Below are 96,954 nucleotides of genomic sequence, written 5' to 3'. Positions count from 1 at the left end.
CGATGGGGAGAGGCGGCGTCGGAAGCTACGACCTACTTGCTGCTGACGTAGGGGAGCAGAGCCATCTCACGGGCGTTCTTCACCGCGACGGCCACCTGACGCTGCTGCTGCGGGGTCAGGCCCGTGACGCGACGGCTGCGGATCTTGCCGCGGTCGGAGATGAAGGTGCGGAGCAGATTGACGTCCTTGTAGTCGACGTACTCGATCTTCGCCGCGAAGAGGGGGTTCTTCTTGGGCTTGCGTCCCTCTACGGCACGCGACTTCTTCGACGGTCCTCGCTTGACTGCCATATCTCGCTCCTCACCAGCTCGACTTGTGGACGCCGGGTAGTTCCCCGCGGTGGGCGAGTTCACGCACACGCACTCGTGAGAGCCCGAACTTTCGCAGGTGGCCGCGCGGGCGGCCGTCCGCAGCGTCTCGATTGCGCAATCGTACCGGACTGGCGTCGCGGGGTAGACGCTGCAGTGCCCGCTGGGCTTCGCTGCGCTCTTCGGGCGAGGACGACGGTCGGCGCACGACCTCCTTCAGTTCCGCGCGGCGCTCGGCGTACCGCGCCACGATCGCCTTCCGTTGCTCGTTGCGTGCGATCTTCGATTTCTTCGCCACGACTACTTCTCCTCGCGGAAGTCGACGTGTCTGCGCAGCACGGGGTCGTACTTGCGCAGGACGAGACGGTCGGGATCGTTCCGGCGGTTCTTCCGGGTGACGTAGGTGTAGCCGGTCCCGGCGGTCGAGCGAAGCTTGACGACGGGCCGGATCTCGCTGCGTGCTGCCATCAGAACTTCTCCCCGCGGGCACGCAGACGTGCGACAACGCTCTCGATGCCGTCGCGGTCGACGATCTTGATGCCCTTGGTGGACAGGTTCAGCGTGACCCGGCGTCCGAGCGAGGGTACGAAATAGGTTCTGCGCTGGATGTTCGGGTTCCACCGCCGGCTGGTGCGGACATGGGAGTGCGATACGGATCTCCCGAAACCGGGTCGCCGTCCGGTGAGTTGGCACGTGGCCGACACGTCGGCTCCTTTCGTAGGTAACGACAATCATTTTCGACAAAGTGCGTCGCCGACTGTACGCTTTGATGTCGTTAATGACAATCGTTATCGAAAGGAGTCCTGTGGACATCAGGACGCCGCTCGTCATCGTCTGCGGATGGCGCGGACGGACTGCGCAGGCCGCGCGGTCGCTACTGCGTCCGGGCACCGCGGTCGTCCACCACGACCTGTCCGGTCTCGACCAGGGCGTACTCCGCCGCTCCGTGCTCACCGTCGAGGATGAACGCACCGAGATCCTCGAACTCGCGCACGGGTGCGTCTCCTGCACACTGCGCGAGGATCTGCTGCCGCTTCTGCGCCGCATGCGCGACTACAGCAGCGTCGACCGGATCGTGCTGCACCTCGACCCGCAACTCGAACCCGAGGCCTTGTGCTGGGCAGTCGAACATGTCGTGGTGAGCGGGATCGTCGGTCGTGTCGACGGACCCGCGTCCCTCGATGTCCGGGTGGACGGCGTCGTGACCTGCCTCGACGCCGCAACCTGGCTCGAGGACGCGACGGGCGACGACGAACTGAACGAGCGTATCGACGACGACCGCACCCTGGCGCAGGTCGTCGTCGGCCAGGTCGAGTTCGCCGATGCGCTGGTGGTGCTCCCCGGGGCGGACGGCTGGCAGCAGGCCCGCCTGCACGCGGTGCTCACCCGACTCGCCCCGGACGCGCCGATCGCGTGGGCGGGGGAACCGGACGTCGAGCGCCTGCTCCGGGAGATACCCGCCACCGCCCGTCGCGGGGCGATCGACGGGGCACACTCGCCGCTCCTGCGCGGTCAACCGCCTCTCGGCGACGACTGCGGAATCCGCCTCGTCGAGTTCTCCGCCGACCGGCCGTTCCATCCGGAACGTCTCCACCACGCGATCGACGTGCTGCTCGACGGCGTCGTGCGCGCCCGCGGGCGACTGTGGGTCGCCACCCAACCCGACAATGCGCTGCTCGTCGAATCAGCCGGTGGAGGACTGCGGGTCGCTCACGCGGGGCCGTGGCTCGCGTCGATGACTCCCGATCAGCAGCGCGAGGTCCCGGCGGAACGCCGCGCGATGGCGTCGCTGCGCTGGGACGAACGCTACGGCGACCGGGACACGAGCATCGTCGTCCTCGTCCACGACGCCGACCCGGATCTCATCGACCGCACCCTGCGTGCGGCGATCGTGACCGACGAGGAGTTCGACCGCCCCGACCTGTGGCCGACCTGGCACGACCCCTTCGGCCGATTCCACGAAGACCCTTGTGACGACCTCCCGGCAGACCGCCGCGACAACGAGAGAGAAGGACACCGATGAAACCAGGCCTGCATCCCGACTACCACCCCGTGGTCTTCCAGGACGCCAACACCGGCGCCACCTTCCTGACCCGCTCCACCGCGACATCCGAACGCACGACCGTCTGGTCGGACGGTCTTACCTACCCGCTGATCGTCGTCGACGTCACGAGCGACTCGCATCCGTTCTGGACGGGCGCCGCCCGCCTGCTCGACACCGCCGGTCGCGTCGAGAAGTTCGAACGCAAGTACGGCCGGCGCCGACCCTGATCCCGCCCGTCCCGACATCGAAGGAGAACGACATGGCAGTCCCCAAACGCAGGAAGTCCCGCTCCAACACCCGTCACCGCCGGTCGCAGTGGACGGCGAAGGTCCCCGATCTCGTGCCGGTCACGGTCGACGGAACGACCGTGAAGGTGCCCCGCAGGCTCGTCGAGGCCGTGCACAGGGGTGAGGTCGACCCGCGGCCCGACTGAGTCGTAGAGCCCGCCGGCCACCACGGGTTCTCAGCGCGCTCTCAGTAGGCGCAGGCCACAATGGTGATCATGCGCATTCTGGTGGTCGACGACGACCGTGCGGTGCGGGAGTCGCTGCGCCGGTCACTGAGCTTCAACGGATACACGGTCGACCTCGCGACGGACGGGCAGGACGCCCTCGAACAGGTCGCGACGTCGCGTCCGGATGCGATGGTGCTCGACGTCATGATGCCGCGCGTCGACGGCCTCGAAGTGTGCCGCCGGCTCCGCAGCACCGGCGACGACCTGCCGATCCTCGTCCTCACGGCGCGCGACTCCGTCTCGGAGCGGGTCGCGGGTCTCGACGCGGGCGCCGACGACTACCTGCCGAAACCGTTCGCGCTCGAGGAACTGCTCGCGCGACTGCGGGCGCTGCTGCGTCGTGCCGCGCCCGACCCGGACTCGTCCGCCGACGAGGTGCTGCGGTTCGCCGACCTCAGCCTCGACCCTGCGACCCGCGAGGTCACTCGCGGCGACCGGCCGATCAGCCTCACCCGCACCGAGTTCTCCCTGATGGAGATGCTCATGGCGAACCCGAGGAGGGTCCTCACGCGCAGCCGCATCCTCGAGGAGGTGTGGGGTTACGACTTCCCGACCTCCGGCAACGCCCTCGAGGTCTACGTGGGGTATCTGCGACGCAAGACCGAGGCCGGTGGGGAACCGCGCCTGATCCACACGGTGCGCGGCGTCGGGTACGTGCTGCGCGAGACCCCGCCGTGAGCGACCTGATGCGACCACCTCTTCTCCTGACCCGCTCGGTGCCGCTGCGCATCCGCGTCACGCTCCTCGCGGCCGGCGCAGTGGCGCTCGCCGTCGCCGTCACCTCCATCGCGGCCTACGCCGTGGTCTCGCGGGCGTTGTACTCGGAGGTCGACACCCAGTTGCGGGCGCGGGCCGCCGCGCTCGTCGAGTCGAGCACCCTCATCACCTACGACCCGCGCTACATCGGTGGGGCCCAGCTCTACAGCTCCGACATCAGCGTCGCCCTGATCTACCCGGATCTCGGCAGGTACGTGCCGCCGGGCTCGTCGGTGCCCATCGGCGAACCCGAACTGGCGGTGGCCGAAGGCGACCGGGAGTCGTCGCTGCGCACCGTCGCCCAGCAGCGCGTACTGGCCCAGCGCATGCCCGACGGCAGCACGGTCGTGATCGCGCAGCGACTGCGTCCCACGGTCGAGATCCTCAACCGCCTGGCGAGTGTGCTGTTCATCGTCGGCGGTTGCGGGGTGGTGCTCGCCGCCGCCGTGGGTGCGACGGTCGGCCGCACCGGTCTGCGTCCCGTCGCCCGGCTCACCGCCGCCGCCGAGCGGGTCGCCCGCACCGACGACCTGCGGCCCATCCGGGTGACCGGGCACGACGAGCTCGCCCGCCTCACCGAGAGCTTCAACATGATGCTGCGTGCGCTCGCCGAGTCGCGGGAACGGCAGAGCCGGCTGGTCGCCGACGCCGGCCACGAACTGAAGACACCACTGACCTCGCTGCGAACCAACATGGAACTGCTCATCGCCGCGAGCCGTCCCGGTGCACCGAGCCTGCCCGACGAGGACATGGCCGAGCTGCGGGCCGACGTCATCGGCCAGATCGAGGAGTTGTCGACGCTCGTCGGCGATCTCGTCGACCTCGCTCGTGAGGATGCGCCGGAGACGGTCTTCGAGGTCGTCGACGTCGCCGAGGTGGTGGACCGCAGTCTCGAACGTGCGCGTCGACGGCGTACCGACATCGAGTTCCGGGCCACCACCGAGCAGTGGTTCGTCTTCGGCGACCAGGCCGGACTCACCCGCGCCGTGGTCAACGTCCTCGACAACGCGGCCAAGTGGAGCCCAGCGGGGGAGGACGTCGTCGTGAACATGCGGCAGATCGCCAGCGGTCTGATGGAGCTGACCGTCGACGACGCCGGCCCGGGGATCCCGGAGGAGGAACGCGAGCTGGTGTTCGAGCGGTTCTACCGGGCGACGACCGCGCGGTCGATGCCGGGATCCGGCCTGGGACTGGCCATCGTGCGACAGATGGTCATGAAGCACGGCGGGACGATCGCCGTCGAGCGGTCGGATCGTGGCGGCGCGCTGATCCGCATCGTGCTGCCCGGTACACCGACCCTCGACGGAGAGACGCACCCCACCGCGATCGGGTGAATTCGACAGCAAAATCGCGGGTACTTCTGAGGCGACTCTCAGCTGCCCGGTCCATGCTGGACGAAGAAGCGCGGAGGTGCTCGACGCACCCCGCATGATCGGCCACCGCACGCCGACGTCGACCCGTATGCGTCCGGTGGCCCCGGCGGACGAAGGCGAAGTGACGAATGAGTGAGGACCCCACCCGCGGCGCGGGAACACCGCAACCGCAACCCCATCCGTACGGCCCCGGTGGATACACCGACCCCTACGCGCAGGCCGCCCAGCAGCCGGCACCTCCGCCGCCGGCGCCGGGACCGAATCACACGGCATCGAATCGCATGCCGGGCCGTTCCGCCCTCGTCGTCGGTGCCATCGCACTGGCGCTGGTGAGCGGCGGCATCGGTGGCGCGGTCGGCGCGTGGTCGATGCGCGACTCGTCCGGACCGGTCGTCAACTCCCTCGACGCTCCGCGGCCCGAGACGCAGACGATCGCCGCCGCTCCCGAGGGCAGCGTGCAGGCCGTCGCCGACAGGGTCGTGCCGAGCGTCGTGCGAATCGAGGTCCTCGGTCGCACGGGTGCCGGCGAGGGTTCGGGTGTGGTCCTGTCCTCGGACGGATTGATCCTCACCAACAACCACGTCGTGACGGGTGGCGGTCAGGGGGCGCAACTGACGGTCTTCTTCTCGGACGGGTCCACCGCGCCGGCGACGGTCGTCGGCGCGGACGCGGTCTCGGACATCGCCGTCATCCGGACGGAAGGTCGCACCGACCTCACGCCCATCGAACTCGGCAGTGCGGAGAATCTGGCGGTCGGCCAGGAGGTCGTGGCCGTCGGCTCGCCCCTCGGACTCCAGAGCACCGTGACGGCGGGCATCGTCTCGGCCCTCAACCGCCCCGTCTCCACGAGCGGGGACACTGCCAACCAGGCCTCGGTCATCGACGCGATCCAGACCGACGCGGCGATCAACCCGGGCAACTCCGGCGGCGCGCTCGTCGACATGGAAGGTCGCCTCGTCGGTATCAACACCGCGATCGCCACGGCCGGCGGACAGTCGGGCTCGATCGGCCTCGGCTTCGCGATCCCCGTCGAGCAGGCCCGGCGCATCGCGCAGGAACTCGTCGACACCGGGCAGGCGACGCACTCGATCATCGGCGTCCAGGTCCCGTCCCGGGACAACGCCTACGGCGCGCGCGTCGTGGAGGTCGTGCCCGATGGGCCGGCCGCTCGTGCGGGCATCCCGAACAACGCGCTCATCGTCCGCGTCGACGAGCGGGTCATCACCGACGGCGACTCGCTCATCGCCGCGATCCGCTCCCGCGCTCCGGGCGAGACCGTGAAGATCACCTACCGCACGGCCGACGGTGAGGAGAACACCGTCGACGTCGTGACCACCGCAGATTCCGCCGGACGATGAGGAACGACATGGACATAGCTCACATTTCGGTACAAGAGCCGCATGCTTTCGACCCGCAAACTACCGTGGACCTCATGGAACTCGAAGCTCCCAGAAAAGGCCGCGCGCTCGTCGTCGTCGTCGACGATCGCGTCTCCCACGGCGACAGTCCGGACTCCGCGGGCCCGCTGGTCACGGAGCTTCTCGTCGAAGGTGGCTTCGCGGTCGACGGTGTCGTGACGGTCGCGGCCGACGAGGTCGAGATCCGAAATGCACTCAACACCGCAGTGATCGGCGGCGTCGACCTGGTGATCTCCGTCGGTGGCACCGGTGTCACCCCGCGCGACGTGACTCCCGACGCGACCGAGGACGTACTCGATCACGAGATCCGCGGCATCGCCGAGGCGCTGCGTTCGTCGGGCCTGGCGTCGGGCGCCGTCGACGCCGGCCTCTCCCGCGGTCTCGTGGGCGTCTCCGGATCGACGCTCGTGGTGAACCTCGCGTCGTCGCGTCCCGCCATCCGCGACGGGATGGCAACCCTGCTGCCTCTCGCGGCTCACGTCATCGAAGAGCTGTCCTGGATGGAGGAGTGACGCCATGGCCGGCGACCCTGCGGACCCGCAGGAGCCCCCCGACGAGCCCGACGAGGTGACCGAAGAGAAGCGTGAGAGCCGTGCCCGGGTCGACCGGGCACGGCTGGCGCGCATCTTCGGCGACGTGCTTCCCGAGACCACCCGCGACGAACGGCGGGACGACGACCCGCGCGCGGGCGGATCGGACGAATGGCTGCGACGTCAGGTACCACCACACCACTTCGGCTCGTGATGTGTGTCACATTTGCCGGGTTGCTCTCGAGGTGATTCGAACTCGTTGTCGCCGTGAAGAAACGGCGATGCAACATTTCGTTCAACTCCCGCATGATCCACCATGTGGGACGCGGAGGCGCTGAGCAGTCGCTGAGGGCACCCTTCGAGACATGGCGGGCGAAAGCCTCGAGTCGCCCTACCTGGGCAAACCGAAAAATGTGCCATACAGCGCGCATGTCGTCCGGCGTGTCGGCGTGCATTGCCGACGTGTCCGTTTCGTGAACATTTTGTGTGTTCCCACGCGTCTCACGAGCCGTCTCGAGCCCTCGGCGTTACATTTCCGAGCCGTTGCTCTGGGAAAGGTCACGGTCTAATCTCCCTCTCAGGTTCAAACCGATCGAGCCCGGGCCCAGCGGCCCGGGCTCGATCACGAATCGGTAACGCAAAACCGTGCGGACGATGGACGTAACCGACACACCGACGGCTGATCCGCCGGTGTGTTCGCTGTGGACAGCGACCCGCGGGCGACAGGGCGACCACTTGTTGTCGGACGCGGTGCGCAACCCGGCACGCAGAGAACGGATGAGGCATTCATGAAGATTCAGACGCGACGTGGCTTCCGGGCCGCCCGCAACGCCACGGTGGCGGCAGCTGCTGTGGCCGGTCTGGTTCTCGGATCGGCCGGCGCCGCAGGTGCCGAGGTCAACGACCAGAACCGGATCGTCTCCAACGGCCACGAGGTCATCGTCACGCAGGAGGACACCTTCATCAACGGTGTGCCCCCGATCGGCGGCAGCCCGCTGAGCCGTGAGTGGTTCCACAACGGCCGCGGCATCGCCAACATCGTCGGCCCCGAGGCGGCGGACTTCGAAGGCTCGACCTTCCAGTTCGGCTACCAGGTCGCGTGGACTGCCTCGCTCGACGGCGCAATCGGTTTCAGCTGGAGTAGCCCCGACGTCGAAGTCGGAGTCTTTGCGGCACGTTCGGATGCTTTTGAGGAAATCGGCGAACAGCCGGTACTCGATGAGGACGACAACCCCGTCCTCGACGACGAGGGACAGCCGGTGATGGAACCGATCTACCGACGCATCGAGGGCGGCGGAGATATCGAGCTCGATGCCGTCGAGACGGGGATCTTCGAGATTCTTCCGCAGGCGACCGCCGCCATCGAACTGACCCCCGCGCCCGGTATTGAAGAGATCGTCGTTGCTGAGGGCGATTTCGATGGTGATTTCAAGGAAGTTCAGATCGCCAATGTCCACGGTGCCGCCACCGGTGTCATCGGACCGGTCTCCCTCCGTCCGTTCGTCCGCGTGATCACCGCCAATGGCGACAATGTCACCACCTACGGCCAGGTCTGGACCCTCTAGTCCTGCTCCGCGCCATCCCGCAAGAAGTCCCCACCACCACAAACGGAGTAATCATGGGAATCAAGTCGCGTGGCTTCAAGGCCGCTCGTAACGCCGCCGTCGCCGGTGCCGCTGTCGTCGGTCTGGTGCTCGGTGCCTCGGGTGCCGCTTCGGCCGAGGTCAACGACCAGAACCGCATCGTCTCCGACGGCCTCGAGGTCGTTGTGACCCAGGAGGACACCTTCATTCAGGGTGTTCCGGCTCTCGGCGGCAGCCCGTTCAACCGCGAGTTCTTCCACAACGGCCGCGGCACCGTGAACCTGCTCGGTGACGGCGCAGCCGACGCGGAGGGTACCCTCTTCCAGTTCGGCTACCAGTTCGCGTGGGCCGGCAGCATCGACGGCGCCATCGGCGTGACCTACTCCACCCCGCAGCTTGAGGTCGCTATCAAGCCCGCTGGACCCGAGGCCAAGGTCACCGACATCCTCCCGCAGGCCTACGCCGAGCTCGAGCTGACCCCGGCTCCGGGCATCGAGGAGCTCGTCGTCGCCGAGGGTGAGTTCGACGGTGATTTCAAGACCGTTCAGTTCTCGAACGTCCACGGCACCGCCTCCGGCGTTCTCGGCGCTGTCCAGGTCCGTCCGTTCGTCCGCGCCATCACGGCCAACGGCGACAACGTCACCACCTACGGCGCTCCCTGGACCGTCTAAGTAGTAGACGTCCGGCTCACGCCGAACTCAGCACGACAAGACCGGGCTCGCTCGAATCTCGAGCGGGCCCGGTCTTTTTGGTCGTCGAGTGCCTATTCGACGCGCGGCGTCGGTTTCGAGTGCGCGCCCTGAGCGGACGGCGCGGCCTGGGCCTCGAGAAGGTCGCGGATCTGGATGAGCAGGTCCTCGGCGCTGGCCTGCTTGTCCTCCGGTTCGGTGACGAACTTCTTCTTCGCCGCGTTGGCGGGGACGATGAGCACGAAGTACACGACCGCGGCGATGATGATGAAGTTGATGATCGCGGAGATCACCGCGCCGATGTTCACGAAGGTCTCCGGGTTGCCACTCACGATCTCGAAGCCCCAGCCCATCTCGTTGTCGCCGCCGATCGCGCTGATGAGCGGCTCGATGATGTTCGCGGTGAAGGCCGTGACGATGGCGGTGAACGCCGCACCGACCACGACCGCGACGGCGAGGTCGAGGACGTTGCCTCTCAACAGGAAGTCCTTGAAGCCCTTCAGCATGGTGTGCTCCTTCTCGCGGCCTGTCCGCCGGAGCCGCGCACATGAGGTAGGTCACACGGACGTCCACACGATAAACCGCCAGGTCGGTTCCTCGCGGTAATTGCGCTGGGAAACGACCGCTACACTCAGTGCAGCGTGACGGTCAGCGCGCTCACGAGTGACGCCGCGGCGACCGCCGTGGCGGGTTCGGGTTCCAGCGCGACCAGCACGACCCTCTCGTTCCGATCCCGCGCCGACCCGGCGGATTCGGCCAGCACCACCACCGCACCCCGGGCGAGGACGTGTGCGCCGGGCAGGGGGCCGTCGGTCTCCGTCACCGTGAGCACGTCGACGCGGTCGCCTTCGCGGAGCAGTTCGCTCACGCCCGCATCGGCGAGCCGGATGGGCACCACGCGGGCATCGGCGGAGCCGGTGGCGGCTGCGGCGAGACGAGGGCCGAGAAGACGGGCGTCGACGAGCGGTTCACCGGCCGGCACGGGGCCGGCGAGCGTGTGGCCCACGGCGTCGTCGAGGTCGTGCAGGGTCCCGGCGACCACAGTTGACCGATCTCGTTCCACGTGTGCGACGTCGTCGGCCGTGAGGGTGTGCCCGGGCGCGAGATCGCGAGCCGCGACGACGACAACCATGCGATCGGTGTCGGGATCGCCGCGCAGCGCGAGGATCACCGCGAGGGCGGCGAGGAGACCGGCGGCGATCCGGCGGGCCCGGACGATGCGCGACCAGCCGGGGCGGAGGAGTTCGACGAACCGGTCGGGGAGCGTGGGCTGCAGCGAGGCACTCGCAGAGGAACGCGAGCGGTGCGGACGCGCGCGCTCACGCTGGAGGAACGAGAAAGGGCCGACGGGCATGCCCCGAACCTAGAAGGTGGGGATGCCCTGTCGGCCCCGATGAGCTCTCGGAATCTGCGGTCTGTGGATGACTCGACCGCCTGTGGACAAAGGAGTCCGGAAGGTCAGCTCGCGGCGGCAGCCGGAGCCGAGGACGTGCTGCTCGACGACGACGAGCTGCTGTCGCTCGACGAGGAGCTGCTCGAGCTCGTCGACGCGGATTCGCTCGCGGTGCTGCCGCTGCGGGAGTCGGTGCGGTAGAAGCCGCTGCCCTTGAACACGATGCCGACCGAGTTGAAGAGCTTGCGCAGCTTGCCCTCGCACTGCGGGCATTCGGTCAGGGAGTCGTCGCTGAAGGACTGCACGATGTCGAACTTGTTGTCGCAGGCCGTGCAGGCATATGAGTAGGTGGGCACCGGTTGATCCTCCGCCAGTTCGTCGAACCGCAGTATTCGTCGTACTGCAGTTTTGGCACTCTACCGCCGACAGTGCCAACAGCGCTAGGGAGTGTGTTGTTCCGCACGGTCGTCGCTACCGAGCCGGACCAGCCCTTTCCCGGGTGTCAGCGCCCATCCCATGCGGATGTCGTGGGGGTCCTCGGGAAGTTCGTCGACGAGTTCTTCATCGCGGACCACCGCGATGATCACGGCGTCGGGCGAGGCGAGGTGCAAGGTGCGGTCGTAGAAGCCGGCGCCGCGGCCGAGCCGCACGCCCCGCGCGTCCACCGCCAGGGCCGGGACGAGCACCGTGTGGGCCTTCGCCACCGCCTCGGGCGGGAGGATCTCACCACCCGGCTCGCGCAGCCCGAAATCCGCCGCCATCAGCGTCTTCTCGCCCATGTAGCGGGCCCACGACAGCGGTTCGTCGGTGCGTGTCACAGGGACGAGCACCGTCGTTCCGGCTTCGGTCAGAGCGTCGAGGAGCACGATCGATCCGGGCTCCGAACCCACCGGCACATATGCGCACACCACCGACCCCGCCGGGGCGAGCGTCGAGGCCACCGTGGCGAGCGCGGTGTCCTCGATTCTGCGCCTCGCGGCACTCAGCTCGCGCCGAGCTGTAAGAATGCGGTTACGCCAGACCGCTTTCGGGGGTGGGGGCATGTCTGCGCCTTACGATCGCCGAACCACCGTCCTCGGTGGCCGAAGTTTAGGGTGGGAGTCTATGACGAACAGTACGACCGGAGGCACGCGGCATTTCAAGACCGCGGTTGTCCCCGCAGCAGGTATGGGGACGCGGTTCCTTCCCGCGACCAAGACGGTTCCGAAGGAACTCCTTCCGGTGGTCGACACGCCCGGAATCGAGCTCGTGGCAGGTGAAGCCGCGGAGTCGGGCGCCGAGCGACTCCTCATCGTGACGGCGCCGGGCAAGGACGGCGTGGTCGCGCACTTCGTCGAGGACCTCGTCCTCGAGTCCAAGCTCGAGGAGAAGGGCAAGTACGAGCTCCTCGCCAAGGTCCGCAAGGCCCAGGGGTTGCTCGAGGTCGAGTCCGTGGTCCAGGAGAAGCCGCTCGGTCTGGGTCACGCGGTGGCGTGCGCCGAGGAGGCTCTCGATCCCGACGAGGACGCGATCGCCGTGCTGCTGCCCGACGACCTCGTGCTGCCGGTCGGCGTGCTCGAGACGATGCAGCGTGTCCGCGCCAAGCGTGGCGGTTCCGTGCTGTGCGCGATCGACGTGCCCAAGGATCAGGTCAGCGCGTACGGCGTCTTCGACGTCGAGGTCGTGCCCGACGCAGCCAACCCCGACGTGCTCAAGGTGCTCGGCATGGTCGAGAAGCCGGCCGTGGAGGACGCACCGTCGACCTTCGCCGCCGCCGGCCGCTACCTGCTCGACCGGGCGATCTTCGACGCGCTGCGTCGCATCGAGCCCGGGGCCGGGGGAGAACTGCAGCTCACCGACGCGATCGCCCTGCTCATCTCCGAGGGGCATCCCGTCCACGTGGTGGTGCACCGCGGCACCCGACACGACCTCGGAAATCCCGGGGGCTATCTGCGCGCTGCGGTTGACTCGGCGTTGAACACGGAAGAGTACGGGCCCTCGCTGCGCGAGTGGCTCATCGAGCGCCTGAAGCGCTGACTGCAGGACGGGCTGGAGGACGAGAAGCGGTATGCGGTCGGTTGAGGATCAGCAGGCCAGGGTCACGGCGGCGGCAGTCGCACCCCGGCCGGTCCGGGTGGCCATTTCCGAGGCACAGGGTCTGCTGTGCGCGGAGGAAGTGGTCACCGAGCGACCCCTACCCGGATTCGACCAGGCGGCGATCGATGGATACGCCGTGCGCAGCGTCGACCTCCAGGCCCCGGCCGAGACCGACGGTGGGTCCGCCCCCGCCGAGGTGACGCTGCCGGTCGTGGGCGAGGTGCGTGCCGGTTCGCGTCAGCCGATCCGTCTCCAGCCCCGTCAGGCGGTGCGCGTCGACACCGGTGCGCCGCTGCCGACGCTCGCCGACGCGGTACTGCCGCTCGACAACACCGACGGCGGTGCCGCGCGCATCAAGGTGCTCGAGCCGGTGCGTTCGGGCGACTACGTGCGTCGCACCGGCGACGACGTCCAGCCCGGCGACATCGCGGTGCGCGCCGGGACGATCATCGGGGCCGCCCAGGTGGGCCTGCTCGCCGCGGTCGGCCGCGACAAGGTGCTCGTCCATCCGCGGCCGCGACTGTCGGTCATCTCCGTCGGCGGCGAACTCGTCGACGTCGACCGCACCCCCGGGCCGGGACAGGTCTACGACGTCAACTCCTACGCGCTGGCCGCGGCCGCGCGCGACGCCGGTGCCGACGTCAACCGGGTCGGGATCGCGAGTACCGACCCGAAGCGGCTGCGCGAGGTCGTCGAGGGCCAGTTGATCCGCGCCGAGATCGTCGTGATCGCCGGTGCCGTGGGTGGTGGTGCGCTCGAGGAGGTCCGCGAGGCACTGTCCGATCTCGGGGAGCTGGGCGTCGAGCGGATCGCGATGCATCCGGGCTCGGTTCAGGGCTTCGGACGTCTCGGCCGCGACGAGGTGCCGACCTTCCTGCTGCCCGCCAACCCGGTGAGCGCGCTCGTCGTCTTCGAGGTGATGGTCCGGCCGTTGATCCGCATCGCGCTCGGCCGGCGCCAGCCGATGCGCCGCGTCGTCTCGGCACGCTCGGTCGCCCCGATCACCTCGATCCCCGGTCGCAAGGGTTTCCTGCGCGGCCGGCTCATGCGAGACGAGACGACGGGCGACTATCTCGTGCAGGCGCTCGGCGGCGCCGCGGGCTCGTCGTCGCACCTGCTCGCGACCCTCGCCGAGGCGAACTGTCTCGTCATCGTCGACCCCGAGGTCTCCGAGATCCGCACGGGAGATCCGGTGGACGTGGCGTTCCTCGGGCAGCGTGGTTGATGTCCCGTCATCCCGGCTGGCCGGCCGAGCTCGGGCCGCTGCGGGTGGCCGGGGGCGTGGTGACCGTCCGATCGATCCGACTGCGTGATGCCGCGGCGTGGAGCCGCCTGCGTCTGCGTGATCGTGCGCATCTCGAGCCGTGGGAGCCGACCGGTGAGGCGCCGTGGGACATGCGGCACCACATCTCGGTGTGGCCGGGGCTCTATCGGAGCCTGCGGTCGGAGGCCCACAAAGGCCTGATGCTGCCGATGGCCATCGAGCTGGACGGCACGTTCTGCGGGCAGCTGACGGTGGGCAACATCGTGCGCGGAGCGCTGCGCTCGGCCTGGATCGGCTACTGGGTGGAGAAGGAGGTCAACGGCCTCGGTGTCGCGACCGCCGCCGTCGCTCTCGGACTCGACCACTGCTTCGGACCGGTCGGACTGCACCGCGTCGAAGCCACCGTGCGGCCCGAGAACGAACCGAGCCGCGCCGTGTTGCGCAACGTCGGATTCCGCGAGGAAGGCCTGCTGAAGCGCTACCTCGACGTCCAGGGCCGATTCCGCGATCACCTGCTGGTCGCGATGACGGTCGAGGAGGTCCCTGGCTCGGTCTCGGATCGTCTGGTCCGTGCCGGTCGCGCGAGCTGGTCCTGACCTCTTCGCGTCTCGAGTCGGGTTCGTCCTTTATGTAACGCAGGTTACTCGTAACTCGAGTAACAATCCCCAGCGAGTGTGGGATCTCTGTGATTAGAGTGAAGAGAGTGTCGGTTGGTTTCGCGTGACTCGAGTGACTTCTGTTGTCGTTTGAGTCGGCGTTTCTGTACAGATGAACGCGATGATGCCGCTAACCTCAAGTAGGTCGGTGGGCGTCGACGGGCTGGTAGGGCGACGACTGGAGGGGAGGACCACCGGATGCCGAACTCGCTTCTGTGGATCGGGCTCGTAGCCGTGTGGTTGTTCGTTCTGGTGCCCATGCTGGTCACGAAGCGTCCTCGAATCCGGCAGACGACCGACGCCGCTCTTGCAACTCGAGTTCTGCACCGCGGAGACGACGAGCCGATCACCCCTCGGGGGCCGGCCGCCGGACACCGCAGCGATCCTCATTGGCGTCCGAGTCGTGACCGCACGCACCGCACCCCCGCGGAGGACCGCATGAACACTGAACTCGACGACAGGCCGGAGATCGATTCCGACGAGGCCGACGTCCACGACGAAGCAGCACCCGACCGTGAGCCCGTGCGCGCACACGCACCGCAGCGCCGGGGGCGCGGCGGATTCGACCCGCACGCCGATGCGGTCGCCAGCGCCGCGCGATACGAATTCCGTCAGCGGGTCGTCCTCGGCCTGCTGATCGCCGCGATCATGACGTCGGCGCTCGCCCTGATCGTTTCGTCGGTCATGTGGTGGCTCGCTGGTCTCGCGGCCGTGGCTCTCGTGGCCTACCTGTTCTACCTGCGGCGCCAGGTGCGTCTCGAGCAGGAGATCCGGCGGCGTCGGCTCGCGCGACTGCAGCGGTCCCGCGCAGGGAGCCGCGGCGGCCACGACGACGTTCCGCAGCGCCTGCGTCGCCCGGGGGCCGTGGTCCTCGAGGTCGACGACGAGGATCCGGAGTTCGAGCATCTCGATCGCTACGAGGACGACTACGGTATCGACCACGGCTACGACGTCCGAGCGAGCGACGGCGGCGACGAGCCCGGCGACTACGTCGTTCCCCGCGCAGTGGGGGAATGATCGTCCGACGATGCTTCCGGCGGGGCCCGCACCGACTCGGTGCGGGCCCCGGCCCGCCTTCGGAGCAGGTCGCGAAATCGCCCGTCACCTGCGCCGACACCCCGATTTCGTGATGGACGGGGTGGTTTGCTAGAGTTTGCAAGTCGGTTCCCTCGGAACCTACGGGGCTGTGGCGCAGTTGGTAGCGCGCTTCGTTCGCATCGAAGAGGTCAGGGGTTCGATTCCCCTCAGCTCCACCCCCGAAAGCCCCGCCCTCGGCGGGGCTTTCGTCGTACGCGGGGCCATTCGCTGGCGGGTCCACGCCGAACCCGGCAGACTGTGTGGCATGGACCACAGGATGAGTGACGACGAGTTGCGTCGGGCGATCCGGGTACTGCGTGAGCGCGCCGACCTCGCGCGCAGCGAGAATCGCCACGACGATGTCGAGATGATCGAGCGCACGATTCGGGAGTACCAGGAGGAGATGGCACAGCGGCTCTGAGTTCGATTCTGCGAGTTCCATCCGCCGGAGCCGAACGCTCCGGCTCACAGGTCGCTTCGCTCGGACACACACGTCGCTTCGCTCCGGCGCATCCGGTCTTATCCGTGGCGCGGCGGAGCGTCGTGTCGTCACGGCGACGTTAGGGTGTCGCCATGGCGATCACCGACCTGCGCGGAACCAAATTCCTTGTGACCGGCGCGGCCAGCGGAATCGGCCGCGCCCTGGCCCATGCGGCCTCCGATCGCGGGGCCCGGCTGGTGCTCACCGACCTGCAGGAGGAGGCCCTCGACGAGGTCGTCCGCAGCGTTCGTGAACGTGGCGGCACCGTGCTGCACTCGGCCGCCCTCGACATCTCCGACTATGAGGCCGTCACCGCCTTCGCCCGCGACGTGCACGAGGCGTGCGGGTCGCTCGACATCGTCGCCAACGTCGCCGGAGTGTCGGTGTGGGGCACGGTCGGCCGGCTGAAGCACGAGCACTGGAAGCTCATGGTGGACGTCAACCTCATGGGGCCCATCCACGTCATCGAGAACTTCGTGCCGGCCATGATCGAGGCCGGTCGCGGCGGGCACATCGTCAACGTTTCCTCTGCCGCCGGGCTGCTCGCCCTGCCGTGGCACGCCGCCTACAGCGCAAGCAAATTCGGTCTGCGCGGAGTGTCGGAGGTGCTGCGGTTCGACCTCAGACGCGACGGCATCGGTGTCTCGCTCGTCGTCCCGGGGGCCGTGCGTACACCGCTGGTCGACACCGTGCAGATCGTCGGCGTCGACCGCGACCGCCCCGAGGTCCGCAAGCTCACCCAACGGTTCGTCCGGCACGCCGCGACCCCCGAGAAGGTTGCCGAACGCATCGTCACCGGCATCCTGAAGAACCGCTTCATGGTCTACACGTCGTTCGACACCCGGTTCGGTTACTGGTGGGCCCGCAAGTTCGCGCCGCCCTACAACCTCGTCATGCAGGCCGCCAACGACTACTTCCGTCGCGTCGTCGGCACCAAATGAAATTCGGTGGATCCGACCCCGTCCGGCGGGGCCGGAACCACCTGAATCATTCCGACGCGCGGTGCAGCTCGGCGTGCAGGTGGTGCGTCAGAGGGGTGTCGGCGTGGGCCATCCAGAAGTCGTAGACCAGCACGTCGCCGTCGACCTCGAAACGCCGCCGGACCTCGCGCACGGGCTTGGCGTCGGGTGAGCGCTCCAGGCTGAGGGTGGTGAAGTCCAGCACGCCGCCCTCCGGCCGGGCCCGCTGGATCTCGACGAACCCGGTGGGCTGCGAGACGAGCAGTTCGACGTCGTCGCCGTTGCGGCGCAGGTAGCCGTTCTCGGTGTGCAGCGGGCGTCCCTCCGTCCGGTGCCGCGTACGGCTGACGTACATCAGGAAGGGCTTGCCGGGAATGGTGGCGAACTCGATCGTCTCGTCGTACGCGAAGTCGTCGATGGTGGGATAGTGGCCGTCGCCACCTCCGGTCCAGCGCCCGGCGAACGGTGCCAGGCACCCGAGCGGGTCGTCGGCCATGAAATCTCCCTCGTGTTCTCGGTGTGTTCTTCGCAATCGTTGTCGCCGTATTCGACGCGCCTGACCCGGATGCCGCCGTCCTGCGCGATACCGTGAGCATATGAGTCATCGCTGGGGTGTCGAGTCCGAAGTCGGTGAACTCCGCGCCGTAATGCTGCACCGGCCCGGCGCCGAACTCGAACGCCTCACGCCCCGCAACAACGACCAGCTGCTCTTCGACGCCCTGCCGTGGGTGGCGCGCGCCCAGGAGGAACACGACGCCTTCGCCGAGCTGCTGCGCAGCCGCGGGGTCGAGGTGTTCCTGCTGGCCGACCTGCTCACCGAGACACTCGAGGCCAGTGGCGCCGCGCGGGTGCAGAGCGTGTCGTCGGCCGTCGACGCACAGCGCCTCGGCTACGCGCTCGCGGAGGAGCTGACGGGCCATCTGCGTGCCCTGCCCGCTGCCGAGCTCGCCCGGATCCTCATCGCGGGCATGACCTTCGACGAACTGCCCGCGGTGGGCAACGGCGCGGCCCCGTCCCTCGTGCGCCTGATGCACCACGGTTCCGATTTCGCGATCGCACCGCTGCCGAACCTGCTGTTCACGCGCGATTCGTCGTTCTGGCTCGGCTCGCGCGTGGCGATCCCCAATCTGGCGCTGCCCGCGCGCCGGCGCGAGACCAGCCTCACCGACCTCATCTACGCCTTCCACCCGCAATTCCTCCACGTGCGACGCGCGTACGAATCGCACACCGCGCCCGTCGAGGGCGGCGACGTATTGCTGCTCGCGCCCGGCGTCGTCGCCGTCGGGGTGGGGGAGAGGACGAGTCCGGCCGGTGCGGAAGCGTTGGCGCGCAGCGTCTTCGACGACGGGCTCGCGCACACCGTGTTGGCGGTCCCGATCGAGCAGCGCCGGGCGTCGATGCACCTCGACACCGTGTGCACGATGGTCGATGTCGACGCGGTGGTGATGTACCCGGCGATCCGGGACAGCCTGCAGGCGTTCGCGATCCACCGCGAGAACGGTGCCGTGCAGATCTCGGGGCCGCGCCCCTTCCTCGAGGCCGCCGCCGATGCGATGGGGATCGAGAAACTGCGCGTCATCGACACCGGTCTGGATTCTGTTGTCGCAGAGCGTGAGCAGTGGGACGACGGGAACAACACGCTCGCCGTCGCGCCCGGCGTCGTCGTCGCGTACGAGCGCAATGTCGAGACGAACACCCGTCTCGAGGACTCGGGGGTCGAAGTGCTGCGGATCGCCGGGTCGGAACTCGGTTCCGGCCGCGGCGGTCCGCGATGCATGTCGTGCCCGCTCTCGCGGGCGGCCCTGTAGCTGCCGTCAGAGGATCTCGCGCACCTTGTCCACCGGACGCGCGAGCACGGTGCCCTTGTCGGTGACGACCAGCGGACGTTCGATGAGGATCGGGTTCGCGACCATCGCGTCGAGCAGTTCGTCCTCGGACGCCTCGGCGAGGTTCAGCTCCTTGTAGAGCGTTTCCTTCTTCCGGATCGCCTGGCTCGGTGTGAGACCTGCCGCATCGAGCAGCGACCGCAGCTCGTCGCGGGAAGGCGGAGTCTCGAGATATTTGATGACGGTGGGTTCGAGTCCGTTCTCCTTCAGCAGCGCCAAAGTGTTGCGTGACGTGCTGCAGCGCGGATTGTGATAGATCGTCGCCGTGGTTGCCATGGCCCGATTCTGCCCCGACGGACCCGGTAACCCGGTGTCTCCCGTGGTCGTGTTGCCCGATTCGTCCCTGTTGAAGCCATTGGGAAGCGTTATTACGATTTTCGCGCCCTGAAGTTTTTCGAATTCTCTCTCAGAAAAGGCACGGAGCACGATGCTCAGAGGTTTCAAGGATTTCCTGCTGCGCGGAAACGTCGTCGAACTCGCCGTCGCAGTGGTCGTCGGCGCGGCGTTCACGTCCATCGTCACGGCGTTCACCGATCATATCGTGAACCCGCTGGTCGCGGCTGTGGGTGGCGACAACGAGATGGGCTTCGGCTTCCGCCTGCTCTCGTCGAACGACGCGACCTTCGTCAACCTCGGTGCCGTCATCTCCGCGGCGATCAACTTCTTCATCATCGCCGCCGTCGTCTACTTCGTGCTCATCGTGCCGGTCAATGCCGCCAAGGCCCGCTTCGCGCCGGAGAAGGAGCCCGAGGACGAGCCGCTGAGCGAGACCGATCTGCTCATCCAGATCCGCGACCTGCTCGAGACCGGCAGCTACAACACCGCCCCCGCCGATGCGCCCTCGGCCGAAGCGCCCGTCAAGGTCACCGAGCGCTGATAACCTGCGAGAATGCTCGACCTCACCATCGATCCCGACTCGCCCGTCCCGCCGTTCGAGCAACTGCGCCGGCGCATCGTCGAGCTGGTACACGATGGTGAGCTGATCGCAGGTTCGAAGCTGCCCACCGTCCGGGGCCTCGCCGACACCCTCGGCATCGCACCGAACACGGTCGCCAAGACCTATCGAGAACTCGAGAAGCTGGGCGTGCTCGAGGCCCGCGGGCGGGCGGGGACGTTCGTCGCCGACACGGGCGATCCCACCCGCACGCGGGCCCAGCGATCCACCAACGAGTACGTCGCCGAGGTGAGGGCGCTCGGGATGTCCGACAAGGAGATCCTCGAATTCGTCTCGGCCGCCCTGCGGGCGGGCTGACCTGCCGATCTGCGGGATCGCGCAGAGTATGCATGTCGCGTCCGAAATGTGACGATTTTCTCGGGTTCGGCGATTCCGCTCCGCAGGCGCCCGAAACTTGCAAGGTTTGTTCGCATGAACGTCCCTGGTGATCGGCCCGGGTCCGAGGAGATCGACGAGGTCTCGGGCGCCCGTGCTTCTGAAGTAGCCGCGTCCGCGGCGCATCCGCCGCAGACCGACAAAGTGGTCTTCGGAGTCGCTGCCGCGCTGGTGGCGGCGATCGTGGTGTGGGGCCTGGCCGCCACCGAGAACTTCGGGACCGTTACCGGGAACATCCTCGACTGGATCGTCGTCGAGTTCGGTTGGTTGTTCGTGCTCACGGCGAGCGGATTCGTGTTCTTCGCGCTCTGGCTGGCGGTGAGCCGATACGGTCGCATCCCGCTCGGCAAGGACGACGAGAAGCCGGAGTTCCGCACCGTCAGCTGGATCTCGATGATGTTCGCCGCCGGCATGGGCATCGGCCTGATGTTCTTCGGTGTCGCCGAACCGCTCTCGCACTTCGTCGAGCCGCCACCGGGCAGCACCGGCGGCACCGGCGTCGCGATGGCGACCTCGATGTTCCACTGGAGCCTGCATCCCTGGGCGATCTACGCCGTGGTGGGTCTGGCCATCGCCTACGGCACCTTCCGCAAGGGTCGCAAGCAGCTCATCAGCTCGGCGTTCATCCCGCTGTTGGGACGCCGGGCCGAAGGTCCGCTCGGCAAGGTCATCGACATCCTCGCCCTGTTCGCGACCCTGTTCGGCACCGCGGCGTCGCTCGGCCTGGGCGCGCTGCAGATCGGCTCGGGCTTCGAGGTCACCGGCTGGCTCGAGACGGCCGGAGTGATGCTGCTCGTCGCGATCGTCGCACTGCTCACGCTCGCGTTCATCGCCTCCGCGGTCACGGGTGTCGCCAAGGGCATCCAATATCTGTCGAACACCAACATGGTGCTCGCCGCGATCCTGGCGATCTTCGTGTTCGTGCTCGGACCCACCGTCTTCATCCTCAACCTCGTGCCCACCACCCTCGGTGCCTACGCCGCGGAGTTCGCCCGCATGTCGGCGCGCACGGCCGCCTCCAACGAGGCCGCAGGTGAGTGGCTGTCGAGCTGGACGATCTTCTACTGGGCCTGGTGGGTCTCGTGGGCGCCCTTCGTCGGAATGTTCCTCGCCCGCATCAGCCGCGGCCGCACCATCCGCGAGTTCATCGTCGGCGTCATCCTCGTCCCGAGCCTCGTCAGCCTCATCTGGTTCTCGGTGTTCGGCGGCGCCGGCATCGGACAGCAGCTGGACGGCCTGGACATCGCGGGTGCCGACAGTGTCGAAGGACAGCTGTTCGGGGTGCTCGGCAACCTCCCGCTCACCGGTATCGCCACGGTCGTCGCGATGCTCCTCATCGCCATCTTCTTCATCTCCGGAGCCGACTCCGCGTCGATGGTGATGGGCAGCCTCAGTCAACGCGGCACCCTCGCGCCGAATCGCGGCGTCGTGGTCTTCTGGGGCGGACTCACCGGCGGCGTCGCGGCACTGCTGCTGTGGAGCGGCGGCGAGGAAGCCCTCAACGCCCTGCAGACGATGACCATCATCGCCGCAGCCCCCTTCCTCCTCGTGATGATCGGCCTGTGCGTGTCGCTGTACCGGGATCTGCAGCGCGACCCCCTGATCACGGGCGGGCGCAGGAAACGGACACTGCGCAAAGTCGAATGACCGAGCGGTCCCACATCGAGGACGTCGAGTTCCTGCTCGACGTCCTCGATGCGCGTCCGGGCACGTCCGTCCTCGCGATCGACACCGGGCCCGCCTCCGCCGTGGTCGCCGAGCACGTCGGTCCCCACGGACGCGTGCGCGTGGCCCCCTCGGCGACCCGCGCATACGAGTTCACCCGCCAGGAGAAGTTCGACCGCATCTACGCACTCGACGTCCCGGACTTCCGCGAGGACACCGCCGCCGTGGCCGCCCTCGCTCCACTGCTGACCAACGACGGGCAACTGTGGGTGATCGACGAGGCAGGGCCGGGAGAGGACACCGGAACCGTCTCGATGACGGTGAGCACCGTTCTCGCACAGGCAGGATTCGCGATCGTCGACATCCTCGAACGCGGGTCGCGGGTCGCGGTGTGGGCAGCGGTCGGACGGCGGCATCACGAGTGACACACGACGCCGCGTGCCTGCGGTGAGTTGTCGCCCACCCCGAGTACGGTGTCGCCTGCCCGGCAGTTGCTCTTCGAGAGGAGTGCGCGTGACCGACACCGACAGATTCGACGAGGCCCTCGACCGCGACTGGGCGCGTTACGCCTCGCAGCTGGCCCGGCGCATCTCCGAACTCGCCGGATCCGACGTCTTCGAGCTGCACGCCGAGACCGCCTCGGGGCCCGCGGCCTGCGTGCGGGTGCTGGCGACTTCCGGCGGAGGCGCCACGGTCGAGGTCACCGGATCGGAGCCGGTCACCCGGCCCGTGTCCGAGGCCGACATGCTCGCCCGGCACATCGTGTCGGTGCTGCGCGGTCGCGGGAAGGTGCCGCATCCGGCCTTTCTGCAGGCGCACCCGCCCTCCGCCCTCGGCGACCTGCGCGAACGTGTGAGCGACGCGCTCGCGCACGCGCTCGGGCGCCCGGTGCCGGTCGACGCCGACGGCGACTTCGTCGTCGTCCTCGACTCCCAGGTGGTCTTCGTCGTGATCGACGACGACGGCAGCATCAGGCTGTGGGCGCCGCTGCTGCACGCGATCCCCGAGGACGACACCCCGGGAGCCGCGCCCGCCGGCGGTCGCACCCACGCGCTGGCCGAGCTCACCGAACTGAACCGGACGTGGCCGCACATCAAGGTGGTGCTCGTCGAGGACCGGCTCGTCGCCACCGTCGACCTGCTCGGCGATCCGTTCGTGCCCCGCCACCTGTCCGAGCTGCTCCAACGACTCAAGGGCTTCCTCACGGTCGTCGACGAGCGATTCGCGCGCCGCTTCGACGGCGTCCGCTACGGCTCCGACAGGGAACACGACGTCAACCTGCCCGAGGGCAGCGTGCTCGACGAACCGAACTGAGCTCCGCTCAGCGCCGACAACGAGCTCCGCTCAGCGTCGACAACGAGCTCCTCTCAGCGCCGGAAATCGAGCTCCGCTCAGCGCCAGCTGGGGAGCCACAGCTGGTCGTTCCAGTGCTCCGGCGTGATCGGCAGCGCCGTGAGGATCGGCCACAACCACACGAAGTTCGCGATGACGAGCCCGACGTACAGGCACACCACGAGCAACCCGGTCGTCCGCCGTTCCGTCGAGGCGTGCGGAGACCCGAGGATGTCGCCGAGCACCAGCGCGACACCCATCACCAGGAACGGCGCCATCGGCACCGCGTAGAAGTAGTACATCTGCCGGTCGAGGCTCGCGAACCACGGCAGGATCCCCGCGCCGTAACCGGTGAGCACCGCGGCCCACCGCCAGTCGCGGCGGACGAGCAGCTGCCACAGTCCCCACCCGAGCACCGGCAGCGACACCCACCACAGCGCCGGCGTTCCGACCAGCATCACGGCCTTGACGCACTGCTCCGCGTCGCATCCGCTGATCCGCTCGCCGTCGGCGAAGTAGTACAGCATCGGGCGCAGACCCATCGGCCACGTCCACGGCTTCGATTCCCAGGGGTGCTGGTTGCCGGCCGAGTTCGTCAGGCCGGAGTGGAACTCGAGGACGCTCGCGCTGTAGTACCAGAGCGATCGCAGCGCGTCGGGAACGAAGGAGAACATCCCGTCGTGGCCGATCCGCGAGCCGACCGCGTGACGGTAGACGCCGGTCTCGCTCGCGAACCACGCCCAGTAGGTCGACAGATAGACCCCGAGCGGGACGAGCACGAGGGCGTAGAGCGCCGGGCCGATATCGCGCAGGGCCGTCCCGACCCAGGGTCGCTGCACCCGGTACGCGCGGCGCGTCGCGAGGTCGAAGGCCACGGACATCAGCCCGAAGAACGCGATGAAGTACAGGCCCGACCACTTGGTGCCCACCGCGAGACCCAGCAGGATGCCCGCGCCGAAGCGCCACCAGCGCACACCGAAACGCGGACCCCACACACTGTCGACGACACGGCCCTCGGCGTGCACCTTCGCCATGCGGGCACGCACGTCGTCGCGGTCGACGATCAGGCACCCGAAGGCGGCGACGACGAAGACCGCCTGGAAGATGTCGAGCATGCCGAGGCGGGACGACACGAAGGTCACCCCGTCGACGACGAGCAGCAGACCGGCGACCGCGCCGAGCATCGTCGACCGGGTCAGCCGCCGCACGATCCGCACGACCAGCAGGACGAGCACGACACCGGCCGCGGCGGCCGAGAAACGCCAGCCCCACGCGGTGTATCCGAACAGTGCCTCGCCGATCGCGATCATCTGTTTGCCGACGGGCGGATGCACGACGAGCCCGTAACCGGGGTTGTCCTCGATCCAGCCGCCGGTGAGCACCTGCCAGCCCTGCGGGGCGTAGTGCTTCTCGTCGAACACCGGCGTCTTCGCGTCGGTGGGGTAGTTGAGCATCGTGAACCGCGTGATCGCGGCGAGTGCCGTGACGAAGGCGGTGACGATCCAGCCGCGCGCCCGATCTCCGGGGAGAGGCTCGGGTCCGGGCACCAACGGGCCGGGACCGAGAAGGCGACGATCCTGCGCTGCCGACGGACCACGGCCGGGGGCCTGTGAAGGGCTGCGGTCCGTCACGGTCACGCTCCGATCGTAGGCTGAGCCGTATGCAGGCAGCCAAACCGGTCCAGGGCGCGAATCCGGGAGAGGGCCGGCTCGTGCTGGCCGCCACTCCGATGGGAGATATCGGTGACGCCTCGGCGCGTCTCCGCGACGCTCTCGGCACCGCCGACGTGATCGCCGCCGAGGACACCCGCCGCACCAAGGCACTCGCCGCGGCGCTCGGCGTCACCATCGCCGGGCGGGTCGTGAGCTTCTACGACCAGGTCGAGGTGTCGCGGCTGCCGGGTCTCGTCACCGACATCGAGGAGGGCCGCACCGTCCTGCTCGTCACCGATGCAGGTATGCCGTCGGTGAGCGATCCCGGCTACCGGCTCGTCGAGGCGTGCGTCGAAGCCGGTCTGTCGGTGACCTGCCTGCCCGGTCCGTCGGCGGTGACCACCGCCCTCGCCCTGTCGGGTCTGCCGGTCGAGCGGTTCTGCTTCGACGGGTTCCCACCCCGCAAGCGGGGCCAGCGACGCGCGTGGCTCGGAACGCTCGTCCAGGAGCCCCGGGCCGTGGTGTTCTTCGAGGCACCGCACCGGCTCGCGGCGTGCCTGGCCGACGCCGTCGACGTACTCGGCGGTGAGCGTCGCGCCGCCGTCTGCCGCGAACTCACCAAGACCTACGAGGAAGTGCGCCGCGGAACACTCGCGGAGCTCGCCGAGTGGGCCGTCGAGGGCGCGCGCGGTGAGATCACCGTGGTGCTCGAAGGCGCGGTCGCGGTGGCCACCGACCCCGTCGACCTCGTCGACGAGGTGGAACGGAAGCTCGAGGACGGGATGCGGCTGAAGGACGCCTGCGCAGTCGTCGCCGAGGCCGCGTCGAAGTCGTCCGGCGCGACGGTCTCGAAGCGCGAACTGTACGACGCGGTGTTGGAGGCGCGTCGCGACTGACGCGGTGTTGGAGGCGCGTCGCGACTGACGAATCTGCCGCACACCGATCGAGAAAACCGCATATCGGACGCGCTGTGGGGTCCGGGGACACTGCGTGCCACGGAAGCCTAGACTCTGCCGGGTCCCGAACGCAGACGTCACCGGCACCGGCCGGTCGGACGCTGTCGGGGGCTTCGGACGATCAGGAGGACGCGGATGGATTCGGTGAACGATTTCCTCGTCGAGGTGGCAGGGGTGGTGTGGGGGCCGTACCTGCTCATCCCGCTGCTGTTGGGTACGGGCCTCGTGCTCACGATCCGGCTGAGGGGCGTCCAGTTCCGCAAGCTGTGGCCCGCACTGCGGCTGGGTCTGATCACCCGCCACGACGAAGGCGCCACCGAAGGCGACATCTCCCAGTACCAGGCACTGACCACCGCGCTCGCCGCGACGGTGGGCGTGGGCAACATCGCCGGTGTCGGCACCGCGATCTACTTCGGTGGGCCCGGCGCACTGTTCTGGATGTGGGTCACCGGCCTGGTCGGCATGGCGAGCAAGTACTCCGAGGCGTTCCTCGGCGTGAAGTACCGCACGACCGACGCCAAGGGTGAGCAGAGCGGTGGTCCGCAGTACTACCTCGCCCGCGCCATCCCCAACAAGGCCGGTCTCGTCCTGAGCCTGCTGTTCGCGGTGTTCGCCGTGCTCGCCAGCTTCGGTATCGGCAACATGACCCAGGCCAACACCGTCGCCACCCAGCTCGACGACACCTTCGGTGTGCCGACCTGGATCAGCGGTGTGCTCATGACGGCGCTTGCTGCCGCAGTCCTGCTCGGCGGCATCAAGTCCATCGGCAGGGTCACCGCCGCCTTCGTGCCCGCGATGATCCTCCTGTACGTCGGCGCCGGCATCATCGTCCTCGCGGTCAACTTCACCCAGATTCCCGACGCCTTCGCGCTCATCTTCACCGACGCCTTCACCGGCACCGCGGCCACCGGCGGCTTCATCGGATCGGTCTTCATGATCGCGCTGCGCTACGGCGTCGCCCGCGGCATCTTCTCGAACGAGTCGGGCATGGGCAGCGCGGCGATCGCCGCCGCGGCCGCCCAGACCACCCACCCGGTCCGTCAGGGCCTGGTGTCGATGACCCAGACGTTCATCGACACGATCATCGTCGTCACCTTCACCGGTCTGGTCATCGTCACCACCGGAGCTTGGGAGTCCGGCGAGCAGGGCGCTGCCATGACGTCGGCCGGCTTCGCCGACGGCCTCGGCGGGGACTGGGGTCACTGGATCGTCGCCATCTCGGTCGTCTTCTTCGCCTTCTCGACGATCCTCGGCTGGTCGTATTACGGCGAGCGGTGCGTCGAGCGTCTCGTCGGTCGCCGCGGCGTGGTGCCCTACCGCGCGGTCTTCGTGATCGTGGTGTTCATCGGTGCCACCACCCAGCTCGAGGTGGTCTGGAACTTCTCCGACGTGATGAACGGCCTCATGGCCCTGCCGAACCTGATCGGTCTGCTGGTGCTGTCGGGTCTGATCGCGCGGGAGACGAAGGCTTATCTCGATCGCGATCCGTACCTGTTGGGCAACCCCGTCGCGACGGACGATCCCGACACCGTCAAGTAACCGGAAGAAACGGGAAAGGGCCCCGCGATGCGGGGCCCTGAACGTATGTGGAGCATGCCCCCACGCCGACCCGGAACTACCCCTCGTCAGTCCCTATCGGCGTGGAGGCCCCCGCCCCACGCTGCAAGGTCGAACCTTGCGTGGTGACCACTCTTCCGTGTCATTGACGGGGACTGAAAATACCGACCGGCGCGGAACCGGTATCATCCCTGCTCAGGCGTGGTGAGGAATTTTTCCGCAGCGGATGTTTGCAGGCGGGGAACGGGAGTACGAGGGGCGCGGAACGGATGTCAGACACCGGCGGAAAGCCTGGTTCGGCGCAACGTCAGTTCTTCGCCGACCAGCTGCGGATGCTGTTCGCCGCAGCCGGTCGTCCCGCTCTCAAGAAGGTCGTCTCGGAGGCCGCGACCGTGGCCCGGGCGGTGGGCAGCGACCGGACCGTCTCCGTCCAGCGGGTCAGCGACTGGCGCAGCGGCAACCGGATGCCGGCCAACTTCGAGTCGGTGCATCCGGTGCTCGTGGTCCTCATCCGGGCGGCGCGGGAACTCAACGCCGAACCGCCGGCCCCCGGCCTGTACTCCCTGAAGCAGTGGGAGAACTGGTGGAAGGCCGCGCGCGGGCAGGCGAACGCTCCGCGCACCAAGGAATCGGCCTCGGCATCGGTGCCGCCCGGGATCCGCCCGTACAAGGGACTCGCGTCCTACCGTCAGAACGACGCGCGGTTGTTCTTCGGGCGCACCCAGAGCGTGCGCAGCCTCGCCGACGTGGTGACGGCCTCCCACGGACAGGGCCCGGTCGTGGTGACCGGTGCCTCCGGCGTCGGCAAGTCCTCGCTCGTGCAGGCCGGTCTCATTCCGCAGCTGTGTTCCGCGCCCGACTGTCACCCGGTGGTCCTCACCCCCGGCACCGACCCGGTCGCACGACTCGTCGACGCGCTCCCCGAACTGACCGACGTCGGCGACCCCGCCGACCACACCGCCGTCCACGCGGCCCTGCGCGCCGCGACCTCGCGCACGTCGTCGTCGTTGCTGCTGATCGTCGTCGACCAGATCGAGGAACTGTTCACCCAGTGCAGCGACGTCGCTCTGCGTACCGCATTCCTCACTCTGCTCGAGACGGCGTCGACCTGTTCCGACGGCGACGCGCCCGCCCTCGTCGTCGCGACGATGCGGTCGGACTTCTACGACCAGGCAGTGGCCACCCCGGTGCTCGCCCGGGCCCTCGAGCGGCGGACCAAGACCGTCCAGCCCCTCGACCGCGACGACCTCGTCGAGGTCATCACCGCTCCCGCCAAACTCGTGGGGGTCCGCCTCGAACCCGGCCTCGTCGACCTCATCCTCCACGACCTCACGGGCCTGGCCGATGGTGAGATCAGCGGCACCGAACTTCCCCTGCTCTCCCACCTGCTCGACTCGCTGTGGGACAAGCGCAGCGGGGGCACGCTCACCGTCGCCGCCTACCGCGCGACCGGCGGGGTCCGCGGATCCGTCGCCGCCGGCGCCGAACGGGCATGGGAGAGTCTCGCCGACGATGCCGACCGGGCCCGTGCCCGCTCGATGCTCGTCCACCTGGTGTACGTCACCACGACCGGCACGGACGTCAAGATCGCCCGGTCGCTGAACGAACTGCTCGCGGTGGGCGGCGAGGATCGCGACGCGTCGAAGCGCGTCCTCGACCATTTCGTGTCGGCACGTGTGCTCGTCGTCGACGCCGACTACGTCGAACTCATCCACGACGCGGTGATCGACGCGTGGCCCCGACTCAAGTCCTGGATCCAGCAGGACCGCGCCGGCGCCGCCCTGCGACAGCAGATCGAGGCCGACGCATCGACCTGGCTCGCCTCCGGACGCAACCGGGAACTGCTCTACCAGCGCGGACGCATGGATGTCGTGACCGAGCAGAACCCGCACCTCGCCACGGCGGGCACCCCCGAGGATCGGCGCGGACCGGTCGCGCTCAGCCCTACCACCGTGGCCTTCCTCGACGCCTCCCGCCGGCAGATCGCCCGCGAGACACGGACCCGGCGCGTCGGCATCGCCGCGATGGCGCTGTCCACGATCATCGCGTTCGTCATGACCGGCCTGGCCTGGGACGCGAAGGGACGGGCCGAGACGGCACGGAGCACCGCACAGTTCCAGCAGATCGTCGCGCTGTCCGACTCCCTGCGCGACGAGGACCCCACCACCTCGGCGAATCTGGCGCTCGTCGCGGCCGAACTCCAGCCCGACAACCCGGTCGCGTACTCGAGGCTCATCGCCAGCCAGGCCGTCCCCCTCGCCTACACGCTGAGCGGACACACCGGGCCGGTCTACGGCGTCGTCGTCTCACCCGACGGATCCACCCTCGCGTCGGCGAGCGACGACGGCACCGTCCGCCTGTGGGCACTCGACGGCGACGAACCGGTCGCGGTGGGCGAGCCGTTGCAGTTGTCGTCGAAGTACATGGCGTCGGTCTCGTTCAGCCCCGACGGCCGTTTCCTCGCGATCGGTGCAGGTGACGGCGGTGTATGGATCTACGACGCGTCCGATCGGGCCGCGCCGCGCGTGGTGCTCGACCGGCAGGTCTACGCCGGCGGCGCCGTGCACAACGTGCGGTATTCGCCCAACGGCCGGGTGCTCGCCGTGCCCTACGACGACGGGCACGTCGCGCTCGTCGACACTGCGGATCCCGGATCGGGCCGGTTCCCCGTCACCTTGATCGACGACCACGACGGTGGTGTGCGGACGGTGGCCTTCCGTCCCGGTGGGCAGATCCTCGCCACTTCCAGCGACGACCGCACCGTCCGACTGTGGGACGTGAGCACGCCGTCGCGGCCGGTGCCGCTCGGTGAGCCGCTCACCGGTTTCGGCGACGTCGCGCATTCGGTGAGTTTCAACGGCGACGGCACGATCCTCGCGGCGAGCAGTGACGACGGTGTACTGCACCTGTTCGACACCACCGATCCGCGCGCGGCCCGCCCGCTGGGGGTACCCGTGAACGCCCACACCGGCGGCGTCTGGAACATCGCGTTCCTCCCCGACGGACGCACACTGGCGAGCGCGTCCTGGGACGGCACCGCGAAACTGTGGGACATCGACCCCTCGACACGGACTCTCGACGAGATCGGCCCGCCACTGACCGGGCACGGAGGTGGCGTGCCCACGCTCGCGGTGAGTCCGACCGGCACCACCGTCGTCACCGGCGGACAGGATTCCAACGTCCGGGTGTGGACGATGCCGCAGACCCGGATGGCGGTCGCCGACAGTGCGCTGACCAGGCCGGCGATCGATCGTGCCGGAGCCCTCGTCGCGACCGGCAGCTACGGACCGGATGTCACGCTCTGGCGGGTCGGTCAGGGCGGCGACTGGAACCGCGCCGGTGGGATCGCGTTGCCGCGGCCGCTCGGCGGTGCGTACGTGTGCGCGCTCTCGCCCTCGGGCACGATCCTGGCCACGGCACCGACCTCCGGCGGCAGCGTGCAACTGTGGGATGTGCGCGATCCGGCGACACCGAAGCCGTTCGGCGAGCCGGTGCCGCTCGACACGAGGTTCACCTCCGCCCTGGCGTTCGGACCCGACGGCACGACCCTCGTGACCGGAGCCGACGATTTCTCGGTGCAGTTGTGGGACATCGCGGATCCCGCCGAACCGGTGCCGTGGGGCGAACCGTTGACGGGGCCGAAGAATCTCGTACGCAGTGCCGCCGTCAGCCCCGACGGCCGAAGCCTCGTGGTCACGAGCGCCGACAGCGAGATCTATGCCTGGAACGTGACCGATCCGCGCTCCCCGACACGGGTGAACGTCTCGGACGGGCACGCAACCGGGGTGAACACCGTGGCCTTCGGCGGGTCGAGCGACGTGCTGGTGACCGGTGGGGACGACCACGACGTGGTGGTCTGGGATCGCGCCGAGTCCGGTGACTTCGTCGCCCGCGAGACCCGGTTGAGCGGCCACACCGGCACGGTCTACTCCGTCTCGATCACGCCCGACGGCACCCGCGCGGTCAGCGGCAGCGACGACGGCACCGTCCGGTTGTGGGACGTCGCCGACCCGGAGGGCATGCACGAGATCGGTGGCCCGGTCACCGACATGGGAACGGGACGATGGCAGGTGACCTTCGCGCCCGACGGGACCATCGTCGCCGCCGGCGGCGACGGCCTGCTCCGCACGTGGGGGCTCGACGCCGACGCCGTCGTGGCCCGCATCTGCCGTTCCACCTCGGTGCGACTCGGGGAGGTACTCGACCGCTACGAGTTGCCGGCTCCTCCGGACGAGGTGTGCTGAGCGCCTGTCCGAGCGTCGCCGAGGGCGAGGATGCTGGCCGCCTTGTCGAGGCATTCCTGCCATTCCGCGTCGGGATCGGAGTCGATGGTGATGCCGCCTCCCACACCGAGGGCGCACACGCCGGTGCCGGTGTCGTCGTGGCCGAACTCGACGGTGCGGATCGCGACGTTCAGTTCGGTGCCTGCGATCGGACTCGACATGCCGACGGTGCCGCAGTAGACACCCCGCGCGGAACCCTCCCACCTGGTGAGCAGCGTCCGGGCGCGGAGCTTCGGGCAGCCCGTGACCGATGCGGGCGGGAACGCCGCGTCGAGCACGTCGGCGACCGTCACGCCCGGTCGCCGCTCCGCCGCGACGGTGGACACCAGATGCCACACGCCCGGGGCGGGCCGCACGGTCAGCAGATCCTCGACCCGCACCGAACCGGTTTCGGCGACACGGCCGAGATCGTTGCGGACGAGATCGACGATCATCACGTTCTCGGCGACGTCCTTGATCGACGCCCGTAGCGCGGCGGGGTCGGCGGAGCGGGGGAGGGTGCCCTTGATCGGACTCGACCGCAGCGTGTCGCCGTGGAGGGAAACGAACAGTTCGGGCGACAACGACGCGATCGCACCCCACGATCCCTGCAGGTAGGCGGCGCGCGCGGGGGCGGTCCGGGAGATCCCGTCGGCGAAGAACGCCAGCGGGTCGCCGTCCCATCGGCCGGTGAACCGCGTGCACACGCACGCCTGGTACACCTCGCCGGCGCGGATCGCGTCGAGACAGCGTTCGACGCCGCGGCGGTGCTCGTCGCGAGGCGGTGGTGTCCAGTCGATGTGCCAGTCGGACGTGGTCGGAGATGAGTCGGTGTTCGACGGTGGGGCGAGGACCACCGCGGCGAGATCGTCGGGGCAGGGTGCGGTGCCGAGCGTCTCGTACCACCAGCACCCGTCGGCGTCGAGACGCAGGACGGTGTCGGTCCACCCGCTTGCGGCCAGGGGCAGTGCGGGTCGGTCCGGGATGCGATCCGGGTACGCGAGATAGCCGATGCGCCCGCCCCCGATGAGCGGCCGATCGTCACCCGCGGCTTCGGGAGCGTCCGCCGGGAGGGAGAAGACCTCCGCTGGTGGGACGGATTCGACGGTCACGGAGGGGACGAGCACGGCCGCCGCCCCGAACCATTCGCCCGACAGCGCCGCCGGAGCGGGGATGGCGAGGATCCTGGCGCGTTCTGCGAGTGCACCGAGCACGCGATCGACGGTGCCGCCGCGGCCGAGTCGTTCCATCCGCATGGCGTCAGCTTGTCATGCCTGGTCGGAGGTGTCGGGACGAGCCCCGAGATGCGCGAGCTTGTCGGGATTGCGGACCACGTAGACGCCGGTGACCAGGCCGTCGTCGATCTCGAAGTGCAGCACCATGTCGAGGACACCCGCAGAGTAGACGAGGACGCCGGGCATCGAGTTCATCACGGCCGGTTCGATGGTCATGTCGGGCAGCGGATGCCGGACCAGTCCGAGGAACAGGCGGGCGACCTTCGCGGAGCCGAGGACCGGAACCCGGGCCGCATTGACCTTGCCCCCACCGTCGGCGAGGTACCGCACGTCGGGAGCCAGCAGCGACAGCAGTCCGTCGAGATCGCCGGTGGTGGCCGCGGTGAGGAACGCCGCGACCACCCGGTCGGTCTCGTCGCCCGCGGGAGTGAAGCGTCGCTGCCGGGCATGGACGTGCTCGCGGGCGCGGTGCGCGATCTGCCGGACGGCACTCTCGGTGCGGTCGACCGTCTCGGCGATGCGCCCGTACTCGAAACCGAACACCTCGCGCATCACGAAGACCGCGCGTTCGACGGGCGTCAACGTCTCGAGCACCAACAGCATCGCGGTCGACACCGACTCGGCGAGTTCGACCTCGGCGGCTGCGTCGGGAGCGGTGAGGATCGGCTCGGGCAACCACGGCCCGACGTAGTCCTCCCGGCGGCGTTGCGCCGAGCGCAGCGAGTTCAGCGCCTGACGCGTCACGATCTGCGCCGCGTAGGCCCGCGGATTGTCGACGCTGTCGGTGTCGGCGCGGGCCCAGCGGATGTAGCTCTCCTGCAGGACGTCCTCGCTGTCGGCGACGCTGCCGGTGATCTCGTAGGCGATCGAGAACAGCAGTCCCCGATGCTCGGTGAAGACGTCGTCGCCGGTCATACGTGAGCCTTCTCGCGTGCGGCGGTGTCCGGTCCGCGTCGGGTCGGCAGGGCGCGTCCGCGCGCCTGTAGCTGCATGGTGTGGATGGTCCCACGAACGACGGCTTCCTTCACCGGTGCTGCGAGCCGCCCCCGCACGGCCCACCTCGACGGGGTGTCATCGCGGGCCGACAACTGCACGACACCGCGATCGCGGCCGAGGGAGATGCAGGTCGTGACGAAACCGAGCGAGAGCGGTGCCGGTTCGCGTCCCTGCAACAACTGCCACACCGTGTCGGCGCCGTGGGTGCCGAGCGGCATCGCCGCCTGGCAGCTCATGCGCAGGTGGTCGTTGCCGTCCACCACCACTGCGTCGCCCACGCCGACGATCGGCATGCCGTCGACCGCCTGAAGGGTGTCGCGCACCCGGAGACGACCGTCGTCGTCGACCGGCAGGCCGCTACGGCGGGCCAGGTCGGGCACCGAGAAACCGGCCGTGCGGACCACGAGGGTCGCGGGGATCGTGGTGCCGTCGTCGAGGACGACCGAGCCGTCGTCGATGCGGCTGACCCGCGTTCCTGACCGGACCTCCACGCCCAGTTCGTCGAGCCGGCGGCGGATGTAGCGCTGCGTGTTCTCGGGAAGAGCCGCACCCGGATCGCCGACGAGGACGAGGGTGTGCCGCGGATGCGACTGTGCGAGTTCGGTGACGGTCTCGAGACCGGTGAGCCCGCCGCCGATCACAACGACGGAGGCATGGTCGTCCGCCTCGAAGAGGGCGTCGTGCAGAGCGGTGGCGGAGTCGAGGTCGGCGACGGAGAACGCCCTCTCCGCACCGGGGATCGCACCGGAACTCGTGGTGCTGCCGACGGCGTAGATCACCGCGTCGCACGGCAGGACCGTTCCGTCGGCGAGGGACACCGCGTGCGATTCGATCCGTACGGCCGAACCGACGTGCAGCGTCGCCCGCGGGTGCAGGAGATCGGACAGTTCGTGTGTGGCGGTTCCGGATCCGGCCGCGACCTGGTGGAGCCGGACGCGTTCGACGAAGATCGGTCGGGGGTTCACGACGGTGACCGCCACCTCGGGATGTTCGGCGAGCAAGCGGTTCGCGGCCATCACTCCGGCGTATCCCGCCCCTACGACCACCACATGGAATTGCGTCGTCATCGCTCTGTTCCCTTCGCTGTCGGAAGTGGTGTCACCGATAGGACACCGCTCGTGGCGGGGATGTGACACGGCGCCGGCGCGAATTCCTGTGATGCCCGTCTCCTGCCGTCGGCCTCGTCGGTGATCGATCCGGTCAGTGACCGACCGTGCGGGATTCCGGTGTCAGCGAGGCGGTCTCGGCCGCATCGCGACCGGCGTGGAAGCCGTCGGCGTCGACCCCGCGACCACGCGAGTCGCGGGTGACGGGGAACAGTCGGCGGAACTCGGTGTCGACGGCATCGGATCGCCTGGCGAGGATGGGCGCGAGCGTCGTGATGGGCACCTGCGCGTCGGCGGCGGCGTGGGCGGTGGCCCGGACGTCCGCCTCGCGGAGACGTTCGCCGATCCGATGCGCGTAGCCGGTGAGGAAGGCGCGGCGGAAGGAGGTCGCGGACGATCCGCGTCGCCCCGCCGTTCCGGCCGCCTGCACGGCCCGTCCGGCCTGGACGAGTAGCGAGGTGTACAGCATCTCGGCCTGCTGCAGGTCGGTGGCGGTACCGACGATCGTCGCGATCTGCACCCGGGTGAACCACACCGTGCGCACGCGGTTCGCGTCGCCGATGGCGGTGAGGAGCAGGACCTTCTCGCGGATGTACGGGCTGTCGAGGTGGATGCGCCGGCCGACGACCGGGTCGGTGCCGGAGTCGGGCCCGGCCAGCAGCGCCGCACCCACGGCGTGACGCGAGACGAGTTCCTGCGCCTTCGCGGTGAGCGCCTCGGCCTCGTCGGGGAAGTCGGTGGACTCGGCCTTCGACAACAGTGCCCGGATGCGTTCGAGGATCCGGGTGTCGGGCGGGGTGGGCGCAGACGGGTCGCCGGACCGGACGGACGGCCATCGCGACGGCGGGGGTGTGAGGATCGCGAAGGACGGCAGGTACTTCCAGGTGAAGGCGAGCCCTTCGATCTCGAAGCGGGTGACGTCGGGGCACGCCCGGAACAGGCCGTCGGCCAGCGTCGGGGCTCCGGCGGCGTGGGCGGGACGCGGATGCCGGCGGGCGATCTCGTCGAGCTGCCGTACCCACTCGACGGGGGCGCGTTCGGCCGCGCGCCGGATCTGCGCGTCGAACAGCATCGTGGCCGCCGTCAGTGCGACGTCGGAGGTGCCACCCGAGCGGGCCGTCACGTGGAGCACGTCGGCGGGCTGCCATCCCCGTTCGTAGGCACCACCCAGCTCGGCGAGCAGGGCGTGCTCGTTCAGACCACCGTATCGAACATGTGTTCTATCGCTGCGCATGCGCCGCAGTGTGGCGCACGGCACCGACAGGTTTGCGTGGCGACGGAGAACACACAGGTGAGGGGCTCTCCGTCGCCGGCCGGAGCTCAGTCCTCGTCGACGTAGCGCGGGAACACCGGCGCCGGGGCGGGCAGGGTGGTGCCCGGAGCCAGGCGGGTCGCGACGGCGTCGAACTGCCGTGCCTCGGGTGTCTGACCGAGGAGGTCGAGGATCTTCGCGGCGGCATCCGGCATCACCGGCTGGACGAGCAGACCCACGATCCGCACGACCTCGAGCGTGACGTACAGGACCGTCGCCATCCGCTCGGGATCGGTCTTGCGCAGCACCCATGGCTGCTGCGCCGAGAAGTAACGGTTGGTTTCGCCGAGCACGTGCCAGATCGCTTCGAGACCGAGGTGCAGGGCCTGGGCGTCGAACTCGGCGCGCACCTTCGCGAGCAGCGCGTCCGCCTGGGCGAGCATGGCCTCGTCGTCGGCGGTGAACTCGCCCGGCGTGGGCACGGTGCCCTCGAGATTCTTCGCGACCATCGTCAGCGACCGCTGCGCGAGGTTGCCGAGGTCGTTGGCAAGGTCGGCGTTGATGCGGGTGACGATCGCCTCGTGGCTGTAGCTGCCGTCCTGGCCGTAGGAGATCTCGCGGAGCAGGAAGAAGCGGAGCTGGTCGAGGCCGTACTGGTCGACCATCTCGAGCGGGTCGACGACGTTGCCGACCGACTTCGACATCTTCTCGCCCTTGTTGAACAGGAAGCCGTGGACGAAGACCCGCTTCGGCAGTTCGAGACCCGCCGACATGAGGAAGGCCGGCCAGTAGACGGTGTGGAACCGCGTGATGTCCTTGCCGATGATGTGCAGGTCGGCGGGCCAGTAGCGGCGGTAGGACTCCGACTCGGTGTCGGGGAAACCGACGCCGGTGAGGTAGTTGGTCAGCGCGTCGACCCACACGTACATGACGTGATCGGGATGATCGGGGACCGGAACGCCCCAGTCGAAGGTGGTGCGGGAGATCGACAGGTCCTTCAGGCCGCCGGAGACGAAGCTGACGATCTCGTTGCGACGGGTGGCCGGGGCGATGAAGTCGGGCTGCTCCTCGTAGAGCTTGAGCAGCTTGTCCTGATAGGCCGACAGCCGGAAGAAGTAGGTGGACTCCTCGGTCCACTCCACGGGGGTGCCGGTGTCGGTGGAGATCCGCGAACCGTCCTCGAGCAGCGTGGTCTCGCCGTCGGTGTAGAACGCCTCGTCGCGGACCGAGTACCACCCCGCGTAGGTGTCGAGGTAGATGTCGCCCGAGTCGACCATGCGCTGCCAGATCGCCTTGCTCGCCTCGAGGTGATCGGCGTCCGTGGTGCGGATGAACCGGTCGTACGAGATGTTCAGCCGCTTGTCCATGGCCTCGAACACGTCCGAGTTGCGGGACGCGAGTTCGGTGACCGGGATCCCTTCCTTCGCGGCGGTCTGCTGCATTTTCAGGCCGTGCTCGTCGGTGCCGGTCAGGAAGCGCACGTCGAAGCCGTCGAGACGCTTGAACCGCGCGATCGCGTCGGTCGAGATGTACTCGTAGGCGTGCCCGATGTGCGGGGCGCCGTTCGGGTACGCGATCGCGGTCGTGACGTAGAACGGCGGGCGGGTGGGATCGCCGGCAGCCGGGCGGGAGGAATCAGGCGCAGTCATGGTGGCCAGTAGTTTATAGGGCGTGAGCGCAGCCCGTCCCGCCCCCGAAGCCCCGCAGCCGTTGAGTCCCCTCGTCGACGCCCACACGCACCTCGACGCGTGCGGCGCCGAGGACGCCGCGACGACCTCCGCGATCGTCGATCGTGCCGCCGCGGTGGGGGTCGGACGCATCGTCACCGTCGCCGACGATCTCGAGGCGGCGCGTTTCGCCGTGCGGGCCGCGCACTGGGACGACCGCGTCCACGCGGCCGTCGCCATCCACCCCACCCGCGCGAACAGCCTCGACGACGCCACCCGCGCCGAGATCGAGAAGCTCGCCGCCAGCCCGCGCTGCGTCGCGGTGGGGGAGACCGGCCTCGACCTCTACTGGCCCGGCAAGCTCGACGGGTGCGCCGAACCGGCCGAGCAGGAAGAGGGCTTCCGCTGGCACATCGACCTCGCGAAACGACTCGGCAAGCCGCTGATGATCCACAACCGCGAGGCCGACGCCGACCTGCTGCGCGTGCTGCACGACGAGGGCGCACCGGAGAAGGTGATCTTCCACTGCTTCTCGTCGGATGCCGACATGGCCCGCCGCTGCGTCGACGCCGGATACCTGCTGAGCTTCTCGGGCACCGTGAGTTTCAAGAACGCGAAGGCCCTGCGCGAAGCGGCGCCGCTCGTGCCCCGCGAGCTGGTGCTGGTGGAGACCGACGCGCCGTTCTTGACCCCGCATCCCTTCCGGGGCGCGCCGAACGAGTCGTACTGCCTGCCGTACACCGTGCGCGCGCTCGCCGAGGTGCGGGGCGAGGACGCCGAGGAACTGGCCGCGGCCACCACCGCGAACGCCGAGCGGGTGTACGGACTTTCGTAAAGGGCACGCGTGCCCCCATTCCCGTCGTGACAATACGGGCATGCGCTCCTTCGTCTACAACTCTCATCCGGTACGTGTGATCTTCGGCCCCGGTACCGCCTCGCGGGTCGCGGACGAAGTACGTCGACTCGATCGTTCCCGCGTCCTGCTGCTCTCCGGCGAGCACGTGCGGCACCAGGCGGAACTGGTCGAGAAGTATCTCGGCGACCTGCAGGTCGCGCGTTTCGACGGCGCGGTGATGCACACGCCGGTCGAGGTGACCGAACGGGTCCTCGGCGTGGTCACCGAGCGCGACGTCGATGCGGTCGTCGCGGTCGGCGGCGGCTCGACCACCGGACTGGCCAAGGCACTGGCCCGCCGTACGGGGATCGATCAGGTGATCCTGCCGACGACCTACGCAGGGTCGGAGGTGACCCCCGTTCTCGGCGAGACCGCCGACGGGGTGAAGACCACGCGTTCGTCGCCCGACATCCTTCCCGAGACCGTGATCTACGACGTCGAGTTCACCACCTCGATGCCGATCCCGCTGGCGGTGACCAGCGCGATCAACGCAATGGCCCACGCGATCGAGGCCCTCTACTCCGAACAGGCCAATCCGATCGTCGACGCCCTCGCGCTCGAGGCCGTTGCCGCGATCGCCCGGGGTATCCCGGCGCTCGGTGCGGACTCGGCCGATCCCGAGGGGCGTTCGGATCTCCTGCTCGCCGCGTGGCTCTCCGGTACCTGCCTCGCCTCGGCGGGAATGGGGCTGCACCACAAGCTCTGTCACGTCCTGGGCGGATCGTTCGACCTGCCGCACGCCGCCACCCACACCGTCGTGCTGCCCCACGCGCTCGCCTACAACGAACCGTCGGTACCGCACGTCATGGCGCGGGTCGCGCAGGCACTCGGCACGGATTCGGCACCCGCGGGCGTCTACGACCTCGTGGCGGCGGCCGGTGCGCCGACGAGTCTCGAGGAACTGGGGATGCGGGAGTCCGACCTGGACGAGGCGGCGCGACTGGCGACGGCGAAGCCGTATCCGAATCCTCGGGAGGTCACGGAGGTGGGCGTGCGGCGGTTGCTGGGGGAGGCGTTCGCCGGTACCCGTCCGGAACCGGCTCAGAAGTCTGGTTGAAGCTACAACCATGAGTTGCTATCTTAGTTGTCGCTTCAACTAAGTGGGGCTCTCCGGCCTCCTACCCGAAAGGCTCGACATGAAGACCCCTCTCGTCCGCGACATCGGCATCCTCATCGCCCGACTCGTGCTCGGCGTCATCTTCCTCGCGCACGGACTGCAGAAGTTCAACTCGTGGGGATACGAAGGCACCAAGGCCGGCTTCGAAGGAATGGGCGTGCCCGCCCCGGCGATCTCGGCGTTCGTCGCCACCTGGATCGAGATCCTCGGCGGTCTCGCGCTCATCCTCGGTGTGCTCGTCCCAGTCTTCGGCGTCCTGCTGTTCCTGCTCATGCTCGGCGCGTTCTTCATCGTGCACGTGGAGAACGGAATCTACGTCGGCGACGGCGGCTTCGAGCTCGTGGCCGCGCTCGGCGCAGGGGCTCTCCTGCTCGCCGCGGTCGGTGCGGGAGCATTCAGCGTCGACCGATTCCTCGCGCGGAAGGTTCCGCTCCTGCGCACGGCCTGACCTGCGGTTCCGAGGCGTTGTGGACGATTTCTCCCGATCGTCCACAGCGCCTTTTCCGTCCGATGACGCGCGCTTTTCGCATATGTCTTGTTATTCTCCCGCACGACATATGCGTTCACGGATCTCCGACAGGATCGATATGACCGTGCAGCAGGCTGTTCCGCGTCGCGACACCACGTGGAATGTCAATCGACGGACCTTCCTCGTGGGCGTGGGCGCGCTCCTCGCTGCCGGCCTCGTGGGCGCCGGATCATCTGCGGCACAGCCTCGGACACCGCAGCGTCCCAACATCCTCATCATCGTGACCGACCAGGAGCGTCAGCCGATGCACTGGCCGGCCGACTGGGCGCGCAACAACCTGCCCAACCGGCAGCGTCTGGCCGACACCGGGCTGACCTTCACGCGGTCGTTCTGCAACGCCGCGATGTGCTCGCCCAGTCGTAGCACGTTCTTCACCGGCCTCTATCCCGCCCAGCACGGGGTGGTGAGCACCCTCACCGAGGGTGGCACGCTCTCGCCCACCGAACCCGTGCTGCCGGTGGACGGCCAGAACATGGCGAAGATGCTGCTCTCCGCCGGATACGACGTCCACTACCGCGGCAAATGGCACATGAGCAAGGGTGCCGACGGCGGCGACCCGTCGCCCGACGACATCGCGCGGTACGGCTTCGCGGGGTGGGAGCCCCCGGAGGCGGGGCAGGACACAGCACCCGAGAACTTCGGGGGTGGCTGCGCCGACCGCGACGGCAAGATCGCCTCCGACGCCGCCGAGTTCCTGCGGTCGCGCAGCGCCTCCGACGACAGGCCGTTCGCGCTCATCGTGTCGTTCGCCAATCCCCACGACATCCTCTCGTACCCGAAGACCTGGGATCAGGTCGACGGCGACTGCAACAACTACGGGGCCTTCGCACCCGAAGCCTTCGAGCAGGGAATCGACCTGCCGCCCACCATCGACGAGGACCTGCTCCGCAACTTCAAGCCCACCGCCCAGGCCGAACTGCTCCTGCTGCTCGCAGGTGCGCTCGGTCCGCTCGTCGGTCCCGAAGCGGCACGGCAGTACGTCAACCTGTACGCCTACATGCACAAGGTCGTCGACCAGCACATCGGGACGGTTCTCGATGCGCTGGAATCGGTTTCGGGCATGCGCGAACGCACCGTCGTCTTCCGGGTGGCCGACCACGGTGAGATGGGGCTCTCCCATGGCGGACTCCGTCAGAAGGCCTTCAACGCCTACGAGGAGACGCTCAATGTCCCTCTCGTGGTGAGCAATCCGGTGATGTTCCCGAGTCCGGTCTCCACCGACGCGCTCGCGTCGCTCATCGACGTCATGCCCACCCTCGCGACGATGGCCGCCGTGCCCGACCGTTCGGCGTGGACGTTCAAGGGCGTCGACCTCACGCCTGTCATCGAGGGCGCGTCGTCCGGTGGCACGCCGCCACAGGTGCAGGACACCGTCCTGTTCACCTTCGACGACGAGAACGCCGCCGCGGCCAACGGGCAGACGACGGTGAAGCAGCCCAACCACATTCGTGCCGTCCGGCAGGACAGGTGGAAGTACGCGATGTACTTCGATCCGTCGGGACGCGCGCTGCCGCAGTTCGAGCTCTACGACCTGCACGACGATCCGCTCGAGACACGCAACCGCGCGAACCCGCTCGACCTCGCGAACTTCGATCCGGTGCAGGTCGCGACCATGCACGCCGTCCTGATGGACGTCATGGCCCGTACGGGCACCACACCGGCTGTGACGATTCCGCAGTTCCCCGTACCGAGCGGATCCGCCGATCTCCCGCTTCCCAGCGGGTCGGCCGGACGCTGACGAACCCGATCACCGGCCGTCGCAACCACCGGTAGGCGGTCCGGAAACCGCTGTGCCCGCGAAGCCGGCCGCTCCGTCGGAGCCTGTGGGCATCGCCACCTCGAACGCCCCCGCATGGGGCAGAGCACAGATGCGCGGGATCCTCGGTCACCTCACGGAGTTCATGTCCTCGGTGCCCGAATCGAGAGGAATTCCTCTTTCCGAGTATCGATAGAAAATGGCGATTTCGGACAACCGCAAATGATCGAGGTAATACCGATCCGATATCTGTGATGTGCGTCGTGATCTGACAGAAATCATTATCTGTGCAGGTAGGGACGATGAAGTTGCGATAACAATGCCGTCTCGTTACCGTGCTGTGATCACAGTTGTCGTCCGTCTGGAAATAATCGTGTCACCTTTCACCAAGATCAATCGCGTCAAGTCGCCGGTGTTCTACTCGGTGGTCGCCGCCGTCTTCGTCACCCTCGGTGCCGGTGGTGCCACTGCTGTGGTTCAGCACAAGGACGTCGTCCTCGACGTCGACGGTGAGCAGCGTGCCTTCGGCACGATGAACTCCAACGTCGGCGACATCCTGGCCGCCGCCGGCTACACCGTCGACGAGAACGACGTCGTGGCCCCGGCCGTGGACTCGTCCGTCTCCGACGGCGACACCATCGTCCTGCGACAGGCCCGCGAACTGCACCTCACCGTCGACGGTGAGGAGCGCTCGGTGTGGACCACCGCGCTGACCGTCGACGAGGCACTCGACCAGTTCCGCCTCTCCGACGACGCCTACGTCTCCGCTTCGCGTTCGCACCGCCTTCCGCTCGACGGCGCCGATCTCGAGGTCGTCAACCCCAAGACCGTGCGTTTCGCCGACAACGGCGCGCCCGCCGCCGAGGTGCGCGTCGCAGTGCCGACGGTCGCCGAGTTCCTGGAGTCCCAGGGCACCAAGCTCGAACAGGCCGACAGCGTCACCCCTGCCCTCGACGCTCAGCTCGAGGAGGGCACGGAGGTCGTGGTCACCCGCGACCGGACCGAGTCGCGGACCGAGAACCTGCCGATCGCGCCGCCGGAGAACCGCGTCGACGATCCGAACATGCTCGAGGGTGAGACCGCCGTGAGCGACCCGGGTGCTCCGGGCGAGCGGTCGGTGACCTTCGACGTCCACACCGTCAACGGTGTCGAGGTCGGACGCGCCGAGACCGCTTCGAAGGTCCTCGCCGAGCCGCGGCCCGTCGTGGTCCGCGTCGGCACCAAGCCGAAGCCCGCCGTGCCGGCTTCCGGTCGCGGCTCCACCTGGGACGCTCTCGCGCAGTGCGAGGCGACCGGCAACTGGGCGATCAACACCGGCAACGGTTTCTACGGTGGCCTGCAGTTCACGCAGCAGACGTGGGCCGGCTTCGGCGGCACCCAGTACGCGCCGCGTGCCGATCTCGCGACGCGCGAGCAGCAGATCGCCGTCGCGGAGAAGGTCCAGGCGGCCCAGGGCTGGGGCGCGTGGCCGTCCTGCACCAGCAAGCTCGGTCTGCGCTGACCGGCGCGGGTGTGCACGGTGTGACCTGCTCCCGAGTGCGCTAGGTTCACCACGTGTCAGCAGACGATCCCGAAACCACTCCGAGGGCCACCCCGGCTTCTCCGCGCGGCCTCGCCGCGCTGCTCGGACCCGCCGAGGTCCGCGCACTCGCGGAGGAGTTCGGGGTGCGCCCGACGAAGCAGCTCGGCCAGAACTTCGTGCACGACGCGAACACGGTGCGCCGCATCGTCAACGTCGCCGGGGTCGGCCCCGAGGACGTCGTGCTCGAGGTCGGGCCCGGACTGGGCTCGCTCACCCTCGCCCTGCTCGACGTCGTCGACCGTGTGGTCGCCGTCGAGCTCGATCCCGTTCTCGCGCAGCGCATTCCCACGACCGTGCAGGAGCGGGCCCCGCAGCTCGCCGACCGCTTCGACGTCGTGCACATGGACGCGATGAAGGTGCTGCCGAAGGACCTTCCAGTCACGCCCACCGCGCTCGTCGCCAACCTGCCGTACAACGTCGCGGTGCCGGTGCTGCTGCACCTGTTCTCCGAATTCCCCACTCTGCGAACCGCTCTCGTGATGGTGCAGGCCGAGGTTGCCGACCGCCTCGCAGCCGAACCGGGCGGCAAGATCTACGGCGTGCCCAGCGTGAAGGCGCGGTTCTTCGGCGACGTCCGCAGGGCCGGTGCCGTCGGCCGTGCGGTCTTCTGGCCCGTTCCCCAGGTGGAATCGGGTCTCGTGCGCATCGACCGCTATGCCGAGCCGCCGTGGCCCACCGACGCGCAGACGCGCGCCCGGGTCTTCGCCGTCGTCGACGCGGCCTTCGCTCAACGGCGAAAGACGTTGCGCGCGGCGCTGAGTGGATGGGCGGGCTCGCCCGCGGAGGCCGAGAGGCGCCTGCTGGCCGCCGGTATCGAGCCGGCGACCCGCGGAGAGAAGCTCGACGCCGCCGCCTTCGTGAGGCTCGCAGGGGTGGAGTGATCCCGGTCACTCTTCCTGGCGGCCGGCTGTGATGTGTGGTTAAGTTGTCCTCGGTCGTTAGGTAGTGTGTTCGTGGTTTACCCCTCGCACATTTCTGGTTGCGAGCGGATGCGATAGCCACGATGGAATCGTTTCAGCCGTGTAGTGACAGACCCGGGAGCCGAAACCGACTCCCGACGAGACAGAACGTCTACATCCGTTCTGCCTGCAAGTGAAGGACAGCAACATGGCTGAAGGTACTGTGAAGTGGTTCAACGGCGAAAAGGGCTTCGGCTTCATCGCTCCCTCGGACGGCTCCGCTGACGTCTTCGTGCACTTCTCCGAGATCCAGGGCCGCGGCTTCCGCACCCTCGAGGAGAACCAGCGCGTGAGCTTCGAGATCGGCCAGGGCCAGAAGGGCCCGCAGGCCACCGGCGTCACCGTCATCGGCTGATACCGATAATTCTCCGAATCCGGGCCGGCACCTTCAAGGGTGCCGGCCCGGATTCGTTTGTCCGGTCAGCCGATCATCGCCCCGTAACCGGTGATGCCCACGCCGGACGAGCCGGTCGACGACCCTGCGGAGTCGGCCGAACCGGTGGCCACTCCGGCCGAGCCGGTGGGCGGGTCGACGCAGTCCACGAGATTCAGCGAGCGCAGGACCAGGTCGCCGAGCGAGCAGACGCGCGGCGGGGCCGGTTCGGCCGAGGCGACGCCGGCGGTTCCCAGCGTGGCCGCCGCGGCGACGACGCAGACGGCGACGGCATTGCGTAGGGATCGAGTCACATTTCCTCCAGTGTGTTCACGAGTCGCCCGATCGTAGAGCGCGGCCGCGGCGGTCGGGAAGCATCCGTATCCCGAGTAAGCTCTGTACTCGTGCTTTCCGTCGTGCCGACCCCCGTGACAGTGCGGGTCCCGTCCAAGGTCAACCTGCATCTCGCGGTGGGCGACCTCCGTCCCGACGGCTACCACGACCTGCACACCGTCTTCCAGGCCCTGTCCCTGTACGACGAGGTGTCGGTGGTCCCCGCCGACACCCTGAGCGTGACGGTGCGCGGCACGGGCGCCGAGGTAGTGCCCACCGATTCGACGAACCTGGCGTGGCGCGCCGCCGAGATGATGGCGGAACGGGCCGCGCGCACCCCCGACGTGGCGATCACGATCGACAAGGGCATCCCCGTCGCCGGCGGGATGGCCGGTGGCAGTGCCGACGCGGCCGCGACGCTGGTCGCGCTCGACGCGCTGTGGGGGATCGGGGCACCCCGGGAGGATCTCGCGGAGCTCGCCGCCCGGCTCGGCAGCGACGTGCCGTTCTGCCTCCACGGCGGCACGGCGATCGGAACCGGACGGGGCGAGCGCCTCGTCCCCGTCCTCACCCGCGGCACCTTCCACTGGGTGCTGGCCCTCGCGAAGGGCGGCCTGTCCACACCCGTCGTCTTCCGCGAACTCGACCGGCTGCGCGCCGAGGGCGAACCTCACCGGCTCGGCAGCGCCGACGCGGTGCTCTCCGCGCTCGGTTCCGGCGACGCCCACCAGCTCGCGCCGCTGCTCGGCAACGACCTGCAGGCCGCGGCTCTGTCGCTCGACCCCATGCTGCGGCGCACGCTCCGGGCGGGTGTCGAGGCCGGCGCCCTGGCGGGCATCGTCTCCGGTTCCGGCCCGACCTGCGCGTTCCTCGTCGAGGACCAACACGCCGCGGTCACCGTGAGTGCCGAACTCGCCGGTGCCGGTGTGTGCCGTACGGTGCGGGTCGCCTCCGGTCCGGTGCCCGGCGCCCGTGTCGTCGGCGACGCCGATCCCGCACACCCCTGATCCTTGTAGTACATCCCCGCAATTCTCGGAAGGCGTTGCTCCACGTGGCGAATCTGATCAACCTCGAACAGGTATCGAAGTCGTTCGGCATCAAGCCGTTGCTCGACTCGGTGTCCCTCGGCGTGAACGAGGGGGAGCGGATCGGTGTCGTCGGCCTCAACGGCGGCGGCAAGACGACGATGCTCGAGGTGCTCGCCGGCATCGAGGAACCCGATTCGGGCCGGGTGAGCCGCGTGAACGGTCTGCGCATGGCCGTCGTGACCCAGCGCGGCGGTCTGCCGGAGGGCTCGACCGTCGGCGAAGTCGTCCTCGGGCCGCTCGGCGTGGCCGAGCACGAGTGGGCGGGCGATGCACGCATCCGCTCGGTGCTCACCGGCATCGGCATCGACAATCTCGGTCTCGACGCGGTCGTCGACGGCCTGTCCGGTGGTGAGCGCCGCCGGGTCGCCCTCGCCGCGGCCCTCGTGCAGGATCTCGACCTGCTCGTCCTCGACGAGCCCACCAACCATCTCGACGTCGAAGGCGTGCAGTGGCTCGCCGAGCACCTGCTGTCGCGGCGCAGCGCGCTCGTCGTCGTCACCCACGACCGCTGGTTCCTCGACACCGTCGCGACCCGCACCTGGGAGGTCGTGAACGGCCGGGTCGAGAGCTACGAGGGCGGCTACAACGACTGGATCTTCGCGCGCGCCGAGCGTGCCCGTCAGGCCGACGCGATGGAGGAGCGCCGCCGCAATCTCGCGCGCAAGGAACTCGCGTGGCTGCGTCGCGGTGCCCCGGCCCGCACGTCCAAGCCGAAGTACCGCATCGAGGCCGCCGAAGCGCTGATCGCGAACGTGCCGCCGCCGCGCGACTCGGTGGCGCTGGCGTCGTTCGCGAAGCGCCGCCTGGGCCGCGTCGTCATCGAACTCGAGGACGCGACCCTCACTACCCCGGACGGGCGCGAACTGGTCCGCGATCTCACCTGGCGTCTCGGCCCGGGTGAGCGGATCGGTCTCGTCGGCGTCAACGGTTCGGGCAAGACGACCCTGCTGCGCACGCTCGCGGGCGAACTCGAACCGGCGCAGGGACGTCGTGTCCAGGGGCAGACCGTCGAGATCGGCTGGCTGCGGCAGGAACTCGACGACCTGCCCACCGACATGCGGGTGCTCGAGGCCGTGAAGGACGTCGCCGAGCGGATCACGCTGGGCGACAAGGAGATCTCCGCCGGTCAGCTCGCCGAACGCCTGGGCTTCACCCCGGCCCGGCAGCGCACCCCGGTCGGCGACCTGTCCGGTGGCGAGCGTCGTCGCCTGCAGCTCACGCGCGTGCTCATGGCCGAACCGAACGTGCTGCTCCTCGACGAGCCCACCAACGACCTCGACATCGACACCCTCCAGCAGCTCGAGGACCTGCTCGACGGCTGGGCCGGAACCCTCGTGGTCATCAGCCACGACCGGTATCTCGTCGAACGCATCTGTGATTCGACATGGGCGCTGTTCGGCGACGGCCGCCTGACGAACCTTCCCGGTGGCATCGAGGAGTACCTGCGCCGGCGCGCGGCCATGGGCGACGGCGACGTGCCGTCGGTGGCGTCGACCGTCTCGAAGATCGGTGACGCCGCCGAGCAGCCGAAGAAGCGCGACGGTGCCGCCGAACGCGCCGCGCGCAAGGAACTGTCGCGCCTGGAGCGGCTCGTCGCGAAGCTGACCGAGAAGGAGGAGAAGCTGCACCACGACCTCGCGGAGGCGGCGACCGATCCTGACCGGCTGCAGAAACTCGACGCGCAGTTGCGTGAGGTGGTCGCGGAGAAGGAAGCGGCCGAGGAGCAATGGATGGAGCTCGCCGAAGATCTCGACTGAATCCTCTTGACCTCGAGTCGGCTCGAGGTCGCAGGATGGGCGTCGTCAGAAGGAACTCCCATCAGGAGGATTCATGTCCGTCACCGAAACATCCGGCACCTCTACGTATCTCCCGCAGTCCCGGCTCGCGCGTTCCGCGGTGGTGGTCGCCGCGTCCGTCGTGACCGCACTGGTGGTCGACCTCGTGCTGTGGGCCGTCGGGCTCGTCGCGGGTGGCTCGTTCGAACACACCGACGCCGGTGAGGTGATGAGCGCGGCGCCCGGCGGCGTGGTGCTCATGTCCGTCGTCCCGCTCACCGTCGGTCTCGCCGTCGCGGCTCTGCTCACCCTGTGGTGGAACGGTTTCGCGCGGATCGCGCAGGTCGTCGGGGCGCTGCTGCCGCTGGCGACGATCCAGGGCACGATCTCCGCGGACTTCGACACGCCGAGCACCGTCGCCCTGACGCTGATGCACGTCGTGATCGCCGTGGTGGTCGTCGTCGCCCTGGAGATGCTCCGTGCGCGTGACTGAAACGAGTAAGGGGAGGAAATGTGCGCTTCCGCAAGGAAAGTCGCACATTTCCTCCCCCGAGTTCGGGCGGAGACCTACAGGCCGAGCAGCTTGCTGATGATCTCGTTCATGATCTCGTTGGTGCCGCCACCGATGCCGAGGACGCGGGCGTCGCGGAAGTGACGCTCGACCTCGCTCTCACGCATCAGGCCGATACCACCGGCGAGCTGAACCGCCTCCATGACGGCGTGGTCGCAGACCTTGACGGCGTTGTTCTTCGCCATCGAGGTCTCGAGCAGCATGCCCTCGCCGTTGACCCACCGCTCGGCGACCGAGCGGCAGAACGTCTTCGCCGCAGTGATTTCCGTGGCGAGCTCGGCGAGACGGTGCCGCACGACCTGGCGCTTGGACAGCGGGCGGCCCATCGACTCGCGGGATTTCACCCAGTCGACGGTCAGGTCGAAGCAGCGCTGCGCGGTGGCGACGGCCTGGAAGGCCAGCGACAGGCGCTCGCCCTGGAACTGCTGCGCGATCTGTCCGAAGGCCGAATTCTCGGCGCCGATGAGGTTCGAGACCGGCACGCGCACGTCGTCGTAGAACAGCTCGGCGGTGTCCGAGCACAGCCAGCCCATCTTGTCGAGCTTGCGGGAAACCGTGAAACCCGCTGTTTCCGTGGGGACGACGACGAGCGAGATGCCGCCGGCGCCGGCGTCGCCCGTGCGCACCGCGGTGGTGACGAAGTCGGCGCGCGTACCCGAGGTGATGTAGAGCTTCGCACCGTTGATGACGTACTCGTCGCCGTCACGACGCGCGGTCGTGCGGATGTTCGCGACATCGGAGCCGCCGCTGGGCTCGGAGATCGCGAGCGAACCGATCGCGCGACCCTCGAGCGCGGGACGTGCGAACCGCTCGATCAGGTCGGTGTTGCCCGACGAGACGATGTGCGGGGTGGCGATGCCGTGGCTGAACAGCGCTGAGATCAGGCCCGACGAACCGCCGGCGAGGATGATCTCCTCGAGGACCGCGAGCATGTCGAGGGCGCTGCCGCCCGACCCGCCGTGCTCCTCGGCGACCGAGGCGCCGAGCAGGCCCGCGTCGGCGGCCTTGCGGTGCAGTTCGCGCGGGATCTCGCCGGCACGTTCCCACTCGTCGAGGTGGGGGACGATCTCCTTGCGGGTGAAGTCGGCGGCGAGCTGACGAAGTGCCTTCTGCTCGTCGGTGTCCCAGCGGATCACTTCGGCGGTGGTCATGCCTATTCACCCTTCCAGACGGGTTCGCGCTTCTGCATGAAGGCCATGACGCCTTCGAGGGTGTCGGCACTGGTGGTGAGACGTGCGAGGGCCTTGTCGGTCAGCTCCCAGGGCAGGTCCTCGGCGGGGACGTTGCCGTCGATGATGCCGCGGGCGACGGTCTTGCTGGCCTGCACGGCGAGCGGGGCGCCCTTCGCGACGTCGGCGGCGAGAGCGAGCGCGGTGTCGAGGACGTCGGCCTGCGGGACGACCTGGTTGACGAGGCCCCAGCGCAGGGCGTCGGCGGAGGACATCGGCTTGCCCGTCAGGACGAGTTCCATCGCGACGGCGCGGGGGACGGCCTGGCCGATGCGGAACACGCCGCCGGCGGCGGCGATCAGGCCGCGGTGCACTTCGGGCAGGCCGAATTCGGCGGTCTCGGAGGCGACGACGAGATCGCTGGCGAGGGCGAGTTCGGTGCCACCACCGAGCGCGGTGCCGTTGACCGCGGCGATGACGGGCTTGGAGATGTGATGCTTGACGACACCGGCGAAGCCCCAGTGGGCGGTCTCGGGCGGGGTGACCCCGTCCGGCCCCTTGGTGCCGAGGGCCTCGAGGTCGGCGCCGCCGCAGNAGAAGACGGCGTCGCCGGCGCCGGTGAGCACCACGACACGCACGTCGCGGTCCTCTTCGGCGCGGTTCCAGGCCTTACCGAGTGCCTGGTGCACATCGGCGTTGATGCTGTTGGCCGCCTTGGGGCGGTTGATGGTGACGAGCAGGACGTGCTCGCGCTTCTCGACGAGAACGACGGGTTCGCTCACGACTGGGACTCCTCGGGGGACAGGTGCTCGATGCGGGTGACGGTGAGAGTGCCGCCGTTGTCGGTGACGTGGACGGTCTCGCCGACGATGTCTGCGCCGGCGGCGAGGACCGCGGCGCCGGTGGCGTCGGTCTGGCCGGAGACGCGCCGGCCGTCGGGGGTGAGGCCGACGAGGAAACCGATCGACGGGCTGCCGTCGCGACCGAATTCGGCCGTGGCGGTGACGATCCGGACCTCGCCGCTGTAGTCGGTGGCGACCTCGGGCGCCGACGGCTCGAGCAGCACGTGCTCCGGGTCGCCGACGTAGCCGTCGGTGTGCGGCGCGCAGCCGAGGACCACGACGTGCTGGTAGGTCAGGTAGCCGCCGTTGCCGTGCACGAGGGCGAGCTCGCCGTCCTGACGCAGACGCTTGGCGACCGAGACCACCGAGTGCAGCGTGTAACTGTTGAGCGGGCCGCCGAAGAAGGAGTGGCCGCCGGTCACCGACGGGACGGTGTCGCGGGGGAGACCGAGTTGCTCGATGAGCAGCTTCGGCACCACGGGGAAGCAGCTGTAGGCGTCGATGATGTCGAAGTCGCCGGGACGCAGATCGGTCGCCGACAGCGTGCGGCGCAGCGCGTCGTCGAGTGCGGCCGAGCGTCCGAAGTCGCCGCGGGCGAGCACATCCGAGGGCTCGGTCGCGCCGGCGCCGCCCCACACGTAGAGCAGGTGGTCGTCGGGGACGCCGAGTTCGCGGGCCACGGCGAGCGAGGTGACGACGACGGCCGCGGCCTGGTCGACGAACGGCATCGCGTTGACCAGCAGCGGGTACGGATCGGTGACGAGGCGGTTCTTGCCGGCGACGGTGCGGATGTCGTCGGCGGTGCGGCGCTCGGGGTTCCAGGACGCCGGGTTCTCGGCGGCGAACTCGGAGAAGGCGGCGTACAGCGTCGCCGACCAGTCGAGCGACTTCTCGCGCGAGTGTCCGAGATCGTGGCTGAGCCGGTTCTCGAACAGCGGGTAGACCCGCGTGGGGACGATCATGCCGGCGCGCTGCATGGCGGGGCTGCCGAGGTCCTCGTTGCTGATCGGCGCGGGGCCGCCCGGGGCGGTGGTCCATCCGAGCGTGACCGGATCCGTTCCGGCCTTGTACGAGTTGGTCGCCGAGGCCTGCGCCTCGCCGCCGACGAGCAGCGCGACGGTGCTGGTGCCCGCGGCGATGTCGTGGCCGATGCGGTCGAGCAGGGCCGCCGGCCAGTGGCCGCCGATCGGCGTGGTCGACGTGTGTTCGGGCGTCGCGCCGAGACGTTCGGCGAGCAGGCCCGGTAGGTCGTCGTAGTTCCAGCTCGCGGTCTTGATCGCGTGGATGGTGTCGATCCGCGAGGCGAGATCGGCGCCGGAGTCGGCGATCGCGGCGAGGGTGGCCTCGTGGATGAGGTCGAGCGGTTCACGCGGGTCGGCGGGCGCACCGGCACGGCCGGAGTGCAGGTCGCCGACGCCGATCACGACGGGCACCCGAGTGGGGTCGGTCATGGCGTTCCTTCGGTCTGCTCGGGGAGGAGGACGCCGCCAGCTTAATACGGACTATTTCAGTCTGTAAGCCGAGGAGTGGTCTGGCACACTTGCCCGACGTGACCGAAGTACCCGCACCGCGCCGCCGCGGCCGCCCCCGCGACGCCGACCTCGAGGACCGCGTGTTCGACGCCGTGCTCGAGGTGTATTCCGAGACGAGCTGGCGTGGCTTCACGCTCGACGCGGTCGGGCGACGCGCGCGGGTGGGCCGCGCCGCCCTCTACCGCCGCTGGTCGAGCAAGGACGACCTGCTGGTCCAGGCCCTCGAAGCGCGCAGCCCGCTGCCCGTGCCGATCGACACCGGCGCGCTCCGATCCGATCTCGTCGAACTCGCCCGGCAGCTGTTACGCGGTTACCGGACCACCCCCGGTCTGGTGAGCCTGCGCGTCGCGCTCGACGCCCGCGCCAATCCCGAACTGCTCGCCCGACTGATCCACACCCTCAACCGCAGCCGCGTACTCGCGGCACGCACGATCGTGCACCGCGCCGTCGAACGCGGCGAACTCCCCGCCGACACCTCGGCGACGTTGCTGCTCGAGATGGTCACGGGCACCGTGCTCAGTCACGCCCTGTTCGCGTTGACGACGCCGGACCAGAGCGTCGACGACGACTATGCCGAACTCGTCGTCGACGCGACGATCCGCGCGTTGCGCCGTCCCGAGTCGTGACCGGTGCGGTCTCCCGTGACCGAATCGCGATCGAATGCCGCCTGGTAACAGTGTGATTCCGGCCGCCTGTGCCGGTCGTCCGGGCTAGCCTGGAATGCGAATACTCGCAGGGGGGCGCCAATGGGAGGCCGACGATGGATGTGCAGGCGGTAGCGGAGATCACGCGGCTCAAATACCGTTATGCGCGAGCGCTCGACACGAAGGACTGGGACGAACTGGCGAAGACCCTCACCCCCGACGCACACGCCGTCTACGGGGAGCATCTCGTTTTCGACTCGCGCGACGCCTTCATAGGTTTCCTCGAGAACACGCTGGGAACGCGCTTGATCACGGAGCACACGTGTTCCCATCCCGAGATCGACATCGCCGACGACGGCCGCACCGCCACCGGGGTGTGGCTGCTGTCCGACACCGTGATCATCCCCGAGGACGGGATGTTGTTGCGCGGATCGGCCTACTACCACGATCGATACAGTCTCGACGACGACGGATGCTGGCGTATCAGCCGCACCGGTTACCAGCGGAACTGGGAGACGGTCACATGCATGGGCGACGCGGCCTCGGTGCGGTTGACGACCAATCGATGGGCGCTGCTGCAGCAACCGAAAGCGTCCTGAGCGGAAACGACACGATGGTCTCGGAAGGCTCCGCCGATTTCCTCCGTCCGGGAGACTCCGCCGATTTTCCCCGCCCGGGGGCGCTGCCCTACCTGACGGTGCCGCGGGCCCACGAAGCGATCGAGTGGTACACCCGGGTCTTCGGAGCCTCGCTGACCGCCGAACCGGTCGTCATGGACGACGGTCGCGTCGGGCACGCCGAACTGCGATTCCCCAGCGGAATGGTCTATCTCGCAGACGAATTCCCCGAACTCGGACTCACCGCGCCGCAGGAGGGGGCGGTCTCGGTGAGCCTGATGCTCGAGGTGGCCGACACCGACACGGTGCTCACCCGCGCCCGTCTGGCCGGCGGTTCGGTCGAGAGGTGGATCAACGAGGCCCACGGCCATCGCAACGCCACCCTCCTCGATCCCTTCGGGCACCGCTGGATGCTCGTCGGCCCGTTGACCGGCAAGCTGCCGCCCCCTCGGGAGTGAACTCCCGGCTCGGTACCATGCGGCGATGAGCGAGATCGCGCGTCGCAGTGAGTTTCCCGATGTCCGTGGCTGGATCCGGGCCCTGCCCACCCTTACGGCGTCCGCGCCGACGTTCGAACCGGCCACGACGCCGCAGGAGACCTTCCTCCGGTGGCTCACCCAGGCGGCCGAGGCAGGCGTCGCCGAGCCGCACGCCGCGACCCTGTCGACCGTCGACCCGTCCGGGACGCCCGACGCGCGCATGCTGCTGATCAAGGACGTCACCGACGACGGCTGGTGGTTCTCCGGCGACGACCGTTCCCCGAAGGGCCGCCAGCTCGACACGACACCGGTCGCCGCGCTCACCGTGTACTGGCGCGAACTCGGCCGGCAGATCCGCGTGCGCGGACCCGTCCTGGTCGGCCCACCCGAGGTGTGTGCCCGCGACTTCCGGGAACGGTCGATCTTCGCCCGCGCGGTCGCGTCCACGGGACACCAGAGCGAGGTCCTCACCGATCCCGCCGAGTACGACGACCTCGTGCGGGAACGCCTGACCGCGCTCGAACACGATCCGGACCTCGTCTCGCCGCACTGGACGGCGTGGTGCGTCGCCGCCGAGGCCGTGGAGTTCTGGCAGGCGGACCCGGGCCGGCGGCACCTGCGGTATCGCTACCGCAGGCTGGGGGATCGGTGGGTCACCGAGGAACTTCATCCGTGACGTGTCGCGTGAGAGGGATCCGTCCCTTGCGACCGGTAGGCTCCCGCCCGTGAACGAGTCCTTCATCCGCACACGCGTCGCCAACGGAGTCGGCGAAGTGCAACTCGACCGTCCCGGTGCGCTCAACGCGCTCGACCGGTCGATGATCCGCGACGTCCGTTCGTCGCTTCTCGCCTGGCGCGACGACCCGGCCGTCACGGCCGTGCTCGTCACCAGCACGTCCGACCGCGCGTTCTGCGCCGGTGGCGACGTCAAGCCGGTGCGCGAGGTGGCCCTCGAGGGACGCTTCGACACCGTCCGGGAGTACTTCGCCGACGAGTACCGCCTCGACGAACTGGTCGCCACCTACCCGAAGCCCTATCTCGCCGTCCTCGACGGCGTCACCATGGGCGGTGGCCTCGGTATCTCGGTGCACGGCGCGGTGCGCGTCACCACCGAGAAGACCACGATGGCCATGCCCGAGACCGCCATCGGGTTCGTCCCCGACATCGGGTCGAGCCACTTCCTCCCGCGCCTGCGCGGCACCACCGCACGGTGCGACGCCGTGGGGATGTATCTCGCACTCACCGGCGCCCGCATCGACGCCGGCGACGCGCTGGCCGTCGGCCTGGCCACGCACTACGTGCCCAGCTTCCGCATCGACGACTTCGCCGACCGCATCCGCGCCGGCCAGTGGCGCGACGCCCTCGACGAGTTCGTCGAACCGGCCCCCGAATCCTCCCTGGCGCACCGTTTCCCCGATATCGAGACGGTGTTCGGCGACGGCACGGTGCTCGACATGGTGACCCGCCTCGACGGCCTCACCGACATCGACGCCGAGTGGGCCGAGCAGACCCGCACCGCTCTGCGGTCGTTGTCGCCGACGAGCGTGTGGGCCACGGCCGAACTCATGCGGCGCGGTGCCGAGAGCACCCTCGAGGAATGCTTCGCCCGCGAACTCGACGTCGCCGTGCGCGTCGCCGCAACGCCGGACTTCATCGAAGGTGTGCGCGCCGTGCTCGTCGACAAGACCCGCGACCCGCAGTGGTCGCCCGCGACGCTCGAGGACGTCGATCCGGCGGCGATCGCCGCACTGTTCGGCGACGGATAGCCCGCGACCTGCTCGTCTACCGGGCGTGACGCTGCGGTACCTGCAGGTCGACGACGATGGGCTGCCCACCGAGGGTCGCGTGGATCTCGGGCTTCTCGAGGCCACCGGCCAGCAGGTACTCGCCGAGCAGCGTGAGCAGTTCATCGTTGTCCGCCATCGGGTCGCCGTGCGATCCGGTGCTGCGGGAGTCGCGGGAGGTCAGTTCGTTCTGTGCGAGTCGCGCGGCGATACGCACCGACGCCACGCCCATCGAATTGCGCCGTGACGGGACCGGACCCGGTGCGGTGATCGTGCCCAGGCTCTCGGTGGCCGTCGTGGTCGTCGTGGTGGTGGCGGGCCCACTCGCGGAGCCGTTCGTGCCGGTGCTGCTCACCAGGGTCGTTCCTTCCTCGGAATTGCCGGCGCCCACCGCGCCGGCCGGGTCACCTTCGAGCGACGATGCGTCCCCCACGCTCGTGCGGTGTGTTCCGGGATCCGGCGTGCTCGTCAGCGGGGTACTGCTCGGAAGAGGAGTGCTCGGCAGCGGGTAGACGAAGGTGCCCGAGCGCTTCGCGCGTCCGGATCGCCTGCTCGTATCCGCCGTCCCACCGGACGACAGGTCCTCACCGGCTGCGGCCGGTACGTCGTCGTTCATCGACACAACTCCTGATTCCACCCGAATACGTCGGATCGACGAAAGGGAAAGTATCAGTAAAATCCGCTGGACGCACTACCCGTTCGGCGTCGCCGGGACGCTCAGTCGGTCGCCGCGACCAACGGTTCGAGAGTCAGCTCCGGCAGCTCCTTGAGGATGTACTGCAGCCGCCACTTGTCGCTGACGAGAGCGAGGAGCACGCCGTCCGACCGGGTGAACACCTCGACGCCGCGCTGGCGGTTCAGTTCGTCGGCCGAAGCCGCATCGGTGCGACGCGCGAGCGAGTAGCCGAGATGCTCGATCTTCGGGTCGACGTTGTACTCGGCCTTCATCCGCGCCGCGACCACCTCGAACTGCATCGGACCCACGGCCGCCATCACCGGCGACGCGTCGCCGCGGACGTCGTTGCGGAGGATCTGCACGACGCCCTCGGAATCGAGCTGGTCCACGGCTTTGCGGAACTGCTTGTACTTCGAGGCGCTCTCGGCCCGCAGGATCGCGAAGTGCTCGGGCGCGAACGACGGAATGGGCGGGAACTCCACCTTCTTGTCGACGTAGAGGGTGTGGCCCGGCGCCAGCGCGGTCGCGTTGACCAGGCCGACGACGTCGCCGGGATAGGCGTTCTCCACCGTGGAGCGTTCGCGGCCGAAGACCGTCAGCGCGTACTTGGTGGCGAAGGGCTTACCGGTCTGCGCGTGCGTGACGACCATGCCGCGCTCGAACACACCCGAGACGACACGCATGAACGCGAGCCGGTCGCGGTGGGCGGTGTCCATGCCGGCCTGCACCTTGAACACGACGGCGCTGAACGGATCGTCGACCTCGCGAGCGGTCTCGTCGATGGCGAGACGGGCCCGCGGCGGCGGTGCGAGCGTGACCAGGGTGTCGAGGATCTGCCGCACACCGAAGTTGAGCATCGCCGACGCGAAGATCACCGGCGAGGTCTGCCCGGCGAGGAACAATTCCTGATCGTGGTCCTGGCCGTTGGCCGACAGCAGTTCGGACTCCTCGGCGGCCTCGACCCAGGTGTCGCCCTCGAGGGCGAGCGCCTCGTCGGGGGACAGATGCTCCTCGGGCGCGATCTTGGCGCCACCGGCCGTGCGGGTGAACTTGATGTACTCGGCCGCGTCTCCGTCTTCGCCGCGGCGCAGCAGACCGCGGAAGTCGCCGGCGATGCCCACGGGCCAGAACAGGGGAGTCGGCATCAGGCCGATGCGCTCGTCGATCTCGTCGAGCAGTTCCAGCGGCGTCCGGCCGGGTCGGTCCCACTTGTTGATGACGGTGACCACGGGGATGCCCCGGTGGCGGCACACCTGGAACAGCTTCAGGGTCTGCGGCTCGAGACCCTTCGCCGCGTCGATGAGCATGACGGCGGCGTCGACGGCGGTGAGCACGCGGTAGGTGTCCTCCGAGAAGTCGGAGTGACCGGGGGTGTCGACGAGATTGACGACGTTGACGACCTCGTCGTCGGTGCCCGCGACGTCCGAGCGGGTGTAGTTGAACTGCAGGGCCGTGGAGCTGACGGAGATGCCGCGGGCCTTCTCCATCTCCATCCAGTCGGAGACGGTCGACTTGCGGCCGGCCTTGCCGTGGACCGCGCCGGCCTCGGAGATGACCTTCGCGTGCAGGGCGAGCGCCTCGGTGAGCGTCGACTTACCGGCGTCGGGGTGGGAGATGACGGCGAAGGTGCGTCTGCGCTCGGCTTCGGCTCTGACCTCCTTCGCGGACCCGGGCTTCGCTGTGCCGGAGGACTGCGCAGGCTCCGTCGTGCCGGTGGATTGACTGTCGGCCGAAGCGTGCGGGGTGCTCAACGGGAAAAACCTCTCGAAGGGGGCAGGGAGTAGGGGCGCTATCGCCGCCAACTCGTCCATGTTACTCGGCGATTCGGTGTCGATTTCCGCCAGATTCGATCACGTTTCCCCGAGGCCGCCCCATACCGACCGCTCGACGGCGCACGCTGATGTGCAACTACCGGATCTTGATCGAGGTCGTGCACCACCGGACGAGGAGCGGGTCGTGAGCAGGTTCACCGAGGAGATGTACGCGACGGCGGAGTCGGACACCGGGGCTCTGGTCACCGGCGAACCGGATACGCCGTTGCGGCAGAACTGGGGAGAGATCCACCGGCAGGCCCGCCGCATGGCCGGCGCACTGGCCGCGGCGGGTATCGGACCCGGCGACGCGGTGGGTGTCCTCGCAGGACAACCGGTGGACATCGCACCGGTCTGCCAGGCCGTGTGGATGCGCGGCGGAAGCGTGACGATGCTGCACCAGCCCACGCCGCGCACCGACCTGCAGATGTGGTCGCGCGACACCGAGGTGGTCCTGCGGATGATCGACGCCCGCGCCGTCGTGCTCGGCGCACCCTTCGAGATCGCGGAGCCGCTGCTGCGCGAGCGGGGCATCTCCGTCGTCACCGTGGAGCGGATGCGGGAGGGGAGGCCCGTCGATCCCGTCGACACGACGGAGTCCGACATCGTGCTGCAGCAGCTGACGTCCGGGTCCACCGGCTCGCCGAAGGCGGTGCGGATCACGCACGGCAACTTCTACGCCAACGCCTCGGCGATGATGGACCGCGTCAAGTTCTCGCTCGACGACGACGTCATGATCAGCTGGCTGCCGCTGTTCCACGACATGGGCATGGTGGCCTTCCTCAGCGTCCCCATGCAGGTGGGCGCCGAGGTCGTGTCGGTCACGCCGCTGGACTTTCTCCGCTCGCCGATCCTGTGGGCGGAGCTGATCAGCAAGTATCGCGGAACCCTGACCGCGGCACCGAATTTCGCGTATTCGTTGCTGGCCCGGAAGTTGTCGCAGGCGCCGGCCGGCTCGCTCGACCTGTCGTCGATGCGCTGGATGTGGAACGGCGCCGAGCCGGTCGATCCCGACACGATGGAGGCGCTCGCGGAGGCCGGCGAGCGCTTCGGTCTCGACCCGTCCGCCCTCGCGCCCTCCTACGGGATGGCCGAGACCACGCTCGCGGTGTCGGTCCCCGATCCGGGGCGCGGGATGGTGCTCGACGTGGTGGACCCCGACCTGCTCGAAGCCGGTGGGATGGCCGTGCCGACCAGCCGCACCCACGCGCGCCGCATGCCCACCCTCGGCCGTCTCGTGGCCGGCCTCGAGGGGCGGGTCGTCGGCCACGACGGACAGGTGCTGCCGCCCCGCGGCGTGGGCATCATCCAGTTGCGCGGCGAGGCCGTCACGCACGGTTATCTCACCGTGGACGGACCCGTACCCGCGCAGGACGCCGACGGCTGGCTCGACACCGGCGACGTGGGCTACTTCACCGAGGAAGGGCTCGTCGTGGTGTGCGGCCGGGTGAAGGACGTCATCATCATGGGCGGCCGCAACATCTATCCCACCGACATCGAGCGAGCGGCGGGGACCGTCGACGGGGTGCGTCCCGGCAACGCCGTCGCCATCCGGCTCGACGCGGGGGACAAGCGCGAATCGTTCGCGGTGGCCGTGGAGACCAAACTCTTCGACCACCCCGACGAGGTGCGCCGCATCGAACACGACGTCGTGCACGCGGTGGTCGCCGAGGTGGGTGTGCGGCCCCGCACGGTCGCGGTACTCGGTCCCGGCAGCATCCCGAAGACCTCCTCGGGCAAGCTGCGTCGCGGCACCTCGCTGGCACTGCTGACGCGGGCCTGACCACCGCGCCGCGCGACGCCGCTGCGACCGCGCCGGCCTCGGCGGAGGCGGGCGGTCAGTGGATGCGGTTCTGGGCGCCCTCGAGGCCGAGCCTCAGCAGCAGTTCGACGGCGTCGGCGCCTTCCTCGCACCACACGTCGAGTTCCTTGCGTTCGGTAGCCGAGAACGGCTTGAGCACGAAGTCGGCGGGATCCTGGCGGCCGGGAGGGCGGCCGATGCCCATCCGGACCCGCAGGTAGTCCTTGGTGCCGAGCGCCGACGAGGTCGACCGCAGGCCGTTGTGCCCGTTCTCGCCACCGCCGAGCTTGAGCCGGATCGTGCCGAAGTCCAGGTCGAGTTCGTCGTGCACGACGATCACGTTCGCGGGATCGACCGAGAAGAACTTGGCCAGGGAGGCGACCGGACCGCCGGACAGGTTCATGTAGGTGCGCGGCTTCGCGATGATCACCTGCCGCCCGTCGAGCCGGGCCTGCACGATGTCGGCGTTGCTGCGCTTGTGCGCGGAGAACTTGCCGCCGACGCGTCCGGCCAGCACGTCGGCCACCATGAATCCGATGTTGTGCCGGGTGTTCTCGTACTTCGGGCCGGGGTTGCCGAGACCGACCACGAGCGCGGCGTCGTCGCCCACGAGCTGATCCTTCCGTGCATTCGAACGACGTGCGGCGCGCCACCCCGAAGGGATGACGCGCCGCACGAGTGACTTCACAGGGAGCCGGTGAAGGCTCAGGCCTCCTCGGAAGCCTCTTCTGCGGCCTCTTCGCCCTCGGTGCCCTCCAGGGCATCGGCGGAGGGAGCCTCGACGATGTTCACGAGCAGCAGCTCGGGATCGTCCTGCAGGGTCGAGCCGGCGGGCAGCTCGACGCCACCGGCCAGGATCTGGGTGCCGGCCTCGGCGCCTTCGATCGAGACGGTGATCTCCTCGGGGATGTTCAGGGCGTCGGCCTCGAGCTTGATGGTGTTGACCTCGTTGACCACCAGCGTGCCGGAGCCGGCCTCACCGGAGAGGACGACGGGCACCTCGACGGTGACCTTCTCGCCCTTCTTCACGACGAGCAGGTCGGCGTGCTCGATGTAGCGGCGGATGGGGTGGACGACGACCGACTTGGTCAGCGCGAGCTGGTCCTCGCCGTCGATGTCGAGCGTGAGGACGGCGTTGGTGCCGTGGTTACGCAGCACGGCTGCGAACTCGAGGTCGGGGAGGGCGAGGTGCCGGGGCTCGGTGCCGTGGCCGTAGAGGACGGCGGGGACCTGGCCGGCGCGACGGGCGCGGCGTGCGGCACCCTTGCCGAACTCGGTGCGGACGCTGGCTACGAGACGATTCTCGTCGGACATGATGTGACGGCTCCTACGCTGGTGGCACTTCGTGGTCGGGTGTTCTCGAACGAACGGATCCGACACGTGCGACCGGGGAGCACATTGCTTCCGTCGCAGCCGCGTCGATCACGGTGATCCAGCGATATTGCGGTTCACCCTCGCCGAGACAACTCGAACCACTTTACCGGACGACGTCGATCAGGGACAAACAGCCCTGTCGTCCACGCGCATGAGCTTCACGACCGGGCGATGTCGTGCACCGAGGCGAGGAACCTGTCGACGTCGGCGGGGGAGACGAAGTAGTGCGGCGACGCCCGCACCACCGACTGCAGGTCGCGCGAGGTCATGTCCAGCAGCGTCGAACTGCGGCTGCTGACCGTGACCGTCACCGACCGCTCGGCCAGGGCGTCGCGGACCTCCCGCGGGTCGCGGCCGTCCACGGTGAACGAGACGATGCCGCTGCGCTGCTCACCGAGGTCGGTGACGGTGACGCCGTCGATGCCCGCGAGCCCCTCGCGCACGTGCCCGGCCCGGTAGGCCACCGCCTCGGCCACGGCGTCGACACCCAGATCGAGGAGATAGTCCACGGCCGCGCCGAGCCCGAGCCGGGCCGCCACTCCGGCCTCCCACATCTCGAAGCGGGTGGCGTCCGGAGCGAGTTCGTAGCTGCCGGCCGAGGTCCACGAGGCGCTGTGCAGGTCGAGAACGGCCGGTTCGAGTTCGGTCACCAGGCGCGGCCGCACGTAGAGGAAACCGGTGCCGCGCGGACCTCGGAGCCACTTGCGCCCGGTGCCCGACTGTGCGTCGACGTCGAGTTCGGGCACGCTCACCGGCAGTTGCCCCACCGACTGGCACGCGTCGAGCAGCACGAGCGCCCCGACCGCGTGCGCGGCGTCGGCGATCTCCCGCACCGGGTTGACCAGCCCGCCGTTGGTGGGGGCGTGCACGACGGACACCAGCCGCACCCGTTCGTCGAGCATCCCCTCGAGTGCCTCGACGTCGACGCGGCCGGACGGATCGGACGGAACGACCTCGACGGTGGCGCCGGTCGCCCGCGCGCGCTGCAGCGCGGCGATCGCGTTCGCGGCGTATTCGGCCTGCGAGATCAGGATGCGATCGCCGGGTCGCAGCGGCACCGCGTAGAAGAAGGACGTCCACGCCCGCGAGGCGCCGTCGGACAGCGCGAGAGAGGTCTCCGGCACGTCGAACAGGCGGCCGAGCGAGGTCTTCACGGCCGTGAGGTCGTCGAGCCGCTCGTCGGCCGCCGCGTACCCGCCGACCTCGGCCTCGCGCCGCAGGTGCGCGAGCATCGTCTCGAGCACCGGTGTCGGGGGCAGCGACGAGCCGGCGCTGTCGAGGAAGACCCGGTCGAAGCATCCCGGTGTGTCGCGTCGGGCCGCCTGGAGGTCCAGCACGGGCCGCTCACCTCCTCCGTCGTCCGTATCGTCGGGGTCGAGCCTGCCCGGTGGAGTGCGTTCGCGCACGCACCGGTGCGTTATCCGCGCGTCGTGTCCCCGGGCGGGTTAGTCTCGACCGCAGACCTGGCGCACCGGCCGAGGGGGTGGACGAATGGCAATGGCAGTCGATGCCGCAGCCTCCCGTGCCCGTAAGGAACTCGGCTCCCGAGCAGCAGCGGAGGACCATGTCCGCAGCAGGGCGTTCCGGCTGGGAATCCCCAGGCTGATCGGGGTCGAGCTCGAATGGCTCACCGCGCGGGCCGACGGCACCGAATCGCGTCCCGAACTCACGAGGCTCGTCGAGGCCCTCGGGCCCCACGCGCCGCGCACGGTGGCGCCGTCGTCGTCGGCCCGTCCCCTGCCGTCGGGCAGCGCGGTCAGCGTGGAGCCGGGTGGTCAGATCGAGCTGTCGAGCGTGCCGTGCACCTCGGCGCGACAGGTGTGCGATCGGCTCACGGCCGACCTCCGCATGCTCCGGGCGTTGCTGGCCCGCCGGTCGGTGATCATGCTCGACCGCGCCGCCGACGAGGTGCGGCCTCCCCACCGCCTGCTGCGCACCCCCCGCTACGGGGCGATGGAGCTCCGCTACGACCGCATCGGTCCGATGGGTCGGCTGATGATGAACAGCACTGCGTCGGTGCAGGTTTCCGTCGACGCGGGACGCGACGAGGCGGAGGTGGTGCAGCGTTGGGAGCTGGTGCACGCCATCGGCCCGGCGATGATCGCGGCCTTCGCGTGCTCACCCCGGTTGCGGGGCGCTCCGGAGGGCGACTGGGTGTCGCAGCGGATGCGCACGTGGCTCGAACTCGACCCCGATCTCACCCACGTCCGCCATCCCGCCGACTACCCGGCGTGGGTTCTCGACGCACCGCTGACCTGTGTGCGTTCGGAGCTGCCCGAGTGGTACGCACCACCCGGCGCGACCTTCGCGGCGTGGCTCGCGGGTGAGCTCGACGCCGACATCCGCCGTCGACCCACCGTCGACGACCTCGATTACCACATGACGACGCTGTTCCCGCCGGTTCGACCGTGCGGGCATCTCGAGGTGCGTTATCTCGATGCCCAGCCGGCCGAGTCGTGGCAGGTACCCGTCGCGGCCTTCGAAGCCCTGCTCTCCGCTCCGGAGGTCTCCGCGGAGGCGTGCGCGATCGCCGCGCCGGTGCGCGACCAGTGGATCGAGGCGGCCCGCGTCGGTCTCGCCTCGCTCGAATTGCGTGCTGCCGCAGCCGGACTGCTCTCGCTCGCAGCGGAGTCCTCCCGCGACATGCGGTTCACCGCGGCGCTCGACGCGGCCGCGGCACGGTGCCTGCGCGGTCTGGCGCCGGGTGAGGAGGTGCGGTGACACCTGCTCGTGTTGCGCTCAGGCGTCACCTCGAGCGGGCGCGTGCCCGCACCGAGGTACTCACCTCCGTGCCGGAACAGGATCTCACCGCACAACATTCGCCGTTGATGAGCCCGCTGGTGTGGGATCTCGCGCACATCGCCAACCAGGAGGAGCGCTGGCTCGTGCGGGTCGCGGGCAGGCGCCCTGCGGTCCGCGGCGACATCGACGATCTCTACGACGCGTTCCGGCATCCCCGCGCGACCCGCACGGGGCTGCCGCTGCTCGACCCCGACGCCGCCCGCGGTTACGCGCGTGCCGTCCGCGATCTCACCTGGGATGTGCTCGAAGACAGTGCATTCGATGACGAGCTGACCCGCGAGGGTTTCGTCTTCGCGATGGTCGCGCAGCACGAACAACAGCACGACGAGACGATGCTCGCGACACACCAGTTGCGGCAGGGTCCACCCTTGCTCGACGCGCCGGAAGCGCCGCGCACCGGAACCGTCCGCGACACCGAACGCGTCCGGATCCCCGCCGGCGCATTCGAGATGGGCACGTCCACCGATCCGTGGGCCCTCGACAACGAACGCCCGGCACACGTCGTCGAGGTGCCGGAGTTCGAACTCGACGCGGTGCCCGTCACCAACCGCCGTTACCTCGGGTTCGTCGAGGACGGCGGGTACGAGCGGCCCGAACTGTGGAGCGAGGCAGGCTGGCAGCACCGCCTCGACGCCGGTCTCGAGGCTCCGCAGTTCTGGAGTCGCGACGATGAAACAGGGTGGAGCCGAACGGCCTTCGGTCGTACGATGCCGCTGCATCCGGACGAGACGGTCGTGCACGTGTGCTTCCACGAAGCCGAGGCGTTCGCCCGCTGGGTCGGTGGACGTCTTCCGACCGAGGCCGAATGGGAGAAGGCGGCACGCTGGGATCCGGCCACCGGACGCAGCCGCCGATTCCCGTGGGGCGACGAGGATCCCGGTCCCGGCCACGCCAATCTCGGTCAGCGCCATCTCGGTCCCGCCGTGGTCGGTGCGTATCCGGAGGGAGTGTCACCGCTCGGAGTGCACCAGCTGATCGGCGACGTCTGGGAGTGGACGTCCACACCGTTCACCGGTTATCCGGGCTTCCGCGCGTTCCCGTACCGCGAGTACTCCGAGGTCTTCTTCGGGGACGGTCACCGGGTTCTGCGTGGAGGATCGTTCGGGACCGACGAGGTCGCGTGCCGCGGAACCTTCCGCAACTGGGATCTGCCCATCCGCCGCCAGATCTTCGCCGGGCTCCGCGTCGCGTACGGGACGGGCGATGTGTAGACATCTGGCGTACATCGGACCGGAGACGAACGTCGCCGCACTGCTGTCCACCGGAACCAACTCGCTGCTCCGCCAGTCGTGGGCGCCCACCGACATGCGTGGGGGAGGCACGATCAACGCCGATGGCTTCGGCGTCGGATGGTGGAGTGCCGAAGGCACTTTCGGACGCTACCGGTCGGCGTTGCCGATCTGGTCCGATTCCTTCGTCGGTGAAGGCCTGACGTCGATACGGTCGCGCACCGTCGTCGCCGCGACCCGCTCGGCCACCGAGGGGATGCCCGTCGAACGATCGGCAACCGCACCCTTCTCCGACGACAGGTGGGCGTTCAGCCTCAACGGAGTCGTCCGGGGCTGGCCGGGATCGCTCGTCACCCTCGCCGGCGCGCTGCCCGTCGCCGAACTGCTGCGACTCGAATCGCCGACCGATGCCGCCACGCTGTGGCTCCTGCTGCAGTCGCGGCTGCGCTCGGCCGATCCCGAACCGGCGCTGATCTCACTCGTCCACGACGTGCTGGAACTCGCACCGGACTCCCGTCTGAACATGTTGCTGTGCAACGAATCCGGGATCTGGGCCACCGCCTGGTACCACTCGCTGTGGACGTTCGTCGACGAACAGGTCGCGATCGTGGCGTCCGAACCGTTCGACGACGACAGCCGCTGGGGACCCGTACCCGACCGGCATCTCGTCGCCGCGATGCCGGGCAAACTCATCGTCTCACCACTGGAGGTCGGCTCACCGTGATCGTCGACGTGCACCTGCGCCCCGAGGACCTCGACGCCAAACTGCGCGAGGACGCACGGCGCGGACTCACGTCCGATCCCAAGTACCTGTCGCCCACCTGGCTGTACGACGCGCGGGGCAGCGAACTGTTCGACGAGATCACGCGGCTGCCCGAGTACTACCCGACGCGCACCGAGTTCACCCTGCTGCGCCGGCACGCCGCCGACTTCGCCGACGCCGCCCGCCCCGAGATGCTCGTCGAACTCGGCTCCGGGTCGTCCGAGAAGACGCACGTGCTGCTCGACGCCCTCGAACCGTATCTCCACACCTACGTGCCGCAGGACGTCTCCGAACCGGCACTGCGGTCGGCCGTCACGAGACTGGCGGCGGAGTATCCGAACCTGACGGTGCACGGGGTGGTCGGCGACTTCACCGATTCGCTCGCGCATCTCCCCGCCGGCGGGAAACGCGCGATCGCGTTCCTCGGCGGCACCATCGGCAACCTCGTCCCGAGCGAACGCGCACAGTTCCTCTCCGGGACGGCCGCGATCCTCCACCCCGGTGAATGGCTGCTCCTCGGGGCCGGGCTCGTCATCGACCGCGACACCCTGATCGCCGCCTACGACGACGCGGCCGGAGTGACGGCGGAGTTCGACCGGAACGTCCTGCGCGTGCTCAACGACCGGCTCGGCGCCGACTTCGATCCCGGCCGGTTCGTGCACCGTGCCGTCTGGGACGCGGAGAACGAATGGATCGAGATGCGACTCGAGGCGACCGAGGCGATGGACGTGAGGATCCCGGGTCTCGACCTGCAGATCTCCCTGGCCGAGGGCGAGCAGATCCGGACCGAGATCTCCGCGAAGTTCCGCCTCGTCGGTATCTCGCAGGAACTCGCCGACGCGGGATTCGTGGTCCGGCACGAATGGGTGGATCCGGACGGACGGTTCGTCCTGCTCGCCGCCTCCCGGGAGTAGTCCTCGGAAGGCGGCCGACGAGCCGATTCGACTTCCGCCGCGCCGACACGGGACGCTGGAGGACATGACGTCCTCCCGTCCCGTCCTGACGACCCCGGTCCTGTTGCTCATGGCCGTGGCGACGGGTCTGTGCGTGGGTGGCAACTACTTCAACCAGCCGCTGCTCGACTCGATCGCCGAAGCACTGGACACCTCCCGATCGGCCGCCGCCTCCACCGTGACGGTCGCGCAGGTCGCCTACGCGCTCGGCCTGCTGTTCCTCGTACCGCTCGGCGACATGTTCCCGCAGCGGCGACTGGCGGTGATGCTCATGCTGGCCGCGGCGGCGGGGCAGGGGCTGAGCGGATTCGCGCCGAATATCGGGGTGCTCGTGGTGGGCACCGCGATCGCCGGTCTGTTCTCGGTGGCCGCGCAGGTGCTGGTGCCGTTCGCCGCGACCCTCGCGACGCCGGAATCGCGGGGTCGCGCGGTCGGCACCGTGATGAGCGGGCTGCTCGTCGGGATCCTCGTGGCCCGGAGCGTCGCGGGCATCCTCGCCGAACTCGGCGACAGCTGGACGACGGTCTACCGGGTGAGCACGGTCGCCATGGTGATCGTGGCCCTCGCGTTGTGGCGGGTGCTGCCGGCGACGCCACCGGTGGTCCGTCAGGGTTACGGCAGCACCCTGCGATCCCTCGGGACGTTGATCGTCACGCATCCCCGCCTGCGGAGCCGGACGCTGCTCGGCGGACTGGGTTTCGCGTCGGTGGGTGCGCTGTTCTCGACGATGGCGTTCCTGCTGTCCGACCCGCCGTTCGGCCTCGACGATCTGCAGATCGGTCTCGTCGGGCTGGCCGGGGTGGCCGGTGCGTTCGCCGCGACCGCGGCGGGCCGGCTCGTCGACCGCGGTTACGGACCACCGACGACCGCCGTGGGCGTGTTCATGCTGATCGCGTCGTGGGCGGCGCTCGCGGCGGGCGGGAGTTCGCTGGTGTGGTTCGTCGTCGGGATGCTCGTCGTCGACCTCGCGCTCAATCTCGTGCACATCACCAACCAGAACATCGTGTACGCCCTCGACCCCGACGCCCGCTCACGCGTCAACTCCGTCTACATGACGGGCTACTTCGTCGGAGCGGCATCCGGTTCGGCGCTCGGCACGATGGCGTGGAGCGCCGGCGGGTGGACCACGGTGTGTGTGCTCGGTGTCGGTCTGGCGGCGCTCGCGGGCGTCGTGTGGGCGCTCGATCTGCGGCTCGCCGCCCGGATGCGTGCGCGTTCGGCTACAGCGACCGGCGGACCGGCAACAGCCTGAGATCGCGCGCCCGGCCGATCGCCTCCACCCGGGTGTGCACCCCGAGCTTGCGGTAGATGCTGCGCAACTGGGTCTTGATCGTGTTGTGCGAGACGAACAACTTCTTCGCGATGTCGGCGTGCGTCGATCCCAGCGCCAGCAACTCCAGCACGTCCGTCTCACGCCGGGACAGTTCGACGTAGGTGACCGGTTCGGTGAAGACGGACCCGACCGGCTCGCCCGGGACGGTAGGACCGCCGAGCTCCGCGAGACGCCGGGCAACACCTTCGGCGAGAGTCGTGAAGGCGCGGCGGTTGCCGAGGGCGTCGGCGAGGGTGCAGGCCCGCCGCCAGCTGCGTACCGCGGCGTCCTTCTCGTCGAGATCGAGGTGGGCGCTCGCCTCCACGAGCAACGCCTCGAGATGTGCGCGCGGGAAACCGCACTCCGTCCACGGAACGCGCTTGAGCTTCTTGAGCGCGACGTCGGGATGACCGGTGAACAGTTCGACGCGCGCGTTCGTCACCACGAGCAGCGGATGGTTCTGCGGCGCCTCCTCGGCGAGGGCGCGCGCGAGGTTGCCGTTGCCGAGCGCCAGCTGCAGGTCGATCTCGGCGGCGCCGAGCAGGGTGCGCGAGAACGCACCGCGGTCGAACAGATCATGGTGCGAGGCGATGAGCCGGTGGAGTTCGGTGAGTCCGTCGTAGGCGTTGCCCGTCGCCAGGTTGTAGTAGGCCCGGCCGTAGGCGACGAAGCCCCAGAGTTCCTCCGAGACCCGCGGGACGCCGAGCTCGTCGAGATATCCGACGGCACGGTCGAGCTCGAGCGAGTCGAGGTGGACGAGCGTGGACGCCACCCGGCCACCCACCTTGACCATCTCTCCCCAGCGGCCCTCGGTGGGCTCGGCGTTGCTCTCGGTGCGCAGCCATTCGCGGGCGCGCGGATTGTCGCCGGTCACCGCCCAGTTCAGCGCCGAGCTTCCCGCGGCGTTCTGGATGACGAAGGCGATGTTCGCGGCGTAGGCACCGCGGTAGGCGCGGCGGAAGACGGTGGTGGACTCGGTCAGATATCCGGCGAGCTGGAGTGTGATCGCCCACTGCACGCGCAGCAGCGGGAGCTGCGGGCCGAGGTCGTCGGGCCGGTGTTCGAGGATCGAATGGACGAGTGGACGCAACAGCAGCGTCAACCGCGCGGCCTCACCGAATTCGCCCGAGACCCGCAGGGTCAGGGTCTGCACCGTCGCGACGTAGACGGCCTGCGCGGCACCGGGCGTCTTCCCGAGCTCGGCGAGTTCGTCGGGATCCGTGGGCAGGGAGGCGTGCAGGATCGAATGTTCGTCGAGCATCTGCGTGAACAGCGCGCGACCGGCCTGGACCGACGGATGGTCGCCGAGCTCCTGGTCGGGGATCTGCCGGAGCACCTTGACGAGTACGTCGAAGGAGCTGTCGACCATGCGCGCCCAGGATTCCTCGACGATCGCCACGGCGGTCTCCCAGTCGCCGGCCTCGACCGCGTAGATCGACGCCTCGGCGGGTTTACCGGCGTCGCGATGGGCGCGGGCGAGTTCGACGAGCAGGGCGTCGACGCGTCCGGGGTGCTCCCGGCGGGAGATGTCGAGCACGCACGAGCGGACGGCGTCGGGCCACCGCCATGTCCGGGGATCGTCGAAGGGCGAATCCATCACGAGGCCTGCCGCGGCGAGTGTGGCCAGTGCGCCTGCGGCGGCAAGTGCCGCCGGTGATCCTTCGGCATCCGCCGTGCCCGTCAGTTCGGCTGCCCGGTGGGCGGTGACACTGTGGGCAGCAGCGACCGAGAACGCGAACTCGCGGTGCGCGTCGTCGAGTTCGTCGAGCCGGTTCTCGACGTACGTCCGCACGAGGCGGGCCAAGGCAGGGGTCGGCAGTCCCCGGGAGTCGATCAGGCGCTGGGGCCGGCTCCGGGCGACGACCGCGGCCGCCGAGACCAGGGTCGGCACACCACCGAGCACGCGACACACGACCTCGCACTCGCTGTCGGAGCGCTCCGGTCCGGCATCGCGCAACAGCGTCGTCGTCTCCTCGACGGTGAAGGCGAGATCGGCTGCCGGGACGTACGTGGAGTCGATCCCGCGGAGGACGACCTCGGTCATGTCGGTGCTGTTGCCCGGCAGGCAGACGATCGCGTCGAGCCGTGGGCAGTGGTCGAGCAGCCGGAGGGTTTCTTCGAGCACCTCGGCCGAGTTCTGCGGCGACACACAGGCGAGCACGAGCAGGCAGGGCGACTCCAGAACGCGGAAGGTACCGACCACACGCTCGAACGGAGAATCGTCGGGACCGTCGGTGGCGACCTCGACGGCCGGGTGGTCGGCGAGGACCTCGAGCACACGCTCGGACAGGTCGCCGTCGCCGGAGGCCGTGAGTTCGGGAACCCAGACGATCGTGTGGTCGGGTGCACCGCCCCGATGGAGCCATCCCGCGACGAGGGTCCGCTTGCCGAAGCCCGGGGGAGCGTCGATCACCGTGAGTGTGGAGCCCCGGTCGAGACACGCGAACAATCGGGGCCGCGCCAGGGCAGAGGACAACGAACGCCACGCGGGTGCACCGACGCGAGGGGAGCCGGAAACACTCACGCGCACTCCTTCGGAAGGCTTCGGCCCGGATCCGCGCAGGCGAGAGCGCCCGAGCAGCGCCCCCCGACAGGCCCTTGGTCGATCACAGACTACCCGGTCCGTTGTCGTGAGGTGCGGTAACGACACCTACCGTGACGTGCGGTAACGACCGCAGCCCCGCGCCCGGACCGGCGAGTGGACTCGACGGAGCGGAGCGGGGCTGCGGTGGTGCGGTCCGGCGACTAGCTGCCGGATGCGCTCAGACGTGCCTTCTCGAGTGCGGCGAGAGTGCGCAGGATCGTCGCCTTCTGCTTCTCCAGATCGCTGCGGCGGGCGCGGGCGGCGAGGCCGTTCTGCTCGGCGACGAGCGCGAGCTGCGCATCGATCGCGGAGAGCTGATCGAGCAGCGCGAGGGCCCGGGTCTGGATCTCCTCGACGTCCACGGCGCCCGTCCGGACCGGAGCCGCGGACTTCGCCGGCTTGGGCGAGGAGGACGAGGACGAGCTCCGAGTCGCGGAGGCCGGACGCGTCGACGTCTGCGCGGAGGAACCGGTGTGGCTCTCGGTGATCGCGGCGGCGCGGGGACGCAGGGCCTTGCGCACGAGTGCCGGGTCGGGCTGCTCGGCGAGACGGATGTCGTTGAGGGCGCGGCGGGCCTCGCGGGCGGCGAGGCGGTGCTCGTATTCCTCCTCGTCGTCGGACTGCAGGGTGCCGCCGATGGGGCGCAGGCCGTACATGCCCATGAACTTGCGGGCCTCTTCGATGACGGCTTCGTGCTTACGGCATGTGGCACAGCGAGGTTCGTTGCGGAAGACCTCGACCGAGTCGGTGTCGCCACACCAGACGCACGCACCCGGCGACCATCGTCGGACCGTTCGGATTGTCGCGTTTTCCGTAGGGGCTTCGAGAGTTTGCGCGTCGGTCACGAGGTGCCACTTTAGGTGAAAGCCGAGTTACGCAGGGGAGGGGGGTCTCGCACGACCTGCGACGATTTCGCGCGGCGTGACGAAGATCATCCCCGTCCCGGCGCGTCCTTCAAACCATTGCGCCACACAGCATTTCCATACCACCCGGTCTGCCGGATCACGTTGCGGTAGCAGCGGTGAGCCAGCGCACCAGCGGCCGGAACTCGCGCCACGCCGAACGCACCTCCTCGAGGGTGCGCGGACTGTCGATCCACGGCGGGGAGATCTCGGTGCGGCCGGCCCACAGGGACCGGTGACGCATGAGTTCGATGCGGGGATGATCGGCGTCCACGCCGCGCGGCCGGGACTTCAACCGGTCGCCGCCGATCTCGTATCCCGCGCGTTCGAGCTTGCGCACGATCCTCCCGAGCTCGGGGCCGCGACGGTCGTGATCGACCCCGGTCCGGTAACCGGCGATCTGATCGGACGAGCCGTGGAACAGGCCGGCGGCGACCCGCAACCCGGCGGCGTTGATCTCGACGTAGTAGCCGACGCTCTGCGCGACGGAGACGAATCCGCCCTGGTGGGTCTTGTACGGCAGCTTGTCTTTGCTGAACCGCACGTCGCGGTACGGGCGGAAGGCCTTGCCCTCCCCGAACTCCTCCTCGAGTTCCGCAAGCAGGGCAAGCATCGGGCCGCGCACGCAGTCGTCGTAGACGGCCTTGTGCGCGGCCCAGAATGCTTTGCTGTTGTCGGCCTCGAGATCGTCGTAGAAGTCGAGGGCCGCGACGGGAAATCCGGTGAACACCCGGACAAGTCTGCCCCGTCGTCGAGCGGAAGGTCAGGCGACCCCGTTGAACAGCGAGGTGACCGAGCCGTTCTCGAAGACCTCGCGGATCGTCTGCGCGAGCAGCGGAGCGATCGACAGCACGGTGAGGCAGTCGAACTGCTTCTCCGGTGGGATCGGCAGCGTGTTGGTGACGATGACCTCCTTGGCGCCGCACGAAGCGAGGCGCTCGGCGGCCGGGTCGGAGAGCACACCGTGGGTGGCGGCGATGATGACGTCGCCCGCGCCGGCCTCCTTGAGGATCTTCACGGCGCCGGCGATGGTGCCACCGGTGTCGATCATGTCGTCGATCAGGATGCAGGTGTGGCCCTCGACCTCACCGACCACGCGGTTCGACTTCACCTGGTTGGGCACCAGCGGGTCGCGGGTCTTGTGGATGAACGCCAGCGGCGCGCCACCGAGGGTGTCGGCCCACTTCTCGGCCACCCGCACGCGACCGGAGTCGGGGGAGACCACGGCGATGTTCTCGACGCCGTACTTGCCGCGGATGTACTCGGCGAGCTGACCCTGTGCGTGCATGTGATCGACCGGGCCGTCGAAGAAGCCCTGGATCTGATCGGTGTGCAGGTCGACCGTGATGATGCGGTCGGCGCCGGCGGTCTTGAGCAGATCGGCGATCAGGCGAGCGGAGATGGGCTCGCGACCACGGTGCTTCTTGTCCTGACGGGCATAGGGGTAGAACGGCAGGATCGCGGTGATGCGCTTGGCGGAACCACGCTTGAGCGCGTCGATCATGATGAGCTGTTCCATGACCCACTGGTTCAGCGGGAACGGGTGGCTCTGCAGCACGAAGGCGTCCGAACCGCGCACCGACTCCTCGAAACGCACGAACGTCTCGCCGTTCGCGAAGTCCCGTGCCGTCTGCGGGGTGAGGGGGACGCCCAGTTCCTTCGCGACCTGCTCCGCCAGCTCGGGATGGGCCCGGCCGGAGAAGAGCATCAAGTTCTTCTGGTTGTCGATCCAATTGGTCACTGGTTCTGGCCGTCCTTCTGGCGATCGTCGTCGTGCTGCTGCTGTGCTCTCGATGCTGCCTCGGCAGCGGGGGTACCGGCGCGATTACGCTGGACCCACCCTTCAATATTGCGCTGTGGCGTACCCGACACCGCCAGCGCCCCCGGCGGAACGTCGCGACGGAGTACTGTTCCGGCGCCCGTGTAGGCGCCGTCGCCCACCGTGAGGGGAGCGACGAACATCGTGTCCGACCCGGTCCGGACGTGCGATCCGACGACCGTGCGGTACTTCTTCACCCCGTCGTAGTTGACGAACACGCTCGACGCTCCGATGTTGGAGTGCTCGCCGATCTCCGCGTCGCCGACATAGGTGAGGTGGGGGACCTTCGAATGCGCCCCGATCTGCGCGTTCTTCGTCTCGACGAAGGCGCCGAGCTTGCCGCACGCGCCGAGTTCGGTGCCGGGACGCAGATAGGTGAACGGGCCGACCGTGGCCTCCGCGCCGATCACCGCGTCGGAGCCGTGGGTGCGCACCACGGTGGCACCGGCGCCGACCTGCACGTCGGTCAGCGTCGTGTCGGGGCCGACCTCCGCGTCGTCGGCGATCACCGTGCGGCCGCGCAACTGCACACCCGGGTGGATGGTGACGTCGGTGCCGAGCACGACGTCGACGTCGATCCACGTCGAGGCCGGGTCGATCACCGTGACGCCCTCGCGCATCCAGTGCTCGAGCAGGCGCCGGTTGAGTTCGGTGGTCAGTGCGGCGAGCTGGACGCGGTCGTTGACGCCGGAGACCTGCACGGCGTCGTCGGTGTGCACGCCGCGGACGGTGTGGCCCTCGCCGCGGGCGATCTTCACGACGTCGGTCAGGTACAGCTCGCCCTGCGAGTTGTCGGCGCTCAGCTTGCCGAGGGCCGATCGCAGCGCGGCCGCGTCGAAGGCGTACACGCCCGTGTTGATCTCCTGGATCGCGCGCTGCGTCGGGGAGGCGTCCTTCTCCTCGACGATCCCGGCGACGTCGCCGTCGGTGGTGCGCACGATGCGTCCGTAGCCGGTGGGCTCGGACACCGTCGTGGTGAGGACGGTGACGGCGGCCGGCTCGGTGTCGAGGTGCGCGTCGAGCAGTTCCTGCAGGGTGTCGGGGCGGAGCAGCGGGACGTCGCCGGCGGTGACGACGACCGTGCCGTCGAAGTCGTCGGGGAGGGCACCGAGGCCGCACTCCACGGCGTGGCCGGTGCCGAGCTGTTCCTCCTGGACGGTCACCAGGATCTCGCGGTCGAGACCCGCGGCGACGGCGCTCACCTCGGCGGAGACCTCCTCGCGGCGATGCCCGACGACGGTGACGAGGTGGGCGGGTCCGAGTGCGGCGGCGGCGTACAGGGAGTGCGCGAGCATCGTGCGTCCACCGAGGGTGTGCAACACCTTCGGTGTCTTCGACCGCATCCTTGTTCCTGCTCCGGCTGCCAGCACGACGATCGCGGTCTGCACCTGCATGTAGCTCCCTCGACACGTTTCTGCACGCCGGTCCGTGCGTGCACCGGGGAAGCGCTGAGGCTCCCCGGGACGGTTCCCGCTCCGCCGCCAGGACTCGAACCTGAACTATCTGAACCAAAATCAGAGGTGCTGCCGATTACACCACGGCGGACTGCCACACCCCCGCGGCGGAACCGGCGGGCGTGCGCCCCCGATCCTCGCACGAGACGGCGTCGACGTCGAACCTGGGGTGGCGCGATCGGGAATGGATAGGCTGTCGAACGTTCGAGTACGTCCCGCCGCCGAAGGAGGACCTGTGTCGCAGGCGTCGCAGAAGCGAACCGAGCGCACTCCGCGGATCCGGATGACGGGCACGCAGCGTCGCGAACAGCTCATCGAGATCGGTCGCGCCCTGTTCGCCGAGCGCGGCTACGAGGGCACCTCCATAGAAGAGATAGCCCAGCGGGCGCAGGTCTCCAAGCCGGTCGTCTACGAGCACTTCGGCGGTAAGGAAGGCCTCTACGCGGTGGTCGTGGACCGCGAGATGACCGTTCTGATGTCGATGGTCACCGAGAGTCTCACCCGCAACCGGTCGAGGATCCGCGTCGAGCGGGCCGCGCTCGCACTGCTCACCTACATAGAGGAACGCACCGACGGCTTCCGCATCCTCGTGCGCGACTCGCCGATGTCCGCCGAGGAAGGCACCTATTCGAGCCTGCTCAACGAGGCGATGCGGCAGGTGGGGGAGCTGCTGACCGGCGACTTCTCCCGGCGAGGCCTCAACCCCGAATTCGCTCCGCTCTACGCCCAGGCGCTCGTCGGCATGGTCGCCACCACCGCGACGTGGTGGCTCGACCGCCGCACCCCGTCGAAGGAGGATGTGGCGGCCCACCTCGTGAACCTGTGCTGGAACGGCCTCATCGGTCTGGAAGCGGACCCGAAGCTCGGGGAACCCCCGGTTTCCGAATAGTCCTCTCGTTTTCGGGACCGTCTGCTCTCTACTTTCAGGTAAGTGGCGTTATCGTTGGGATACCCGTGAGAAGGCAGGCTGTGGTGGGACGACAAGTACGCGCAGAGGTGACGCGCGAATCGGTGCTGCAGGGCGCAGCGACGATCTTCGTGCGCGACGGGTACGCGGACGCGAACCTGGGCGACATCATCGAGGAGGCCGGCGTCACCAAGGGTGCGCTGTACTTCCACTTCGGTTCGAAGGAAGAACTCGCGCGCGGGGTGATCGACTCCGGCTATCTCCGCTTCGAGGCCGCCGCCGAATCCAAGATGGACCGCCGTTCCCCGGCGCTCGAGACACTGATCGACCTGTCGGTCCTGCACGTCGACATGTCCGAGACCGATTCCGTGGTGCGGGCGATGTTCCGGCTGCTGGTCGAGATCGGCGACTACCAGGGCACCGAGCACCGACCCTACGAGATCTGGCAGAACAACCTGCAGGAACTCGCGGCCCGGGCCGCCGAGGAGGGCGACCTCGTCGAGGACGTCGACGTCCACGCCGTCTCCCTGTTGCTGCTCGAGCAGGCGATGGGCGCCCGGATCATGGCGAACGCCCTCAAGGCGACCGAACGGCTCGCCGAGCAGACGGGCGCGATGTGGCGAATGATCCTGCCCGCACTGGTGCCGGCGAACAAGCTCGAATACTTCCGGCAGTTCGTGGAGCGCCGTCTGCGGCTGCAGTCGTGAGTTTCGGGCCGTTCTCCGCCGAGGAGGCCCCCGCGGCGCTGGCGGGTCTGCTCGACCGGTTCGGGTCCGACACCGCCGTGACGATCGGTGTCGTGCCGTCGTTGCTCACCATCGCCCAGGCCGCCGACGTCCTCGGCTGCTCCCGCCGACACGTCGCGCGCCTGGTCGACACGGGCGCACTCGCCGCCGACTTCCACGGCCTGCACCGGCGGGTGTCGCGCTCCGACGTCCTCGACCTCGCGAAGCAGCAGGCGGAGGTGGTCACGACGGTCCTCGACGGACTCGCCGATCTCACGCGGCGCGAAGGACTGTACGACCCGTTCTGAAAGCACGACGCGGCCCGCCGTGGCAGCACGGTACGGTCCGTTCCGACGGTTCGACGAAGGGTGACGATGCCGGTTCGAGTGGTGCTCGGTGCGACGGTTCTCGCCCGCCCCCGCCTGCGCGATGTGGCGCTCGCCCTCGCCGAAGAGGGCCTCTACCAACCCTTCTGGAGCGACGGGATCATCGCGGAAGTGGACCGCCGACTACCGCAGGAACTGCTGCGTCCCGCCCGCGACTTCCTCTTCGCCGAACTCGACCGCGCCTTCCCCGACGCCCGGGTCGTCTGGCCCACCACCGTGCTCCGCGAGGTGCCGCACGTGACGGGACCGAGGGAGGCGCACGTGACCTCGGTGGCGCTGCTGTGCCATGCCGACGCCGTCGTCACCGCCGACCCCGAGCTCACCGGGGCACTGGAACGATCGGGTATCGAAGCGTGGACACCCGACGCCTTCGTCACCTTCGCGCTCGACGCCGATCCCGTCCGCACCCGCGCGGCACTGCTGAGAATGGTGCGCCGTCGCTGGCTCGCCGACGACGACACCCGGCGCGAGGCGGACGACGACGAACTGTTCGCACGGCTGGCCGAGTGGGCGGCGCGCGATCTCGGTGCAAACAGCGCCGACCTCCTCGCGCCCCCGGCGCGGTAGCGCCTTTCACGCCCCGGCGCGGTGACGCGCGGGGAACAGCGGAATAGACTCGACAAGGTTCTCGTCCCACACTCAGGAGCGCCTTCCTTGTCTGCTGTGCCCCCGGCCGCTGTCCCACTGTCCGGATTGGCGCGGATCGCGCTGGCCGACGACAGACTGCGCAGGATCGGCGAGCTCGCCGGTTCCGCCGAACAGGAGATCGTCGCACCACCCGCCGCGCGGCCGTTCGTCGCGGCGGCGCTGGCCGAGAAGTCACCGCTGCTCGTGGTCACCGCCACCGGACGCGAGGCCGACGATCTCACCGCCGAACTCACCGAGATGTTCGGCGAGGGCGTCACGCAGTTCCCCTCGTGGGAGACCTTGCCGCACGAGCGCCTGTCGCCGAGCGCCGACACGGTCGGCCGTCGCCTGCACGTCCTGCGTCGCCTCGCCCGTCCCGACGATCGCGATCTCGGGCCCGCACTGCGGGTCGTCGTCGCCACCGTGCGGTCGCTGGTGCAGCCGATGGCTCCCGGACTCGGCGAGATCGACCCCGTCACGCTGCGGGTCGGCACCGAACACGACTTCGAGGAACTCGTCGAGCGACTCGTCGAACTCGCGTACACCCGCGTCGACATGGTCGGCAAGCGCGGTGAGTTCGCGGTGCGCGGCGGCATCCTCGACGTCTTCCCGCCCACCGCCGACCATCCGGTCCGCGTCGAGTTCTGGGGCGACGAGGTCACCGAACTGCGCTGCTTCTCGGTCGCCGACCAGCGTTCGATCTCCGAGGTCGACGTGCCTGTGCTCGTCGCGCCGCCGTGCCGCGAACTGCTGCTCACCGACGAGGTCAAGGCCCGCGCCGCGCAGCTCGCCCAGGACAATCCGGCCGACGCGGCGCTCGTCGAGATGCTCGACAAGATGGCCGGCGGCATCCCGGTCGAGGGCATGGAAGCGCTGCTGCCGGTGCTGCAGCCCGGCGAGTTGCAGTTGCTCACCGATGTTCTGCCCGCCGGGACGCACGTGCTGATCTGCGATCCGGAGAAGGTCCGCACCCGCGCGAGCGATCTCGCCCGCACCGGGCAGGAGTTCCTCGAGGCGTCGTGGACCGCCGCCTCGATCGGTGGCGCGGCGCCGCTCGACACCTCGAACCTCAACGGAGTGGACGGCCGGAAGCTCGATCTCGGTGCGTCGGCCTACCGGTCGTTGCGTCAGGTGCGCGAGGCCGCGCAGGCCGCGGGCAGACCGTGGTGGACGCTCAGCCCGCTCGCGTCCGGTGCCGACACCGAACTCGTCCTCGACGTGCAGCCCGCCCCCGAGGTCCGCGGCTCCGAGGACCTGCTGTCGATGCTGTTCGTGAACCTGCGTGCCCACGTCACCGCCGGTGGCCGCGCGGTGATCGTCGTCGCCGGTGCGGGCACCGGACAGCGGATCCTCGAGCGGCTGAAGGAGAACGAGGTCCCCGCCGCGAAGCTCGAGCCGGGCACCGAACCGGTGCGCGGGCAGGTCGGTGTCATGCGCGGCTGCCTGCACGAGGGCGTCGTCCTCCCCGGCAACGACGACAACGTGGTGCCGGGGCTGGTGGTCGTCACCGAGGCCGACCTCACCGGCAACCGCGTGGTCACCGAGGGCCGCAAGACTCCCGTCAAGCGTCGCAACCAGGTCGACCCGCTCGCCCTGAACGCCGGTGACTTCGTCGTCCACGACCAGCACGGCATCGGCAAGTTCGTCGAGATGGTCGAGCGGACCGTCGGCGGCGCCCGCCGTGAATATCTCGTCATCGAGTACGCACCCGGCAAGCGTGGCCAGCCCGGCGACAAGCTGTTCGTGCCGATGGAACAGCTCGACCAGCTCTCCCGGTACGTCGGCGGCGAGCTGCCCTCCGTCAGCAAGCTCGGCGGATCCGACTGGGCCAACACCAAGCGCAAGGCGCGCAAGGCGGTTCGCGAGATCGCCGGCGAGCTCGTGCGGCTGTACGCGGCGCGGCAGGCCTCGCCCGGCCATGCCTTCGCGCCCGACTCGCCGTGGCAGAAGGAGATGGAGGACGCCTTCCCCTTCACCGAGACGCAGGACCAGCTCACGGTGATCTCCGAGGTCAAGGCCGACATGGAGAAAGCGGTGCCGATGGACCGCGTCGTGATCGGCGACGTCGGCTACGGCAAGACCGAGATCGCGGTGCGTGCGGCCTTCAAGGCCGTGCAGGACGGCAAGCAGGTCGCGGTGCTCGTCCCCACGACCCTGCTCGCGCAGCAGCACCTGCAGACCTTCACCGAGCGGATGGCGGCCTTCCCCGTGACGGTGAAGGGGCTGAGCCGGTTCACCGACGCATCCGATTCGCGCGCGATCACCGAGGGCATGGCCGACGGCACCGTCGACATCGTCGTCGGCACCCACCGCCTGCTCCAGACCGGGATCCGCTGGAAGGACCTCGGTCTCGTGATCGTCGACGAGGAGCAGCGTTTCGGCGTCGAGCACAAGGAGCACATCAAGGCGCTGCGCACGCACGTCGACGTGCTCACGATGTCGGCCACACCGATCCCGCGAACCCTCGAGATGAGCATGGCCGGGATCCGCGAGATGTCGACCATCCTCACCCCGCCCGAGGAACGGCACCCGATCCTCACCTATGTGGGTGGCTACAACGACAAGCAGGTCGCCGCGGCGATCCGCCGGGAGTTGTTGCGCGACGGCCAGGTCTTCTACGTCCACAACCGGGTGAGCTCGATCGACAAGGCCGCCAAGCGACTCCGCGATCTCGTCCCCGAAGCGCGGGTCGCGGTCGCACACGGGCAGATGAACGAGGAGACACTCGAGAAGACGGTGCAGGGCTTCTGGCAGCGCGAGTTCGACGTGCTGGTCTGCACGACGATCGTCGAGACCGGCCTCGACATCTCGAACGCCAACACGCTCATCGTCGAACGCGCGGATTCGCTCGGCCTGTCGCAGCTGCACCAGCTGCGCGGTCGCGTCGGACGTTCGCGTGAGCGCGGCTACGCGTACTTCCTGTACCCGGCGGAGAAGCCGCTGACGGAGACCGCCTACGACCGGCTCGCCACGATCTCGCAGAACTCCGATCTCGGCGCGGGTATGGCCGTGGCCATGAAGGACCTCGAGATCCGCGGCGCCGGTAACGTTCTCGGCGCCGAACAGTCCGGCCACGTCGCCGGCGTGGGTTTCGACCTGTACGTGCGGCTCGTCGGCGAGGCCGTCGAGGCGTACCGGGCCGCGGCCGACGGCCGGACGGTCACCACCGACGAAGCACCCAAGGAGGTGCGGATCGACCTTCCCGTCGACGCGCACATCCCGGCCGACTACGTCGCGTCCGACCGGTTGCGGCTCGAGGCGTACCGCAAGCTCGCCGCCGCGAACGACGACGCTGCGATCGCCACGGTCGTCGATGAACTCGTCGACCGCTACGGTCCGTTGCCCGAGGAGGTCCAGCGGCTCGTGTCCGTCGGCCGGTTGCGGTTGCTGTGCCGTGAGTACGGCCTCGAGGAGGTCGCGGTCACCGGCACCCAGATCCGGATCTCGCCGATGGAGCTGCCCGACTCGAAGCAGATGCGGCTCAAGCGGTTGTATCCGGGCGCGCAGTACCGCGCGACGAGCGGTCTCGTGCAGCTGCCGATCCCGCGGACCGGCGGGGTCGGATCGGACCGGGTGCGCGACGTGGCGTTGCTGCAGTACATCGCCGACTTCCTGCTCGCCCTCGACGGCAAGCCGCAGGGTTCGGTGGATCTGAACAGCGCGGCGACGGTGAATGCATGACCGACTACACCGCTCTCGCCGAGGCGGCGGCCGTGATGGACAGACTGTGGTCGTTCGGGGGTTGGGAGGTCACCCAGACCCATGAGAGTCTGCGCCGCTATCTGATCGAGGAGACCTACGAGGTACTCGACGCCGTCGAATCGGGTGATTCGGACGAGCTCCGCGAAGAACTCGGCGACCTGCTGCTGCAGGTGTTGTTCCACTCCCGGATCGCCGAGGCGAACGGGCAGTTCACGGTCGACGACGTGGCGGCGACGCTCGTCGCCAAGCTGGCCGCGCGCAGCCCGCACCTGACCAACGGGCACACCGGTCCGCTCGACGTCGCGGAACAGGAAGCGGCATGGGAGATCGCGAAGAAGACGGAGAAGGCACGCGCGTCGTGCCTCGACGGGATCGCGATGGCGCAGCCCGCACTCTCCCTGGCCGACAAGGTGATCGAACGCGCGATGCGAGCGGGTTTCCCGGAGGACCTGGTGCCCGACGCATTGCGGGTCGTCCGGATCACAGGCACGGGTGACACGGAGTCGACGCTCCGATCGGCGATCCTCGCGTTCGCCGGATCGATCCGGGCGACGGAGAAGGCCGCGCACACCGACGGAGTTCCGCACGGCGGGCTCGACGAGGATGCGTGGCGTCGCTACTGGGCACCCGCCGACGAGCACCGCGGGGCACCCGCCGACGAGCACCGCGGGGGACCCGCCGACGGGCGCCGCGACTGAGTCCGTCTCACCCGACCCACCGGACCCCGTGCCCGCTGCCGGGTGGAATACACCAGCGGCCCTCGAACTCCGGGAACTGCGCCCGCACTTCGGGGAGCAGATCGGGGACGGTGAGCAGGATGCAATCGGGGGATGCGTCGCGCAGAGCGGTGAGGTCGACGATCGGGACGTCCGTGCCCGGCATGCGCCGCCCGGCCTTCGCGGGTGAACCGTCGGCGACGGCCTCCATGAGTGAGCGGTCGACGCCCGCGCGCGCGAACAGCGCCACGGCCCGGGAGGCCGCGCCGTAAGCGAACACCCGTCGGTGTTCGGCGGCCGACTTCCGCAGCCAGGAGACGAGTTCGTCCACTTGGCGGTCGGCCTGCCGCTGCAGGGTGCGCAGCGTCGCAGCGCTCGTGATGCCGGTCGCCCGTTCGGCGGCGAGGATCCGGCGCGCGCTCAGTCCGGCATTGGTCCACGGATCCCGTTCGGCAGCGACCAGCACGGTGCCGCCGTAGAGGTCGAAGGTCCAGGCTTCGGAGATGTGCAGTCCCACGTCCTCGAGCAGTCGCCGCAGCGCGGTCAGCGAGTAGTACGCGAAATGCCCGTGCCGCAGGGCGTTCCACTGTCCTTGCGAGACGATGGCGGAGAGAGTGTGGAACTGCAGCAGCAGCACACCGTCGGGGGACAGCGATGCAGCGCGCTTGAGGAAGGCCGCGCGCTGATCGGTTTCGTGCATGATGCCGAAACTGTCGAGGACGACGGACGCGGCGGCCCCGGGGACGGCGGACCGGAATCCGCGTTCGATCAGCAGGGGAAGCCAGGTGCCGCCGTGCGGGCTGCCGAACTCGATCACCGTGTGGCCCTTCAGCCTGCCGGCCTTCCCGACCGCCTCGACGGCCTCGCGAGCCTGCTCGCGCAGCGCCTCCGGCTCGATGCCGCGGGGTTCGTCCGGGACGGTGTCGTCGTCCGCCAGTTGTGCGAGTCCGCACCCGGTGCACAGAACCATCGCCAGTTCGTGGGCGGATTCGGCGGGTGAAGGAGACGAGTCCCCGGGTGGGAAGAGATCGGCGGGCGGGACCGCCCCGAGATCGAGGACTCGCTCGAGGCGATCGTGGCCGCACGCGCGGCACCTGTTCATTCGCGGGACACGCCCGCCGGCCGTGGCCGCAGCGTCGGATCGAGGCGTCCCGCATCGGACAGCCGCCGCAGATGTGCCAGACGTGTGAAGCGCTGCGTGAAGTCCTCCTTCGTGAGGTCGTCGGCGACGAAGTGCCGGAACAGTTCGGCGGCGCCCGCGTCGACACTCCACGACGGGACGAAGGCCGGCATGGCGCGGCGGATGGCCGAGAAGTCCACGCGGTACGACCGCGGGTCGGGGCCGGTCTCACCGGTGATGGAGACGAACGAACCGGGGACCGCGCGGGTGACGGATTCGGCGATGTCGCGTACACGGACGTTGTTGGACTCGGTGCCGACATTGAACGCGGCACAGTACACGTCGCTCTCCGGTGCGGTGAGCGCGCACGCGAACGCGAGTGCGATGTCCTTCGCGTGGACGAGGGGACGCCACGGGGTCCCGTCCGACAGGACACGCACCTCGCCGGTGAGCACCGCGGTGCCGACGAGATTGTTCACGACGATGTCCGCGCGGAGCCGTGGCGAGTAACCGAACGCCGTGGCGTTGCGGAGGAAGACGGGACAGAAGCCCGAGTCGGCCAGTGCCGCGACGCCGTCCTCGACCCGGACCTTGCTCACGGCGTAGGGCGTGAGCGGACGGAGCGGGGCGCTCTCGTCCACGAGATCGTCACCCGCGCTTCCGTACACCGAGCAGGTCGACGCGTAGAGGAACCGGCGCACACCGGCCTCCTTCGCGCACCTGGCCAGGTGGACGGATCCGAGATGGTTGATGTCGTAGGTGATCTCGGGTGCAAATGCGCCGAGCGGGTCGTTCGACAACGCCGCGAGGTGGATGACGGCGTCGAACCCGGTGAGGTGCTCGACTCCCACATCGCGGATGTCGACGGTCATGCCGGGCGGATCCTGTGGTGCCGTACCGAGGGTGCATTCGGCGAACAGGCCTGTGTCGAGGCCGACGACCTCGTGACCGCGGGCGAGCAGTTCGGGCACCATGACGGATCCGAGATATCCCTGATGGCCTGTGACGAGTACGCGCATGTCAATCTCTCCCGGGATCGTCGGCGGTCATGAGATTCACGAGGTCACCGCCGGTGTCTCCCACACCGTCCACGGATGGATACCGCGTGCGAAGTTGTCGTCGAGTTCGGCGCGTTCCTTGAAGGTGTCGGCCGGCTTCCAGAAACCGAAGTGGCGGTAGCCGAACAGTTTTCCCTGTCCTGCGAGCGGACCGCACACGTCGGCGACGAGGTCGCCACCGGGTGGCAGCAGGTCGAAGATCGCCTGGTTCAGGACGAAGTATCCACCGTTCTCCCAGATGGGGAACTCGCTGACCGGGGTGATCTCCTTGATCTCACCGTTCTCCGCGACGTCCACGCAGTGGAAGGACGACTGCGGGGGCACGACGAGCATGGAGGCCGTGGCGCCGGACGCGTGGAACGCCTCGATCATGTCGTCGAGTGGGGCGTCGGTCAGCACGTCCGCGTAGTTGGCGAGGAAGTACTCGTCGCCGTCGAGATGCTTGCGGACGCGGCGCAGGCGTTCACCGATCGCCGATTCGAGCCCGGTGTCGACGAAGGTGATCTTCCAGTCGCTGATGTCGGTGCTCAGGCAGTCGACCCGGTTTCCGTGCAGGACGAAGTCGTTGGACTGTTCCTCGTGGTAGTCGAGGAAGAACTCCTTGATCTTGGACGCGCCGTAGCCGAGGCAGAGGATGAACTCCTTGTGCCCGAAGTGCGCGTAGTACCGCATGATGTGCCACAGGATCGGGCGCGGACCGACCATCTGCATCGGCTTGGGGATCTGGTCGTTGCGATCGTTGCGCATGCGCATGCCGTAACCGCCGCAGAACAGTACAACCTTCATGATGTGGTCCTCCAGGACAGTTCGGGTTCACCGATGGCCGTGTGGATGGTGGGGAGGGGGAAGACGAGACGTCCTCCCCAGTCCGCGATGTAGGCGAGTTGGCGGGTCAGTTCGGGTTCGAGGTTCCAGGGCAGTGCGAGGACGATGTCCGGCCGGTCCTGGGCGATCCGCTCGACGGGTTCGATGGGGATCCGGGTACCCGGGGTGAAGCGTCCGTGCTTGTACGGATTCCGGTCGACGGTGTAGGACAACAGATCCGGTCGGATCCCGCAGTAGTTGAGCAGGGTGTTGCCCTTGCCGGGCGCTCCGTAGCCGACCACCGACAGACCCTCCTCGCGGCACTGCAGGAGGAAGCGCAGCAGCTCCAGGCGGGAGGTGCGTGCGAGCGGTTCGAGCCGGAAGTAACCGGTGGGATCGTGCAGTCCTGCACGCCTTTCGATTTCGAGTATCTCTGCGACGCGGGGTGTGCGGTTCTGTGCGACCTGCTCGGGTCGTGCCCACACGCGGATCGAGCCACCGTGGGTGTCGAGCAGTTCGACGTCGACCACCCGGAGCCCTCCCGACGCGAGGGCCCGGGCGGCCGACAGCACCGTGTAGTACTGGAAGTGTTCGTGGTAGATCGTGTCGAACTGGCCGAGCGCCACCAGGTTCAGAGCGTGGTGGACCTCGATGCTGAGCCAGCCGTCGTCGGCCATGAGCAGGCGCAGTGCCCGCGTGAATCCGACGAGGTCGGGGACATGGGCGTAGACGTTGTTGGCGACGACGAGGTCGGCGGGTCCGTGTTCCGACCGGATGCGTTCGGCGAGTTCGACATCGAGGAATCCGGTGTGAGTCGGCACGCCGGCGGCGCGGGCCGCCTCCCCGACGTTGACCGACGGTTCGATGCCGAGGCACCTGATGCCGGCGTCCACCGCGTGACGGAGCAGGTATCCGTCGTTGCTCGCCACCTCGATCAGGGTCGAATCGGGCCGTAGCCGTCCGCTTCCGAGCGCGTCGTGCACGAAGCGCCGGGCATGGTCGACCCACGACTGCGAGTACGAGGAGTAGTAGGCGTACTCGGTGAAGGTGTCCTCCGGCGTGATCAGCGCGGGTATCTGCAGCAGCAGGCAGTCCTCGCACAGACGCAGGTGGAGCGGGTAGGTGCATTCCGGGAGGTCGAGCTGCTCGGCCGTGAGGAATCGTTCGCACGGGGGAGTGGCTCCGAGGTCCAGGATGCTGGTCAGGCGGTCCGAATTGCACAGTCGGCACTTCATGCGGGTGCCCCCTCGCTGGAAGAGCGTGTCCGGGCCGGCGCCCGAACTCGATGCCCCAAATAAACCATACTCAAAGAAGGGAAACAAGCCGAAAAAAGACTTTAGTTTGGTTTTTGTGTTTGCTGGAAACCTGCCGTTTCACCCCCTAGTCTCGTACTCGTATTCGTTGTGCCGGTGTCGGGCAGTGCACGCGAAGCAGGGGGAAGCTGGACGCGTTTGGAGGAACTGCCCGATGTCGTTTCAAATCGTGGATCGCCACGAAACCCTCGTTGCCGGAATTCCGGTTCGTAGTCCCCGCCGAGCTCTCGGCCAACTCCGAGATCCGCACCTCGAAGAGGCATGGGCTGCCCTGCTGAACGGGGAGACGTACGGTCCGTTCGCCGCCACCTACACCGATCATGCGGAAGACATCGATTCGTACTACACGCAGACCGTGGGGTTCTGCTGCTCGTCGGTCGACGACGTCCCCGAGGGGTATGTCGTATCCCGTGTTCCGGCCGGCACCTACGCGAAGTTCTCCGCGGTGGGAAGCCGATTCACGGACGTCTTCGACGACCTGTGGCGCCAGATCTGGGACGCCGAAGCGGAGGGTGAAATCACCCGCGCCTTCACCGGCGATTTCGAGACCTACCCGCACGCCTTCGGAATCGAACTCTATGTCGCGATCGTCGACCCGAGGCAGGAGGCGGACCGATGACGTTCACGGTCGTGAAGGCGGAGCCCTGCCTCGTCGGCGGGCTCGTGGTCCCGGGAGCGGAACCGGGCGTTTTCGGAGAATCGGGCGATCTGACCGATTTCACACTGGAGCGGTTGCGGCTGAGGAAGATTCGTGACCTCATGGCCGTGTTCACCTGCCATCCGCGCGTGGGATGGTCCGCGGTCTTCGGATACCGGCTGGACGATCCGGACGATCTGGAGACAGGCGACTCGATGATCCGGGTCGGCGAGCGGTACGCGGCGCGTTTCGTGCCCGACGGGCCGTCCCCCGACCTCTACAAGGATCTGTGGCGGCAGGTCGAGATGGCCGAGAAGGAAGGCGTGATCAACCGCGCCTACACCCAGGAGTTGGCGGTCATCCCGGAGCGGGGCGAACCCGTGTTGTACATATCCGTGGTCTGAGCATGCCCCGGTTCGTCGAGCGCACAACCTCGTCGGGGGGCGCTCGGCGGGCCGCGGGAGGAAAGGTCGTCCGTGGATCCCCAGCCGCTCTTCACGCGCCGCACGCTCGACTTCTGGGACGAGGACTCGGGATATCACTTCGTCGCCGCCACACCGCAGGGCGAACCGGAACTGTGGGCGCAGTTCCTGGACGGCGCCCGCGCCGCCTACCGACGTTTCGGCGCCGAGGAGGCCCTCGAATACGACTCGATCCGTGACGGAAGGTCCACGGCGTTGTTCTTCGCCGCCGTGACGACGGAGGGTGTCGTCCAGGGAGGTTCCCGTGCGCTGGGGCCGTACGGGAGCGGACGTCAGTCCCACGCCGTCCTGGAATGGACCGACCCCGACATCAGGGCGAGGATCGCGCGGATCCTCGACGCCTACGTCCCCCACGGCCTCATCGAGGTGAAGAGCACGTGGGTGGGCTCGGGCGCGGTGCGCCGATCCGCGCTCAGTGCGGGAGTGGCGCGCACGCTGACCTATTCGATGGAGCTGCTCGGCACGCGGTATCTCGTCGCCACCTCGGCGAGCACGGCGGTGGCCCGCTGGCAGGAGGTGGGAGCGGAGATCGTCGACGAGATCCCGCCCTGCCCTTATCCGGACGACCGCTACCGGACGCACCTGATCGTGTGGGATGTCGAGCGGTGCAGGTCGGAACGGCGGAGCCGGGAGCTCGAGAAACTCCTCGCATCCGATGGGGCGCCCGGTTTCCCGTATATGTCCGCCCTGCTTCCCCTACGCTCGCTGGGCAGGGGTGACCTGGAGGAATCGGATGGGGAGATGTGATGGCCTCGGAGGAGATACCGTGCGCGGCGTTGCTGCTCGCCGAGGATCTCGAAGCGGACATGGCCGTTCTGGAGCGGCTGCGTCGCGAGGGCGTGGACCTACGGGATCGACTGGACGACCAACGAGCAGGCCTCGCCGCTCTCGGTGACGACCTCCCGGACGAGGCCCCGCGCTGGGCCTACTATCCCTGGAGCCGCATCGCGGTCAGGATCCTGGGCCCTGCCGGATTCGACCGACTCCGGCTCGACCGTAATCGCAACAAGATCACCGCCGACGAGCAGGCGCGCCTGCGTTCCGCGAAAGTGGGCATCGTCGGACTGAGCGTCGGCCACGCCGTCGCCTACACCCTCGCCCTCGAGGGTGCCTGCGGCGCACTGCGTCTCGCCGATTTCGACACGCTCGAGTTGTCCAACATGAACCGATTGCCTGTATCGGTGACGGAGCTCGGGGTGAACAAGGCCGTGATCGCGGCGCGGCGTATCGCCGAACTCGACCCCTACCTGCCGGTCGAGGTATGGACCGAGGGCGTCACCCCCGAGACGGTGGGGGCGTTCTGCCGGGACCTCGACGTCGTGGTCGACGAGTGCGATTCGCTCGACGTGAAACTGCTGATCCGGACGGAAGCGGCGCGGCGACGACTCCCCGTGGTGATGCACACCAGCGATCGAGGACTGCTCGACGTCGAACGATTCGACCTCGACGGCGACCTGCGGCCCTTCCACGGCCTGCTCGGCGACATCGACCCCGAGACACTGCAGACCCTGTCCACCCGCGACAAGGTCCCGTACGTACTGCGTCTGCTCGACCCGGAGGAGATCTCCGCGCGCATGGCGGCCTCCATGCTCGAGGTCGGTGAATCCCTGGAGACCTGGCCGCAACTCGGAGCCGACGTCGGGCTCGGCGGCGTGACCGTGTCCGCCGCGGTGCGCGGGATCGTCCTCGGTCGCCCCGTCGCGTCGGGGCGGTGCCGGGTCGACCTCGACCCGCACCTCGACGCACTCGACGTGCCCTCCGGGGCTTCCGATGTGCCGGATGTGGCCGACGAGCCGGCAGGCACCGAACCGGAGGCGACGGTGCCGGAGACCCCGCCGGACGGGGTGCCGCAGGATCCGGTGGAAGCCGTGATCGACGCCGCGATCCGGGCGCCCTCCGGCGGCAATGCCCAGCCGTGGTCGATCGTCGTCGAACCGGACCGTCTGACGTTCGCGCTGGCACCCGAACCGGAACCCGTCCTGATGGACCTGCACCGGCGCGGGAGTCTCGTCGCGCTCGGCGCAGCCCTGCACAACGCGCGGGTGGCCGCGGCGAATCACAAGATCCTGGGGCCCGACACGGTGCTCGATCGTCCCGGCGAACCGGAGCCGGGTGTCCCGTTGGCCCATCTGGAACTGGGGAACGAGACCGATCCGGATCTCGCGGCGTACCACTCGGGCATGCTCGCGCGCGCGACCAACCGGTCACCCGGTGATCCCCACACCGTCACGGACGACGAACTCGAGGCGATGCACGCGGCCGCCCGCCTCGTCGACGGACGTATCGGGGTCGTCACCGAGAGCGACGACATCGCCCGGCTCGCGGAGATCCTCGCGGAATCGGATCGCGTGCGGTATCTCGACAACCGGCTCCGCAGCGAGATGGTCGCCGAGCTGAGGTGGCCGGGCGACCCCGATCCCGACAGCGGAATCGAGGTGGACTCCCTCGGGCTCGACACCGCGGAGGCGGCGATGCTCGACGTCGTCCTGCGCGACGACGCCCTCGACCGGCTCGCGGAATGGGGACTCGGGAGGGGTCTCGGCAAGATGACCCGCGACCGCGTGCTCGGCAGTGCCGGACTCGTCGCGGTGTTCACCGAAGGCCGCTCGCCCGCGGACTACATCCGGGGCGGTGCGGTGGTCGAGAGCGTCTGGATCGCGGCGCAGGAGATCGGTCTGGCCGTCCAGCCCGTCTCGCCGGTCTTCCTGTACGCCGATACGCGAAGCGATCTCGAGTGCCTGAGTCCGAGGCATGCCGACGATCTCGACGCGCTCCGCCGGGATCTGCACGCCGTCCTGAAGGTTCCCGAGGGCGGAGGCCTCGCCCTGCTGTTGCGCTTCGGCCGTGCCTCGGCGGTGACGATGCGCAGCAGGCGTCGCAACGACCGCGTGCGCCATGCCGGCGATGTCGACGGACTCATCCCTGCTCGAGGCTGACGACGGAGGTGTCATGCCCGGTAGGAGAAGAACCCTCGAGAGCCTGGTGACGAGGATCGCCGCACGGTTGATGCCCGCGGACGCGGCCTCGCACGTGGAGGTGGTGCGTCTCGTACTCCGGGATCTCGTCGAGCAACTCGGCGTCGACACCTGCTTCCTGAGGTACAACGACCACGAGATCGGGGCGACGATCCTGGTCGCCGAGTGGCCGCCGCGGGAGAACGTGCCCGACCCCGATCCCATCGGTGTCGTCTACTTCCGCGATGCGGATCCCGTCTTCGCGGCCGTGGAGCATCTGAAGGAGCCGCTACTGGCGGGTGCCGGTAGGGCGCCCTATCCGGTCGTGGAATCGCCCGACTACTCCGAGCGGGTGTTCGCCGCGTCGGGATGGGAGGAGATCTCCATGGTGGCTGTGCCGCTCGTATCGGGGCAGGTCACGACCGGCGTGCTGGGATTCGTGAACGAGGGTGGACGGCCGTGGACCGAGGACGAGGTCAACGCGTTGACGTTGATCGCGGTCCTGCTCGCACAGGTGCAGGCACGCGTCCGGGCGGAGGAGGATCTGCGTAGGGCTGCCTACGAGGACGCCCTCACCGGACTCGCGAGCCGGCGTGCTCTGTTCGAATATCTCGACAAGCGGCTCGAACCGGGCGCGGAGGGCCTGGTCGGGTTGCTGTTCCTCGATCTCGATCGCCTCAAGGCGTTGAACGACTTCCTCGGGCACGACGCGGCCGACTCGTATCTCTGCCGGATCGCGGACCGTCTTGCGAAGGGCAGCAGACCCGACGACCTCGTCGCCCGGCTCGGCGGCGACGAATTCGTCGTGGTGCTGGACGGTCCGTCGTCGATGGAGGAGGCGATGGAGCGGGCCGAGGTGTACCAGGATGCGGTGGGGGCGTCCGTCGCGCTCGGCAACCGGACCGTCGGGCGCGGCGTCAGCGTGGGTGTCGCGCTCGGGGCGCCGGGGGAGCTGAGTTCGGCGACCCTGCTCAGTCGTGCCGATCAGGCGATGATGGTGGCCAAGCGGCAGGGTGGCAACGGTGTGGGTGTGTTCACCGAGGACATGAACGAGAAGGGCAAGCGCCGCACCATCATCGAGATGAACCTCCGGTCCTCGATCGACGACGAGCACCTGACGCTGGAGTACCAGCCCGAGATCGACCTGCGGACCGGAACGATCCTCGGCGTCGAAGCGCTCGTGCGATGGAATCGTTCACCGCTGGGCGTGCTCCAGCCGGGAGAATTCGTCGAGGTCGCCGAGGCCACCAATCTCGCCGGGGAACTGGGGGAGTGGGTCGTCACGCGGGCCTGTGCGCAACTCGCGGAGTGGAAACAAGAGATTCCCGATCTTCGGATCATCATGAGTGTCAACGTTTCTCCCGTCCAGTTGGTGTCGATGGACTTCGACTCCACGGTGCGATCGGTCCTACACCACCACGGCCTCGTGGGGTCGGAACTGTGCCTCGAGATCACCGAGAACGTGGTCGTGGGCGACCTCCAGCGCACGAAGGACACCCTCCGCCGGCTCGAGCGGCTGGGGGTGTGGGTCGCGATCGACGATTTCGGGACCGGGTACAGCTCGCTCGGGCATCTCAAGGCCCTTCCCGTCGACACGCTCAAGATCGACAAGGGTTTCGTGCAGAACCTCGAGCACAGCGAGGAAGATCGGGTCATCGTCGATTCCATCGTGGGTCTGGCCTCGTCGTTCGGCCTGCAGGTGGTCGCGGAGGGTGTCGAGACCGTCGGCGCCGTGAAGCAGTTGCTGGATCTGGGTTGCACACGGGCACAAGGTTTTCTGCTGAGCAGGCCCACCACGCCCGACCGGCTCCGATGGATGCTCCAGGCCGGGAGTGTGCGGTTGCCGTGGAACGCGGATACGTGGGCGGCGACGAAAAGTGTGAAGGGCCGACTGCCCCGCTGAAGATGCCAGAAGTCTGTTATTGCGTGAAAAACAATCTCAAGGTACGGTTTGGGAGTCGGGGTAACCGTGACTCCGGACTGGGGTGACCTTGAATGTACAAGCGTGAGAACGACTTCGCGACGGTTCTCGACACGGATTCCGACCGTGACGCACCGGCGACGAAGGCCGGGTCAGGACCGAACGGGGCACGGAAGATCGGATCGACCATCGTGCTCCCCGTTGGCTCGCAGGTCGCGACCGTTCCTCCACCGGTGCGCCGGCCGAGAACCGAACGGCGCTACAGATCGGCGGTGATCGGCTTCGACCTGTTCGCGCTCGTGATCGCCCACGTGGTCGTCACGGTCGGATACCACTCCTTCGACCAGATCGACTCCTGGCGCACCCCCGTCCTCATCGGGGCCGCACTGACGGCGGCGATCGTCTCCCTCGGTATCCAGAAGGCATGGGACAAAAGAATTCTCGGCACCGGCCCCGAGGAGTACCGGAGGGTCGTCCGCGGATACGTCTTCGCCGTCGCCGCACTCGCCGTCGCCGGATACGGATGGGGTACCTCGGCAGGCCAGTCCTGGACGTTCGGCTCGCTGCTGATCGCTCTCGTGCTGACCCTGCTGGGACGGACGGTGCTGCGCCGCCACCTCTCGAAGGCCCGCGCCGAGGGCCGATGTCTGCGCTCGGTGCTCGTGGCCGGAGACGTGGAGGAGGTGCACGAACTGGTCTCCCGGGCCGACTGCCTCCGGCGCGCCGGATGGCAGGTCGACGGCATCTGCCTCGCCGTCGGCCGCGGCGCCGACTCCCTACCGGTGGCCATCGACGACATCCCCGTGCTCGGCACCGACGAGATCGTCCTGGCCGTCGCCGAGCAGCACAACTTCGAGGCCGTCGCGCTCCTCCCCTCCGGTCGATGGCCGCACGCACGGACGCGCAAACTCAGCTGGGACCTCGAGAAGATCGGTGCCGAACTCCTCATCGCCCCCGTGCTCATGGACGTCGTCGGCCCACGCCTGCACATCTCCCCGCTCGAGGGGCTACCCCTGTTGCAGATGAGTGCCCCCAGTTACAGCGGCCCGGCCTGGATCGTGAAGAACGTCTTCGACAGGGTCCTCGCGGTGCTGATCCTGATGGTGATCGCGCCGGCACTGCTCGCCGTCGCGATCGCGATCAAGGCCGGCAGCAGAGGGCCGATCCTCTTCCGTCAACAACGGGTGGGACGCGGCGGAACCCCGTTCACGATGTACAAGTTCCGCAGCATGGTCGTCGGCGCCGACGAGCACAAGGACGACATCGCCGATCACGACATCGGTGCCGGGGTGCTGTTCAAGGTCCGCGAGGACCCGCGGGTCACCAGGGTCGGCCGCTTCATCCGGCGGTACTCGCTCGACGAACTGCCGCAACTGTTCAACGTGGTCAAGGGCGACATGTCGCTCGTCGGCCCGCGCCCACCGCTCGAATGCGAGGTCGCCCGGTACGGAGAGGACGGCGCGGCGCGGCGGCTGTTCGTCAAACCGGGTGTGACGGGACTGTGGCAGGTCAGCGGACGCAGCAATCTGTCCTGGGACGAGTCGGTACGGGCCGATCTGCGGTACGTCGAGAACTGGACCTTCATGCTCGACCTGTCGATCCTGCGTCGCACCATCCGGGCGGTCCTCAGCGGGGACGGCGCGTATTGAGGGACATCGCTGCCGAAACAACGGTGGAGTCCGACCCCTCGCGGATTCCACCCTCCGAGGCCGGCGCCGACGATCAGGCGGGNCGGCGCCGGTGCGCCTACATGGGGTTTTCGTCCCGTATGGAATATGGAGGGGTGCCGTCCGATCGAGAACCCCGACGCTGGCTGTGGCCGGTGGTCCTGCTCAGTGCGCTCGTCGCCGTCGTCTTCGTGGCGGTCGAGTCCGCTCTGCACTCACCCCGGCGACCGTCCGTCGAGATCCCCGACGGCGTCCCGCCGGCACCCGGTCTGCCCGTTCCGCCCATCGACGTGAACGGTCCCGGCCGCACAGCAGCACAGCTCGCCGACTGGGCCGAATCACAATCCCGCGAACTGGGCATCCCCACCACGGCCCTCGAGGCATACGGGCACGCGGCGGCCGTCCTGGCCGTCGGCACCCCCGACTGCGGCCTGTCGTGGACGACCCTCGCCGGCATCGGCAACGTGGAGAGCAGTCACGGACGGTTCGGCGGCGCGTCCCTCGGATCCGACGGCAGCGTCTCACCGCCCATCCGGGGTGTCCCGCTCGACGGCACCCGGGGCAACGCCGAGATCCGCGACACCGACGGTGGCAGCCTCGACGGCGACCCGGTGCTGGACCGGGCGGTCGGGCCGATGCAGTTCATCCCCGAGACCTGGGAACGGTGGGGTGTCGACGCGAACGGCGACGGCATCGCCGATCCCGACAACATCGACGACGCGGCCCTGACCGCGGGTCGCTATCTGTGCGCCCGCGGGGGCGACCTGACCACCGCTGAGGGCTGGACGAACGCCCTGATGGCCTACAACCGGTCCACCGAATACCTGATGCTCGTCCGCGACCGCGCCGCCGCCTACGGCGTGGGAGTGCGGCCGTAGACAGTACCGCGCCGGGCCTCGAGCGCGCCTGTGCCTCACACGCAGGTCGCGACCGTTAGGCTGTCCCCAGCGTGCAGACACCGCAGCGTGACAGTCCATCGAAGGAGAATCAGCCAGTGGCCATCATTGAGCAGGTAGGAGCCCGCGAAATCCTCGACTCCCGTGGCAACCCCACGGTCGAGGTCGAGGTGCTGCTCGAGGACGGAAGTTTCGCCCGCGCTGCAGTGCCGTCGGGCGCCTCCACCGGCGAGCACGAGGCCGTCGAGCTGCGTGACGGCGGCGAGCGTTACCTCGGCAAGGGCGTAGAGAAGGCCGTCGAGGCCGTCCTCGCCGAGATCGGCCCGGCCATCATCGGCCTCGACGCCACCGAGCAGCGCACCGTCGACCAGGCCCTCCTCGACGCCGACGGCACCCCCGACAAGGGCCGCCTCGGCGCGAACGCCCTGCTCGGCGCATCGCTCGCCGTCGCGAAGGCCGGTGCGGAGTCGTCCGGACTCGAGCTGTTCCGTTACGTCGGCGGCCCGAACGCCCACATCCTTCCCGTTCCGATGATGAACATCCTCAACGGTGGCGCCCACGCCGATACGGGCGTCGACGTCCAGGAGTTCATGGTCGCCCCGATCGGCGCCCCGACCTTCAAGGAATCCCTCCGCTGGGGTGCCGAGGTCTACCACTCCCTCAAGTCCGTGCTCAAGAGCAAGGGCTTGGCCACCGGCCTCGGCGACGAGGGCGGCTTCGCCCCCGACGTCGCGGGCACCAAGGCCGCGCTCGACCTGATCAGCGAGGCCATCGGTAAGACCGGTCTGAAGCTGGGCAGCGATGTCGCGCTCGCACTGGACGTCGCGGCCACCGAGTTCTACACCGAGGGCACCGGCTACAAGTTCGAGGGTCAGAACCGGACGGCCGCCGAGATGGGCGCCTTCTACGCCGATCTGCTCGGCCAGTACCCGCTGGTCTCCATCGAGGATCCGCTCAGCGAGGACGACTGGGAGGGCTGGGTCGCGCTCACCGAGGAGATCGGCGACAGGATCCAGCTCGTCGGCGACGACCTGTTCGTCACCAACCCCGAGCGCCTCGAGGACGGCATCGTCAAGGGCGCCGCGAACGCGCTGCTCGTGAAGGTCAACCAGATCGGCACCCTCACCGAGACCCTCGACGCCGTCGACCTCGCGCACCGCAACGGCTACAAGACGATGATGAGCCACCGCTCCGGCGAGACCGAGGACACCACCATCGCCGATCTCGCCGTCGCCGTCGGCAGCGGACAGATCAAGACCGGCGCGCCCGCCCGCTCCGAGCGTGTCGCCAAGTACAACCAGCTGCTGCGCATCGAGGAGTCCCTCGGTGACGTCGCTCGCTACGCCGGCGAGCTCGCCTTCCCGCGGTTCTCCGTCGAGGGCTGATCGCCGGCATGAGTCAGCGCGGTAGATCCCGTCCCGGAGCGAGGCGCACCCGCACCGAGGGTGTGTCGGGCGTCCGGCGTCCGGGCCGGGTCCGGCCCACGGGATCTACCGC

At 68.8% G+C, this 96,954-nt stretch carries 94 protein-coding genes and 2 tRNA genes; 61 read left to right on the top strand and 35 right to left on the bottom strand.

Annotated features, from left to right (window positions below; genetic code table 11):
* Positions 1–32: 32 nt before the first annotated feature.
* From rpsR to rpmB, 4 genes are read right to left on the bottom strand one after another with little or no spacing between them, the layout of a single operon-like run.
* Positions 33–290 carry a 30S ribosomal protein S18 gene (rpsR, locus tag ACLBYD_RS05135; RefSeq protein ID WP_006553776.1) on the bottom strand — a complete coding sequence of 86 codons (258 nt, stop codon included), beginning with the start codon at positions 288–290 and terminating at the stop codon, positions 33–35.
* 10 nt (positions 291–300) lie between these two features.
* The gene (gene rpsN / locus ACLBYD_RS05130; protein ID WP_006553777.1) at positions 301–606 is read right to left on the bottom strand and encodes a 30S ribosomal protein S14; all 306 of its coding nucleotides are present in this window, start codon (positions 604–606) and stop codon (positions 301–303) included.
* 2 nt (positions 607–608) lie between these two features.
* A complete protein-coding gene (gene rpmG / locus ACLBYD_RS05125) occupies positions 609–776 on the bottom strand; it encodes a 50S ribosomal protein L33 (protein WP_006553778.1) in 168 nt (55 codons plus the stop codon).
* Positions 776–1,012: a 50S ribosomal protein L28 gene (rpmB, locus tag ACLBYD_RS05120; protein ID WP_159416487.1), complete on the bottom strand. Its 237-nt coding sequence runs from the start codon at positions 1,010–1,012 to the stop codon at positions 776–778. The genes rpmG and rpmB overlap by 1 nt, the downstream gene beginning before the upstream one ends.
* A 101-nt stretch (positions 1,013–1,113) precedes the next feature.
* Here rpmB and mrf point away from each other — a divergent pair, with 101 nt between their 5' ends.
* From mrf to ACLBYD_RS05070, 10 genes are all read left to right on the top strand, one after another.
* Complete coding sequence (gene mrf / locus ACLBYD_RS05115; RefSeq protein ID WP_447815645.1) at positions 1,114–2,331, top strand: ribosome hibernation factor-recruiting GTPase MRF; 1,218 nt, start codon at positions 1,114–1,116, stop codon at positions 2,329–2,331.
* A complete protein-coding gene (locus tag ACLBYD_RS05110) occupies positions 2,328–2,579 on the top strand; it encodes a type B 50S ribosomal protein L31 (RefSeq protein ID WP_447815644.1) in 252 nt (83 codons plus the stop codon). Before mrf ends, ACLBYD_RS05110 begins: the two co-directional genes overlap by 4 nt.
* Positions 2,580–2,611: 32 nt before the next feature.
* On the top strand, positions 2,612–2,785 hold the full coding sequence (gene rpmF, locus ACLBYD_RS05105; RefSeq protein ID WP_447815643.1) for a 50S ribosomal protein L32: 174 nt from the start codon (positions 2,612–2,614) through the stop codon (positions 2,783–2,785).
* A gap of 69 nt (positions 2,786–2,854) precedes the next feature.
* On the top strand, positions 2,855–3,544 hold the full coding sequence (locus ACLBYD_RS05100) for a response regulator transcription factor (RefSeq protein ID WP_006553783.1): 690 nt from the start codon (positions 2,855–2,857) through the stop codon (positions 3,542–3,544).
* An 8-nt stretch (positions 3,545–3,552) separates the two neighbouring features.
* On the top strand, positions 3,553–4,956 hold the full coding sequence (locus tag ACLBYD_RS05095) for an ATP-binding protein (protein ID WP_447815642.1): 1,404 nt from the start codon (positions 3,553–3,555) through the stop codon (positions 4,954–4,956).
* Between the two features lie 167 nt (positions 4,957–5,123).
* A complete protein-coding gene (locus ACLBYD_RS05090) occupies positions 5,124–6,353 on the top strand; it encodes a S1C family serine protease (protein ID WP_447815641.1) in 1,230 nt (409 codons plus the stop codon).
* A 74-nt stretch (positions 6,354–6,427) separates the two neighbouring features.
* Positions 6,428–6,925, top strand: coding sequence for a MogA/MoaB family molybdenum cofactor biosynthesis protein (locus ACLBYD_RS05085; RefSeq protein ID WP_006553786.1), 498 nt, complete (start codon positions 6,428–6,430; stop codon positions 6,923–6,925).
* A gap of 4 nt (positions 6,926–6,929) precedes the next feature.
* Entirely contained in the window at positions 6,930–7,157 is a 228-nt protein-coding gene (locus ACLBYD_RS05080; protein WP_447815640.1) for a hypothetical protein, read from the top strand.
* A gap of 574 nt (positions 7,158–7,731) precedes the next feature.
* Entirely contained in the window at positions 7,732–8,508 is a 777-nt protein-coding gene (locus tag ACLBYD_RS05075) for an MspA family porin (protein WP_277371093.1), read from the top strand.
* Positions 8,509–8,561: 53 nt separating this feature from the next.
* A complete protein-coding gene (locus ACLBYD_RS05070) occupies positions 8,562–9,197 on the top strand; it encodes an MspA family porin (RefSeq protein ID WP_447815639.1) in 636 nt (211 codons plus the stop codon).
* Positions 9,198–9,289: 92 nt separating this feature from the next.
* On the opposite strand, the gene mscL (ACLBYD_RS05065) is transcribed toward ACLBYD_RS05070, so the two are convergent.
* The 4 genes from mscL (ACLBYD_RS05065) to ACLBYD_RS05050 all read right to left on the bottom strand — a co-directional run bounded on the left by mscL (ACLBYD_RS05065) (position 9,290) and on the right by ACLBYD_RS05050 (position 11,651).
* Positions 9,290–9,721 (bottom strand): large-conductance mechanosensitive channel protein MscL, encoded by a 432-nt coding sequence (gene mscL / locus ACLBYD_RS05065; RefSeq protein WP_447815638.1) that lies wholly within the window; start codon positions 9,719–9,721, stop codon positions 9,290–9,292.
* Positions 9,722–9,846: 125 nt separating this feature from the next.
* Entirely contained in the window at positions 9,847–10,569 is a 723-nt protein-coding gene (locus ACLBYD_RS05060) for an SAF domain-containing protein (RefSeq protein WP_447815637.1), read from the bottom strand.
* 104 nt (positions 10,570–10,673) lie between these two features.
* Complete coding sequence (locus ACLBYD_RS05055; RefSeq protein WP_106200504.1) at positions 10,674–10,964, bottom strand: FmdB family zinc ribbon protein; 291 nt, start codon at positions 10,962–10,964, stop codon at positions 10,674–10,676.
* An 84-nt stretch (positions 10,965–11,048) separates the two neighbouring features.
* The gene (locus ACLBYD_RS05050; RefSeq protein ID WP_447815636.1) at positions 11,049–11,651 is read right to left on the bottom strand and encodes a 5-formyltetrahydrofolate cyclo-ligase; all 603 of its coding nucleotides are present in this window, start codon (positions 11,649–11,651) and stop codon (positions 11,049–11,051) included.
* Positions 11,652–11,712: 61 nt separating this feature from the next.
* Between ACLBYD_RS05050 and ACLBYD_RS05045 the strand changes: the two genes are divergently transcribed.
* The 7 genes from ACLBYD_RS05045 (at position 11,713) to ACLBYD_RS05015 (ending at position 17,103) form a co-directional block, all read left to right on the top strand.
* A complete protein-coding gene (locus ACLBYD_RS05045; protein WP_447815635.1) occupies positions 11,713–12,624 on the top strand; it encodes a UTP--glucose-1-phosphate uridylyltransferase in 912 nt (303 codons plus the stop codon).
* A 31-nt stretch (positions 12,625–12,655) separates the two neighbouring features.
* A complete protein-coding gene (gene glp / locus ACLBYD_RS05040) occupies positions 12,656–13,909 on the top strand; it encodes a molybdotransferase-like divisome protein Glp (RefSeq protein ID WP_447815634.1) in 1,254 nt (417 codons plus the stop codon).
* Entirely contained in the window at positions 13,909–14,544 is a 636-nt protein-coding gene (locus tag ACLBYD_RS05035; protein WP_447815633.1) for a GNAT family N-acetyltransferase, read from the top strand. Before glp ends, ACLBYD_RS05035 begins: the two co-directional genes overlap by 1 nt.
* 258 nt (positions 14,545–14,802) lie before the next feature.
* Complete coding sequence (sepX, locus tag ACLBYD_RS05030; protein ID WP_447815632.1) at positions 14,803–15,621, top strand: divisome protein SepX/GlpR; 819 nt, start codon at positions 14,803–14,805, stop codon at positions 15,619–15,621.
* A gap of 163 nt (positions 15,622–15,784) precedes the next feature.
* Positions 15,785–15,857, top strand: a tRNA-Ala gene (locus tag ACLBYD_RS05025).
* A gap of 101 nt (positions 15,858–15,958) precedes the next feature.
* Positions 15,959–16,102 (top strand): hypothetical protein, encoded by a 144-nt coding sequence (locus tag ACLBYD_RS05020; protein WP_157788873.1) that lies wholly within the window; start codon positions 15,959–15,961, stop codon positions 16,100–16,102.
* Between the two features lie 152 nt (positions 16,103–16,254).
* Entirely contained in the window at positions 16,255–17,103 is an 849-nt protein-coding gene (locus ACLBYD_RS05015) for an SDR family oxidoreductase (protein ID WP_447815631.1), read from the top strand.
* A gap of 46 nt (positions 17,104–17,149) precedes the next feature.
* Here the strand turns inward: ACLBYD_RS05015 and ACLBYD_RS05010 are convergent, their stop codons facing one another.
* Entirely contained in the window at positions 17,150–17,617 is a 468-nt protein-coding gene (locus tag ACLBYD_RS05010) for an FABP family protein (protein WP_447815630.1), read from the bottom strand.
* Positions 17,618–17,717: 100 nt separating this feature from the next.
* Here ACLBYD_RS05010 and arcA point away from each other — a divergent pair, with 100 nt between their 5' ends.
* Positions 17,718–18,929 carry an arginine deiminase gene (gene arcA / locus ACLBYD_RS05005; RefSeq protein ID WP_060652125.1) on the top strand — a complete coding sequence of 404 codons (1,212 nt, stop codon included), beginning with the start codon at positions 17,718–17,720 and terminating at the stop codon, positions 18,927–18,929.
* A 6-nt stretch (positions 18,930–18,935) separates the two neighbouring features.
* On the opposite strand, the gene arsC is transcribed toward arcA, so the two are convergent.
* Complete coding sequence (gene arsC / locus ACLBYD_RS05000; RefSeq protein ID WP_447815629.1) at positions 18,936–19,283, bottom strand: arsenate reductase (glutaredoxin); 348 nt, start codon at positions 19,281–19,283, stop codon at positions 18,936–18,938.
* 151 nt (positions 19,284–19,434) lie between these two features.
* Between arsC and mscL (ACLBYD_RS04995) the strand changes: the two genes are divergently transcribed.
* The 5 genes from mscL (ACLBYD_RS04995) (at position 19,435) to ACLBYD_RS04975 (ending at position 23,316) form a co-directional block, all read left to right on the top strand.
* Entirely contained in the window at positions 19,435–19,884 is a 450-nt protein-coding gene (gene mscL / locus ACLBYD_RS04995) for a large conductance mechanosensitive channel protein MscL (protein WP_447815628.1), read from the top strand.
* Between the two features lie 12 nt (positions 19,885–19,896).
* Entirely contained in the window at positions 19,897–20,259 is a 363-nt protein-coding gene (locus ACLBYD_RS04990) for a GntR family transcriptional regulator (RefSeq protein WP_447815627.1), read from the top strand.
* A 114-nt stretch (positions 20,260–20,373) separates the two neighbouring features.
* Entirely contained in the window at positions 20,374–21,984 is a 1,611-nt protein-coding gene (locus tag ACLBYD_RS04985) for a BCCT family transporter (protein ID WP_447815626.1), read from the top strand.
* Complete coding sequence (locus ACLBYD_RS04980; protein ID WP_447815625.1) at positions 21,981–22,427, top strand: hypothetical protein; 447 nt, start codon at positions 21,981–21,983, stop codon at positions 22,425–22,427. The genes ACLBYD_RS04985 and ACLBYD_RS04980 overlap by 4 nt, the downstream gene beginning before the upstream one ends.
* A gap of 88 nt (positions 22,428–22,515) precedes the next feature.
* Positions 22,516–23,316: a T3SS (YopN, CesT) and YbjN peptide-binding chaperone 1 gene (locus ACLBYD_RS04975; protein WP_447815624.1), complete on the top strand. Its 801-nt coding sequence runs from the start codon at positions 22,516–22,518 to the stop codon at positions 23,314–23,316.
* 77 nt (positions 23,317–23,393) lie between these two features.
* Here the strand turns inward: ACLBYD_RS04975 and ACLBYD_RS04970 are convergent, their stop codons facing one another.
* A complete protein-coding gene (locus tag ACLBYD_RS04970) occupies positions 23,394–24,971 on the bottom strand; it encodes a dolichyl-phosphate-mannose--protein mannosyltransferase (protein ID WP_447815623.1) in 1,578 nt (525 codons plus the stop codon).
* Between the two features lie 23 nt (positions 24,972–24,994).
* On the opposite strand from ACLBYD_RS04970, the gene rsmI reads away from it, so the two are divergent.
* The 3 genes from rsmI (at position 24,995) to ACLBYD_RS04955 (ending at position 31,743) form a co-directional block, all read left to right on the top strand.
* Positions 24,995–25,882, top strand: a complete 888-nt coding sequence (rsmI, locus tag ACLBYD_RS04965; protein WP_447815622.1) for a 16S rRNA (cytidine(1402)-2'-O)-methyltransferase — start codon at positions 24,995–24,997, stop codon at positions 25,880–25,882.
* Positions 25,883–26,077: 195 nt separating this feature from the next.
* The gene (locus ACLBYD_RS04960) at positions 26,078–27,481 is read left to right on the top strand and encodes an alanine/glycine:cation symporter family protein (protein ID WP_447815621.1); all 1,404 of its coding nucleotides are present in this window, start codon (positions 26,078–26,080) and stop codon (positions 27,479–27,481) included.
* A gap of 287 nt (positions 27,482–27,768) precedes the next feature.
* Positions 27,769–31,743 (top strand): nSTAND1 domain-containing NTPase, encoded by a 3,975-nt coding sequence (locus ACLBYD_RS04955; protein WP_447815620.1) that lies wholly within the window; start codon positions 27,769–27,771, stop codon positions 31,741–31,743.
* On the opposite strand, the gene ACLBYD_RS04950 is transcribed toward ACLBYD_RS04955, so the two are convergent.
* From ACLBYD_RS04950 to metG, 5 genes are all read right to left on the bottom strand, one after another.
* Entirely contained in the window at positions 31,707–33,017 is a 1,311-nt protein-coding gene (locus ACLBYD_RS04950) for an aminodeoxychorismate synthase component I (protein WP_447815619.1), read from the bottom strand. The genes ACLBYD_RS04955 and ACLBYD_RS04950 overlap by 37 nt on opposite strands.
* Positions 33,018–33,029: 12 nt before the next feature.
* Positions 33,030–33,911 (bottom strand): RNA polymerase sigma-70 factor, encoded by an 882-nt coding sequence (locus ACLBYD_RS04945; RefSeq protein WP_447815618.1) that lies wholly within the window; start codon positions 33,909–33,911, stop codon positions 33,030–33,032.
* Positions 33,908–35,059, bottom strand: coding sequence for an NAD(P)/FAD-dependent oxidoreductase (locus tag ACLBYD_RS04940; protein ID WP_447815617.1), 1,152 nt, complete (start codon positions 35,057–35,059; stop codon positions 33,908–33,910). Before ACLBYD_RS04940 ends, ACLBYD_RS04945 begins: the two co-directional genes overlap by 4 nt.
* A 133-nt stretch (positions 35,060–35,192) precedes the next feature.
* Positions 35,193–36,332: a DUF2786 domain-containing protein gene (locus ACLBYD_RS04935; protein WP_447815616.1), complete on the bottom strand. Its 1,140-nt coding sequence runs from the start codon at positions 36,330–36,332 to the stop codon at positions 35,193–35,195.
* Positions 36,333–36,418: 86 nt separating this feature from the next.
* Positions 36,419–37,999, bottom strand: a complete 1,581-nt coding sequence (gene metG, locus ACLBYD_RS04930) for a methionine--tRNA ligase (protein ID WP_447815615.1) — start codon at positions 37,997–37,999, stop codon at positions 36,419–36,421.
* A 22-nt stretch (positions 38,000–38,021) separates the two neighbouring features.
* Here metG and ACLBYD_RS04925 point away from each other — a divergent pair, with 22 nt between their 5' ends.
* From ACLBYD_RS04925 to ACLBYD_RS04895, 7 genes are all read left to right on the top strand, one after another.
* A complete protein-coding gene (locus ACLBYD_RS04925; protein WP_447815614.1) occupies positions 38,022–38,852 on the top strand; it encodes a TatD family hydrolase in 831 nt (276 codons plus the stop codon).
* A 40-nt stretch (positions 38,853–38,892) separates the two neighbouring features.
* Entirely contained in the window at positions 38,893–39,969 is a 1,077-nt protein-coding gene (locus ACLBYD_RS04920; protein ID WP_447815613.1) for a maleylacetate reductase, read from the top strand.
* A 79-nt stretch (positions 39,970–40,048) separates the two neighbouring features.
* The gene (locus ACLBYD_RS04915; protein WP_060652141.1) at positions 40,049–40,477 is read left to right on the top strand and encodes a DoxX family protein; all 429 of its coding nucleotides are present in this window, start codon (positions 40,049–40,051) and stop codon (positions 40,475–40,477) included.
* Positions 40,478–40,616: 139 nt separating this feature from the next.
* Positions 40,617–42,296 carry a sulfatase-like hydrolase/transferase gene (locus ACLBYD_RS04910; RefSeq protein WP_447815612.1) on the top strand — a complete coding sequence of 560 codons (1,680 nt, stop codon included), beginning with the start codon at positions 40,617–40,619 and terminating at the stop codon, positions 42,294–42,296.
* A gap of 391 nt (positions 42,297–42,687) precedes the next feature.
* Complete coding sequence (locus ACLBYD_RS04905; protein WP_447815611.1) at positions 42,688–43,815, top strand: transglycosylase family protein; 1,128 nt, start codon at positions 42,688–42,690, stop codon at positions 43,813–43,815.
* A 53-nt stretch (positions 43,816–43,868) separates the two neighbouring features.
* Positions 43,869–44,777 (top strand): 16S rRNA (adenine(1518)-N(6)/adenine(1519)-N(6))-dimethyltransferase RsmA, encoded by a 909-nt coding sequence (gene rsmA / locus ACLBYD_RS04900; protein ID WP_447815610.1) that lies wholly within the window; start codon positions 43,869–43,871, stop codon positions 44,775–44,777.
* Between the two features lie 226 nt (positions 44,778–45,003).
* Positions 45,004–45,210: a cold-shock protein gene (locus tag ACLBYD_RS04895; protein ID WP_026061436.1), complete on the top strand. Its 207-nt coding sequence runs from the start codon at positions 45,004–45,006 to the stop codon at positions 45,208–45,210.
* A gap of 65 nt (positions 45,211–45,275) precedes the next feature.
* Here ACLBYD_RS04895 and ACLBYD_RS04890 read toward each other — a convergent pair whose 3' ends face one another.
* Positions 45,276–45,542: a hypothetical protein gene (locus ACLBYD_RS04890; protein WP_447815609.1), complete on the bottom strand. Its 267-nt coding sequence runs from the start codon at positions 45,540–45,542 to the stop codon at positions 45,276–45,278.
* A gap of 90 nt (positions 45,543–45,632) precedes the next feature.
* Here ACLBYD_RS04890 and ACLBYD_RS04885 point away from each other — a divergent pair, with 90 nt between their 5' ends.
* The 3 genes from ACLBYD_RS04885 (at position 45,633) to ACLBYD_RS04875 (ending at position 48,917) form a co-directional block, all read left to right on the top strand.
* Positions 45,633–46,568: a 4-(cytidine 5'-diphospho)-2-C-methyl-D-erythritol kinase gene (locus ACLBYD_RS04885; protein WP_447815608.1), complete on the top strand. Its 936-nt coding sequence runs from the start codon at positions 45,633–45,635 to the stop codon at positions 46,566–46,568.
* Positions 46,569–46,612: 44 nt separating this feature from the next.
* The gene (locus tag ACLBYD_RS04880) at positions 46,613–48,406 is read left to right on the top strand and encodes an ABC-F family ATP-binding cassette domain-containing protein (protein ID WP_447815607.1); all 1,794 of its coding nucleotides are present in this window, start codon (positions 46,613–46,615) and stop codon (positions 48,404–48,406) included.
* A 73-nt stretch (positions 48,407–48,479) separates the two neighbouring features.
* Positions 48,480–48,917: a DUF6069 family protein gene (locus ACLBYD_RS04875; protein ID WP_447815606.1), complete on the top strand. Its 438-nt coding sequence runs from the start codon at positions 48,480–48,482 to the stop codon at positions 48,915–48,917.
* Positions 48,918–48,991: 74 nt separating this feature from the next.
* On the opposite strand, the gene ACLBYD_RS04870 is transcribed toward ACLBYD_RS04875, so the two are convergent.
* The 3 genes from ACLBYD_RS04870 to ACLBYD_RS04860 form a co-directional block, all read right to left on the bottom strand.
* Complete coding sequence (locus ACLBYD_RS04870) at positions 48,992–50,146, bottom strand: acyl-CoA dehydrogenase family protein (RefSeq protein ID WP_447815605.1); 1,155 nt, start codon at positions 50,144–50,146, stop codon at positions 48,992–48,994.
* A 2-nt stretch (positions 50,147–50,148) separates the two neighbouring features.
* Positions 50,149–50,946, bottom strand: coding sequence for an enoyl-CoA hydratase/isomerase family protein (locus tag ACLBYD_RS04865; protein WP_447815604.1), 798 nt, complete (start codon positions 50,944–50,946; stop codon positions 50,149–50,151).
* A complete protein-coding gene (locus tag ACLBYD_RS04860) occupies positions 50,943–52,457 on the bottom strand; it encodes an acetyl-CoA acetyltransferase (RefSeq protein WP_447815603.1) in 1,515 nt (504 codons plus the stop codon). Before ACLBYD_RS04860 ends, ACLBYD_RS04865 begins: the two co-directional genes overlap by 4 nt.
* A gap of 98 nt (positions 52,458–52,555) precedes the next feature.
* Between ACLBYD_RS04860 and ACLBYD_RS04855 the strand changes: the two genes are divergently transcribed.
* The 5 genes from ACLBYD_RS04855 (at position 52,556) to ACLBYD_RS04835 (ending at position 56,044) form a co-directional block, all read left to right on the top strand.
* Positions 52,556–53,164 carry a TetR/AcrR family transcriptional regulator gene (locus ACLBYD_RS04855; protein ID WP_159419012.1) on the top strand — a complete coding sequence of 203 codons (609 nt, stop codon included), beginning with the start codon at positions 52,556–52,558 and terminating at the stop codon, positions 53,162–53,164.
* Positions 53,165–53,298: 134 nt separating this feature from the next.
* Positions 53,299–53,781, top strand: a complete 483-nt coding sequence (locus tag ACLBYD_RS04850; RefSeq protein ID WP_060652153.1) for a nuclear transport factor 2 family protein — start codon at positions 53,299–53,301, stop codon at positions 53,779–53,781.
* 14 nt (positions 53,782–53,795) lie between these two features.
* Entirely contained in the window at positions 53,796–54,257 is a 462-nt protein-coding gene (locus ACLBYD_RS04845; RefSeq protein ID WP_447815672.1) for a VOC family protein, read from the top strand.
* A gap of 25 nt (positions 54,258–54,282) precedes the next feature.
* On the top strand, positions 54,283–54,954 hold the full coding sequence (locus ACLBYD_RS04840) for a pyridoxine/pyridoxamine 5'-phosphate oxidase (RefSeq protein WP_447815602.1): 672 nt from the start codon (positions 54,283–54,285) through the stop codon (positions 54,952–54,954).
* 49 nt (positions 54,955–55,003) lie between these two features.
* On the top strand, positions 55,004–56,044 hold the full coding sequence (locus ACLBYD_RS04835) for an enoyl-CoA hydratase/isomerase family protein (RefSeq protein ID WP_447815601.1): 1,041 nt from the start codon (positions 55,004–55,006) through the stop codon (positions 56,042–56,044).
* A 16-nt stretch (positions 56,045–56,060) separates the two neighbouring features.
* Here ACLBYD_RS04835 and ACLBYD_RS04830 read toward each other — a convergent pair whose 3' ends face one another.
* On the bottom strand, positions 56,061–56,678 hold the full coding sequence (locus tag ACLBYD_RS04830; RefSeq protein WP_447815600.1) for a hypothetical protein: 618 nt from the start codon (positions 56,676–56,678) through the stop codon (positions 56,061–56,063).
* Between the two features lie 101 nt (positions 56,679–56,779).
* Positions 56,780–58,489, bottom strand: a complete 1,710-nt coding sequence (locus ACLBYD_RS04825; RefSeq protein WP_120281703.1) for a peptide chain release factor 3 — start codon at positions 58,487–58,489, stop codon at positions 56,780–56,782.
* A 205-nt stretch (positions 58,490–58,694) separates the two neighbouring features.
* On the opposite strand from ACLBYD_RS04825, the gene ACLBYD_RS04820 reads away from it, so the two are divergent.
* Positions 58,695–60,332, top strand: a complete 1,638-nt coding sequence (locus ACLBYD_RS04820; RefSeq protein WP_447815599.1) for a fatty acyl-AMP ligase — start codon at positions 58,695–58,697, stop codon at positions 60,330–60,332.
* A gap of 55 nt (positions 60,333–60,387) precedes the next feature.
* On the opposite strand, the gene pth is transcribed toward ACLBYD_RS04820, so the two are convergent.
* The 3 genes from pth to ACLBYD_RS04805 all read right to left on the bottom strand — a co-directional run bounded on the left by pth (position 60,388) and on the right by ACLBYD_RS04805 (position 63,061).
* Positions 60,388–60,960: an aminoacyl-tRNA hydrolase gene (gene pth / locus ACLBYD_RS04815; protein WP_060652160.1), complete on the bottom strand. Its 573-nt coding sequence runs from the start codon at positions 60,958–60,960 to the stop codon at positions 60,388–60,390.
* Positions 60,961–61,055: 95 nt separating this feature from the next.
* Positions 61,056–61,664, bottom strand: coding sequence for a 50S ribosomal protein L25/general stress protein Ctc (locus ACLBYD_RS04810; RefSeq protein ID WP_447815598.1), 609 nt, complete (start codon positions 61,662–61,664; stop codon positions 61,056–61,058).
* A 218-nt stretch (positions 61,665–61,882) separates the two neighbouring features.
* Positions 61,883–63,061, bottom strand: coding sequence for an aminotransferase class V-fold PLP-dependent enzyme (locus tag ACLBYD_RS04805; protein ID WP_447815597.1), 1,179 nt, complete (start codon positions 63,059–63,061; stop codon positions 61,883–61,885).
* Positions 63,062–63,215: 154 nt separating this feature from the next.
* On the opposite strand from ACLBYD_RS04805, the gene egtA reads away from it, so the two are divergent.
* The 5 genes from egtA to ACLBYD_RS04780 all read left to right on the top strand — a co-directional run bounded on the left by egtA (position 63,216) and on the right by ACLBYD_RS04780 (position 68,723).
* Positions 63,216–64,445 carry an ergothioneine biosynthesis glutamate--cysteine ligase EgtA gene (gene egtA / locus ACLBYD_RS04800; RefSeq protein ID WP_447815596.1) on the top strand — a complete coding sequence of 410 codons (1,230 nt, stop codon included), beginning with the start codon at positions 63,216–63,218 and terminating at the stop codon, positions 64,443–64,445.
* Complete coding sequence (gene egtB, locus ACLBYD_RS04795) at positions 64,442–65,737, top strand: ergothioneine biosynthesis protein EgtB (RefSeq protein WP_447815595.1); 1,296 nt, start codon at positions 64,442–64,444, stop codon at positions 65,735–65,737. The genes egtA and egtB overlap by 4 nt, the downstream gene beginning before the upstream one ends.
* Positions 65,730–66,479, top strand: a complete 750-nt coding sequence (gene egtC / locus ACLBYD_RS04790; RefSeq protein WP_447815594.1) for an ergothioneine biosynthesis protein EgtC — start codon at positions 65,730–65,732, stop codon at positions 66,477–66,479. Before egtB ends, egtC begins: the two co-directional genes overlap by 8 nt.
* Positions 66,476–67,432 carry an L-histidine N(alpha)-methyltransferase gene (gene egtD, locus ACLBYD_RS04785; RefSeq protein WP_447815593.1) on the top strand — a complete coding sequence of 319 codons (957 nt, stop codon included), beginning with the start codon at positions 66,476–66,478 and terminating at the stop codon, positions 67,430–67,432. The genes egtC and egtD overlap by 4 nt, the downstream gene beginning before the upstream one ends.
* A 64-nt stretch (positions 67,433–67,496) precedes the next feature.
* The gene (locus tag ACLBYD_RS04780; protein ID WP_447815592.1) at positions 67,497–68,723 is read left to right on the top strand and encodes an MFS transporter; all 1,227 of its coding nucleotides are present in this window, start codon (positions 67,497–67,499) and stop codon (positions 68,721–68,723) included.
* On the opposite strand, the gene ACLBYD_RS04775 is transcribed toward ACLBYD_RS04780, so the two are convergent.
* From ACLBYD_RS04775 to ACLBYD_RS04750, 6 genes are all read right to left on the bottom strand, one after another.
* Positions 68,692–71,307 (bottom strand): LuxR C-terminal-related transcriptional regulator, encoded by a 2,616-nt coding sequence (locus ACLBYD_RS04775; protein ID WP_447815591.1) that lies wholly within the window; start codon positions 71,305–71,307, stop codon positions 68,692–68,694. The genes ACLBYD_RS04780 and ACLBYD_RS04775 overlap by 32 nt on opposite strands.
* Before the next feature lie 221 nt (positions 71,308–71,528).
* The gene (locus ACLBYD_RS04770; protein ID WP_447815590.1) at positions 71,529–72,212 is read right to left on the bottom strand and encodes a hypothetical protein; all 684 of its coding nucleotides are present in this window, start codon (positions 72,210–72,212) and stop codon (positions 71,529–71,531) included.
* A 157-nt stretch (positions 72,213–72,369) separates the two neighbouring features.
* Positions 72,370–72,999: a DUF2461 domain-containing protein gene (locus tag ACLBYD_RS04765; RefSeq protein WP_258259807.1), complete on the bottom strand. Its 630-nt coding sequence runs from the start codon at positions 72,997–72,999 to the stop codon at positions 72,370–72,372.
* 33 nt (positions 73,000–73,032) lie between these two features.
* Complete coding sequence (locus tag ACLBYD_RS04760; protein WP_120281714.1) at positions 73,033–74,010, bottom strand: ribose-phosphate diphosphokinase; 978 nt, start codon at positions 74,008–74,010, stop codon at positions 73,033–73,035.
* Entirely contained in the window at positions 74,007–75,482 is a 1,476-nt protein-coding gene (gene glmU / locus ACLBYD_RS04755) for a bifunctional UDP-N-acetylglucosamine diphosphorylase/glucosamine-1-phosphate N-acetyltransferase GlmU (protein ID WP_447815589.1), read from the bottom strand. The genes ACLBYD_RS04760 and glmU overlap by 4 nt, the downstream gene beginning before the upstream one ends.
* A gap of 79 nt (positions 75,483–75,561) precedes the next feature.
* Positions 75,562–75,633 (bottom strand) — tRNA-Gln (locus ACLBYD_RS04750).
* A 192-nt stretch (positions 75,634–75,825) separates the two neighbouring features.
* On the opposite strand from ACLBYD_RS04750, the gene ACLBYD_RS04745 reads away from it, so the two are divergent.
* From ACLBYD_RS04745 to ACLBYD_RS04720, 6 genes are all read left to right on the top strand, one after another.
* Positions 75,826–76,431, top strand: a complete 606-nt coding sequence (locus tag ACLBYD_RS04745) for a TetR/AcrR family transcriptional regulator (RefSeq protein WP_172415033.1) — start codon at positions 75,826–75,828, stop codon at positions 76,429–76,431.
* Between the two features lie 83 nt (positions 76,432–76,514).
* Positions 76,515–77,156: a ScbR family autoregulator-binding transcription factor gene (locus ACLBYD_RS04740; protein WP_267499189.1), complete on the top strand. Its 642-nt coding sequence runs from the start codon at positions 76,515–76,517 to the stop codon at positions 77,154–77,156.
* A complete protein-coding gene (locus ACLBYD_RS04735; protein WP_447815588.1) occupies positions 77,153–77,482 on the top strand; it encodes a helix-turn-helix domain-containing protein in 330 nt (109 codons plus the stop codon). Before ACLBYD_RS04740 ends, ACLBYD_RS04735 begins: the two co-directional genes overlap by 4 nt.
* Before the next feature lie 66 nt (positions 77,483–77,548).
* Positions 77,549–78,127 (top strand): PIN domain-containing protein, encoded by a 579-nt coding sequence (locus ACLBYD_RS04730; protein WP_447815587.1) that lies wholly within the window; start codon positions 77,549–77,551, stop codon positions 78,125–78,127.
* Between the two features lie 87 nt (positions 78,128–78,214).
* The gene (gene mfd, locus ACLBYD_RS04725; protein ID WP_447815586.1) at positions 78,215–81,868 is read left to right on the top strand and encodes a transcription-repair coupling factor; all 3,654 of its coding nucleotides are present in this window, start codon (positions 78,215–78,217) and stop codon (positions 81,866–81,868) included.
* Positions 81,865–82,587 carry a MazG family protein gene (locus ACLBYD_RS04720; protein WP_447815585.1) on the top strand — a complete coding sequence of 241 codons (723 nt, stop codon included), beginning with the start codon at positions 81,865–81,867 and terminating at the stop codon, positions 82,585–82,587. The genes mfd and ACLBYD_RS04720 overlap by 4 nt, the downstream gene beginning before the upstream one ends.
* A gap of 7 nt (positions 82,588–82,594) precedes the next feature.
* Here the strand turns inward: ACLBYD_RS04720 and ACLBYD_RS04715 are convergent, their stop codons facing one another.
* The 4 genes from ACLBYD_RS04715 to ACLBYD_RS04700 are packed head-to-tail and all read right to left on the bottom strand — an operon-like array spanning position 82,595 to position 86,822.
* Entirely contained in the window at positions 82,595–83,707 is a 1,113-nt protein-coding gene (locus tag ACLBYD_RS04715) for a class I SAM-dependent methyltransferase (protein WP_447815584.1), read from the bottom strand.
* On the bottom strand, positions 83,704–84,744 hold the full coding sequence (locus ACLBYD_RS04710) for an NAD-dependent epimerase/dehydratase family protein (protein ID WP_447815583.1): 1,041 nt from the start codon (positions 84,742–84,744) through the stop codon (positions 83,704–83,706). Before ACLBYD_RS04710 ends, ACLBYD_RS04715 begins: the two co-directional genes overlap by 4 nt.
* Before the next feature lie 36 nt (positions 84,745–84,780).
* The gene (locus tag ACLBYD_RS04705) at positions 84,781–85,569 is read right to left on the bottom strand and encodes a hypothetical protein (RefSeq protein ID WP_060652176.1); all 789 of its coding nucleotides are present in this window, start codon (positions 85,567–85,569) and stop codon (positions 84,781–84,783) included.
* Complete coding sequence (locus ACLBYD_RS04700) at positions 85,566–86,822, bottom strand: class I SAM-dependent methyltransferase (RefSeq protein WP_447815582.1); 1,257 nt, start codon at positions 86,820–86,822, stop codon at positions 85,566–85,568. The genes ACLBYD_RS04705 and ACLBYD_RS04700 overlap by 4 nt, the downstream gene beginning before the upstream one ends.
* Before the next feature lie 232 nt (positions 86,823–87,054).
* Between ACLBYD_RS04700 and ACLBYD_RS04695 the strand changes: the two genes are divergently transcribed.
* The 8 genes from ACLBYD_RS04695 (at position 87,055) to eno (ending at position 96,842) form a co-directional block, all read left to right on the top strand.
* Positions 87,055–87,519 carry a GyrI-like domain-containing protein gene (locus ACLBYD_RS04695; protein WP_060652178.1) on the top strand — a complete coding sequence of 155 codons (465 nt, stop codon included), beginning with the start codon at positions 87,055–87,057 and terminating at the stop codon, positions 87,517–87,519.
* On the top strand, positions 87,516–87,941 hold the full coding sequence (locus ACLBYD_RS04690) for a hypothetical protein (RefSeq protein ID WP_159418992.1): 426 nt from the start codon (positions 87,516–87,518) through the stop codon (positions 87,939–87,941). Before ACLBYD_RS04695 ends, ACLBYD_RS04690 begins: the two co-directional genes overlap by 4 nt.
* Before the next feature lie 72 nt (positions 87,942–88,013).
* Positions 88,014–88,766, top strand: coding sequence for a hypothetical protein (locus tag ACLBYD_RS04685; protein ID WP_447815581.1), 753 nt, complete (start codon positions 88,014–88,016; stop codon positions 88,764–88,766).
* Positions 88,766–90,955, top strand: coding sequence for an Rv1355c family protein (locus tag ACLBYD_RS04680; RefSeq protein ID WP_447815580.1), 2,190 nt, complete (start codon positions 88,766–88,768; stop codon positions 90,953–90,955). The genes ACLBYD_RS04685 and ACLBYD_RS04680 overlap by 1 nt, the downstream gene beginning before the upstream one ends.
* Positions 90,956–90,968: 13 nt before the next feature.
* Entirely contained in the window at positions 90,969–92,876 is a 1,908-nt protein-coding gene (locus tag ACLBYD_RS04675; RefSeq protein WP_447815579.1) for a putative bifunctional diguanylate cyclase/phosphodiesterase, read from the top strand.
* Between the two features lie 92 nt (positions 92,877–92,968).
* Positions 92,969–94,543 (top strand): sugar transferase, encoded by a 1,575-nt coding sequence (locus tag ACLBYD_RS04670; RefSeq protein WP_447815578.1) that lies wholly within the window; start codon positions 92,969–92,971, stop codon positions 94,541–94,543.
* Between the two features lie 173 nt (positions 94,544–94,716).
* Positions 94,717–95,439, top strand: coding sequence for a lytic transglycosylase domain-containing protein (locus tag ACLBYD_RS04665; protein WP_447815671.1), 723 nt, complete (start codon positions 94,717–94,719; stop codon positions 95,437–95,439).
* A gap of 116 nt (positions 95,440–95,555) precedes the next feature.
* Entirely contained in the window at positions 95,556–96,842 is a 1,287-nt protein-coding gene (eno, locus tag ACLBYD_RS04660; RefSeq protein ID WP_447815577.1) for a phosphopyruvate hydratase, read from the top strand.
* The last annotated feature ends 112 nt before the right edge of the window (positions 96,843–96,954 follow it).

Source organism: Rhodococcus sp. C26F (assembly GCF_053345925.1).
This window is presented reverse-complemented; position numbering and strand designations above follow the sequence as displayed.

Bases quoted from the DNA above. Each gene is read 5' to 3' on its own strand.
- rpsR (WP_006553776.1), bottom strand. From the start codon at position 290: ATGGCAGTCAAGCGAGGACCGTCGAAGAAGTCGCGTGCCGTAGAGGGA.
- rpmG (WP_006553778.1), bottom strand. From the start codon at position 776: ATGGCAGCACGCAGCGAGATCCGGCCCGTCGTCAAGCTTCGCTCGACC.
- ACLBYD_RS05110 (WP_447815644.1), top strand. From the start codon at position 2,328: ATGAAACCAGGCCTGCATCCCGACTACCACCCCGTGGTCTTCCAGGAC.
- rpmF (WP_447815643.1), top strand. From the start codon at position 2,612: ATGGCAGTCCCCAAACGCAGGAAGTCCCGCTCCAACACCCGTCACCGC.
- ACLBYD_RS05100 (WP_006553783.1), top strand. From the start codon at position 2,855: ATGCGCATTCTGGTGGTCGACGACGACCGTGCGGTGCGGGAGTCGCTG.
- ACLBYD_RS05095 (WP_447815642.1), top strand. From the start codon at position 3,553: ATGCGACCACCTCTTCTCCTGACCCGCTCGGTGCCGCTGCGCATCCGC.
- ACLBYD_RS05090 (WP_447815641.1), top strand. From the start codon at position 5,124: ATGAGTGAGGACCCCACCCGCGGCGCGGGAACACCGCAACCGCAACCC.
- ACLBYD_RS05085 (WP_006553786.1), top strand. From the start codon at position 6,428: ATGGAACTCGAAGCTCCCAGAAAAGGCCGCGCGCTCGTCGTCGTCGTC.
- ACLBYD_RS05080 (WP_447815640.1), top strand. From the start codon at position 6,930: ATGGCCGGCGACCCTGCGGACCCGCAGGAGCCCCCCGACGAGCCCGAC.
- ACLBYD_RS05075 (WP_277371093.1), top strand. From the start codon at position 7,732: ATGAAGATTCAGACGCGACGTGGCTTCCGGGCCGCCCGCAACGCCACG.
- ACLBYD_RS05070 (WP_447815639.1), top strand. From the start codon at position 8,562: ATGGGAATCAAGTCGCGTGGCTTCAAGGCCGCTCGTAACGCCGCCGTC.
- mscL (WP_447815638.1), bottom strand. From the start codon at position 9,721: ATGCTGAAGGGCTTCAAGGACTTCCTGTTGAGAGGCAACGTCCTCGAC.
- ACLBYD_RS05060 (WP_447815637.1), bottom strand. From the start codon at position 10,569: ATGCCCGTCGGCCCTTTCTCGTTCCTCCAGCGTGAGCGCGCGCGTCCG.
- ACLBYD_RS05050 (WP_447815636.1), bottom strand. From the start codon at position 11,651: ATGCCCCCACCCCCGAAAGCGGTCTGGCGTAACCGCATTCTTACAGCT.
- ACLBYD_RS05045 (WP_447815635.1), top strand. From the start codon at position 11,713: ATGACGAACAGTACGACCGGAGGCACGCGGCATTTCAAGACCGCGGTT.
- glp (WP_447815634.1), top strand. From the start codon at position 12,656: ATGCGGTCGGTTGAGGATCAGCAGGCCAGGGTCACGGCGGCGGCAGTC.
- ACLBYD_RS05035 (WP_447815633.1), top strand. From the start codon at position 13,909: ATGTCCCGTCATCCCGGCTGGCCGGCCGAGCTCGGGCCGCTGCGGGTG.
- sepX (WP_447815632.1), top strand. From the start codon at position 14,803: ATGCCGAACTCGCTTCTGTGGATCGGGCTCGTAGCCGTGTGGTTGTTC.
- ACLBYD_RS05020 (WP_157788873.1), top strand. From the start codon at position 15,959: ATGAGTGACGACGAGTTGCGTCGGGCGATCCGGGTACTGCGTGAGCGC.
- ACLBYD_RS05015 (WP_447815631.1), top strand. From the start codon at position 16,255: ATGGCGATCACCGACCTGCGCGGAACCAAATTCCTTGTGACCGGCGCG.
- ACLBYD_RS05010 (WP_447815630.1), bottom strand. From the start codon at position 17,617: ATGGCCGACGACCCGCTCGGGTGCCTGGCACCGTTCGCCGGGCGCTGG.
- arcA (WP_060652125.1), top strand. From the start codon at position 17,718: ATGAGTCATCGCTGGGGTGTCGAGTCCGAAGTCGGTGAACTCCGCGCC.
- arsC (WP_447815629.1), bottom strand. From the start codon at position 19,283: ATGGCAACCACGGCGACGATCTATCACAATCCGCGCTGCAGCACGTCA.
- mscL (WP_447815628.1), top strand. From the start codon at position 19,435: ATGCTCAGAGGTTTCAAGGATTTCCTGCTGCGCGGAAACGTCGTCGAA.
- ACLBYD_RS04990 (WP_447815627.1), top strand. From the start codon at position 19,897: ATGCTCGACCTCACCATCGATCCCGACTCGCCCGTCCCGCCGTTCGAG.
- ACLBYD_RS04985 (WP_447815626.1), top strand. From the start codon at position 20,374: ATGAACGTCCCTGGTGATCGGCCCGGGTCCGAGGAGATCGACGAGGTC.
- ACLBYD_RS04980 (WP_447815625.1), top strand. From the start codon at position 21,981: ATGACCGAGCGGTCCCACATCGAGGACGTCGAGTTCCTGCTCGACGTC.
- rsmI (WP_447815622.1), top strand. From the start codon at position 24,995: ATGCAGGCAGCCAAACCGGTCCAGGGCGCGAATCCGGGAGAGGGCCGG.
- ACLBYD_RS04960 (WP_447815621.1), top strand. From the start codon at position 26,078: ATGGATTCGGTGAACGATTTCCTCGTCGAGGTGGCAGGGGTGGTGTGG.
- ACLBYD_RS04955 (WP_447815620.1), top strand. From the start codon at position 27,769: ATGTCAGACACCGGCGGAAAGCCTGGTTCGGCGCAACGTCAGTTCTTC.
- ACLBYD_RS04950 (WP_447815619.1), bottom strand. From the start codon at position 33,017: ATGCGGATGGAACGACTCGGCCGCGGCGGCACCGTCGATCGCGTGCTC.
- ACLBYD_RS04945 (WP_447815618.1), bottom strand. From the start codon at position 33,911: ATGACCGGCGACGACGTCTTCACCGAGCATCGGGGACTGCTGTTCTCG.
- ACLBYD_RS04940 (WP_447815617.1), bottom strand. From the start codon at position 35,059: ATGACGACGCAATTCCATGTGGTGGTCGTAGGGGCGGGATACGCCGGA.
- ACLBYD_RS04935 (WP_447815616.1), bottom strand. From the start codon at position 36,332: ATGCGCAGCGATAGAACACATGTTCGATACGGTGGTCTGAACGAGCAC.
- metG (WP_447815615.1), bottom strand. From the start codon at position 37,999: ATGACTGCGCCTGATTCCTCCCGCCCGGCTGCCGGCGATCCCACCCGC.
- ACLBYD_RS04920 (WP_447815613.1), top strand. From the start codon at position 38,893: ATGCGCTCCTTCGTCTACAACTCTCATCCGGTACGTGTGATCTTCGGC.
- ACLBYD_RS04915 (WP_060652141.1), top strand. From the start codon at position 40,049: ATGAAGACCCCTCTCGTCCGCGACATCGGCATCCTCATCGCCCGACTC.
- ACLBYD_RS04910 (WP_447815612.1), top strand. From the start codon at position 40,617: ATGACCGTGCAGCAGGCTGTTCCGCGTCGCGACACCACGTGGAATGTC.
- ACLBYD_RS04895 (WP_026061436.1), top strand. From the start codon at position 45,004: ATGGCTGAAGGTACTGTGAAGTGGTTCAACGGCGAAAAGGGCTTCGGC.
- ACLBYD_RS04875 (WP_447815606.1), top strand. From the start codon at position 48,480: ATGTCCGTCACCGAAACATCCGGCACCTCTACGTATCTCCCGCAGTCC.
- ACLBYD_RS04870 (WP_447815605.1), bottom strand. From the start codon at position 50,146: ATGACCACCGCCGAAGTGATCCGCTGGGACACCGACGAGCAGAAGGCA.
- ACLBYD_RS04860 (WP_447815603.1), bottom strand. From the start codon at position 52,457: ATGACCGACCCCACTCGGGTGCCCGTCGTGATCGGCGTCGGCGACCTG.
- ACLBYD_RS04850 (WP_060652153.1), top strand. From the start codon at position 53,299: ATGGATGTGCAGGCGGTAGCGGAGATCACGCGGCTCAAATACCGTTAT.
- ACLBYD_RS04845 (WP_447815672.1), top strand. From the start codon at position 53,796: ATGGTCTCGGAAGGCTCCGCCGATTTCCTCCGTCCGGGAGACTCCGCC.
- ACLBYD_RS04840 (WP_447815602.1), top strand. From the start codon at position 54,283: ATGAGCGAGATCGCGCGTCGCAGTGAGTTTCCCGATGTCCGTGGCTGG.
- ACLBYD_RS04830 (WP_447815600.1), bottom strand. From the start codon at position 56,678: ATGAACGACGACGTACCGGCCGCAGCCGGTGAGGACCTGTCGTCCGGT.
- ACLBYD_RS04810 (WP_447815598.1), bottom strand. From the start codon at position 61,664: ATGTCCGACGAGAATCGTCTCGTAGCCAGCGTCCGCACCGAGTTCGGC.
- egtA (WP_447815596.1), top strand. From the start codon at position 63,216: ATGGCAATGGCAGTCGATGCCGCAGCCTCCCGTGCCCGTAAGGAACTC.
- egtC (WP_447815594.1), top strand. From the start codon at position 65,730: ATGTGTAGACATCTGGCGTACATCGGACCGGAGACGAACGTCGCCGCA.
- ACLBYD_RS04780 (WP_447815592.1), top strand. From the start codon at position 67,497: ATGACGTCCTCCCGTCCCGTCCTGACGACCCCGGTCCTGTTGCTCATG.
- glmU (WP_447815589.1), bottom strand. From the start codon at position 75,482: ATGCAGGTGCAGACCGCGATCGTCGTGCTGGCAGCCGGAGCAGGAACA.
- ACLBYD_RS04745 (WP_172415033.1), top strand. From the start codon at position 75,826: ATGACGGGCACGCAGCGTCGCGAACAGCTCATCGAGATCGGTCGCGCC.
- ACLBYD_RS04730 (WP_447815587.1), top strand. From the start codon at position 77,549: ATGCCGGTTCGAGTGGTGCTCGGTGCGACGGTTCTCGCCCGCCCCCGC.
- ACLBYD_RS04720 (WP_447815585.1), top strand. From the start codon at position 81,865: ATGACCGACTACACCGCTCTCGCCGAGGCGGCGGCCGTGATGGACAGA.
- ACLBYD_RS04715 (WP_447815584.1), bottom strand. From the start codon at position 83,707: ATGAACAGGTGCCGCGCGTGCGGCCACGATCGCCTCGAGCGAGTCCTC.
- ACLBYD_RS04710 (WP_447815583.1), bottom strand. From the start codon at position 84,744: ATGCGCGTACTCGTCACAGGCCATCAGGGATATCTCGGATCCGTCATG.
- ACLBYD_RS04705 (WP_060652176.1), bottom strand. From the start codon at position 85,569: ATGAAGGTTGTACTGTTCTGCGGCGGTTACGGCATGCGCATGCGCAAC.
- ACLBYD_RS04700 (WP_447815582.1), bottom strand. From the start codon at position 86,822: ATGAAGTGCCGACTGTGCAATTCGGACCGCCTGACCAGCATCCTGGAC.
- ACLBYD_RS04695 (WP_060652178.1), top strand. From the start codon at position 87,055: ATGTCGTTTCAAATCGTGGATCGCCACGAAACCCTCGTTGCCGGAATT.
- ACLBYD_RS04690 (WP_159418992.1), top strand. From the start codon at position 87,516: ATGACGTTCACGGTCGTGAAGGCGGAGCCCTGCCTCGTCGGCGGGCTC.
- ACLBYD_RS04680 (WP_447815580.1), top strand. From the start codon at position 88,766: ATGGCCTCGGAGGAGATACCGTGCGCGGCGTTGCTGCTCGCCGAGGAT.
- ACLBYD_RS04675 (WP_447815579.1), top strand. From the start codon at position 90,969: ATGCCCGGTAGGAGAAGAACCCTCGAGAGCCTGGTGACGAGGATCGCC.
- ACLBYD_RS04670 (WP_447815578.1), top strand. From the start codon at position 92,969: ATGTACAAGCGTGAGAACGACTTCGCGACGGTTCTCGACACGGATTCC.